We start from the raw sequence: 82,083 nt of genomic DNA on the forward strand, positions 1-82,083 counted from the left end.
GCGCGTTCTATCGATTGAATGGTACTACCAGGCATGGGACCATATTCAGCAATGCTGGGCGTTTGTCACGCTCTTCCTGCCTCACAGCTCGGGGCGCGTGAACCATTCCATTATGGCTAAGGTGAGCATCGGATGCTGGCCTCAAAATAATCGCCCTGACCTACGGGGTCGCACGATGGCCCGTTGGCATCGCAGACCGCAGGCGAAACGGCCTCGGCTACGAAGATGAAACTGCGGCGCGCAGGCGTTCCGTCAGGTCGGCAATCTGATCGCGAAGCGCCCCGATATCCGTATCACCCCGGTCGGCGGCACGGGTGACGCAAAGACCGATGTCATGCGCCCTGTCCTCGAGATGTTTGCCCCTTTCCGTCAAGGTGACGGCCACGCGGCGTTCATCTTGAGAGCTGCGGCGGCGTTGAACCAGACCCGCGACCTCCATCCGTTTTAGCAACGGGGTAAGCGTGTTGGTTTCCAGGAACAGCACCTTCCCCAGTTCACCAACGGTCTGGCCGTCACGTTCCCACAGGGCAAGGAGCACCAGGTATTGCGGGTAGGTAAGCCCGAACTCCGCCAGCACCGGCCGATAAAGTCGTCCCATCGCGCTATTCAGTGAATAGATCGCAAAGCAGAACTGCTGATTCAGAGGCAGGGCATGTTTTGTCATCTTGTCGTCATACATAGATCGCATGCGATATTATCGCAAGCGGTTGATCAATCCATAGCTGCGCAATATATATCGCACACGATACAATCGCAGTCGATAAAAGGAACTCTCAATGTCTGTCTCCCCAATCTATACCGCCCATGGATCCGCAACCGGAGGCCGCGATGGCACAGCCAAGGTTGCCGGCACCGACCTGGTGCTGAACCTCGCCCCACCGACCGAAATGGGCGGCAACGGCAATGGCTACAACCCTGAGCAGCTGTTCGCTGCGGGGTATTCCGCCTGCTACATCGGCGCGATGAAATTCGCGACCACCCAGGACGCTAGCCTGCCGAAGGTGCCCAGCGACGTGGAGGTCGAAACCGCTGTCGGCATCGGACCGCGCGACGCCGGGGGGTTTGGCCTGAAGGTCACGCTTGCCGTTTCGCTGCCCGGCGTCGACAAGGAAGCCGCCAAGCGTCTGACCGAAGCTGCTCACCAGCTTTGCCCCTATTCCAATTCGATCCGGGGCAATGTCGAGGTGACCACCGATATCCGGTGACCACAGGCGGCTGCAGATCGTTTTAAAGGGAAATAGCCCCTCAAACTTCGGCCGTAACATCTCGGTGCGGCCGAACTTTCTGGCGGGGGTCATGCTGCAGTTCGACCATGCCGAAGTCGTCGAAGGGACCGCCAGCACGGAAGTTGCGGCTGGCTCATCGTCCCCGGTTTCGCCTCGCGCGCCCCTCGCATCCTCTGGTCTGCCCCGCGCGGCCGCTTTAAGGGTAGACTGAGAACAAGGATGCACGTCTAACACCCGGTTGTGCAACGGTGCTCTGCCCCTGCAAAATCCAACTTTCGGTGACCCAAGCTTGGGGAGCAGCAAGAGTAGCCGAAAACTCTAGCTTCAGGCGGTCCACTTTCCAGGAGGCAGAGCATTTTCTGTCTTTGAAAGACCATGTGTCCAGAACCTAGCCGCTGCCTCCCATTTTGTTTTGCCTTATCAACACCTTGTTAATACAGACAGTTTCCCAGACATTGGCGAGCCTCAGCGGATCCTGTGCAATCATCTCTTCGACCGCCTCTAGGTGCGGTGCTTCGAGCAGGAAGAAGCTGCCGGTCATTGTTTCCTGATCCCCGATTGTGAGCGGCCCGGACAGCAGCACGGTCAGGCCGTGCGCGTCCGGTGCAGTATCCAGATAGGCGCGATGCGCAGCCAGGTGCGACAGGCGGCGCTCTACCGCATCCGGTTTATCGAGCGCATGTACAACGAAATGCATGATTTACCTACCTGAAGAAAAGGCTCAGAGACGGGAAGAACATCAGGATCAGTGTCACGATTGACATCATGATCACAAAGGGGAACGTGCCGATGAAGATGTCTCCCAATGTCGTGTTACGGTCGGCGATTGTGGCCTTGACCACATAGACCGTCAGGCCGAAAGGCGGGGTGAGAAGACCGATCTCGACTGCGATCACCGTGACAATGCCGAACCAGACCAGGTCCCCGCCCAGTTCCGGAACAATGGGCAGCGCCAGTGGCAGAAGGATCAGCATGATCGAGGTGCTGTCCAGGATCATTCCCATCACGATGACGATCGCCACATAGACCAGCAGGAAGCCGTAAAGCCCCGGCCCGGCGCTGGTGAAAAGCGCAGTGACTTCTTGCGGTATGGTCGAAAGCGTCAGCATCCTTGAGTACATCGAGGCCGCGATGATCAGCATCAGAATCGAGACGGAAACAAGCCCCGTTTCCACCAGCACGTTCCAGAAGCGCCGCAAGGTCAGCTTGCGCCGGGCGAGGGCCACGCCGATGGCGGCGGCGGCACCTGCTGCTCCGGCTTCGGTCGGAGTGAAAATACCGGAGTAGATGCCGCCAAGAACTATCAGCACCAGGATTGCAATAGGTGTCAACTTGGTCACTGCGCTGCCCCAGGTTTCACCCTCGATCACTGTGGGGCGTTCGGATTGCATAACCAGACGCGGCCGCAGGAGCGCCATCAGATAGATGCCTATGCCAAAGACTGCCGCGAGTAGTGCGCCGGGCACGATAGCTGCCAGGAACAGTGCGCCAACAGAGACCTCGGCCAGCACGCCATAGATGATCAGCAGAAGGCTGGGGGGGATCAGCATTCCCAGCACCGAAGACCCCGCGACAACCCCCAGCGCAAAGCGGTTGTTGTAGCCGTTGGCGACCATCTGGGGGACTGCCACGCGGCTGAAAACCGCGGCAGAGGCAATCGAGATGCCCGTAATCGAGGCAAAGACCGCGTTGGCCGCGACTGTCGCCATTCCCAGCCCGCCCTTGATTTTCTGCAAAAGCCAGGCCGCGACGCGAAAGGCATCTTTGCCGATGTCGGCAGCATCCACCACCAGCCCCATCAAGACAAAAAGCGGGACGACACCAAAGAGGTAGCGGTTGATTGCCCCGTCAGCTGCCAGCGCCAGGGAACGCATGGCCACATTCGGATTGTCGCGGATCAGCCAGATTCCAAGAAAGGAAAGCACGATCAGTGCGACGGCAATATGAGCGCCTGAAAAAATCAGAAGCAGCATGAAGGCAATTGCCACCAGACCTATCTGTACACGGCCAAGATCGGCTGAGAACAACAGATAGCCCAGGACCAGCAGGACAGCGAAAGCCGCAAAATAGCCCCAGCCCCGGGGCTGCACGGTCGGCGTGTGAAGGATCTTCAAGGGGGCAACGCGGCCGGAACCGGCCAGTGTTTTGATGTCGTGCAGCACCTGGATGGCAAAAGCCAGGCAGGTCAGAAGTGATCCGGCAAACAAACAGGCCTTGATCGGCCAGACCGGAGCCGTGAAAACGCCCTGTGCGCCGAAAAACTCGTTCTCGATCCATGCATCGGCCAGTTTGGGCCAGGTGCCCGTGGCAATAACCGCAAACACGAAAATGCCGGCCAGGTGGAAAACGATGCGGATCAGGGACGCGGCGAACGGGCGCTCCGCCTCCAGCCAGCCGATCAGGATATCCGTCCGGGTCATCCGGCCGCTCATCAAGGCGTGGGCGGCCTGCAGGAAAACGATGGCCACGATCGAGTTCGCCACGATTTCACTGACACCCTGCAACGGCGTGTTCAGGACAGTGCGGCCAAAGATATCTCCGCAAATCAGGAGCATCAGGCAGAAAATCCAGATGGAGGCCGCGCCGCTGACGAAACCCGTCAGCGACCGGACACCTGCTTCGGCACGGTCGGTAGTGTGCCGGAATTGCCGTTCAGAGATCATTTAACGTGCGTCCCAAGCGATCTTAGGTGTGATGCCTGCCGCGCGCACTTTTTCCATGTAGGCGGAAACAACCTCTTGCGCGCCTTTCGCAGCATTGGCCTCGGCCCATTCGCCGGCCAGGTTCGGCAGCCCTGTTTTCCAGGCCTCGATGTCAGCCTCGGGCAATTGGGTCACGGTAGCGCCAGCCTCGGGCAGTTTCGCCAAAAAGCTCTCGTAGCGGGCCATTACTTCTTCTGCATGGGCCACGGTGTATTCTTCGCCCAGTTCGGTCAGAACCTGCCGCACGTCATCCGACAGCCCATCCCAGACATCTTTGTTGATGCCAAACCCGCCGGTCATCTGCGCGCCGATCCCAACCAGGGTTATATAGGGTGCAACTTCGTAGTGCTTGTTTGGAAATGCGCCGGTGACGATGACAACGACACCGTCGGCAACTCCGGTCTGAATCTGGTTGTAATAGGTGGGGAGCGCTCCGTTGACCGGCACCGCGCCAACGGACTTGATCCAGCTCGCCGAGGGACCCGGCGCAATGATCTTGCGGCCGTCCAGGTCAGCAAGAGAGTTGACCGGAAAGTTGGTGAACAGGTGATAGGTCTCGACCCCGCTTGCCCCGAGGAAGACGACGTTCTGGTCGTCCCAGGCTTTCTGCAGTTGTGGCAGTTCGCGGTGGAGTTCGTTCATGATCTTGAGCGTGGCCACCAGATCGTCGCTCACGAAAGGCATGAAATAGGTCATGTTCTGGAGCGGCATCTTGGACCCTTCCCAAAGCGTGCCGACCCAGCCTGCGTCGGTAAGGCCGTCGCCAACTGCCTCAAGTGTGTCCTTGAAGCCATAAAGCGCTCCGCCATAGGATTCCGTCCATTCGATGCGGTCCTCTGATCCCATCGCTTCAAGGCGTGCATTGGATTGTTCCACTACGGTCGTGGAAAGCTGCCCCACCCAGGGCAGCACCTCGGGATGGCTTGACGACATGGTGAGGTTGAAGGTCTCGGCCTGGGCTCCGGCGGTCGTCAGGGCGAATGCAAGAGCTGCAATACTATGTTTCATGATTTCTCCTCCTGTTTTGAGCGGCTCGGACTTGGGTCTTTGCCTTTCACAGCGTTTCGCATACGGACTCGTAGCCGAGCCGGGGCAAGCGCCTGAAAATCTTGGATGTGTCGGCGTATCCGAGGTTCACGAGAAAGTTCGACTTGATCGAAGTGCCGTGGAAGAACTCCTCATCCACCTTGGCGTTGTCGAAACCTGACATGGCGCCCACATCCAGCCCCACGGCCCGGGCGGCCAGCATGAAATAGGCACCCTGCAAAGTGCCATTGCGGAAGGCGTTGACTTGTGCCGCCGTGGCGTTGTTGCGGAAGATATCGCTGGCTTCCGGGTTCGGGGGGAACAGTTTGGGAAGCTCTTCCCAGAAGTTCAGGTCATAGGCGACGATTGCCGTGACCGGAGCCGTGCGCATCTTGGGACGGTTGCCCTCGAACAGGCAAGGCTCCAGCCGGTCCTTGGCGTCTTCCGAGCGGATGAAAAGCACCCGCATCGGCTGCTGGTTCATCGATGTTGGACCCATCTTCGCAATTTCATACAGTGCGCGCAGACTGTCGTCGCTGACGTCCCGGTCCTGCCAGCCATAATGGGTGCGGGCCTGGTGGAACAACAGCTGCAAGGTGGCTTCGTCTGCGGTCAGTGCGCGGTCCTGCAGAGCCTTGGCAGCAGTTCGGGCGGCATCATCCGCCGCAATCACGGGGTCTGTCATCAGTTTCTCCTTTGGAAAGGGGGGAGCCCTAGTATCTCGCGCGCTTGATCCGGGGTTGCCACCGGGCGGCCGTTCTCTGCGCAAATCCCGGCGGTGAGCCGCACCAGCGCAGCGTTTGAAGGCGCCAGTGTGCCGCGGTCGATGCGAACATTGTCCTCAAGCCCGGTGCGGGCATGGCCGCCTGCGGCTATGGACCATTTGTTGATCTTCAACTGCTCGCGCCCGATGCCCGCAGCGCACCAAGGGGCGCCGGGGAACAGGCGGTTCACGGTTTCGACATAGAAATCAAAAACGTGACGATCCGCCGGCATGGCGTTTTTCACACCCATGACGAATTGCACATATGGCGTGTCCGCGATCTCACCAGCAGCGTGCATCTCGGCAGCTTTCAATATGTGGCTGAGATCAAAGGCCTCGATCTCGGGTTTGATGCCATGGGTCTTCATTTCGCTGGCAAGCCATGCAACCAGATCCGGCGGATTCTCGTAGACGCGGGCCGGGAAGTTGTTGGAGCCAACCGAAAGCGATGCCATATCGGGACGCAAGGACAGCATGCCGCCCCGCGCCTGCCCGGCGCCGGACCGCCCGCCAGTGGAGAACTGAATGATCATCCCGGGGCAATGCTTCTGCAGGCCTTCCTGGAGAAGCGCGAACCTTTCCGGGTCGCTGGACGGCGCCTGGTCGTCGTTGCGCACATGGGCATGGCAGATGGTGGCGCCGGCTTCAAAGGCTTCGTGGGTGCTTTCGATCTGTTCGCTGATGGTGACCGGTACTGCCGGGTTGTTCGCCTTGGTCGGCAGCGATCCGGTGATCGCCACGCAGATGATACAGGGTTCCGCCATCTCTCAGGCTCCCTTCGGCGCCAGCACGAAATCGTGCTCGACATCATAGTAAAGACCGTCAAAGCCGTTCTCGGCCTGCTTGGCCGGATCTTCGACCGGCACAAACTTGGCCATCAGGCTTTCTTTCACACCAAAGACCGCATCCGAGTTGATGTAGGGATCGTCCGGGTCAAAAATATGCGTGGTCAGAGGGTCAAAGCCGTCTTTTGCGATGATGTAGTGGAAATGCGCCGGGCGGAACGGGTGGCGTTCCAGCTTGTAGAGCAGCTTGCCGACCGGCCCGTCATCGGGAATCGGATAGAACTTGGGCTTCACGGCCTTGAACCAGTAACGCCCATTGGCACTGGTGGTGAATTTGCCTCTCAGGTTAAAGTCCGGCTGGATACCCTTCTGCTGCACGTCATAGAAACCCTCGTCATTTGCCTGCCAGACATCAACGGAAACGCCTTCCAGCGGGTTGCCCTCGACATCAAGAATGCGGCCATGCACAAGCATCGGCTCGCCCTTGCCGTCCAGGCAGATGTTCGTTCCCATTTCGAGTTCCGGCACTCCGTCAACATGGAATGGCCCGAGCACGGTATTCTCGGAGGCCCCGGTGGGGCGGCGCGAATTGATGGCGTCCACCAGCATTGAAATGCCCAAGGTGTCGCTCAGCAGAATGAATTCTTGCCGCCAGTCGTCGCACATGTGGCCGGTCTCGGTCAGGAACATGATGGCTTCCATCCATTCCTCACGGGTCGGTTCGATTTCTTTCACGGCAGCGTGAAGGTGCCGGATTATGACCGCCATAACCTCTTTCAGTCGCGGGTCAGTACATTTTTGCATGCGTCCAATCACGACTTCCGCGCTGTCGGCTTCGGTGAAAAATCCTTGTTCTTGGGCGTCCATTGGGTTGTCCTCCTTCTGGGGCGGGGCTGCGCCCCGGTCATTCGTTTGGCTTGCTGCCGGTGTGCCCGGGCAGGTCAGGTTCTTCCTTGGTCGCAAAGGCGAACCCCGGCCGCCGCCGCTGCCCTTCCATCCAGGCGCGCAAGGGATCCGGGATCGGGATCCCCAGCGACAGGCCCTGCATTCTGTTGAGGCCGATCGTCAGCGTGATATCGGCGAGAGAGAACTCAGGCCCTGCCATATAGGGAGACCTGGCGATCCGGCCCGCAGCGCGTTCGGTAAACGTCGCGGCCTTCTGAAGAGCCGCGCTGGCTGAAGGATCGTCGGGCGCAATCTTTTGGTCCCGCACGACATCCAGAAACAGCATTCTGACCGGCGGCCAGAAGACTAGGGCGAACCAGTCCAGCCAGCAGTCGACCTGCGCCATTGCGGTGGTGTCCGACCCGTAGAGCGCCCCACGGCGCCGTGCGAGGTGGCGCATGATTGCCTGGCTTTCGAACAGCACAAGGTCTTCTTCCTGCCAGACAGGCACGGTGCCGTTCGGGTTCAGCGCAAGAAACCAGGCGGATTGATTGCCTCCATATTCGCCAGCCAGCGGGCGATGATCCAGACGAATACCCAACTCGGCGCACGTCCAGAGCACCTTCTGAACGTTGGTTGAGCTGCCCCGCCCCCAAAGTATCGGCAGATTGGTCATCGCCCCGTCCGCCTCAGTGTGCCAGGATTTTGGACATCACGCGGCGCAGGTCTGCCGCCGGATCTGCAGTCAGTGAATCCGTGCGCCAGGCGACGTGATGATCCGGGCGCACCAGAATACAACCGGTGTCCGAGACCTCACGGGCCCTTGCCCAGTCCCCGGTCAGATCCTCGATATCGCGACGCGGGCCGATCAGCCGGACATCCAGCGGAACGCCCAGTTCCTCGCCCACGTCGCGGGCTGCGGTTTCCCATGCCTCGCCGCCGATGCCTGTGAAGATCGTGAAGCGGCCCTTTCCGCACAAATCCAATGTCGAATGCTTTGCGCCGCTGCCGTGTTCGAACAGCCAGACATGCGGTATGCGCGCGCCAGGCCAGGTTGTCGGCTGGTAGTGCAACTCAGCATCCAGTTCAAAGGCAGGCTCAATCTGTCCGTCAGTCTCGATCGCATTCGACCGGTAGCGCTGGTTCATCTCGACCCCGTGGGCATCGAATTCGTACTTCTTGAACGCAATAGCTTCGCGGATTGCTTCGCGCTGCTTCTCGGCCGAGGGGGTGGCATCGCAACGCGCCTCAAGGTTCTGCTGCATCACTTCCGGTTTCACGCCCTCGGTCATGCCCAGAGATTCAAAGATCGGACCGAATTCGCTGATCGACTGGTTGGCACGGGTGACGATCTGCTTGGCGACAGGCGCGCGTTCGGCGGTGTAGCTGTCCAGCAACCCTTCGCTTGCCTGGCCCTTCAGAACCGCTGCCAGTTTCCAGGCCAGGTTGAAACTGTCCTGGATCGACGTGTTTGACCCCAGGCCGTTAGACGGCGGGTGCCGGTGGGCCGCATCGCCCATGATAAACACACGTCCCTTCTGCATGTTGGTGGCGTATTTGTTGTTCACGGTCCAGGTGTTGGCCGAGATCAGCTCGATCTGGAGCTCCGGGTCGCCGATCAGCTGCCGCGCGACCTGGGTGGCCAGCGCCTCGTCCACTTCGGGCGCGGGCTGGCTGATGTCGTACCCCCAGACAATCAGCCATTCGTTCCAGGGCCGCACCATCCGCACCAGCCCCATGCCGATGCCGCCTACGTCCGCGCCAGGCTGCATCACCCAGTACAGGACGCTGGGACGGTGGGCGACATATTTGGACAGGTCCGCCTTGAACAGGATGTTCATCGACCCGCCCACACCCATTTCGCCTTCGAACGGCAAGCCGCAGTGTTCCGCAACCAGGGAATTGCCGCCGTCCGCACCGACAAGGTATTTCGACCGGATGGTGAATTCCGCGCCGGACAGGCGGTCGCGGCAGGTTGTCGTCACCCCCTCGTCATCCTGTGCGTGGCTCAGATATTCTGTCGACATGCGTGCTTGCGTTCCGCGCGCGCAGGCGGTCTTGAACAGCAGCGGCTCCATCATTGTTTGCGGCAGATCGTTCATCATGCAGGGTGATGACAGCTTGTGTTCGGCCTGAGAAAGCGGGTGGTTGCCCCAGGACTTCAAGCGGCCGATTTCCTCACCGGCAAGGCTCTCGCAGAACACATTTTCGCCCATCAATTCCTGCCCGGCGGCGAACATATAGGCTTCGTCTTCCACCTCGCGGCCCAGATCGCGAAGCACCTCCATCGTGCGCTGGTTGGTGATATGCGCCCGCGGTGTGTTGGCCAGCCAGCGATAGCGGTTAACGGCCATGTTCCCGATGCCGTAGCTCGACAAGAGCGCCGCCGTTGCAGAGCCCGCAGGGCCGGTTCCGATGATGAGAACATCGGTGGTGAACGTTGCCATGTCAGCTCCTCCTCTTTTTTGGGGTTATGTGTTCAGGACCGGGGATCCCAGAGACGGCCCTCAAAGCTATCCTCGTAGGCCTTGCCGCCCGGATAGCTGACCAGTTCCAGCTGCAGGCCCCAGGGCGCCATGAAGTAGACCCAGGTTTCGCCCGCGCTAGGCCCTTCGGTCATGGTTGTGGGCGCCCCCAAGACCTGGACATTCTGGTCTTGCAGATACGCGACCGCCGCCGCCATGTCGGTGGTGTAGAAGGCGATGTGATGGCCGCCGATGTCGGAATTGCGCGGCGGTACCGCGTTCTGGTCCGGTGCCGAGTACTGGAAGATCTCCAGATTGGCGCCGTTGCCGCAGCGGACCAGGCGCATGGCCGGAATCGTTGCCTTGGGATCCACGTTCAGATGATCCTGCATCCAGGCGCTGTCGCCGCCGGAAAACGGGCCCAGCGGATAAAACGCAGTGCAGCCCAGAACACCGGTAAAGAAGGTCACAGCCTGATCCAGGTCCGGCACGGTAATGCCGATGTGGTCGACCCCCGCCATGCCTGGCAGGCCGTTGGTGTCCGCGGCATTGACCTGTCCGGCGGCCAAGGATGCAGCAAGCAAAATAGAGGCGATACGCATCTTCAGGTTTCCTTTCTGTTGGATTGGGCGAGAAGGCCGCCGGTCAACCGGCGCTGCACGGGAAAGAGCTGCAATCCGGTTCTCTCGGAAATCAGGCCCCACAGCCCGCGCGGGGCAAACAGCATCACAGCGATGCCGGCCAGCCCAAGCGCCATCAGATACCAGGTACCGAAATCTGCCAGCAGGCTTTGCAGGGCAAAGAAGACAAGGACGCCCAGAATAGGACCCTCGATAGTGCCCAATCCCCCGATCACCACGATGAAGATCACGTAGGCGGTCCAATCGGTGACGCTGAAGGCGGCATCCGGCGAGATCCGCGCCTTTTGCAGATAGATCAGCCCGCCAGCGATCCCGGTGCCAAAGGATGCGGTCAGAAACACCAGCCACTTCATCCGGCCCGCGTCCACGCCGACGGATTTTGCTGCTTCGGTGTTGTCGCGCACTGCTGCCAGGGCCAGCCCCCGCTTGGAACGCAGCAGCCAGTAGATGACGGCAATCGTGGCCACAGCCAGGGCCAGTGCCAGCCAGTAGGCGAGGATGTCCCGTGCCGCGCTGGCGCGCACGCCCAGCGTGTCCTGAACCCAGCTGACCAGCATCATTTCGCGCAGGGCATCGCGCGGCAGCGACGTCCCGGTTCCGCCTGCGACCGCGTGCCATTGCGCGATGATCAGGCGCGCGACCTCGGCGATGACCCAGGTGCCGATGGCGAAATAGGCTCCATGCAGCCGGAAGGCAAAAAATGCGGTGGGCACGGCCAGGACCAGCGCCGCCGCGCCCGAAAGCAGCAGCGCGGAAACAGGGTCCGCTCCGCCCAGGATGACCGATCCGTAAAGGGCATAGGCCCCGATCCCGACAAAGGCCTGCTGCCCCACGGAAACCAATCCGCCATAACCTGCCAGAAGGTTCCAGAATTGCGCCAGCACCAGCATGGTCAGGATAAAGAACAGATCCTGGATCAGCCCGCGCGAGACAAAGGCGGGGGCTGCAAAGAGCAGGGCCAGCACCGAAAGGCCAAGGATCAAGGCAATAGCGGATGCGCTTGTGCGGGTTGTAACTGCATAGGGCATGTCCATGGCTCAAGCCTCCCTCGGAAACAGGCCGCGCGGGCGGATCAGCAGAACAATGAGAAAAGCAACATGCCCGGCGAGGATCTGCCACTCGGGATTGATTGCGGCGCCCAAAGTTTGCGCGACACCGATCACCACGCCCCCGGCAAGTGTCCCCCACAGGCTGCCCAAGCCGCCGATGATCACCGCTTCAAAGGCGTAGATCAGCCGGGCCGGACCAATAGAGGGGTCAAAATTCGACCGCGTGCCAAGATAGAGCGCGGCGATGGTCACCACCAGCATGGCAATTGCGGTAGCCAAGGCGAAGACCCGGTCCGGGCGGATGCCCATCAGGCCGGCAGTCACAGCATCATCTGATGTGGCGCGGAAGGCGCGGCCTATGGCAGTGCGATAGAACAGATGGTTCAACGCCAGGATAACCAGGATTGCCGAACCAAAGGTCAAGAGCGGCATGACTCCGGCGGTGACCGGTCCGAGGCTGACCGAGGCTGTTTCGAGCGCGCCTGCAGAAACGCGCTGGCTGTCAGCCGAAAAACTTTCTTGCAGCGCATTTTGGATGACGATCGACAGGCCGAAGGTCACGAGAAGCGGCGGCAGGATATCCTCTCCCAAGGCCCGGTTCAGAACCAGTTTCTGCAAGCTCCAGCCAAGCAGGAACATCGCTGGCATGGCAACAAGAACTGCCGCAAAGGGATGGAGCCCCAAAGCACTGACCAAGAGCAGGATCAGGTAAGACCCCAGCACGATCAAATCGCCATGGGCCAGGTTGACCAGCCGCATAATCCCGAAAACGAGGCTGAGTCCAGCTGCGAACAGTGCATAGAGACCGCCGAGAAGTATGCCTTGGACGATGGTGTCAATCCAGATCATGCCGCCGCTCCGAAATAGGCTGTGTGAATGTCCTCGCGGGAAATCTCCGAGGGACGGCCTGACAGGGTGATCCTGCCTTCCATCATGCAGTAGACCCGGTCAGCCACCCTCAGCGCCTGGCTGATGTCCTGCTCAACCACGATCAGACTGGCACCGCTGTCCTTGATCAACGGCAAGGCGGCGTAGATGTCGCGTATCACCACCGGCGCCAGGCCGAGGCTGATCTCATCGCATAGAAGGATTTCGGGGTTCGACATCAGGGCACGGCCAATTGCCACCATCTGCTGCTGCCCGCCGGAGAGTGCAGTTCCGGGCGTATGGCGCCGCTCATGCAGAACTGGAAAGAGGGCGTATACCGTGTCCAACGTCCAATAGCCGGATCCGTCGCGGCACGCGGCCACGTCCATTGGACCCGAAGAACCGGTCAGTCTGGCGAGCCATGAACCGATCCGGTCGCCCAGATCGGCGCCTCCCTTGTGCTGGCCTCCGATGATCAGGTTTTCTTCGACCGTCAGCGATGGGAAAAGCCTGCGCCCCTCGGGCACCATTGCAATGCCGCGCTTCATGACGGTGTCGGGCGGCAGATGGCCAATCTTTTCCTGCTTGTGCAGGATCTGTCCGGGGGCATTTTGCAAAACCCCGGTGAGAGACCGCATCAGCGAGGTCTTCCCAGCGCCGTTGGCGCCTATGATCGCCACCGTCTCGCCGGGTTCAAGCCGGATGTCGACCCCGAAGAGCGCCTGGAAATCCCCGTAGTGAGCGGTCAGGCCCTGTGTCTCCAGAAATGTCATCAGACTTCGGCCCCCAGGTAGATTTCCTTCACCTCACGGCTCTCCATGATCCTGGCGGGATCGCCGATCCCGATAACCCGGCCGAAGTCGAGAACGAGCAGGCGTTCCACCACCGACGTAAGCGCGTGCAGCACATGCTCGATCCAGATGATCGTCACGCCCTCAGCGTGGATTTCGCGGATTGTCTGCACCAGCGACTGGCACTCGCCTTCGGTCAGCCCGCCGGCGATTTCGTCCAGGAGCAGGAGCTTCGGGCCGGTTGCCATAGCCCGTGCCAACTCAAGGCGCTTGCGCTCCAGCAAGGAGAGCGAGCCCGCTGCCGCATTTGCCTTGGGCAAAAGGCCGGTGCGCTCCAGCACTTCGGCGCAGATTTGCGTAACATGCGCTTCAGATGCAGACCGGCCGTGGCTTGCAGCGACCAGCAAGTTCTCAAAGACCGTCAGTTTCTCAAAAGGCTGCGGAATCTGGAACGACCGCCCGACACCGCCAAGGCAGCGCCGCATCGCGGACGTGCGGGTGACATCCTGACCGTCGAAGACTATTGCCCCGCTATCGGACATCAGGTTCCCGGTGATCAGGTTGAACAAGGTCGACTTGCCTGCCCCGTTGGGCCCGATGATCCCCAGGGCCTGCCCCGCAGGGACGTCGAAAGTGACGTCGTCGGTCACCTTCAGCACACCGAAACTCTTTGAGACGTTCTGAAGCGCTAACATTGGCTTGAACTCCGCTTGGAAAAAAGGGCAATCCGGGACAGAACGGCGAACCGCAATGCCCCGGACCGCCTCAGTCGGGGAGGATTTCCATCGTGCCGCCTGTGGGCACTGCCGGGGCCGTCTTGTTGTCCACGATTACCAGATCGTAGCCGCCGCCTTCCTTGAGGCGCCACTGTCCGCCGACCAGCGGCGTCTTTGCCACATTGCGTGCGGCAAAGGGGGGCACCCCGGCACCGTCCCAGGCCAGCGGGCCAACGATCGTGTCCAGCCGGGTCTCAGCTATCGCATCGGAAACAGCATCTGCGTCCCGGGTGTCGCTCACACGGCCCATGGCATCGGCGGCAACCTCAAACAGCGCGTGTACGAAGCCGATCGGCTGTGTCCACTGACGCCCGGTGGCTGCTGTGTACCCTTCGGCCAGGCCGCCTGCTGACATTCCGTTGAGAGAAGACGTGAAGGGATGGGTGGGCGACCACCAGACCTCTGAACTGAGGTTGTGGCCGGTGCGGCCCAACGCCTCGACTGCCTGCGGGAACAGGATCGCCTTGCCGATCGATGCCGCCTTTGGGGTGAAGCCCTGCTGTTTGGCCTGGGTCCAGAAAGTGGTAAAATCCGGCGGGATCACGACCCCTGTTACGATCTCCACGTTTGCCTGTTTGAAGGCATTGATCTGGGCCGTGAAATCATCTGTCAGGTTCTGATAACGGCCTGTGTCGGTCAGACCATACCCTTGCTCGGCCAGAACCGGGGGGAAACCTACGTTGGGATCGCCCCAGGCATTGCCATCCCCGTCATTCGGAAACAAGGCGCCAACGGATTTGTTGCTGTCCAGTTGGCCCCACATGTTTGTGAAGACTGCGATGACATCCTCGAGCCCCCAGAAGAAGTGGTAGGCATAATTGAAGGGCTGCCAACTGCCGGGATCACCCGGGTTGCCCTGCTGGCCGATGAACCAGGGCTGCCAGGGCGCTACGGTCGAGATGCAGGGGATCTCCTCATTCTCGCAGGTGGTGGTCACCGGGTTGGTCGTCTCGGGCGTCGACGCAACCAGCATCAAATCGATTTCCTCGTCGATGATCAGTTCCTGCGCCACTTCGGCTGCCCGGTTAGGGTTCGACTGACTGTCCTTGACGATGACCTCAAAATTCTTGCCTGCGTCTGTGTCGGCGAAGCCACCCAGGATGTACTGGTCGGCTTCGGCAAAAGCAGCCAAAGGCCCTGATTGCGGCGTCACATAGCCCACGCGAATACGCGCACCTTTGGCGATGGCCGGAGCGGTCAGTCCCGAAGCTGCAGCGGTCAGCCCGATGGCCGCCGTTGATTTAAGCAATTTCCGTCTTGTCAGCATCTCTTGTCCTCCCTCGAGATGTGCCCCGTTGTCAGAGCTCGGGCTGGCGTCCGTGATAGGCATCATCGAGCAAGGCCCTCACTCCCTCCCTGCTGAGCGGCGCGGGGTTCCAATAGGCATTCTTGGTGGCAAGCGAGGCGGCCCGGTCCAGGTCAGCCTCCTGCAGGCCGAGCGCTTTCAATGCGGTTGGCGCACCTATACGGGATGCGAAATCATGAAGGGCCTTGCCTGGCGAGCTGCCGTCGAAAATCTCGGACACAATCGCCAACTGGTCCGGCACAGCCGCAGCGTTAAAGCCGATGGCATGAGGCAGCATGACCGAATGCGTTTCCGCATGGGGCAGATCGAAGGAGCCGCCCAGGGTGTGGCAGATCTTGTGATGAAGCGACATGCCGACCTGCCCCAGCACCGTGCCGCACAGCCAGGCGCCATAAAGCGTTTCACCTCGGGCATCGAGGTTCCCGGGATCGGTCAGTACCGCCGGGAGGGCATTGGCAAAGGCGCGCATTCCCTCGACTGCCAGGGCTGTAGACAGCGGATTGCGGTCTTGCGCGTATAGCCCCTCTGCGGCATGGGCGATTGCGTTCAGAGCGCTGCTGACCGTCATTCCCACTGGCAGGGTCGTGACCAGTTCAGAGTCATAGAGAATGACTTCGGGCTGCACCTCGGGGCTCTTGAGGGTGGTTTTAAGGCCGTCCTTGGTCTGTCCCAGGATCGGTGTCGCCTCACTGCCGGCATAGGTTGTAGGCACCACGATTTGCGGCAGATCGGTGCGGTAGGCAATGGCCTTGCCAAGACCAGTGGTGGACCCCCCACCGACCGAAACAATGCAGTCGGCACCGGTTGCCGCCACTTCGGTCAGGGCCTCTTCAGTTACACTGACGGGCGTATGCATGGTTGCCTTCGCAAAGACACCCGCTGCCAGCGCCCCCACCTCAGCTGCAAAGGTCTGGGCTGCCGCTTCCTGTTGCGGTGTGGAGAGAATGAGGGCGCGCTGTGCGCCCAACCGCTCGATTTCTTCGGCAATCCGGTGCCGCACACCTGGTCCAAAGCTGACCCGAACGGCTGCGCTGTTCGCCACGAATTCTCTTTGAAAATAGGACATGCTGTTTCACCGATGGCTGTGTTTCATCAGGGTTAGCATGTGCAAACTGCGAACTTGATCCAAAGATCAGCAACCAATATAACATCAAGTTATGAAGATTGATCCGCGCCATCTTGAAATCCTCGCCGCTATTGTCGAAAACGGCGGCCTCACCGAGGGCGCCGAAGCGCTCGGCAAGTCGCAGCCGTCGGTCTCAAGAACGCTGGCACAGCTTGAATCCAGGATCGGTACCGCCCTGTTCAAGCCGGGCCGGCGGCCGCTGCAGCCAACCGAGCTGGGTGAGGCATTGGCCGAGCAGGGCCGAATGGTGCGCAAGGCCAACCTGGCGTCCTCGGATATCGTTTCGCGGTTCAAGGCCGGGCATGCCGGTCTGGTGCGGGTGGCAGGGACGCCGATCTTCATGGACGGCGTGATTTCGGGCATCATTGCGAGGTTCCAAGCGCAAGTGCCGGATGTGCGTGTCGAGCAATCCTATGGGTATGCAGAGACGCTGATTGAAAAGCTGCGCAATGAAACGCTGGACATGGCGATTGTGCCCTTGCGGCGGGACAAGGTTCCTCGCGATCTGCTCTTTCAACCTATTCTGCCGGGACTGAACGTGGTTGCCTGCCGTGAGGGTCATCCATTGACGCGCCGCAAGCTGCTGACACCTCAGGACATCGAGGAGTTTCCCTGGATAGCTCCTCCCGTTGATAGCCCGCTCTACCGCGATCTAAAGCGGGCGCTGGCCAACATCGGAGCTGAAAATTACCGGATCAGCTTTTCCGGCGGGTCGCTGGCTTCGGTTATCAATGTCCTGACCGGTTCGGACAGCCTTACAGTCTTGCCCTATTCGGTCGTGTTCACGATGAAGGCGCAAAGTGCTATTGAAGCATTGTCACTGGAAATCGGCCACCCAGATAGAATGCTTGGCGTGCTGGCTTCCAGCACCCCGCATGATAATCCCGCAGCACAACGGTTCAGAGCCTTTGTTGTTGCCCAGTTCGAAGCACTTGCCCATCGTATTGTGCAGCATCAAAAAGACCGGATCTGGCGATAGGACTGGCGGAATTTCTCAGGATCAATGCCCTGCGGCGGGTCTTACTGCTGCCGTAGCGCTGAACTTGAAGCCATCGATATCCTGCAAATAGGCCTCGAAAAAGTCGGTGAAGGTTGCGACCAGCGGCGGCAGGGCTTCGTAAGGCGGATAGTAAAGCGAAAGCCAAAGCGGCGCGATTTCCCAAGCCGGCAGCACCTGTTGGACCCGCCCGTCCCGCAGTCCATCTTGAACGATGAATTCGGGAAGCACGGCGATGCCAGCCCCTGCAAGCGCCAATTCATACAAGAAATCCCCGTTGTTCGAGATGATGGAACTGCCGGAAGTCACTGTGCGTTTCAGCGGGCCTTTGCTGAAGCGCCATGTTTCGGGCGTTTCGCGCGAGGAGTAAGACAAGCAGTGGTTGCGATCCAGATCCTCAGGGGCTTGCGGGCGGCTGTAGCGTTCAAATAGACGCGGGGCTGCAACTGCCATTCGGGGAACCTCGCAGATTTTGCGCCATATCGTGGACCTGTCTGTGGGCGGAGACGAAATCCGTATCGCCAAATCCGCGCCTTCATCGACAATATCGATCAGTTGGTCTTCCAGCGTGACGTTCAAGGCAATATTGGGATAGGCCAGCCGGAAGCTGTCAACCAGCCCCGGCATCAGCCGCATACCAAAGGACATCGGCGCATTGATCGACAAGCTGCCACGGTGCGGCTGGGTCGCCTGTTCCAGGTCCCGGGTCACCCGGTCAAAGTCTTCGACAATGGCCCGGTAACGTGCCGCGACCAGGGCACCAGTCGACGTAAGCGACACCTGTCGTGTCGTCCGCAGCAGGAGCTGGTGGCCGAGGTCTTCTTCCAATCGCGCTACAGTGCGGGTGACCGTGGCCGGGGTCATGCGCAGACTGCGCGCCGCCGCCGCAAAACTGCGCAGCGCGGCAACTTCAAGAAAGACTCGGATCGGCTTCAGATCTTGCATAGCCCATTATTGCATTTCCTATAACAGTATATGCAATAACGTTTCTATTCTTGGAAGAATCCCCCTCATCTATCTTTGTCCCAACGCAAGATACGCGCTGGAGAAAGACCATGATCAAGGACATCCTGGGCCTGCACCACATCACGTCGATGGCTGCGAACGCCAACGAAAACAACAGCTTCTTCACCAAGGTTCTGGGCCTGCGCCGGGTCAAGAAGACGGTGAACTTTGACGCGCCGGAGTTCTACCACCTGTACTACGGCGACGAGGTCGGCACGCCGGGGTCGGTGATGACCTATTTCCCGTTCGGCCGCATGCCCCGCGGAACCCGCGGCATTGGCGAGGTCGGCATAACCGAGTTCGCGGTTCCAAAGCAGACCCTGTCCTATTGGAAGGACCGCCTCTCCACCTTTGAGGTCAAAGGCCTGGAGCAATCCATGGCATTTGGTGAAAACCGTCTCACCTTCGACGGGCCGGACGGTGACAGTTTCGCCCTTGTGGAAAGCGACCTTCGTGGCCGCACGCCGTGGACCGGGGCAGATGTACCTGAAGAGACCGGGATCCTCGGGTTTCACGGGGCCCGTTTCCGCCTGCGCAACGCCGCGGCCACTGGAGAGCTTCTTGAATTCATGGGCTACCAAAAGGCGGAAAGCGGCCACGGGCTGACCCGTTATGCCGTGGAAGGCGGCAATGCGGCCGATACCATCGACCTCGAGGAACTGCCCAATGCCCCGGTTGCGGGCGAGGGCGCGGGCTCGGTGCATCACATCGCCTTTGCGGTGGAAAACCGCACCGTCCAGGAAACGGTCCGCAAGGCATTGCTGGACACCGACTACCAGGTCACTCCGGTAATCGACCGCGACTATTTCCACGCCATCTACTTCCGTACCCCAGGCGGCGTGCTGTTCGAGATTGCCACCAATGAACCGGGGTTCAATCGCGACGAAGACAGCGCGCACCTGGGCGAGGCACTGAAACTGCCCGCCCGCTATGAACCCTACCGCCAGCAGATCGAGCAGCTTCTGCCGCCGGTCGCAGCCTGAGGACCTAACATGTCCAAAGACAATTATCGCGCGCTGACCAAGGTCGGCAAACCCGGTGCCCCGCTGGTCTTCGCCTTTCACGGCACCGGCGGAGACGAGAACCAGTTCTTTGGCCTCGCGGAACAGATCCTGCCGGATGCGGCCATCATCTCCCCCCGCGGGGACGTATCGGAAATGGGCGCGGCCCGCTTCTTCCGCCGCACCGGCGAAGGCGTCTATGACATGGCGGACCTCGGCCGCGCAACCGAAGCAATGGCAGCCTTCGTTGCAGCCCACAAAGATAGGCATCCGGACACGCCGGTTTACGGCTTCGGCTATTCCAATGGCGCGAATATCCTGGCGTCCGTGGTGATGGCGCAACCCGGCCTGTTTGACCGTGCCGGACTGCTGCATCCGCTGATCCCGTGGCAGCCGGACCCCGCTCCGGAGCTGAAAGGCCATCAGGTGCTGATCACCGCCGGGAAGCGTGACCCGATTTGCCCGTGGCCGCAAAGCCAGGCCCTGTTCGGGTGGTTCAAAGACCAAGGCGCCGAAGTGCGCACCGAAGTCCACGGCGGCGGCCACGATCTGCGGCAGGGCGAGATCGAAGCGCTGGCGGACTTCCTCAGGGCTCCGGCACTGGAGGGTGCGGCATGACCTGGCAACCCCATCTCGCGTCGCTCGCTGTCGGGCTGGCCATCGGGGCAATTTACGGCCTCATCGCCGTGCGCTCGCCCGCGCCGCCGGTCATCGCCCTGCTTGGACTGCTGGGCATGCTGGCCGGCGAGGCTGCCATGCAATGGCTGCGCGGCCATTCCCGGCCGGTCGCGCACGCTTTTCACCTGAAATCCTTCGCCGTGGCTGAACACAAGGACACGGCTCCTGCGGACAAGGCCTGAGCCACGGCGAATAGCGCCCCCCCACTCGTTGCGGTCTTACGAAAGGAAACCTGTCATGACCAATACCACCATAAACACCACTCCGGCAGGTAGCGATGTGCTGGCCGATGCCGACACCCTGTCCTGGACCCTGATCCGGGTCGCAGCCGGCCTGACCCTAGTGCCGCATGGCGCACAAAAACTCTTTGGCTGGTTCGGCGGCTACGGGCTGAACGGAACCGGACAGTTCTTCGAAGAGGCTCTGGGACTGGCGCCGGGCATTCTGTTCGCCGGTGCAGCCGGGCTGACCGAATTTGCTGGCGGTCTGTTCCTGGCACTCGGACTGCTGACACGCCTGTCGGCCGCTGCTGTTGTCACTCTGATGGCCTACGCGGCCTTCGCAGTTCACCTCGGAAACGGCTTTTTCTGGACCGACGGGGGCTTCGAATACCCGCTTCTCTGGGGCGTCGTGGCCTTGGCCATCGCGATCCGCGGCGGCGGCAAGCTCTCGGTTGATCACAAGATCGGCTGGAAATTCTGAAAATCCCTTCGGCGTCACGCCGCAATGCAAAAAAGGAGCAACCCATGTCCAAGCTTGAAGTCCTCACCCCGCAGAACAGCCAGCTGATCTTCATCGACCACCAGCCGCAGATGGCCTTCGGTGTGCAGTCGATCGACCGCCAGACCCTGAAGAACAACACCGTCGGGCTGGCCAAGGCCGCCAGGATCTTTGACATTCCGACGACCATCACCACCGTTGAGACCGAAAGCTTCTCGGGCCACACTTATCCTGAACTGCTGGACGTCTTCCCAGAAACGCCCCTGCTGGAGCGCACGTCGATGAACTCCTGGGACGACCAGAAGGTGCGTGATGCACTTGCCAAGGGCGCAGCTGAAGGCCGCAAGAAAATCGTCGTTTCCGGTCTGTGGACCGAAGTCTGTAACCTGACATTTGCCTTGTCGGCACTGAATGACACCGACTACGAGATCTATATGGTTGCCGATGCTTCCGGCGGCACCACTGCCGAGGCGCATAAATACGCCATGGACCGTATGGTGCAGGCTGGCGTGGTGCCGGTGACCTGGCAACAGGTGCTGCTGGAATGGCAGCGCGATTGGGCCCGCAAAGACACTTACGACGCCACCATCGCTCTGGTTCAGGAACACTCCGGCGCCTACGGCATGGGTGTCGATTACGCCTACACCATGGTGCATAAAGCGCCCGGCCGCAGCAGCCATGGCGGAGAGACGATGGCGCCGGTCCCTGCATAAACAGCAGCACCCCGCCCAGCGGCCTGCCGGGCCGCCCCGCCTCCCTCCTCAATCGCGCCCGGCAGGCCCTAATTTTCCGGAGGACTGATCATGACCACCCGCCGCCGCAGCCTGCTTGCTGGTCTCGGAGCAGCAACCGCCCTCGCAGCCGCCCGCCCGCACCTCGCCTGGAGCCAGACCATGACCGCACCTGACCTGATCCTGCGCAATGGCAAGATCACCACGCTTGACCCTGACACCCCCGAAGCTTCGGCCATCGCCATCCGGGACGGCAAGGTCGCCGCCATCGGCAGCGATGCCAGCATCATGGAGCTGGCGGCGGACGACACCCGGGTAATCGACATGAACAGCCGCCGTGTGATCCCGGGGCTCAATGACAGCCACACCCATGTGATCCGCGGCGGCTTGAACTACAACATGGAGCTGCGCTGGGAGAACGTGCCCTCGGTCGCGGATGCGCTGGCGATGCTGCGCAAGCAGGCCGCCAACACGCCCAGCCCGCAATGGGTGCGCGTGGTCGGCGGCTGGTCCGAGTTCCAGTTCGCCGAGCGCCGCATGCCAACGCTCGAGGAAATCAACGCAGCCGCGCCGGACACGCCGGTCTTTGTCCTGCACCTCTATTCCAGCGCGCTGCTGAACCGGGCCGCGCTGCAGGCGCTGGGGATCACCAAAGACACCCCGAACCCGCCCGGCGGCGAGATCGAGCGCGACGCCAAGGGCAACCCCACCGGCATGCTGATCGCCCGCCCCTCGGCGCTGATCCTCTACTCGACGCTGGCGCAGGGGCCGAAGCTTGAGGCCGAGCATCAGAAGAACTCCACCCGCCACTTCATGCGCGAGCTGAACCGCCTGGGCGTCACCAGCGTGATCGACGCGGGCGGCGGCGGCCAGAAATACCCCGAAGACTACGATGTCATCCAATCGCTGCACGACGCGGACCAGCTTACGTTGCGCATTGCCTACAACCTCTTTGCGCAGCAGGCCGGCCAGGAGCTGAGCGACTACGAGCGCTGGATCGGCATGACGGAACCGGGCGCGGGCGACGCCATGCTGCGGATGAACGGCGCGGGCGAGAACCTGGCCTGATCGGCGGCGGATTTCGAAAACTTCCTGGAGCCGCGCCCCGACCCCGCGCCGGTGATGGAGGCGGAGCTGGAGAAGATCGTCGAACTGCTGGCGACCAACGAATGGCCCTTCCGCATCCATGCGACCTATGACGAGACCATCGACCGCTTCCTCACCGTGTTCGAACGGGTGAACGGCAAGACGCCCTTCAAGACCCGCTTCATCATCGACCACGCCGAGACCATCAGCCCCTGCAACATCGAGCGGATCAAGGCGCTTGGCGGCGGCATCGCCACCCAGCACCGTATGGCCTTCCAGGGCGAGTATTTCGCCGCCCGCTACGGCGCGGAGGCGGCTGAGGCCACGCCCCCGATCCGCGAAATGCTGCGCACCGGCGTGCCGGTCGGCGGCGGCACCGATGCCACAAGGGTGGCCAGCTACGACCCCTGGGTCGCGATGCACTGGCTGACCACCGGCAAGACCGTCGGCGGGCTGACACTGTATGGCGAAAACAACCTGCTGACCCGGGAGGAAGCACTGGCGGTCTGGACCACCGGCTCGGCCTGGTTCTCAGGGGCGCAGGACGTGAAGGGGCGGCTCAGCCCCGGCATGTACGGCGATCTCGCGGTCCTGTCGGACGACATGATGACGGTGCCGGACGCGCGGATCCGCTCGATCACCTCGGTCCTTACTGTGGTCGGCGGCAAGATCGTCTTTGCGGATGCCGAGTTCGACGGCCTGAACCCGCCGCTGCCGCCCGCCAGCCCGGACTGGTCCGTGAACGCCCTGTTTGCCAGCCCGGCCGAACGCCAGCCTGCGCAGGCCCCGGCAGGAGCGGAGATGCGGGCCTGCCACGATGGCTGCGCCAGCGGCTGCGGTATGCATGGCCACAACCATGGCATTGCCTGGGCCAGCCCGATCCCGGTCAGCGACAAGGGCGCCTTTTGGGGAGCCCTCGGCTGCTCCTGCTTCGCCGTCTGAACCTGCCTGCCAACCCGGCGGCCAGCCCATCAAAAGGAGAACACTGATGCCGGATCCAATGATCACCTACAGCGATGCGGATACCAAGGGCCGCTACTCAGCCACTTTCCACGGGGTGGACGGCGAGGCTTATCTGACGACCTCGAAGTTGTCCGCGGCCACGGTGATCGCCGATGGCACCGTTGTTCCTGACAGCATGCGCGGCATGGGCGCAGGCGCTGCATTGGCCAAGCGCCTGATCGCGGACGCCCGCGCCGCCGGGCAGAAGATCGTGCCGCTTTGCCCGTTCGTGCGGGCCTACGCCGGAAAACACCGCGAGGAGCTTACTGATGTCATCCAATGGTAACCCCGTTCCCGAGGGCGGCACCTTCGCGCCCTTCACAAGCGGGGCCTTTGCCTTGTTGTGGACGGCCACGCTGATCTCGAACATTGGCACATGGATGCATGAAGTCGGGGCCGGCTGGCTGATGACAACGCTGAACCCGGACCCGGCGGTCGTTACCTTGGTTCAGGCGGCAACAACGCTCCCTGTGTTCTGTTTCGCACTGCTGGCGGGCGCGCTGGCCGACCGGCTGGACAAGCGCCGCTTGCTGATCGGCATTAACCTGGCCTTGATGGCGGTGGTTTCCCTCCTGGCGCTGCTGGTCTGGCGGGATGCGATGACCCCCATGTTGCTGATTGTCTTCACCCTTGCCATCGGCACCGGGGCTGCCTTCATGGCTCCCGCCTGGCAGGCCGTGGTGCCGCAGCTTGTACCCCGGACAAATCTGCGCCCCGCCATTGCGCTGAATTCGATGGGGATCAACATCAGCCGGGCGATCGGCCCGGCCCTGGCGGGGGTGCTGATCGCCACCCTGGGTCTGGCTGCGCCTTTCGTTTTGAACGCCCTCAGCTATGTGGTCATCATCGCCGCCCTGCTTCTCTGGCGCCCCGCTCCCATGCCGCCCAAAACCTCACGCACCACTATTCTGGCCGAAATGGGTACCGGCCTGCGCCACGTGCGCCACAACCCGGCCATGCTGGAAACCCTGATCCGGGCAGCCGCCTTCTTTGTCTTCGCTTCCGCCTATTGGGCACTGCTGCCGCTGATCGCGCGCGGTGCCGAAGGCGGCGGGTCCGAGCTCTACGGCGCGCTGATGGCGCTGATCGGCACCGGGGCGGTTGCGGGGGCTCTGCTGCTGCCGCGCCTCAAGAAGCGGTTCACCTCGGATCAGACGGTGCAGATCGGCACCTTCGGCACGGTGATTGCCCTTCTTGCCATGGCAGTCTCGAACGCGCCGGCAGCCCTGATGGCGGCCGCCTTACTGGGCGGATTGTCCTGGATCGCAATTTTGACCTCGTTCCATGTTTCAGCCCAGACGGCCCTGCCCGACTGGGTGCGGGCGCGCGGCCTTGCTGTCTTCCTTATGGTGTTCTTCGGATCAATGTCCGCTGGCTCTGTTGTCTGGGGACAGGCGGCGGCGAAGGGATCGATCCCTATGACCCTCCTGGTTGCCGCAGCCGGGCTGGCACTGGCGCTGTTTGCAACACGCCGCTTCAGGATCGGTCAGGGAGAGACCCAGGACCTGACACCGGCCTCAGTCTGGCCCGATGCACCAGCAATCAGTGAGGATCAGTCGGGTGACCGTCCTGCAATGGTCACTGTAGAATACCAAATCGCAGCGGAGGACCGGCAAACGTTCCTAAAACTAATCACACAGTTTTCAAAGGAGCGGCTGCGGGATGGGGCCACGCGCTGGCATCTTCACCAGAGCGTCGAGGATCCCGGCAGCTGGATCGAGACATTCCATCTGCCGAGCTGGTTTGAACATCTTGAACAGCACAAACGCGTCACCAGTGCGGATGTCACTGCTCAATCGGAACTCAAGGCGCTTGATTTGCGTCCGGATGGCCCCACCGTTCGCCACTACATCAAGCCCGACTGACATTCTCAAGAGCCATTCGAAAGGAACAAGCCAATGAGCTGGAACCCGACCCACAATCCCGAATGCCCCGAATGCGGCGATGCGATCGACACTCTGATCATCCCGCGCGCCCGCGACCTCGGCGGGTTTGAAGTCCGCCGCGCACTGCCCTCGGTCAACCGCCAGATGGTCGGGCCCTTTATCTTCTTTGATCAGATGGGGCCGGCGGAATTTATCACCGAGGGCGGCATCGACGTCCGCCCGCATCCCCACATCGGCCTGGGCACGGTGACCTACCTCTACCAGGGGGAGTTTGAGCATCGCGACAGCCTTGGCACCCACCAGATGATCTATCCCGGCGAGGTGAATTGGATGGTCGCGGGCAAGGGCGTCACCCACTCGGAGCGCACCAGCGAGGAAACCCGCGCGACGCGCCACAGCCTGTTCGGCATTCAGACCTGGATCGCGCTTCCTGAAGACAAAGAGGACATGGATCCCGGGTTCGAGCACCACAAGAAGGACGCCCTGCCCGAAATCATTGATGGCGGCGCCAGAGCCAAGCTGATCCTCGGCAGCGCCTACGGCCAGCAAAGTCCGGTCACCATGCACACCGAAACCTTTTATCTGGATGTGACGCTTGAGCCCGGCGCCCAATTTCCCTTACCCGATAACCATGAGGATCGCGGCATATATGTGACTGAAGGCTCCATTGAGGTGGCCGGCCAGAGTTTTGAGGCTGGTCGCATGATGGTCTTCCGCCCGGGTGACTCCATCAGTGCCCGCGCGGGCACGCGCGGCGCCCGTCTGATGCTGCTGGGTGGAGCCACCATGAATGAAGGCCGCTACATCTGGTGGAACTTTGTTTCCTTTTCAAAAGACAAGATCGAAGAGGCAAAAGAAGCGTGGAAGGCCGCTGAGTGGAACAACGGCCCGTTCAGACTGCCACCGGGAGACGAAGAAGAGCACATTCCGATCACCGCTGAACTGGATCGCACCAGTCCGCGGGGCAAGTGACCGCCAAGGCCGGGCTCCGATTGCGGGACGGCCCGGCCCGCGCTGCCGCCAGAGAATGAGCTTACACCTTCGCGACGCAATGCGGACTCACCCGAACATCCTGAACGGCGGCTGAGGATTTGGGCGCCGCAACCGGTTTTGCCCAGCAGATACGGCCGCTTCTTGATCCATCAATCAGTACTACAAGACAACAACGGCGCCGCCGACTAGCAGAACTGCATTGAGCATGCCCCACAGCGTCATCTGGAAATGCGTGTTCTGACCGCCTTCGTGCCCGAACCAATAGCAAAACCAGTTTCCGACGATCAGAAACCCGCACCAGGTCGCGGTAAACATCAAGGTTCCAGCCAGCCCAAGGGCAATGGCCGTGTCCTGGGCCATCTGTCCGGCGGCGGACATGGCAAGCGCGGCTGACCCGGCCCAGAGCGCGGCGGTGGCCGCGAGTTCCCACGAGACAATGAGCCGGAACAGGACGCGGCGCACTCTAGCGCTGGTAACCCTGCGATGGGCGACAAAGCGGTAGGCTTCCGGGTACTCCTCCCGCATGCGGGTCATGTCCATGACCTCGGCGGTGTAGGTTTCATTCAGAAAAGGGTGCAGGAGGTTTTCCAGCGCGCCAATTGTCAGCCAGGCGGCCATGAAGGCAACGCTGACTGCCTGCGCGGCCAGTACGGTGGTTTCCAGCAATGCTCTGCTCTCCGCTGCTGTCTGCCCGCCGAATCCGGCCGGCGGGCAGAGTGTTCAAAGGTCAGGCTTCCCAGTACATGTACTGCGGGTAAAGCTCGTTGGAAATGTGGACCGCGGCCCCCTTAAGGTTGCTCTTGGAGTGGTTGTAGAGCGATCGCCAGTAGGGCTGAATGATGACGCCTTCATCCACCATGATCTGTTCGAGCTTAGCCATGATCCTGCTGCGAGCCGCCGGGTCGGCGGTTGCCAGAGCCTGTTCGACCAGAGCGTCGAACTCGGCATTGGCAAAACCGGACTCGTTCCAGCCTTGGCCGCTCCGGTAGGCCAGCGCCAGTGTCTGGATACCCAGCGGGCGGTGGTTCCAGTTGGTGACCGAAAACGGGTACTTCGCCCAATCGTTCCAGAATGTCCCGGTTGGATAAACTTTTCGTCTGACTTTGATGCCCGCATCGCGCAACTGCGCGGCGATAGCATCGCCCGTTGCCTTCCAGAACGCGGAATCGAGTGAGATCAGTTCATGCTCGAAGTCCGCCATGCCAGCCTCTTCCAGCAGTTTCAGGGCACCTTCGGGGTCACGCACCGGCGCGCCGATATCGGCATAGTCGGGATGCACAGGCGACACATGGTGGTTCTCTGCCGCGCGGCCTTGGCCGCCATAGGCGATTTCCAGTACCACCGCATTGTCCACCGCCATTGCCAGCGCCCGGCGCACCCGCGCATCGGCATAAATGGCCGTGCCATCCACCTCGGTAGTCTGGTTGCAGCGGGCCAGAACCGTGGCCGCAGTGGTGACTTCATGCTTGGTCCAGCCGTCCAGCGTGTCGAAGGACGCGATATAATCGCCTTCGGTGTCGAAGTTGACGTCGTATTCATCGGCGTCGGCACCGGCAAAAAACGCCGCCGGGTCGGCGCCCAGGTCGAGAAATTCGACCCGGTCCATGTAGGCGCCGTTGCCGGCGTTCCACCATGTGTGGTCCGGGTTGCGCACCAGTGCGGCACTGTCGCCGGTACTGTAGAATTCCGGCAGATAAGGGCCGGTGCCGATCGGATTGTCCAGCATCGTGACCTCGTCGAACGAAGAATGCACGATGGCGGCTGGGTAGTCGGCAAAGCCGGCGATCAGCGAAATATCCGGTTGCGGCAGTTTCAGCCGCACGGTGTGGCTGCCTGTCACTTCGACCGCATTTGGCAGCAATTGTTTTGTTTCCGGGTCGATGATCACCTGCAGCTTGCCGGCCATAGCATTGCCCTCGACGGTGCCGTCGCAGAAGCGGGCGATGTTGGCCGCAACATCTTCGGCGGTTAAGGGGTCGCCGTTGTTCCAGGTCACACCCTCGCGGACATGAAGCACGTATTCGGTGGCATCATCGCTGATCTCCCAGCTTTCCAGCAGGACCGGGGTGAAGGTGCCGTCCGAATTGTACTGGACGAGGTATTCCAGCCAGCCGCGGGTGAAGGTTGCAAGGGAGTTGAAGTCGAACTTGCGCGGGTCGCGCATTGCCACGAGTTGCTGCTGAATGCGGGCGGTGCCGCCCATTTGCGCGTTGACCGCGGCCTGTACGGGCGCAGTCAGGCCCATCATCGCATAGGCGGTTGCGGCGGTTGCACCAAAGGAGCACGCCGTTGCCAGGAATTCCCGGCGGCTGACAGGATCAGCTCCGAGGCGGCGGGCCTGCTGTGTAAGTGAATCCGGCAGCGGTTTTCCTGTGCTGGTAAAATAGGTCATTGTTTCCCTCTCTGTTGTGCCGTGAGGCTGGCCGAAAGCGCTCTGCGGCGCAGTATTGCACTGGCCGGGACCCCGCCCGGCCAGTGCAGGGCTTATGCAGGCATGCGGATGCTGCCGATCCCGTCGTCCTCTGTCACCGACGCGCAAATGCTGGACAGGGTGCGTGGCTGTTCGTAGGGCCATGGCGTGCCGCGGTGCAGCACCGCGCGCTGATCCCAAATCAGCACATCGCCTACAGCCCACTGATGAGAATAGGTAAATTCCGGCTGCGTGCAGAACGCCATCAGTTCATCCAAAAGTGCCTGGCTTTCGGTCTCGTCATAGCCATCGACTTTGAAGGCATGGCTGGCGATATAGAGCGCCTCTCGCCCATTGACCGGGTTCGGCCAGACTGCGTTCCAATGCTGGTCGGGCCATTTGTTGAACATCGGCAATTCAGCCAGCTCAGGAGATATCTTTCGCCGGGAATGGCTGTAGCGGTGCCAGATACCGCGGCCGCGGATCTTTGCCTTCAGCGCCTCCGGCATCGCCGCCCAGGCGGCGCGGGTGCTGGCCAGTTCAGTGGCGCCACCTTCGCTGGTGACAACCCGGCCGATCAAGATGTTGGTAAGCGCGGGCGTGGGCAGGAAAGTGCTGTCCGAATGCCACAGGAAATTGGATTTGAGGTTCAGCGTGTGCAGATCCATTTCGCCCGACGTGGAACCGTCTTTCTGCACGTTGGAGACCTCGGGCACCTCGAATTTCTCGCCTGGTTTCCGCTCATCCGCCTTGCGGTCCTCGATCGGGCCAAAGAGCTGCGCCAGCGCCATATGCTCCGCGTTGCTAATGTCCTGCGCCCGGAACAGCAGCGCTGAATGCTCTTCGAACAGCGCGCGCAGTTCGGCGAAATTTTGCCCCTCGCCGACATCGGAGAGGTTCATTCCGCTCACTTCGACACCAAAGTTCGGCGTCAGCGGTTTTGTCTGAATGGTCGTCATCTCGGGTCTCCTCAGCCCTTTGCCTTTGCTTCGATTTCCTCAGCGGAGAGGTGTTTCACCTTCTCCCAGGCCCGTGACTTGCCAGGGTTCAGCAGTCCCTTGGGGTCCATGCGTTTTTTCCACGCGAGGTGCCGGTAGTCGGCGTTCTTCAATCCACCGCCCTCGACGAAATAGGTATGCGCGTCTGCTATGCTGTGTCCGTGTTGCTCGTAGATGCTGTTGATCTCGCGCAACCGCACCTCGTCCGAGAACCAGATGATCGGCAGATCAAAGGCGGCGATCCTGCCGTCCAGCCGGGCAAACTCATGGTGCTGCCAGACGTCATTACCCAAAGCCGCACCCGCGGCGGCAACCGCATCCGCGTCCGACGGATCCGGCACCCCGATCTGCTGATACGTGGCCGAGCGGTCCGCCTTCAGCACCTGCAGGGTCGTATGGTTATACGCGAACTCAAAAACATGCGGCAGCTTTGCCGCCTGCCGCTCGGCATCACTCATCGCCAGATCCAGATGGCCGCCCTGCGCCGCCATGAGCGCGCGAAAGGCATCCATATCCTCCGCCGGGACAAGCGAGACCAGCAGGTGCATGCCCTCCCGCAGGTGTCCTTTGAGGCGCGGGAAGTAGTCAACGATCCGCGCCTCGACTGTGCTGGCCAGCTTGCAGCCGATGTCCGGCGCAGCCGCCAGCGCATAGCCCGCGGCATAGCAGTCTCGGTAGCTGTCGAAGGTGGCCATGCAGCCGACCCAGTTGCGGTGGGGCACCGTGCGCAGGGTGACTTCGGTGATTACGCCGTTCAGCCCCCAGGCGTGGTGGATCTGCAGCGCCGCTTCGGCGTCAAAAGCATGCTCCTGCGGCTCTGCTTCCAGCGACAGCGCCTTGAGCTGGATGATATTGCCCTTTTCCCGCAGGGCGCCGTTGGCGATCGACCCGATCCCGGCCGATCCGCCGGCCACGAAGCCGCCGATAGTGGCAATGTCCTGGGTCGAAGGGAACATCGCCATTTCCCAGCCCTGCTCAATCAGAGCAGCGTTCACATCGGCCATCAGCGCCCCGGCTTCGGCCCGCACATAGCCCTCGCCGATCTCGATGATGCGGTTCATCTTCGTGGTCTCGATGATCAGCCCGCCCTTCAGCGGCACCGCCTGACCGTAATTGCCGGTGCCGCCGCCGCGCAGGGTGACCGGAACATCCGCCTCAAAGGCGCGCTGCAGGCAGTAGCGCATTTCATCCGGGGTCTTGGGCACCGCAACCAGGTCGCCAAAGTACTTCTTCAGCTGTGCATTCAGAACCGGGCTGTACCAGAAAAAGTCGCGCGAGCGTTTCTTCACAAGCACCGGCTCGTCAATCACCTCCACCGGCGACAGGCTGTCGGCAAATGCGGCCCAATCGGCGCGGGGGTGTTCCAGCGGCATCTCTGTCATTGTTGTTCTCCTTGCAAGGCCTCGGCCAGAGGTTGCGGGGCAGCACGGCTGCCCAGAATGTCCGTGACCGAGAGAGCGTCGAACAGCTGCAGATCCCCGATTGCAGCCCCGTCGACGGTTACGGGCGCAAGGCCAAGCGCCTTGCGGGCGCCGGTGGTGATCATCGGAAGATGGCTGCCAAAAGGCGGGTCCAGATGCGCGGCCAGTGCCGCCAGCGAGAGGGTCGCCAGCGGATCGTGGCTGCCCAACGGGCAAAATGCGTCACGCACGTTGTCGGTGCCCAGCACCACATTGACCCCGGCGGCCTGCAATTCGTGGATTCGGGTCAACCCGCGGCGGTCCGGGGTGCCTGCGCTGCGCCCTTGCAGGTACAGGTTGGTGGCGGGCAGTGCTGCCACCGAAATCCCCGCACGGGCAAGCTTATCCGCGATACGCTGCGCGTCTTCATCGGTGCGGTTCATCAGGCTGCAGGCATGACCGCACAGAACCGGGCCCTGGAAACCAGTTTCCAGCGCCGCATCGGCGATCATCTCCAATCCGTCGAGACCGGGCGCAAGGCCCTCGTCGACGTGAAAATCCAGCGCAAGCCCGGCTTCCTCCGCGGCACGGAAGGTGTTGAGAATTCCGGCCTGCCGCTCAGGCTGGCCCAGCACAAAGGCGCCCAGAACGCCGCCGCTTTGAGCCACTCGGCGGGCGCAGGCACGGGCATAGCTGATGTCGGCCATCATGTCGGCAGCGGTCAGCGCTGCCCGTTGCAGGATCACCCCTGCCGGGGCCTCTTCCTTCAGTTCCCGCAGGATGTCCCAGGCTAATGGTGCAGCCGCCGGGTCCGGGCTGATACCCCAATCGACGTGCGTGCGAACAGTGGCACAGCCTGCCGACAGCAGCTCCTGCAGTCCGCGACCCGCCCGCCGGCGGATGTCTTCGGCTGTCCATATCCTGCGGTCCTGCGCCTGTGCGGCGATTGCATCACCCAGCCCGCCGCCGATCCCCTGCATCCGGTCAATAGTGTGGCATTTGTCGAGATGCACATGCGGCTCGGTGAATTTGGACAGCACCAGCCGAGAGGGCTGTGCAGTGGCCGGCTCAAGCGCCACTGCCCGCCCCTCCCGCAGCACAAGGTCCCCCGCCAGGCAATCGCTGTACAACTGCCCGCCGAACCGGTCTGCCGCAGCGATCAGTGCAGCCGGGATAAGCACACCGGGCAGGCGCGCATCTGCAGGAAGGGTATCCCTCATGAGCCGTTCCTGTGATCAAAGCGGGCAAACTCCGCAAGAAACAGCGCGAAGTTGCGTCCGGCAGAGGCCAGCATCGCCTCCCCCTTTGCCGCGGTGGCCGCGGAGGCATCGCCGCACACCCCCTCGGGGTTCAGATCGCCGGCAATCCAGCCCGGCGCAGCCGGCTGGCCGGTTAGTCCGATAAAACGGAAATTCCCGGCCCAGTCCTCCATTGCGGTGCGGAAATTCTTTGCCTTGCCCATGTCCACCAGATCGGGCCGGGCGGCCAGCATCGCCGAAGTCTCACTGTCGCCCGCGTGCAGGTCCACCGCATAAGCGCCAGGTTCGAAAAGACCCTCCGATTCAGCAAAGCCCGACCATGAGCAAACGGCCACGATCAGATCTTGGCTGATGCGCAATTCACGCGCTGCCACCTGCAGCAGCGCAGTATTGCCGCCATGCCCGTTGAACAACACCAGCCTGGCAACCCCTGCACGAGCCACCGAGGCACCGATGTCACGCAGCACCGCCAGCAGCGTCTCCGGCGACAGGCTCAATGACCCGGCAAAGCGGTCGTGCTCGTTGCTTTTGGTGATGGTCAGCGCGGGCAGCACCAGAACCGACTGCTCAGGGCTGAGTTCTGCAAGCATCAGCCTAACCGCCGCCTGCGTCAGGTCCGTATCGACCGACAGCGGCAGATGCGGCCCGTGCTGCTCGGTCGCCCCCAGCGGCAGCACCGCCACGCAATCTTCCGGCAAGGCGTGGAAATCCGGCGCCTTCAGCTCTGCCCATTGTCCCTGAACGCTCATGCTGCCTGCCCCAGGAAACTGTCAAGAAACCCGTTGAACCAGCGCGCCTGGGCCGCATCGTGGGCCGCCATCAGCCGGTTCTGGGTTTGCATGTCCTGCACCCCGGGCCGCCCGTAAACATGCGCTTTGCTGTCCTGCCAGCGGCGGAAGCCGGCCGGTGTCACTTCGGCATGGAATTGGAAGCCAAAGACGTTTTCTCCATAGCGGAAGGCCTGGTTCGGGTATTCTGAATTTCCGGCAAGCCGGACCGCCCCCGCGGGCAGGTCGAATGTGTGGTAGTGCGCCTGGGTAACGACCAGCGGTGCCTGCAGGAACTCTCCCGCCTCCTCAGACGGTTCAACCGGGTAATAGCCGAACTCGAAGAATTCCCGCTCCGGCGCCCCCGCCCAAGCGCCAAGATGATAGGCGATCTGCTGGCACCCCTGGCAGATACCGAGCAGCGGGATGCCTTTCTCCAGGCACTGCGCGATCCAGTGGTCTTCCTCCAGTAGGAACGGGTATTTGGCCGTCTCAAAGACGTCGAACAGACCGCCGTAGATCACCGATGCCGCGACCTCGCCCACATCATCGAGGCGGTCGCCCGCAAAAGGTTTCCGGGTCACGGCCTCATAGCCGTTCGCCGCCAGCCAGGTGATCACACGGTCATCGGCAGCCTCATCGCCATGGCGCACCAAAAGGACACGCGGTGCCATATTCCCCCTCCTTCAGAGAATTGGTTTTGCGTGGCCCTGATGTTGATCTGTGCCAGAGAGTGTCTTTAGGCTTGCAAACTCTTTTCCCTCTTGCAAGCCTTTTAAGAGATCGGAAAAAAGGACATGAAATGAAAGCCTTAAACCCAACCACTATTCGGCCGCCTTTCGCCGCCTATGCGCATGGCACTGAGATTCCGGCTGGCAAACGGGTCATTGTGACCTCGGGGCAGCTTGGCATTCGCGCAGATGATTCGATCCCCGAAAGCAGCTATGATCAGGCCCGCGTCTGCTTCGAAAACATCACGGAAATCCTGCGCGAGGGGGATATGAGGCCCGGTGATACCGCCCATATCTCCGCCTATGTCACCAGCCGCGAACACATGGCCGGCTACATGCGCGCGCGGGATGAATTCCTGGCCGGAACCGGGCGGGTCCCCAGCTCAACCCTGCTGATCGTTTCCGGGTTCACACGCGAAGAGTTCAAGGTCGAAGTAGAGGTCATCGCCGCGAAGTAGGCAGGTTTGCCCGCGGCCTAGGAGCATGATGTGGACCGAAGCCCGCTCTGCTGAAAGGCCGCGCCCGGCGCCAGGCGGGGTCATTCTGACAATTTTGTCCCGGCTGCCTCCGAGACCTTCCTCCAGGCAAGCTTCCGCTTGATCGTGGAAACGCTGATACCGGTCGCATCGGCGGCCTTTTGAATACTGCCCGCGCGGGCTACCTGATCGTGCAGCAGATCAGCCTCAAAGGCCCGGACCCTGTCGCGCACTTCTTCGGCTGGCACCCGGCCTGACATCCCACCCTGCGGGATCACCGGATTTGTCGCTCCGGCAAAGGCGGCTTCAACCATGGCCGCTGATATGCGTGCCTCCTCCCCGGTGACAACCATCCGCTCGACCATGGTCCGCAGCTCCCGCACGTTGCCCGGCCAGGTCCAGCGCGCCAAACGGTTAATTGCCGCGCGGTCAAAGTATTTCTCCGCACCGTGCAGCATGTTGAAAGCTTCTAGGAAATGCTGCGCAAGCCCGGCAATGTCCGCGACGCGGTCTTGCAAAGGCGGAATGCATATCTCAGCAACTGCAAGGCGGTAGTACAGATCTTCACGGAATCTGCCCTCGTTAACCATCGCGCTCAAATCGCCGCGGCTGGTTGCGATCAGCCGCAGGTCCCTGCCTTCGCGGCCAAGGCGTGATTTTCCTGTACGCAGCCAAGAGGACAGCCTTTCCTGAACCCGCGGCGGCATCAGGTCGACCCGCTCCAAGATCATGGTGCCGCCAACTGCCCGCGCCAGCAGACCCTCGTCACGGCCAGCCTCGGCTGCCTCCTTGCCGAACAGCTCCTCCATAACCGCGGCTTCCGGTAAGCCGCCAAATCCGAAGCGCAGCAGCCGCTTGCGGCTGCGCTTGCTGTAACGGAAGATCAAATCCGCGAGCTTGCGTTTGCCAACACCAGACGGGCCGCTGATAAGCACCGCCGCATCTGTGCGCGCCACCCGCATTGCAAGACGGACGGTCTCCTGCATGTCCTCGCTGGCCCAGAACAACTCACCATCCTGCGCCGCGTTCTCGCGGATTTCCCGCAACTCGCTTTCGTAGTTTCGGATCTCCTGTTCAGCCGCCGTCAGCTTACCCTGCATTTCAATCAGCTCAGTCGTGTCGCGCGAATTGATGATGACCCGCCGCACCGTGCCGTCCGGCGCCATCAGCGGGATGCCGGTGGCCAGTACCTTGCGCCCGGATTTCGTTGTTTGCAGCGCGGTCTGGCGCTTTTTGGTGGTGATGATCTTCCAGGTGATCAGCGGATCGAGATACCCCTCGCGTTCCAGTTTGCTGGCGTCGCGCCCCAGGAAGTTGCGCGCGCTCAGGCCGTAACAGCGCTCAAAACCGGCGTTCATCCACAGGGTGCGTCCCGCCCCGTCCGCGACGTAGATGCCATCAAAGCAGTTTTCAAAGATTTCGACGAAATCGTCGAAATTATCCTGCAGCGCCTTCAGCCCTTCGTCGGTGGCCGAGACGAACCAGCTGGGCAGGAAATAATGCTCCACCGCAGTGTCGCGCCGGACGCTGGCTACGCAAAACACCGAGGCGTTGATGGTGATCCAGGCCGGCGCCTGCTCCGCCCCGTCGCGGCGGCGCAGATCCTCCAGCTCCGGATAGCGGTCGGCGAGTTCAGACAGCGTCGTCAGCCCGCCGTCAAACAGGCTGCGCAGCATCCGGTTGGCATAGGTGATCCGCTCCCCCTGCAGCCTGAGCACCCCAAAGGGCAACATGTCCAGAATATCCGATTCGCGTTTCATGCCTGTGCCTCCCGACCCCGACTTGGTGTCATTTTTGATATCATATAGGTTCATTTTTGACACCAATCACTTGCGCCAGTCAGACGAAAGCTCCGCAAGCCGCTAATAAATAAAGAATAATATTTCTGCCTCCTGCCCCGGTTCAGCAGCGGCCCCGCCGCCCCGCAGCCGTAGCCTTGAAGCTGAGACATCAGGAGGAACAAGTGACTAATATCATCGAAACCGACATTCTCGTCATAGGAGAAGGCAGCGCAGGCCAGGTCGCGGCCCTGGCAGCAAGCGAAGCGGGCGCCGATGTTGTCCTGCTGTTCAACGGGCAGGCCTCTTCGACCGCGATCTCCACCGGCTTCCTGACCTATGCCGCGCATGACGGCTTCCCGAAGGAGGAGGTCTTTGATGCCATGTCCGACGTAACCGGCAAGGGGCTGTGCGACACCGCCCTGCTGCGTCGGCTGGTGGATGAGGCGCCCGCCGAAATGGGCGCGATCATTGAAAAGTACAGCATCCCTGTCGACCGCGCCCCGCGCGGATACCGGGTGCGGCGGTCCACCGGAATGCGCGGCAAAGACATCCTGGACGAAACCTACGGCAGCGACGGTGCGGAGGACATGACCGGGCTGATGATGGAGTTCTCCTCCACCCACGGCACGGCGCTGTTCTCGCAACTGCGCAAGGCGGTCAAATCCAGCAGCGTGCGCCGGATCAAGGGCAGCGCCTTGTCGCTGCACCGCGAGGGACCCAGCGTCTGGGCCGATCTGGACGGCTCTCCAGTGAAAATCGCCGCCCGGGCAGTGATCCTGGCCACCGGCGGGATGCAGGGCGTCTATGAGTTCACCGACACCCCGCAGAACCTCTTGGGCGACGGCCAATCGATGGCGCTGGAAGCGGGTGCCGAGCTGGTCGACATGGAGTTCATCCAGTTCTACCCGCTGGCGGTGAACGAAGAAGGCGCACCCGCGATCTTCCTCTACCCGGACTACCCTTCCACCGCCAAGCTGGTGAATTCCGACGGCGAGGACCTGATCCTGAAACACATGGGCCCCGGCCAGTCGGCGCTGGCCGCGCTGCACAACTGGGACTTCCTCAGTTTCATCATCCAGTCGGAGATCATCGAGGGGCGCGAGGTCTTCATCGACTTCCGCGAAACCCAGGACGCCGAATGGGCGCCGGACTCGCTGACCGCGACCTTCCTGTCCAAACACGTGCCGGATTACCGCGAGCGCCCGGTCCGGATCTCGCCCTCGTCGCACTACACCCTCGGCGGCGTGCGGGTGGACACCGACGGTCAAACTTCGATCCCCGGCGTCTATGCCGTGGGCGAGGTGGCCGGCGGTTTGCACGGCGCCAACCGCCACGGCGGCACCGCGCTGGTCGAGGCGATGACCTATGGCGCCATCTCCGGCCGCCACGCGGCCGCCAATCTGCAGCCGCGTTCCAACATGGCGCGTTCCACCGACAATCCGCCCCCAACCCGGCGCGCGGGCAACGGCGCCCTCCCCGCGGACCTGCTGGCACAGGTGCGCCAGCTCACCCAGAAGGGCCTTGGCCCAGCCCGCTCCGACGAGCTGCTGACGGAAACGCTGGCGCAGATCCGCACCCTGCAGGTCGAAATTGCCGGACTGGGCTGGGCCGATCTCGACGGCTTTACCGAGGTCCAACGCCTAGCCCGAGTCGCCCGTCTGGCCGAGGCCATGTGCCTGGCGATGCGGAGGCGGCAGGAATCCCGCGGCACCCACATGCGCAGCGACTTCCCGGAGGAAACCGGCGAATGGCAGCGCAAACAAGCCGTGCGCCTGAACGGCGCGGGGCTGGAAATCCATGACATCGCGCTGGGGGATCAACCCGTGGCCGCAACACTTTAAGGGAGGAAAAACCATGAAACCCAACCTGTTGAAACTTGCCTGCGTCTTCGGCCTTGCGGCCAGCACCGCGCTCAATGCGCTACCCGCAGCCGCCAAGGAGGAATTCAAGGTCGGCATCGTCACCTTTCTGTCCGGCCCCGCCGCCGGGCCGTTCGGTGTACCGGGCCACCAGGGCGCCGAACTGGTCATCGAAGCAATCAACGCAGGCGAGCTGCCCGCCCCCTATAATACCCCCGGTTTTGCCGGGGCGCGGCTTGCCCCGATTTTCGTGGACGAGGCCGGCGGCAATACCAAGCAAGTCGCTGAATACCGCAACCTCGTCCAGAAACAGGGCGTGGACGCTGTGATCGGTTATATCTCGTCGGGCTCCTGCCTGTCGGTGGCGCCGGTCGCCGAAGAGCTGAAGACGCTGACCATTATCCCGGTCTGCGGCTCGCCGCGCTTGTTCGAGGAAGGCGGCAAGGACTACGTCTTCCGCACCACCGGCCACGCGGTCGGCGATGGGGTGGCGGCGGCGCTTTACGTGCGCGACAAGTTCGGCGATGCGCCTGCCTATACCGGCATCAACCAGAATTACGCCTGGGGCCAGGACAGCTACAAGTTCTTCGACCTGGCGATGAAGACCATCAACCCGGACACCGCGGCCTCGGACAACCCGCAGTTCCCGAAGCTGTTCGCGGGCCAGTTCGGCACCGAGATCTCCACCCTGTCGCTCGACAAGGCGCCGCTGGTGCATTCCAGCTTCTGGGACGGCGACATGGAGGCCTTCGTGCTGCAGGCCAATGTGCGCGGCTTCTTCCGGCAGAAGACCTTCATCTCGACGCTCGGCGCCTCGGCGGTGGACCGTCTGGGCAAGGGCTTCCCCGAAGGCGTGGTGATGGGCACCCGCGGCGAATACGGCCTGCTGGTGCGCAATCTGGACACGCCGCTGAACCGCTGGTTCGTCGACCGCTACAAGGAGAAATACGGCGAATACCCCCTGGGGCCGTCCTACCAGTACGCACAGTCCGTCCTGGCGCTGAAGATCGCCATGGACAAGGCGGCAGAAGCGGCCGGCGGCTTCCCTAAGCAGGCGCAGATCATCGACGCCTTGACGGGACTTGAATGGGACAGCTTCGGCGGCCGCGTCTCGATGGCGCTTGGCGGAGGCCATCAGGCGGTGCATCCGGTGGGCTATGGCATCACCGGCTGGAACAAGAAGACCGGCGAGCCGGAAGCCACCGGCGTCGTGTTCTACCCCGCGGACTGCATCATGCCGCCGGAAGGCCAAACCGGCATCGAATGGCTTGAGGCCGGCATGCCCGGCGCCAGCTGCTGACCCCGGTTCTCCCCGGTGGCGGGCGGGGCGCCCCTGCCCTGCCCGCTGCTGGAGAGAGAGGGAGGAGGAAAATACACATGCAACTGCTGTTTACCATACTTCTGGACGGGCTGGTCTATGCCTCGTACCTGTTCATCGTCGCGGCGGGGCTCACCATCATCTTCGGGGTGATGAAGATCCTGAACGTGGCCCATGGCGGCTTCTACGCCTGGGGCGCTTACACCGCCGCCTATTTCATCGGCGCCGCCTCCGAAATGGGGCTGCCCGATTGGTTCGCCTTCCTGATCATCGCCGGATCGGCGCTGGCGGTCGGCATCGTGCTGGGCCTGCTGATCGAGCGGATCGTGCTGCGCCGGCTCTACGATCACGAGGAGATCCTGATCGTGCTCGCCACCTTCGGGGTGTTCCTGATTCTCGAGGACCTGATCCTGCTGATCTTCGGCGTGAACCCCTATTTCGCCTACCAACCGATGGTGGCACTGGGCAGTGTCGAGATGGGCGGCATCTTCCGCGACGTCTATTCGCTGACCCTGTTTGGCGTCGCGCTGCTCGTCGCTGCAGGCAGCTGGTGGATGCTGACCCGCACCCGCTGGGGCAAGCTGATCACCGCCGTCATCCATGACCGCGAGATGGCGCTGATCGTCGGCATCAACGTGCGCCGCCTGTTTGTCGTCACCTTCTGCGCGGGCGCCGTGCTGGGCGCGCTTGGCGGCGCCTATATCGCGCCCACCGTGTCTGTGGCGCCCGGCTTTGCCGTCGATGTCATCGTGCTCAGCTTTGCCGTTGTCGTGATCGGCGGCATGGGCTCGATCCCCGGCGCGCTGATCGGCGCGCTGCTGGTCGGCCTACTGCGCGCCCTGGCGGTCCACAAGCTGCCGGAGCTTGAGCTGTTCGTGATCTTCCTGGTGATGTCCGCAGTTCTGATCGTGCGCCCCGAGGGGCTGTTTGCACCGGCCAAGGCGAGGAAAATCTGATGCTGCACGCAATTCTATCCGACAAGACGGTGCGGCTGACCGCACTGGCGCTGCTGGCGCTGGCCGCCGCCGGGCTGATGCTGCCGGCCTGGGTCGTCGACAACATGATGTTCGGCCTGGCGCGCGGCGCCGCCGTGCTGGGGCTTCTGGTGCTGTGGCGCACCGGGCTTATGTCCTTCGGCCACGGGCTCTACTTCGGGCTGGGCGCCTATGCGGTGGCGCTGTCCGAGCACTGGCTGGGCCTCAGCGATTTTGCCCTGCGCATCCTCGCCGCCATGCTTGTTGCGGTGGTCGCGGGTTTCGCTCTCGGCTTCATCCTGCGCCGCTACCGCGACATCTTCTTTGCGATGCTGTCGCTGGCGTTTTCGATGGTGCTCTACGGCATCCTGGTCAAGACCGAGGCGCTGGGGTCCACCGATGGCTTCTCGGTGTCGCAGACCACCTTCCTGGGCTGGGCGCCCGAGGGCAAGCAGGTGCTGTTCTCCGCCATCATCGCCGTCTGCCTGGCGCTGGCGGTGCTGGTGCAGATGTACCTGCGCTCGACCCTCGGACGGCTGACCACCGCGATCCGCGACAACGAAATCCGGGTGGAATACCTGGGCTATTCGGTGGCCCGTGCGATCCACATCAAATACGTGATCTCGGCCGCCCTGGCCGGCGCAGCGGGCGGCATGATGGCGATGGCGCTGGGACAGGTCGACCCCGACAGCATGGTCTACTGGACGGTCTCGGGCGAGCTGGTCTTCATCACCATCATGGCCGGGCCGGGCAGCGTGCTGGCGCCCTTCATCGGCGCCATCATCTTCGAGTTCCTGCGCACCTACGCCTTCGAGATCGCCCCACACGCCTGGCAGTTGATCGTCGGCGGCACGCTGCTCTTGATCATCTTCTTCCTGCCCGGCGGCATCTGGTCGCTGCTGGAACGCATCCCCTTTATCCGGAGGCTCCGTCATGACTGATGCGCCCATCCTCTCCGTCAAGGACCTGCAGAAATCCTTCGGCGCCGTGACCGCGGCCAAGGACATCAACGTCGACATCCCCGCAGGCCAGGTGGTCGGCGTGATCGGTGCCAACGGCGCGGGCAAGACCACCTTCGTCAACATGGTCACCGGCTACCTGAAACCCTCGGGCGGCACCATCCGGTTCCTGGACCGCGACATCACCGGCATCGCGCCGCGGCTGGCGGTGCATCAGGGGCTCACCCGCTCGTTCCAGGTCAGCCAGGTGTTCATGACCCTCAGCGTGCGGCATAACCTCCTGTCGGCACTGGCCCTGGCCCGGCGCAAGGGCGGCGCGCTGCTGCGCCCCATCGCCGGGCCGGAACTGCTGGCGGAATGCGACGCGATCATGGCCCGTTACGGCCTCACGGATGTGGCCGAACACGAGGCCAGCGCGCTGTCTCAGGGCTCGCGCAAGCTGCTCGACATCGCCATGGCGGTGGTCAGCGGCCCCAGGATGCTGCTGCTGGACGAACCCACCTCCGGCGTCGCCGCGGAAGAAAAGTTCGCCATCATGGACACGGTGATGTCGGCGCTGAAGGCCTCTGGCACCACCGTCCTTTTCATCGAGCACGACATGGAAATCGTCGAGCGCTACGTCGACCGGGTGCTCGCCTTCTTCTCGGGCGAGGTGATCTGCGACGCCCCGCCCGCCCGGGCGCTGATCGACCCCAAGGTGCGGGAACTGGTGATCGGCGACACCCGCGCCCAAACCGGACAAGCGGAGGCAGCCTATGCTTGAGATCAACAACCTGAACGTCTCCATCGGCCCGGTGCCGATCCTGCGCGGCAGTGCGCTAACCGTGAACACCGGCGAGATGGTGGGCCTGATCGGCCCCAACGGCGCGGGTAAGACCACGATGATGCGCGCGATCATGGGGCTCTTGGCGGCACAGTCCGGCACGATGAGCTTTGACCATTACCAGCTGCCCGCCACTCCGCCGCAAGACCGCGCCCGCATCGGCATCGGCTACATGCCCGAGGACCGCAAGCTGGTACCGCAGCTTTCGGCCGAGGAAAACATCATGATGCCGGTCTGGGCGGTAGACATCCCCGACTATCATGACCGGCTGAAATGGATTTATGACCTGATGCCCGAGGTGCGCGAGTTCCGCGGCCGCAGCGCCACCTCACTGTCCGGCGGCCAGCAGAAACTGGCAGCGCTGGCCCGCGCCCTGATGATGGGCGGGCGGCTGATCCTGCTGGATGAGCCCTCCGAGGGCATCGCCCCTGTGCTGGCGCGGCGGATCTCGGAAATCCTGCGGGACCTGAAGTCCGAAGGCATGTCGATCCTGATCGCGGAATCCAACGATCACCACTGCGCCGATCTGCTGGACCGCAGCTACCGCATCGAACGCGGGGCCACGCATCCCGCGTGACCCCTTCCCGCAACTGGTTCAAGCCAAAGGAGACCGGAATGCTGGAACCCGAAGTTAAAGAAACCAAAGCTGGCGCAGCCGCGCGGATTACCCTGAACCGCCCCAAGGCGCTGAACGCCCTGACCCGTGAAATGGTGCAGCGCATGTCGCGCATCCTGTCGGAATGGGAAGCCGACCCAGGGGTAAAGCTGATCGTCGCCGATGCCGCCGGGGACAGGGCCTTCTGCGCCGGTGGCGACGTGGCCCGGCTTTATGCCGAGGGCACTGCGGGCAATAACGCCTATTGCACCGATTTCTGGGCAGAAAACTATGCTCTGAACGCCCAGGTTGCCAGCCTCGGCACCCCCTATGTGGCGCTGATGGACGGGATCGTGATGGGCGGCGGCTTCGGCATCTCGGCCCATGGCGCGCACCGTGTCGTCACCGAGCGCACCGTGCTGGCGATGCCCGAATGCGGCATCGGCCTGGTGCCCGATGTGGGCGCCAGCCACCTGCTGGCCCGTGCTCCCGAAGGGCTGGCGCGGCTGATTGCGCTGACCGGGCTTCGGCTTGGTCCCGCCGACTGCATCGCGCTGGGACTCGCAGACAGTTTTGTGCCCTCCGACCGGCTGCCAGCGCTGACCAGCGCGTTGATGAAAGCGGCGGACGCAAGCCCGATCGCGGCTTTCAGCGAACCTCCCGGTCCCGGAACCCTGCCCGATCCTAAAGCCGTGGCGGAGACGTTTGCAGGACAACTGCCCGAAGCAATCGCTGAGCGGCTGGAGCAGAATCGCCAGGACTGGGCGCAAAAAGCAGCCGCTGCATTGCGCCGAGCCTCGCCGATTTCCCTCCAGCTCACACTGAAACTGCTGGATGCAGCGCGGCAAGATTCCAGCTTGCTCCGCTGTCTGGCCCGCGATCTGAACGCCGCGTCATACTGTCTGGCCGAAGGCGACTTTCTTGAAGGCGTGCGAGCCGCGATCATCGAGAAGGACCGCAAACCCAACTGGAAACCAATCAATTTCGCGTCTCCGGAAGTCAGCCTCTAGGCCCTGGCCCTGCTTCGCGGGCTTCGTTTGGCCACAAGGTTACTAAAAGTATACCGGTTGCGATTCGAAACCTGCAGTGAAACGGTAAGCGCGAACCACCCCATCCCCGGCCCTGCCACTCTCGGCAGGGTAGCGCCAAAAGGCGTTGAAGCCAATCTCCAGGACCAGCTAAAGGAGGACACCCGAAATGACTGACCTCACCATCAACGGAAAGGACGTCACACTCGACGTTCCCGGCGATACGCCGCTGCTTTGGGCGCTGCGCGACGATCTGCGCCTGACCGGCACCAAATTCGGCTGCGGGATTGCCCAATGCGGTGCCTGCACAGTCATGGTCGACGGCATGCCGATGCGCTCCTGCGTCACTCCGGTCGAAGCGCTCGAAGGCTCCGAAATCGTCACCATCGAGGCGCTTGAAGGCCCCGAGGCCGACGCAGTGCGCAAGGCCTGGGTCGACATCGACGTGCCGCAATGCGGCTACTGCCAGTCCGGCCAGATCATCGCCGCCGCAGCCCTGCTGACCGAAATCCCAAACCCGACGGATGAGGATATCGACTTTGCGATGGCCGGCAACGCCTGCCGTTGCGCCACTTACGTGCGCATCCGCAAGGCGATCCACAACGCAGCCAAGATGCTGGAGACCTGATCCATGACCAAGTTCTCGCCCACCCGTCGCGGCTTCCTGGCCGGCGGCGCAGCCCTTATCATCGGCGCACATCTTCCTGTTGGCGGCAAGATGGCGGCCAAGGCGGCCTCCGGCCCTGTCAGCCTCAACGCCTTCGTCCGCATCGCCGAGGACAACACCGTCACGGTGATCGTCAAGCATATTGAATTCGGCCAGGGCCCGTTCACCGGCTTTGCCACCCTCGTCGCGGAGGAGCTGGACGCCGAATGGTCGCAGATGCGCGCCGAACATGCGCCTGCGGACACCGCCACTTACCAGAACTTCGCATTTGGCATTCAGGGCACCGGCGCCTCCACCGCGGTGCGCAATGCCTTCACCCAGATGCGCCAGGCCGGCGCCGCAGCGCGCTCGATGCTGGTGCAGGCCGCTGCCCGCGAATGGGGCGTTCCCGAGGATGAGATCACCGTCGCCAAGGGCGTCGTCAGCCATGCCGCCAGCGGCCAGTCGGCGCAATTCGGCGAACTCGTCGCCGCCGCCCAGGACAGCACCCCGCCCGAAGAGCCCAAGCTCAAGGACCCGGCGGATTTCGTGCTGATCGGCAAGGACGTCCCGCGCCTTGATTCCGCGGACAAGACCACCGGCGCGGCGCAGTTCACCCTCGACGTCTTCCGGCAGGGGATGCTGACCGTTGCCGTCGCACACTCGCCCTGGATCGGCGGCAAGGTGAAATCCGTCGATGCCGCCGCCGCGCTGGCCATCGACGGCGTCGAGAAGGTCGAGACCATCCCCACCGGCGTCGCGGTCTATGCCAGGAACACCTACTGCGCCTTCAAGGGCCGCGATGCGCTTGAGATCGACTGGAATCTGAGCGAGGCCGAAACCCGCTCTGCCGAGGAGCAGATGGACGAGGTCGCCGCCGCCGCTGCGACGGGTGAAGGCGTGGTTGCCGAAACCTATGGCGATCTGGACGCGGCCTTTGCCGGTGCCGCTGAGGTGATCGAGGCCGAATACCGCCTGCCCTTCCTCGCCCATGCCCCGCTGGAGGTGATGGACGGTGTGATCGAGAATCGCGGCGATGCGGCCGAGATCTGGATGGGCAGCCAGATGCAGACCGTCGACCAGCAGGTGACCGCCAATATCCTCGGCATCGCGCCCGAGCAGGTGGCGATCAACACCCTGATGGCCGGCGGCAGCTTTGGCCGCCGCGCCCAGTATGACTCGCAGTTCGCCCAGGAGTTGGCCCAGGTGGCCAAGGCCGGCGGCCAGGGCACCTTCAAGCTGGTCTGGAGCCGCAAGGACGACATCCAGGGCGCCTATTACCGCCCGCAGGCCGTCCACCGCCAGCGCGCCGCGCTGGACGAAACCGGCCGCATCATCGGCTGGCAAGACAAGTTCGCCACCGAAAGCATCATGGGCGGCTCCGCCTTCGAAGTGGTGATCCAGAACGGTGTCGACCCCTTTTCGGTTGAGGGCTCAATCCACAAGCCCTACGACTTTGGCGCGTTCGAGGCCCGCTGGGTGCCGACCGACAGCAAGGTGCCGCACCTGTGGTGGCGCTCAGTCGGCCACTCGCACACCGCATTCGCCAACGAGGTGTTCCTGGACGAGGTGCTGCAGGCCAAGGGCAAAGACCCGGTCGCGGGCCGTCTGGAGCTGCTGGGCGACAAGTCCCCGCGCGACCGCAGGGTGCTGGAGCGCGTGGCGGAAATGGCCAACTGGCAGGGAGTGAACGGTTCTGACGGCAAGGCCTACGGTGTGGCGCTGCATCCCAGCTATGACGCCCATTTCGCCTATATCGCCGAGGTCTCGGAGGTGGACGGTGAACCCCGCGTGCGCAAGGTCTGGGTGGCCGCAGACGTCGGCATCGCCATCAACCCCGATGTGGTTAAGGCGCAGATCGAAGGCGGGCTCGGCTATGGGCTCAGCGCCGCGCTGTTCAACGAGATCACGTTTGCCGAAGACGGCCAGGTCGAGCAGGAGAACTTCGACAGTTACCGCCTGCTGCGGATCCACGAGATGCCCGAGGTCGAGATCGATCTTGCCGTCAGCAGTGAAAAACCCGGCGGCATCGGAGAAGCGGGCACCCCGCCGATTGCGCCGGCCGTCAGCAACGCCTGGCGTGTCCTGAAAGGCCAGCCAGTGCGCCGCCTGCCGCTGGTGCGCGCGTAAAAGGAGACCGGACAATGAACTTCATCAAACGCGCTGCGGCCCTGACCGTTGCGGCCCTGCTCGCGCAATTCACCGCCGGCGGCACAGCCGCCGCCCAAGAGGTGAATGGCCTGAAAACTGTCGAGGCTTTCGAAGGCATTGCCCCCGAAGAGGCGCGCTCTGCTGCGATTTTCGGCGAAATGGCCAAGGTCATCACTCACCCGCGCTGCATGAACTGCCACCCGGTCAACAGCGGGCCGCTGCAGGGTGACGAGCGCAAACCGCACTCACCGCCAGTGCCGCGTACCGAGGACAACTTCGGTGTTGTCGCGATGCGCTGCACCACCTGCCACGGCGAAGAAAACCGCCCGTTTCTGGGGGAAAGCGGCTCGGTGCCCGGCAACGGACACTGGCAGCTGGCACCCGCCAGCATGGGTTGGGTCGGCACGACCGTGCCGGAGATCTGCGCCCAGTTGAAGGATCCAGAGCGCAATGGAGGCCGCACCATGACCGAGGTGGCGCACCACATGGGCCATGACTCACTGGTCGGCTGGGCCTGGACCCCGGGCGAAGGCCGCACCCCGGCGCCCGGCACCTGGGAGGCCTTTGCCGAACTGGCGGAGAACTGGATCGAAACCGGTGCCGCCTGCCCCGGTTGAGTCAACGGCTTGCGCGAAGAAACAGACCGGCGGCCCCTCGGAGCCGCCGGATTTTCCGTTCAGACCATTGTCAAACCCGGAAGGGCCCGCTCAGAGCGGCACGAACCGCCAGGCATCGCCCTCCGCCTCGACCCGGCCCAGACCCGGGAACGGCAGGTGGGTGGCGGCGATCGGTGTGCCCGACTGCGCCGCATCAGCCAGCAGCGCGCGGCGGGTGGCGGCGGCGGCAGCAGCGTCGCTGTCCAGCGCATAGCCTGTGTCAGGATCGGCAAAATGCACCTGTCCAGAGATCACCGCGTCACCGACAATCAGCAGTTCCTCGCCGCCGGACCTAAGGCGCAGCCCTGTGTGGCCTGGGGTGTGGCCCGGCAGCGGCACCAGCGTCAGCCCCTCGGCAAGGTCGGCGGCCCCCTCATGGGTCACCACGCGGTCCGCGAAAGATGCGGCAACTGCCTGCACCATTTCGATCATCGGGCGCTGTTCCTCCGGCACTGCATCGGCCAGCCCGGCCTGCGTCCAGAACTCCCATTCCGGCTTCGACACATGCACCCGGACCCCGGAAAAACCGCCGCCCAGCAACCCGCCCAGGTGGTCGGCGTGCATATGAGTCAGCACGATGTCGGTAATCGCTTCGCCCGAGACGGCTTCCAGCGCCTGGCCTGTCGCGGAAAACATCTGCCGCAGTGCTTGGCCGGAACCAGTATCGACCAGGACCCGGCGGCTGGCTGTATCAATCAGCCACAGGTTGGCGCCGATGGTCAGCGGTGCGCTCAGCCGTTGGGTCAGATCGCCGGACAGGCCGGAAAAATACTCCAGCGGCAGATCAAAATGACCGTCGTCGAACACCGTAAGGCTGATCTGGCCGACGGACAGGGTATGAGGGGCATTGGGCATGGGCGCTCTCCTTTTCGCGTGTGATGATCCGGATATGGCGCAAAGCTGAGGTGGCAGGTATTGTCGCCCGTGACAAACTATTTGCCAGTTACGCCAATCATGCCACTTCAACAGCCCGCAGTGATCCTGAACTATCCCGGCTCCATGCCCTCTGCGGTGCTGGGGCTGAATGACATTCTGAGCCACGCCGGACTGGCCCCGCTAACGGTCACACAGCCGGACCTGGCACCCGCCCTTACCCGCGCCGTGATCCTGCCGCCTTCCGCGCGTGAGGTGCATCCCTCGGATGCGCCCTGGGTCACCGGCTGGCTAGCGGAGCAATCCGCCCAGGGTGCGCTCATCTGCTCTGCCTGCACCGGGCTGCACTGGATTGCCGCCGCAGGGATCGACCGGGGCCGTCCAGTAACCACCCATTGGGGGCTAGAGACGCGCATACGGCTGGAATACCCCGCGCTTCAGCTCGATACCGCCCGGCTGGTGATCGAGCACACGGATCTGGTGACCGCTGGCGGGCTGATGGCCTGGATCGACCTGGCGCTGGTGGTGATTGAGCGGCTGGCGGGCCGCGCCGCAATGCTGGACACCGCCCGGCATTTCATCATCGACCCTGGCCGCCGCGACCAGCGCCGCTACCGCCGCTTCCTGCCGCCGATGGACCACGGAGACCGGCCTGTTCTAGCCGCGCAGCAACGGATCGAGGCTCAGTTGGCTGAGCCGCTGAGTGCCGCCAATCTTGCTGCCGCTGTTGGCCTGTCGCTGCGCAGTCTGCAGCGGCGGTTCACCCGCACCACCGGTCACAGCCTGACTGCCTACCAGCAGAACTTGCGTATCGAACGCGCCCGCGACCTGCTGACCACAACTGGACGCAGCGTGGCAGAGATCGCGGCAGAGGTAGGCTATTCCGACCTACCGGCCTTTCACCGGGTTTTCTCACGTCAGGCCGGCATGACCCCCGGCCGCTTCCGGCGCACGCAATGGAACGCGCCTAGCCCTGCAACGCCGTCGCCAGTTCGTTGAAACTGTCCACTTCCAGATCATAGGCACCGGTTTCGCCCCGTGCAGGCGTCTCCGGCGTCCGGTCTCCCCATTCCCGAGGCCGCCGCACCAGCGCGGTGCGGAACCCCACCTGCCGCGCAGCGTCCAGGTCATAGGGGTGGCAAGCCACCATCAGGCACTCCTCAGGCGCCAGCTGCAGCCGCCTTGCCGCCCGCCGGTAGGCTTCTGGCAGCAGCTTGTAGAGGCCCAGCCCCTCGCATGACAGCACCGCATCCCAGACCAGCCCGTTCCGGCGCGAGCTGTCGATGATCAGCCGGTAGGACAGCAGCGAGAATGACGCCACGATGCGGTTCATGCGAAGCGCCGCCAGCCCTTCCTGCACGTCGGGCCAGGCATCGAACCCATGTGGTGCATCCCAAGCAATCGCTTGCCGATCCTGCGCGTCAAAGGTCTCCAGCCCTTCAGTGTTCAGCAGCGCTTCCAGACAGAACCGGTGCGCTTCGTCGAAGTTGTATGCCGGCGGGCTACCCTCACCGAGATTCAGCATCGCCTGCATCGACCGCCGCCGCAGGTCATTGGCCAGCGCCGCCCAGTCACGGCTGATTCCGTGACGCTGTCCCGCCGCGGCGAATGCATCGCGGAACCCACTGTGCCAGTCCAGCACGGTGCCGCCGGTATCAAATGTCAGCGCCTTGATGTCTTGAAGTCTCATGCGGTTTCTCCCTCACCAGCAATTCCGCACCAAGCCGAGCCAGCAGGCGCCGGCTACCCTTAACTGCTGTTCAGGCCGCCTGCGCGGCCTTCAACTGCTGCAGGATACTGGCATAGTTTTCTTCGCCCTGCGCACCGCTCACCAGATGTTGGCGCTCAAAGATCATCGCGGGCACGCCCTGGACGCCGCGGCTGGTCCAGAATTGCTCCTTGGCGCGCACCTGTTCGGCGCGACCGCCGCTTTCCAGCATGGCGCGGGCCGTATCGCCATCCAGCCCCGCGCCAGCGGCAACCGAGGCCAGAACATCAATGCTGGAAACATCCTCGCGCCGGGTAAAGAAGGCCGCAAACAGCGCCAGCTTTACGTCATGCGCCTTGCCCTGCTCCTCCGCCCAGCCGATCAGCTGATGGGCGCGGAAGGTGTTATACATACGCATGTCGTCAGCATAGTTGAAGGTGAACCCCAGCGCCGCGCCCATCTCTGTCAGTCGCGCCCGCGCCTGGCGCGAACCCTCCGGGGTGGTACCGTATTTCGCGGCCAGATGCTCGCGCAGGTTCTCACCCTCCGGCGCCATCTGCGGGTTCAGCTCGAACGGGTGCCAGCGGATATCCACCCCGATGCCGGTCTCGCGCACAGCCTCGGCCAGCTGGTAATAGCCGATGGCGCACCAGGGGCATACAACGTCCGAGACGATGTCGACGCGGATCGGCTGGGTTTCTGCGGTCATGGGATCACTCCTTGTAATTGGCGGCATTGGCGGCCGCCGCAGCTTCGGTGTCGCCTTGGCCAAAGACGGCAGGCCGCGGTTTCGGCAACTGCAACGCCGCCTGGGTGGCAGGCCGCGCGTCAATGCGAGCGAGCCAGGCGTTCAGATGGTCCAGGCCGGAGACATCAACTCCGGCCCAGAAATAGGACCGTGCCCAGGGGTAGGTGGCGATATCAGCAATCGACATCTCCTCCCCCACCAGCCATTCGCGCCCCTGCAGGCGGCTGTCAAGCACCTCCAGCAGGCGGCGGGACTCGTCCACATAGCGCTTGATTGCATAGGGGTCATCATGGCCGTTGGGCCGGGCAATGCGCTGGAAGTACATCGCCTGCCCCATCATCGGCCCGATGCCGCCCATCTGAAACATCAGCCATTGATGGGTCTGTGAGCGTTCATTGGGATCCTCGCTCAGGAACCGCCCGTATTTCTCGGCCAGGTACCACAGGATCGCGCCGCTTTCGAAGACCGCGAAACCATTGTTGCCGCGGTCTACGATGGTTGGGATGCGGCCATTTGGGTTGAGCTTCAGATATTCCGGCGCCTTCTGCTCCTTTTTGGAAAAATCCACTGCTGACAGCTCATAAGGCACATCCGCCTCATGCAGGAAGATCAACGGCTTCCAGCCGTTCATCGTCGGCGCCGTGTACAGAAGGATATCCGGTTTACCCTCGTTCATAACCTCGGTCTCACAGGCTCGCATCGCCCTTGGGCGGCGGGGTCCAGCCGCGTTCCGAACGGTCGTGAGTGTCATGGCGGTCCGCCTTCATCAGCTCGAACAGAGTCTGCGAATGCGCCCGCATCGCATCGATATAGCTTTTCGACACCCCACTTTCATTCCAGCTTTCCCGCAGCCCGTCCAGCGCCTCGCGGTCATGGCTGCGGAAGGTGCGGCTGGCGGCCTCAGCCCGGAACGGGTGGTAGCCGATGGCGGTCATCGCATCGCGACCCATTGCCAGCGCACCCTCGAAGGTTTCCCGCTGGGCCAGATGGGCGCCCGCCCGCTCCAGCTCATAGACATGGTGCCGGTCATGGGCCCGGGCGTGGATGGTGACCTCCGGATAGGTCTTGGCGACATGATGCACCAGTTCGGTCTGCTTTTCCCGGTCATCCAGCGCGGCGACGAACAGCTTGGCATCCTCCAGCCCTGCGCTGTGCAGCAGGTCCGGGCGGGTGGCGTCGCCGTAGTAAGCGCGGAAGCCGATCCGAGACAGGTTCTCGATAGTTTCGGGATCGTGGTCCAGCACCGTAACCTTGTGGCCGTTGGTGACCAGCATCCGGGTGATGATCTGGCCGACCCGGCCAATGCCCGCCACCACGATGCTGCCCGCCTCGTCGATCTCATCCGCCGCGCGGTCCTCTGTCCGGACCGCACGCGGCGCCAGCACCTTTTCATAGAGGATGAACAGCAGCGGTGTCAGCAGCATGGTCAGCGCCACCACCAGCGTCATCGGCTTGATCACCTCGGCACCCAGGATGCCGGCCCCGGCAGCAAAACCGAACAGGACAAAGGCGAACTCCCCTGCCTGCGCCAGACCCAGCGAGAACAACCAGCGGTCGGCGCCGCGCAGGCCGAAACCAGTGCCCAGCACGTACAGCACCCCCGCTTTCAGCGCCATCAGCCCCAGCGCCAGGCCAACCAGCCCAACGGGGTTGGACAGCAGCAGCTGGAAATCGATGCCCGCGCCGACAGTGATGAAGAACAGCCCCAGAAGCAGACCCTTGAAGGGCTCGATATCGCTTTCCAGCTCATGCCGGTATTCGCTGTCCGACAGCACCACGCCGGCCAGGAAGGTGCCAAGCGCGGGCGACAGGCCCACATAGTTCATCAGCAGCGCAATTCCGATCACCAGCATCAGCGCCGCGGCGGTGAAAATCTCGCGCAGCCGCGCCTCGGCGATAAAGCGGAAGACCGGCCGGATCACCGTCCGCCCCGCCACGATGATGCCCCCGATGATAAGCAGGACCGCCACCGCCTGCGCCCAATCCGGCAGCGTGTCGAACAGCGTTGGCGCGCCATGGCCATGCCCGTGCGCGTCCGCCGCAGGCGCGCCATGGCCGGAATCGCCGTGACCGTCGTGACCGCCGGCGACGGCGTTCACCGCCAGCAGCGGCATCAGCGCCAGCATCGGGATCACCGCAATATCCTGGGTCAGCAGCACCGAGAAGGAACCCTTGCCGCCCGCTGTCGGCATCAGCCCCTTTTCCCCCAGCGTCTGTAGCACGATCGCTGTCGAGGACAGCGCCAGGATCATCCCCAGCGCCAGTGATGCCTGCCAGGCAACACCAAAGACCAGCGCCGCCGCGGCAATCAGCACGGCGGTGCCCAGCACCTGCATCCCGCCCAGCCCCAACAGCTGCGCCCGCATCCGCCACAGCATCGCGGGCTGCAGTTCCAGACCGACCAGGAACAGCATCATCACCACGCCGAATTCGGCAAAATGCTGGATGTCGACGGTCTCGCCGCCGACAACGCCCAGCACCGGGCCGATCACCAGCCCCGCGATCAGGTACCCCAGCACAGAACCGAGCCCCAGACGCTTGGCCAGCGGCACCGCAATCACCGCTGCAACCAGATAGACAAAACCAGCAGCAAGAAGATCCATCACACGGCCTCCAGCTTGGCGGCCCCTGCCGCCGTGAATCCATTCAGCGACAACGCCGCGCGGGCGGCCGTAATATCCAGCGTGTCGTCACGCAGCGCCTTCAGCAGTGACCGCCATTCGGCGAGGTGAGACTTGTCCCGCCCCTCTTCCACCGCGCGCCCTGCGCCGAACAGCGCAAAGGGCGCCAGGTAGCGCATCCGGCACAGGTCAGCGGTTTTCTCGAATGGCATCAGCAAGGTACGCAGATGCGCGCCATTTGCACCTTCGGGCGTGTAAGCCTCGGCCGCAGCCCCGCAAGTGACCGCATTAAATGTCACCTTGCCGTCCAAGGCATGGCCCGAATGGCCATAGGCAAACCCGTGCTCCAGCACCAGGTCCTGCCATTCCCTCAGCAATGCCGGCACAGAATACCAGTACAGAGGATGTAGAAAGACAATCGCATCATGTTCTGTGATCCGCTGCTGCTCACGATCGACGTTCATTTCAAAAGACGGATATTCGCCGTAAAGATCGACGCAAGTTATGCCCTCGATCCCGCGCGCGGCCTCGAACATCGGCGCGTTTATCTCCGAACGGTCAGGCCGGGGATGCGCCAGGTAAACCAGAGTCCTCATGCTGCTCCCTCATAACGGCTGCGTGCCCAGCGGACGACCTCCAGCTGCTCCTCATCCGCGATCACGCGGGCGTATCCGGGCTGCGCATAGCAGCGATCCAGCCAGCTCCGGATAGACGGCCAGCGCGCATCGTCCAGTGCGAACCCCGCCAGCTCCGCTCCGCGCAACCAGCTCGACAAAGCGATATCCGCCACGCTGAAGGTGCCCGCGGCATAGTGCGCATCGGCCAAGAACTCTGCCAGTGCATCCAGCAATTGCGGCACCAGCACGGTCATCGCATGTTCGACCATGTCTTCCTTGCCGCCGGCCTTGCCGAAGTAATAGGGCACAACGATGCGCTGGCCGAACATCATGCCGCCAAAGACCTGCGCCATCTGGCTGTCGGCGAACTGCTGGATCTGCAGCGCCCGCTGGCGCAGCTCCGGCTGCGGCGGGATCAGCACAGGCAGCGGCACCGACTGTTCCGCCCAGGCGGCGATATCAGCGCTTTCGGTGACTGGCGCCAGGCCATCACCTGGCAGCAACACTGGCACGGTGCCGGCCGGGTTGACCGCCAGCACCTTCTGCCGCTCGATATAGGGAACGGCGGGGTCCAGAGTATAGCCAATCCCCTTCTGCTCCAGCACTACCCGTACCTTGCGCACAAAGGGCGAGACCGGGTAGCCAACAAGTGTAATGCTCATTTCACTGCGTCTTTCTCATCTGATTTGCCTCCGGACCGCGGCGGCCCGGAGACCGGCCGCCAACCAGGCTGCGGCTGGATCAGGCGTTTTTCACATCGCCGGCAAACCGCGCCGCGTTTTCCTTCAGGAAGGCGTCGGCATCCGCGTTTTCGTCCCAGAACTGGGGCTGTGCCTTGGGGATGGTCAGCGCCTTCTGAACCGCCGGGCGCGCGTCGATGCGGTCAAACCAGGCCTTCAGGTGCGGCAAGTCGTCAACTTCGACCCGCGCCCACGGGTAAGCCCGCGCCCACGGGTAGATCATCATGTCGGCGATGGAGTATTCCCCGGCAATGAAATCGCGGCCTTGCAGCTGTGTGTTCAGTACTTCCATCAAGCGGCGGGATTCATCCACGTAGCGCTTGATCGAGAACGGCTCCTCATGCCCGTTCGGGGCAGCAATGCGCTGAAAATACATCGCTTGCCCCATCATCGGGCCGACGTGACCGACCTGAAAGAACAGCCACTGCAGCGTTTCCGACCGGGTAACCGGATCGTTTGACAGGAACTTGCCGTATTTGTTGGCCAGATGCCAAAGAATGGCGCCGGACTCAAAAATGGCCCGATCTTCGGCCCGGTCATAGATCGTGGGGATCTTTCCATTCGGATTCAGCTTGAGGAAATCGGGGGTTTTCTGCTCCTGCTTGGAGAAATCGATGAAAGTCAGGTCATATGGGACACCAGCTTCTTCCAGAAAAATAACCGGCTTGTAACCGTTCATAGTAGCAGCGGTGTAAAGGTGAATGTCCGGTTGGGTCATGATTGTCTCCTGAGGGCAAGTGTCCGGGCCCGCTCGTTGCCGCGCAGGCCCGAAGGGTTCAGATTTCCAGCGTCCAGTGTTTCTGCTGGTAATCCAGCACGTCCTTGATCGCCTCTTCCGGGAAAACAGTGCGGAATTTGTGGTGATCCGCCGCGATGACCTCGGCCATCTTGTCGATCATTGGCTGCGGATCCATCTGCAAGCCGTCGCCTGCAAACAGGTCGCGGACCTTGCGGATCGCTTCCGGTGACGTTATGCTCTTCTCCGGATCGTACCACTCGTCCATCTTGTCATACATCCGGTCGTTGAACCCGGTCCGGTACGCGCCCGGGTTGAGGGTCGCAACCTGGACACCCATCGGTTCAAGCTCTTCCCGCATCAGTTCGGCGATGGCCTCCAGCGCGTGTTTGGACGCGGTATAGGGGGCCAAATACGGGAAGGTCAGGAACCCGGCGATCGACGAAACGAACACCACCTTGCCACGCCCGCGGCGGGCAAAGGCCTGCGCATAGGGCTGAACGAATTCGACGGTCGAGAACACGTTCGTTTCAAACACAGTCCGAATGCGGTCGACGTCAATCTCGGCAATCGGGCCGGTATCGCCGATGGCGGCGTTTGCCACCACGACATCCACCTCGGCGCCAAAGCGGTCGAAGGCGGCCTGACGATCCTCCGCACTGGTAATGTCCAGCATGACGGTTTCCAGCGCCAGGCCCAGTTCAGCCGCTTCTGCCTTGAGCGTTTCCGCCCCTTTTGCGCCGTGGGTCGTCGCAATCACGCGATGACCCTGCTTCGCCAGTTCGAAGGCCGCACCCTTGCCAAGCCCGGAGCCGGCACCAGTGATCAGAATAGTCTTGCTCATCTGCCGTTCCTCGCCTCAGTCGTGCGGTTCCAAGTCATTGTCCAGACGCTCGAACAGCACGGCCTCAACCGTGGTGGTTCCGACATTGCTGACCTGATGCGTCCAGGGTCCGTTGTGCATGAAGTCGCCATCAGCCACCTCTTTCTCGACGACCGAGCCGTCTTCGAGCTTGATGGACAGCGTGCCGCCCTTGATGAAGTAGACGATCTCCTCGGGGTGGCGGTGCGGCTCATCCGTCGCACCCGGCGGCATCTTCATGCGGACCAGACGCGTAATGCCGGTGTTCACCAGCTCTTCATACATATCTGGCGACGCTTCATCGGCCAGCGGCGCGCGCTGGCCGACGGTGATCAGGGGAGAGTTGCTCACCTCACGAACCTCCTTTTTGGAATGAGTCCACAGCCGTGAATCAGGCCACTTCCGACACAGAGTTGGCACCGAAGACACGGGCCAGATGCGCGTCAAAACGGGCGAAATCCGAGTCCACATCGGCGTTCTTCATCACGTCAAAGGCGCCAAAGGTGGGCAGAGGCGACATGCCGAAGAACTTGGCGTTCAGGTGCATCGGGCGCAGCAGATCGTCGAGCGACGCGCCTTCGAAGAACGGCTCAGTCGGGTTGTCGAATGCCTCAACCGGCGCGTTCAGCGTGACGGACAGCATGTAGGTGGTGCCGGTCAGCGAGCCACCCATACCGTAGTTTTCTTTCGGGGCTTCGGCGACGCGGCCATCACCATTGGTCAGGCGGCCATCCATACCTGCGGTATAGACCTCATCCATGTATTTCTTGAACGACCACGGTACACCCATCCAGTTTACCGGGAACTGCATGATGACGGTGTCGGCCCATTGGTGGCTGGCGATTTCCTGCTCGACATCATAGCCTTCGGCGATCTTGGTCACACGCACGTCGTGTCCGGCGGCTTTCAGGTACGCGGTGGCACGGTCAATCAGCGCTGCGTTCAGTTCACCCTTGGCGAAGGGATAGGGCTGGTGGCCGTTGAGGATCAGAATATTGCTCATGGTGTCTTCCTTGCGATTTCCTGCGGCGTGGCGGGATCAGCCGCCGCACAGCCCGCAATCTGGACACGACGAAACATTCCGCAACTAGTATACTTTTGGTAACCTGCACCAAAATCAGCACGGAAGGATGGGGCGGTTTCGCAGATGACCCGACTAAGGCCATGAAATAAGACCGGAAAACTTCCGCGCCCCGCCCGCGTTGACAAATTTGGACAATTGTGAAATTTATTTCCCAAGCAACGAAAAGTGACCTGATCACTTTTCCTGCCGGCCCGAATCCACTCCGGAAACCCATGGAGGCAATGATGCGAGCACGCGTGGAAGAAGACGACCAAGGTCGCCGCAATGCCTACGACGCCTGTTTTGAACCCTGCGCAATCGAGCGCGGCATGCGGATCATCGGCGGCAAGTGGACCGGCTCCATCCTGTGGCACTTGAAAGACGAACCTGTCCGGTTCAACGATCTCGCCCGCATGGTCGGCGGTGCCAGCAAGAAGATGATCACCGAACGCCTGCGCCAGCTCGAAGGACAGGGTCTTGTGACCCGTCAGGTTCTGGACACCGCACCGGTGTCGGTGCAATACGAGATTACGGATCTGGGCAGCACTGCGCTGGGGTTCCTGGACGAGTTGCGCAAATGGAGTGAAGGACTGCCGCAGCACATGACGGCAGAGGCATAACATGCTTGCGCGGCTGAAACCCTCCCCGCTGCCACCCATCCGCCCCGTGCCCGAACGCGCCGCAACCGGCGAACTGGCGGAAATCTACGAGCGCACCAAAAGCGGGCTAGGCGTGCCTTGGATGGGGGTCGTGGCGATGGCCTTTGCCCGTTATCCAAGCTTCTACAAAACGTTCTGGCAAGCGCTGGAGCCGGTGGCCGCGACAGAGGCCTGCGCCACGGCCTGTCAGGACCTGCGCAACTTCGCGGAAATGCAGGTCGGCTCATTCTCCCCGCCGCCCATCAAGGCACGGCTCGAGGACGCGGGCTATGACGCGGTGGAACTGGAGCAGATCATCGCCTGCAACGAGGTCTTCTCTGCCGGCAACATGCCCTATCTGCTAATGGCGTCGCTGGCCCGGACGCTGCTGGAAGGCCAAGTTTGGACCGCGCAAGGCGAGGCCGCACCCCGGCCCGCGCTGACGGCAGTTGGCGAACACCCGGTCCTGATGGAGGCCCATCACGCCAGCCCGGACACTGCGGCGCTTTACGCCGACTTGCGCGAGACGCTTGGGTTGCCGTTCGTAAATACCGATTACCGCGCCTTTGCCCGCTGGCCGAGCTATTTCGCGGCGGCTTGGGGAGATCTCAAACACGTGATCCAGTCCGGCGGATACGAACCCGCGGTCCAGGACATTCACGAACGGGCGGTGGAACTGGCACTTGGACTGCCAAACGCCACCGGCCTTACGCCGGACGCTCTGAAAGCCGCCGCGGCACAGGATGCGGACCCGAATGAAGTTCTCGCCGTCGTACGGTTGTTCCAATGGCTTCTACCTGGTCTTGCTTTCAACGTCGCCTTCCTGCGCGCGCAGCTTGTTCCAGCTTGATCTTCTTCAACAAAGCCGGCCGAAACGTCTCTCTTTGCGCAGACGAAGCGACGCGTCAAATGCCGGCCGCTTGATGCCTGTCAGGACCCATTAGGCATAACCTTAAAGCTAATCTCCAGGCGAGAGGATTTCTATCGGCCTGCCTATATTCCGCAATTGATGAAAACCTTGCGACCGCCATTCCCCGCCCAAATAAGATGCAAAGGTATCAGACACTAAAACTGGTTCCTTCAGTTCATTGCATTTTTCTTCAATCCGTGCTGCCTCGTTTGCGGCGCGGGCCGATCACTGTAAAATCAATGCGCTCCTTTGTACCAATGTTTCCGTACATCACCTGCCCTACGTGCAAACAGATGCCGAACCTGATTGGCGGCTCGCCCTGCTCAGCGTACTGCTGATTAAGTGCCTGTAAATCGAGAAGCCCTTTTTTGCAGCATTAAGAGCAACCTCGCACGCCCCCGAACTATCTGAATAGCGATTGATCGGAAAAATGGACAATGACGCATCGCCAATTTACTTCAAGACCTCGCCACCGGCCTCCAAAAAGGCCCCTGCGGTAACTTCGTAATAGTCATTTAGCAGCGCGAGGTAACTCTGGACGTCATAGTGCTCTGCAAGCTTGGCTGATCCTCGCAGATCGCAGAACACAATTACGGCGTCGATCATCTCACCGTCGCCTCGCTGGACCTGCCCATCGTAAACCCTCCGGCTGGAGTAAGGACCTAGATACGCTTCCAATACCACATTCGCCCGGCTTCGATGGGTAAGGCTGCGCAACTGTGCGCAAAGAGGCAGCCGGAGTTTGCGAAGCAGCTCCAGCGCATCTTCGGAGAAACCTTCCGGCGCTGAGGAAATCCAGCTCAAGATAATGCCGTCTTTACCTTCCGGAGGTGTCGAGCGGTCCGCGAAATTTGTGAGTTGCAGAAAGTAATCGGTGGCGCCCGCTTCACCGGCTGATATGAGAAACGGAAACTCGTCGGATCGCGATCCGGGTTCAATTCTGATGCGCCCTTCGATTTCACCCTTTTCAAAAAATGGCCGAATCGGGCTCTTGAGCCACGCTTGTGTGTTAGTGAAACCGCGTTGAAAATTTTGGACCTCAACTCCACGATCACGGTGCCAGTTATACGTGCCGACCGTATGCAACGGGTGCAGCATTGGAATACCTAAATGCATCCGTTGCAGATCGATCCCTAAAGAGATCAGCAACTTAACCAGTTCCTCTTGCAGCTTGGGAATGGTCCAATCCTTAAACGCGCTGCGGTTCAACCAGTCGGAGATCTCCCAGTAGTGCGATTGAAGATCGGCATTGACTGCAGTCATTTTGAAAACCTTCGAATTTTCAGCCGAACGGCTCCGGTGATGCGGCGCGCTTTTCCAGTCCCCTTTGTGCCAGGGACTTAACTACTAGAACACCTGAGGTCCAGTTAGGCCGACCCCTAGCCTCCTCAAGCCTGTTGGCGCGCTTCAATCAAGCAGCCTGACCGCCGGGTTGCTGCATTTGTTTTGAACCGCCGCCCTTGTCAGGCTCAATGCCGTAAGGCACCTCCCATGTGTCGTCACGGTGAGCAAAATACAGCTGCGTTGTGACCGGCTTTGTCTGATTTGGCCTCATTGCCGCAGTCTGAAGTTAGTGTGCGAGCACGGCCTTTTCGAAACGGGGGGTGATGCCAAATTGCCTCTTGTAGTGCTTCGAGAAGTGGCTGACCGATGAAAAACCGCAGGCAGTCGCGACATCGATCACACGCATCTGGGTTTGCTGCAAAAGCGCGCGCGCTCTCTCGAGCCTGAGAACCGTCATGTAGCTTTTGGGACTGTTTCCCAAATGCTGGCTGAACAGCCTTTCGAGTTGCCGCGTCGAAATCCCAACCTGCTCAGCGATGATTGATGGCGAAACAGGGTCCTCCAAGCACTCCTGCATATAGCCTATTGCCTTTGATAGTTTTTCATTCCTGTATTCGACACGCCGGAGACTGGCCACAACCTGGCGGCTGCTCCCTTCCCGCACAGATGCACTGAGGAGCTGATCAGCAACTTGAGTGGAGGCCTCCGGGCCAGCCTTCTGACAAATCAGCTCGGAAAAAAGGTCTAGCGTTGCAGCGCCGCCGCCGCAGGAGACAACGTTGGCTGCCTCCTCAAAAATCGTGCAGACAGGATCCAGTTCAAGAAAGCTCTCTTGAAAAATGGGTTTCATCCTCCAGTGCGAGCTGATCCGCCCGCCTTTTGCAATGCCGATCCGGGCAAGAAACAGCGCTCCGCCCCCCAGCCCGCAAAGCCGCGCCCCAATTCTTGCGGCCTGCCGCAGCCAGGCCGCGGTTCTGCCGGACTTGGGGTAGTTTTGGGAATTGAAAGCGCAGCAAATGACGATGCAATCCTCGCGGCGCACCTCCGGCAAAGCGCTGTCAACCGCGGCAGTCAGCCCCGATGAGGAGGTAACGCTGCCGCCCGTTTCGCTGACAATTTTCCACTGAAAAAGCGTCTTTCCCGATGTTTCGTTTGCGGCGGCCAAAGAATCGATACCGGATCCCAAGTCCAAAGCTGAGAACCCCGGCATCAGCAAGAACACAAAGCGGTTCATTGTAACCGGATCGCATCGTTCCATGCCTATTTTCTTCTCTGGCCGCCCCATAGTCCTAGTCCCGAGTTAGGAACGCATGTTTGCGCCGTTGGCGTCATAGGCCGGGCCCGCCAAGACCAGCGCATCATAGAAGTTGCCGAGGATTTCCACCTGAAGCTTGGTTCCGGGATCCGCGAATTCGGCGGCAACATAGCCCATCGCCATCGACTTGCCGACATGATGCGCATAGCCGCCCGAACTGACATAGCCGACCGGTTCGCCGTCTTTCAGGATCGCCTCGTCATGGGCCACGTCGATCCCCTCAACGTCGATGGTCATTGTCACCAGCTTCTGGGAGACACCTTCATCGCGGGCCTTCAGCGTTGCCTCTTTGCCGACAAAGTCCTTTTTCCAGTTGATGAAGACATCCATCCCGGATTCGACCGCGTCAAAGTCGGGACGGTATTCCATCGTCCAGACACCCCAGCCCTTTTCGAGCCGCATCGATAGCAGTGCGCGTGCGCCGTACCAGCGATAGACCAGATCCGCGCCGGCCTCTTCGATGGCGTCTGCCAGGCGCATCAGATATTGCGGCTTGCAGTAGATCTCATAGCCCAGTTCACCGGAGAAACTGATCCGGTTGATAATCACCGGCACGCCGCCGACAAATGTCTGGCGCAGGTCGCGGAACTTGAAGGCTTCGGCTGAAACATCGTCGCGCGTGATCCGGGCAAGCAGTTCCCGCGATTTCGGGCCTGACAGGGCGATGCCGTGCCAGTCGTCCGAAACATTGGTATAGGAAATGCCTGCGGGCAGGTCTTTTTCGAACCAGCGGCGGTGCGCCTCCTGCATCGCGCCAGAACCGAACAGCATAAAGTGATCCTCGGCCAGACAAGCCACGGTCAGGTCTCCGTAAAGCTTGCCCTTGGGTGTTAGCATCGGTGTCAGCGCCAGGCGTCCGGGTTTGGGGACAAAACCGGCCAGGATATGGTTCAGGTATTCGCGAACGCCCTCGCCCTTGAACTCATGCTTGGCAAAGTTGGCAATCTCGATGCCGCCGACAGCTTCGCGCACGGCCTTGATTTCCCGCGCGACATAGTCGTGCGACCGGTTGCGCTCGAAGGATGGAACCTCATGCGCATCCTCGGGACCGTCGGCAAACCACAGCACATGTTCCAAGCCGAACCCCTGGTCCATCACCGCCCCCTTGCCGATCATGCGGTCATAGAGCGCGGTTGTCTTTTGCTTGCGGCCCTTGGGCAGGGTTTCGTTCGGGAAGGTCATCACGAAGCGGCGTTCGTAGTTCTCCGACGACTTGATGGTGCCCCAGTCAGGTGTCGCGAACTCGCCGAACCGTGCTACGTCCATCGCCCAGACATCGATGGAGGGTTCGCCGTCGATCATCCACTCCGCCAAGGTCAGGCCCACGCCGCCGCCCTGGCAAAAGCCCGCCATGACACCAACAGCCACCCAGTAGTTCTTCATGCCCGGAACAGGACCGATCAGCGGGTTGCCGTCTGGACCAAACGTGAACGGGCCGTTGATCACATCCTTGATGCCGGCATTGGCCATCGCCGGGAGACGTTCGAATGCGGTTTCCAGGCGGTCTGCCACCCGGTCCAGATCCGGCGGGAGCAGTTCATGGCCGAAGTCCCAGGGCGTCCCGCCGACTTTCCACGGGGTCGCCTGGGCCTCGTAGGTGCCCAGCAGCATGCCCTGCCCTTCCTGGCGGCAATAGACGTTGGCCTCGAAGTCGATCCCGTGCGGCAGTTGCTGACCGAAGTTCACAACTTCATCCATGCGCTCAGTGATCAGGTAATGGTGCTCCATCGGCTGAACCGGCAATTGAATGCCCGCCATATGACCCACCTCACGCGCCCACAGACCGCCGCAGTTCACGACATGCTCTGCGTTGATCGTGCCCTTGGGGGTGACGATGTCCCAGCTGCCGTCCGGGCGCTGCGTCATACCGGTTGCGCCGCAGTGGGTGAAATACTGTGCGCCATGCGCCTTGGCCGCCTTGGCAAAAGCATATGTCGTGCCGGACGGGTCCAGATGGCCGTCCTGCGCATCCCACAGAACCGCGTGATAGTGGTCCGGATCGATCAGCGGGTGACGCTCGGCCAGTTCCTTGGGCGAGATGAATTCCTGATCCAGGCCCATGTAACGCGCCTTCGAACGCTCGCCCTTCAGGTAGTCATACCATTCCTTGGTGGAAGCAGCGTAGAAACCACCGGTCTGATGCAAACCGACGGATTGGCCAGACAGTTCCTCGATTTCTTTATAAAGGTTGATCGTATATGACTGCAGGCGCGAGATGTTAGGGTCAGAGCTGATGGTATGGATACCCCCGGCCGCGTGCCAGGAGGAACCGGATGTCAGCTCGTCACGCTCAAGCAGCACCGCATCTTTCCACCCGAACTTGGCCAGGTGGAAAAGGATCGAGCAGCCAACAACGCCGCCGCCAACAACAACGACTTTGGCGTGGGACGGAAGTTTCTTGCCGCCTGTGGTCTCTTCGGTCTGAATAGTAGGCATGTTTCGTTCATCCTCAGGGATTCAGCTCTCATAGCGCCAGGGAATAGGGTGCGCGCACCCCGTTTGGATTCCAGGCCATCTCTGAATGAAAGCGGGGTTTCTGATTGTTAATGAATTGCGGGTCGGCAGCGCGATCACGTCCTTTGCGACCCGCGAACCGATCCCGTAAGCGTTAGAAGTCCGTCGCTGCGCCACCCTCGGCCTTGCGCTTGGTGACAAAGGCGTCAAGCTCGCCCCTGATCGCCGGATCCAGAGCCGGAGCCTCGTATGAGGCGAGCCGCTTCTTCCACTCTGCGTTGGCACGCTCGATCGCAATCGGCGATCCGGCCTCCTGCCACGTTTCAAAGTTTCGCCAGTCACTCAGGATTGGTGAATAGAAGGCATCGCGATAACGCGCCTGGGTGTGCTCAGTACCGAAAAAGTGGCCCGCTGGCCCGACCTCGTTGATGGCTTCCAGCGCCAGATCGTCAACACTGGTCGGAACCGGTTGCAGGAATTCTGCAATCATCTGCAGCAGGTCGATATCAAGGATCACTTTCTCATACGAGCAGCACAGGCCCCCTTCGAGCCAGCCTGCCCCATGCATGAGCATATTTGCGCCGCCATTGATGGCGCCCCAAAGTGAGAAAACCGCCTCGTATGCAGCCTGCGAGTCGACCGTATTGGCCGCGCATACATTCGATGAGCGATAAGGAATGCCATAGCGCCGCGCCAGTTGTCCGCCGATATGCTGTGCCTTCATGTATTCCGGCGTGCCAAATGCGGGTGAGCCGGTCTTCATGTCCACATTGGACGTGAAACCGCCATACATCACCGGGGCTCCGGGGCGCACCATCTGGGTAAAGGCCACCCCCGCCAATGCCTCGGCATTCTGCAATGTCACGGCCCCGGCAATCGTAACCGGCGCCATTGCCCCGGCCAGCGTGAAGGGTGTGATCACGACAGGCTGGCCCATTTCAGACAAAGCCATCACACCCTGCATCATCGGAATATCGAGCTGCAAAGGGGAGTTCGTGTTGATGATCGAGAACATGCACGCCTGATCGCGCATCTGGTCGTGTGACAGGCCATGGGCAATCCGCGTCATTTCAATCGCATCGGAAACACGCTCCTCACCGAGCGAGTAGATACAATACGCCTTGTCGGTCAGCGTGATGTAATCCTGGATGCAATCAAGATGGCGGACAGAGGCGTGAATATCGACCGGTTCGACAGGATACCCGCCGGTCACGTTCAGAACGTTGTGCATCTGGGCCAGCCGCAGAAAGTTGCGATAGTCTTCCTGATTGCCAGAACGCCGTCCCCGGTCCGTATCCGAACAATTCGGCGCACTTGCCATCATGTTGAAAACGATATTGTTTCCACCCATGACAACGTTGTGCTGGGGGTTCCGCGCGTGCAGCGTGAACTCCGCCGGGGCAGTTGCAACGGCTTCGTTGATCAGATCCGGATCAAAGCGCACGCGCACATCGCCATCCCTGACATCTGCCCCTGCTTTTTTCATCAGGCCGCGCGCATCATCGTGCAAAACGTCCAAGCCGGTTTCTGAAAGCAATTTCAAGGATGCTTGGTGAATATGTTCGACCTGATCATCCGAAATGAGCTCAACGGCGGGATAAGGACGCTTGAGTTGGGTGAAGGGCCGCTGCACGATTGCCGGGGCCGGGGCTCCGCCATCACGGCGGCGCCCGCGGCGTCCGCGCGCTCCTTGGGACAGTTGATCAGTAGACATCCAATAGCACCTTCATGGCCGGAATTGAGCTTGAGAACGAGAGGCTTGGGTTCAAGCCCTCAAGTCCGTTTCTGCGGGTGGAAGCTGGATGAAGAACCAAGCCGCAGGCCGCCGCTCAAACTTGCGGAGGCTGGCGGGCTTGCCGGCCCGCCAGAGCCCGGAGGCACCAGACGAAGGTTCTTTTTATGTTTTCCAATATACCGCATTGAATCCGATATATAGGAATAATGCAAAGATTCGGTCAAGCCCTTCTGCGGCCCTCCCCTCAAACTGACGCGGTCGGCTCCTGATACTGAGTCGGCTGGGCCACGAGAAGGATCGCCTCCGTTTCCCCGTCCGCCTCATTGCTAATGCGATGATTGCAGTCACTGCGGTACCGCAGTGTATCACCAGCCTCAGCCCGGACAGTACGATCGCCAACCGTTACCGACAGTGACCCAGACAAGCAGGTCAGGTGTTCAAAGGTGCCAGGGGCATGAGGCCTTGAATCTAGCTCCGCTCCAGGCTTCATGAGCAGCCTGTGCCATTCAACAGGAAGAACCGTTCGCCGCGGACTGAGCATATACAACTCACATTTCCCATCCGCGCTGCGCCGCATTGGCGTGGAATAGTGATGAAGATGCTCAATTGGCTCCTCTTTACCAGGCCCGCTTTCCAGCAAGCTGAGATCGATCCCAAGCGCTTGAGAAAGAGCCCAGACGATGGAGAAGGTCGGGTTTGTGGCGCCCCGCTCAATGGCAGACAGCATTGACCGGGACACCCCGGTGCGCTCAGAGAGCCGCTCCAAAGTCAGGCCAAGCGACTTTCTGGCCTCCTTCATTATTTTTCCGATATCTGGAGTGGCTGCGTGTGTGTTCATTCTCAATATCCAATATATTAGATTTTTCTTTACTGGCTGCTGAAGCCTTGCTAAGTCCACAATATTGGAAATCCAGGGGAATGCTATGCTCTACTCCAGCACTCGCGGGAACGCACCCGCTCGATCCCTCCGGGAATTGCTAAGCCGTGGCACTGCCGAGGATGGCGGCCTTTACGTACCCGAGACCTGGCCCGAACTCACACCCGGCGAACTGACTACGCTGAGCGGGCAGCCCTACGACCAGATTGCATCGGATGTTCTGGCGCTGTTTGGCGGAGCCGAGTGGCAGCAGGGCGATTTCACCGCAGGCATAAGACATGCACTGGCCGGTTTTGAAGGCAGTGATGGCCCGCCCCTGACCCACCTGAATGACCAACTGTGGAGCATGGAGCTATTTCATGGCCCCACACTGGCTTTCAAGGATTACGCCCTCGCTCCTCTGGCGGAAGCGATCGACCGGGAACTCGCACTCACCGGCAAACGGGCTACAGTACTCTGCGCAACCTCAGGAGATACTGGCGCGGCTACGGCTAACGCCTTTGCGGGGCGTTCGCGCGCCAATGCAGTAATTCTGTTTCCGGAGGGCCGCGTATCTGACGTGCAGCGCAAGCAGATGACCTGCCTGGGAGCAAAAAATGTCCAGGCCATCAGCGTTCGGGGAGACTTCGATGACTGTCAAAGCATAGTCAAGAGCCTGTATCAAAGCGAAGCCGCTGAAAAATATAGCTACACGGCTGTGAATTCGATCAACCTGGCCCGGATCCTCCTTCAGACGTCCTATTACATTTACGCCTCGGTGAAGATCCACAACGATTGCGGCCAGCCTGTGAACTTTGCTGTGCCGAGCGGAAATTTTGGCAATATCTTTGCGGGCTATATCGCGAAGCAAATGGGAGCTCCAATCGGGAAGCTGATCGTCACCTCAAACGAGAATGACGTCCTTCCCCGGCTGTTCGACACTGGACGGATGTCGAAAGCCGAGACCATTCCAACAATCTCACCTAGCATGGACATTCAGGTTTCAAGCAACTTTGAACGCATGCTGTGGCTATTGAAAGGGCGCGACGGGAACGCAACGCGCGACATGCAAAAACAGCTGGCCGAACAGTCTTACTACGAACTCACGCAAGCCGAGCGTTCCGCACTGACCGAGAACTTCGGAGCGATGAAATGCGGCAAAGGCGACGCCTTGGACACCATGCGCCAGCTCCACAAGCAGTTCGGCAAGATCATTTGCCCGCATTCAGCAACCGGATATTTCGCGGCAGATCAGCTGAAGGCAACGCTTGACGGTCCCATTGTTGTCGCTGAAACAGCCCATCCGGCAAAATTCCCGACGGCTGTCGAAGAAGCGCTCGGCACACTTCCGGATACGCCTGCGCGGCTGATGGACCTGTTTGCCGGTGAAGAGGAGTTCGCAACCGTCGATCCGACGGTTGAAGCGGTGCAAAGCGTGATCGACGGAAAACTCGGAACGCCATGAAACTGACGTGCTTGCCCCCGGAGGTTCAATCTCTTCTGAATGAACCGCGTGACATCCTCTTGATCGGGATGTCGGGAATCGGAAAAACGCTCCTTTCGAGCTATTTGAACCAATCCGGGGCGTGGCACTATGTGTCGATAGACGCCCAAATCCAAGAGCGGTATTTGCGCGAGCAGATTCTTGATGCCTTCAATGCCGAGGTCAGCAAGGGTGCAATGCTGTCCAAGCTGCAAGAACTGGGCATTCTCAGCCTGGACAATGAATTGTGCAAGGACACGCTTGCGCCTTTGACGTCCTATTTGGGGATGCCCGGCAACCCGGACAAAGGCGGGATCGAATTCAATGAATATGTGAAACGGCAAAACTTGCATCGGCTGGCTGAACGCACGGCGGTCGAGGACCTTCTTCGGCTAGGTGCCGATCAGCCAATTCTGGCTGATTCCAGCGGATCGTTCTGCGAATTGTTCACTGCCGGTGACCCCACATTTGCTGCTTTGAAAGACAGGTTCCTTGTCGTGTCGCTGAGGGAGAACGACGAACTCGTCAACAATCTGATAGCGAGATATGTTGAGAATCCGAAACCGATTTACTATCCGCCTGACCTGCTTTCTGAATACTGGGGTGAGTTTTCGGCTGCGGTTGGAAACCAGGACAGGAATGTCGATCCGAGGAAGTTTGCACTCTGGTCGTATAAAAAGTTGGTTTCTGTCAGGCGGAACAAGTTTGCGGCACTGGCCAAACACAGTGACATAACAATTAATGCTGCGGATTTGCGATACGCCAATGAGGTCGCGGATGCCGTTTCGGAGGGAAAATGACATGAGCGGGATTTTGGCATCCGGCAGCGTTGCACTGATCACCGGCGCCAGCAGCGGCATCGGTGCCGCCACCGCGCGGCACTTGGCCGAACGCGGGGCGCGCGTGATCGGCACCGGACGCAGCCGCGACCGATTAGAAGGGCTGGCGGCGGAGCTGGGCGACAGCGGCCTGATGATCGAACTAGACGTGCGCGACGAGGTCGGCGTCACGGCCGCACTGGCCGGGTTACCCGCACCTTGGCGTGACATCGACATCCTGATTAACAATGCCGGCCATGATGCCGGCGGCTGGCAGGTCTTTCAGGATCTCGACCGGGCCGCGAGCGACGATGTCATCGACACCAACGTCACCGGTCTGATCCGCATGACCTCGCATATCGTGCCGGGGATGATTGCCCGAAACCGGGGCCATATCGTCAATATCGGGTCCATCAGTTCATTCTCGCCCTATCCGAAGTCCGCCGTCTACTGCGCCAGCAAATTCGCCGTGGATGGTTTCACACAATCGCTGCGTATGGACATGGCCGACACCTTGATCCGCGTCACCCAGATCGACCCGGGCGTTGTGCTGACTGGGTTCCAGCTAAAGCGCTACAAGGGTGATCAGGCTGCGGCGGATGCGTTTGTCGACAGCTACCCGACCGGGCTGACGCCGGACGATGTGGCACGCTCTATCTGCTTTGCTCTGGAGCAACCTGCCGGTGTAATGATCGACCGGATTATTTTGGAACCAACGCTCGACACCTAAGCGATGCTGCTTGGGAAATTCAGTTGCTAGTCATTCGAGATCTGGTACTTTGAGGCATGTTGATAAATCGAAACTCACCGAGTTTGGTGCGCGGTATCTTAGTCTTGCTTTAAAACGCACCCGCCGTTAGGCCCGCCACGCCTCTGAGCCATCGAAAGAACTGCACCGAGCGGGTTTTGGCTTGTTGCTCTTCTGAAATCTCAAGCCAGTATCCGTTTGGCCCAACCACAGTTGTTGGAGAAATCTGGACAAGGCTGCCTGCGTTGAGTTCATATTCAATCATATTGCGGTCGACCACGGCGACGCCGACCGAATTTTTGGCTGCCTGAATGGCAAGTTCAAGCGTTGCAAATTCCATGGATGTCCCGCTGGGAATATCCGGGTTGTCCGACTCAAGTGCCAGCCAGTCCTCCCACAAAGGAAAGCGCACACCTTTGTCAAAGACATGCAAAAGGCAGCTGGCGCGCATGGCCTCACGGTCCTCAAAAAGTGTCGGCGAACAGACGGCAATGTGCTGTTCCACCAGCAGCTGCACATGTTCGGATCCTGCGGTGGGATGTGCGCCAAATTGAACGACGCAATCCATGCGGATATCAGGCCATGGCTCGGTGTGGACGGCCAATTCAACACCCGGAAACCGTTGTGGATAGGATGACAGGCGCCGTGTCAGCCAACGGGACGCCAAGGTGGGTGGCGCCAGCAGGTTGATTTTGTGCCGTTGAAGGGACCCGGTGGCTTCGCCTACGGCGTTTTCCAGAAGGCCGAAAGTCTCGAAAACCCGCTGATGGAGGACCCGGCCTTCGTCCGTCAATGAAATGCTATTTCCGACGCGGTCGAAAAGCTTGAGATCCAAAGCATCCTCCAACGCTTTTACCTGCCTGCTGACAGCGCTCTGAGTGACGCCAAGCTGCCTGGCCGCGCCGGTGACGCTCAGGCAGTTGCCAACAACCGAAAAGGCCCGGAGCGAGGTGAGACTGGGAAAAGTGTTCATGGGATCGATGCGCAAGCCGCTGTGGGAGAGTGCTAGGCAGCTTAGTTGGTTCTCGCGCCGAGGTCATTACAAAAAGGAATGCCTATTCCTTTTTGTCATTTGCCTGAATCCCTGAAGTTCACCAAAGACACGCCATGGCAGCTCGACACGAGGGAGGCGTGGGGCCCGTGGATTACTTAAGGACAGAGCAGGATACTCTTGGCTCGGTAAATGTACCTGCCAATGCCTGTTTTGGCGCACAAACGCAGCGGACTGCAGGGCTCTTTCCCATATTTGGAGCGCAGAAGCTATCCGCCTATCCGCAGTTGATCGAGGCGGTGCTGCATGTCAAACGCGCCGCCGCGCGCACCAACGTGGCCATCGGGGCCATGCCCAATGGCACGGGCGAAGCGATCAGCGCGGCCATTGACCATCTGTTGACCCAATCTCTGGAGACGGATTTCCCCATACATTCATTTCATGGGGGTGGCGGAATCGGCATCAACATGAACGTCAACGAAGTGCTGGCCAATCTCGCCAATCTCCAATTTGGCGAGTCCTTTGGCAGCAACGCACCGCTGCATCCAAATGATCACATCAACCTCAACCATTCCACCAGCGACTGTCTGTCCACCGCCTGCCACATCGCGGCCCGTGCCGCCTGGGCGGGGCTGGAAACCGAGCTGCTGGGACTGGTAAATGACCTCGGTCAGAGCGCGGCCCAAATGGGGGACCAGCCCAAACTGGCACGCACCTGCCTGCAGGATGCGGTTGACATTCGCGCCGGGGACTATTTCGGCGGGGTTGCGCATAATCTGCTCAAGCTGACGGAGCGCGCTGGCGCAGACGCCAGCGACCTAGCGGCAGTGAACCTGGGCGGCAATATCATCGGGCGGTCTGATGATTGTGACCCGGATTTCTTCAATCAGGTCATCCATCAGTTGAACACGGTTCTGGAACAGGCAGGCCTGGCCCATGATCTGCGCCGCACCGACAATCTGTTTGCTGCGTCGCAAGCTCATGATCCGTTGCAAAACCTGGCGTCGTCGCTGGAACAGATCGCCCGGACGCTTATCCGGTTTGGCGGGGATCTGCGGCTGATGGCGTCAGGGCCGAATGCAGGCTTTGGCGAAATCCGCCTGCCGGTAAAGCAGCCCGGCTCATCGGCCATTCCGGGCAAGATCAATCCGACGATCCCCGAATTCACCATGCAATGCGCCATGATGGCCTGTGGCCGCGCGGCGACGGTGCGCATGACCCAGGACCACGGGGAACTGGATTACAACCCGTGGCAGATGCTGGTCGTGATCGCCCTGCTAGACATGATTGCCCTGTTGCAGAGCGGGGTGTCCTCGCTGCGCCGCAACTGTGTGCAGGGGCTGGAATTGAACACCCAGCGCAACACCGAGAATGCGCAAGGGCTGGGGCCGAGCCTCATGCAGCTAAAACGCAAATTTGGCTACAGCCGTGCCTCGGCTGTGGCGAAACAGGCCGCGGGCGATGTGTCCATCGTGCGCGCAGCACTTTCCGGAATAGAGGAAGTACAATGACACTCGATGCAGATCTGAGCTGGGCCAGGGCCTGGCTGAAAGAGGACAAGAAACAGTATATCAACGGCCAGTGGGTGGCCGGTGCAGGTCAGACCTGGGACGTGAAAAATCCCGCCACAGGCGAAACGCTGAGCACCATTGCGCTGGCCGATGCGGCCCAGGCGGATGCCGCCGCCGCCGCCGCCCACCGCTGCCACCAAAGCGATGTCTGGAGCCGCAAGACCACCCGCAAACAACGCGCCGATGTGCTCAATGCCATCGCCCGGCTGATCCGCGAGAACACACAGAAACTGGCCATTCTGGAAAGCCTGCCGAATGGCAAACTGCTCTCCGAAGCCATGGTGGACGATATCCCGACCTGCGCCGAGATCTTCGAATACTACGCAGGCTGGACCGACAAGTTCTACGGTGAGGTCTCCCCGGTCGAAGACGGCTTCCTGAACTTCACCAACAAGGAGCCGGTGGGCGTCTGCGCCCTGATCGCGCCGTGGAACTTCCCGCTCTATCAGGCCAGCCTGAAGATCGCCCCGGCGCTGGCCATGGGCAACACGGTGGTGATGAAGCCCTCCGAATACACGCCGCTGGCCACGCAATTCCTGTTCGAGCTGATCGACCGCGAGCTGGACCTGCCCGCCGGGCTGCTGAACCTGCTGGTCTGTGACGGGCCGGTGGCCAACCACCTGACGGTCAGCCGCGACGTCCACAAGGTGTCCTTCACCGGCAGCACCAACGTTGGCCGCCAGATCGTGCAGAACTCTGGCCAGTCGAACCTCAAGGCGGTGACGCTGGAGCTGGGCGGCAAGTCGCCGTGCATCTTCTTTGACGACACGCCGGATCTGGATGCTGCAATCGACCGCGCCTTTACTGTCATGTTCTCGCACAAGGGCGAGAAATGCTCCGAGCCGACCCGCTTCCTGATCCAGAAGGGCAGCTATGACTATGTCATGAGCCGCCTGATCGAGAAGGCCGAGGCGGTGCGCTGTGGCGACCCGCTCTCGCCGGATGCGCAGCAAGGCCCGCAGTGCAACCCGGCGCAGTTCAAGCGGATCATGGACTACATCGAGATCGGCAAGGGCGAAGCTGAACTGGTGGCCGGCGGCTATGCGGATCAGCAGGGTGACAATGCCAACGGCCTGTTCATCCGTCCGACGATCTTCGCGAATGTGCCGGGCTCCGCGCGCATCGCCCAGGAGGAAATCTTCGGGCCGGTTCTGTCCTGCACACCGTTCGACACCGCCGAAGACGCGCTGAAGCTGGCCAATGACACCACCTATGGTCTGGCCGCCGGCGTCTACACCGGCAACATCAATGTCGCGCACCAGATGGCGGACCGCCTGGATGCGGGCATGATCTTTGTGAACCGCTATGGCTGCTACGGCCTGTCCAGCCCGTTCGGCGGTTTCAAGGAAAGCGGCTGGGGCAAGGAAATGGCCATCCACTCGCTCAGCTCCTACACCAAAACCAAAGGGATCTGGATCGCCTACGGGTGATCCTTCTCCGACCTCTCCACCATCAATTCATTCACTAGGAAAGACTGTAGAATGAAATACACACGCCTTGGCAATTCGGGCCTGCGCGTCTCTCGGCTGTGCCTTGGAACAATGAACATGGGTTCCAAGGATTGGAAGCCGTGGATCTTTGACGAAGCCGAAAGCGAGCCGCTGATCGGCCACGCACTGGACAACGGGATCAACTTTGTCGATCTGGCGGACTTTTACTCGGCGGGCGAAGGCGAAGCTGTGGTGGGCAATATCCTGCGCCGCCTGGCGCGCCGGGATGAGCTGATCCTGACAACCAAACTGGGCTACCAGATCGGTCAGGACGTGAACTCTTATGGGACGTCGCGCAAGCATATCCTCGATGCCATCAATGGCTCGCTGCAGCGTTTGAAGATGGACTACATCGATATCTACATGCTGCACTACTTCGATACCGAAACCCCGGTCGAAGAAACCATGGAAGCGCTGAACGACGTCGTGCGCAGCGGCAAGGCGCGGTATATCGGCGTGTCGACCATGTACACATGGCAATTCGCCAAGATCCTGAATGTCTGCGAAAAAAATGGCTGGACCAAGCCGGTCAACATGCAGCTTCAGCTGAATTGCGCCTACCGTGAAGAAGAGCGCGAAATGATCCCCTACTGCATGGATCAGGGGATTGGTGTGTCGTCCTTCAGCCCGCTGGCGCGGGGCACCCTGGCCAATGATCCCAACTCGACCCGCAACAAGACCGACTTCTTTACCGCGCAGATGTATAATGACAAGACGTCCTATGACATCGCCTGTTCCGTGCAGCGTGTGGCCGAGGCCAAAGGCATCACTTCCTCGCAGGTGGCGCAAGCCTGGGTTCTGCGCAAGCCAGAGATTTCGTCGATGCTGGTCGGTGCGGACAGTGTTGAGCAGCTCGATACGGCCTTTGCTGCGCTTGATACGGAGCTGGATGCAGAAGATCTGCACGAGATCGAACGCAATTACACGCCCTGTGACCTGATCAACGATTACACCGCGGAAAAGCGCACCCCGCGCACCCCGCGTGCAGCGATCGGCAAATATGCGGATCAGACACCGGAAAAGCACGACCTGAGCATCCCGAATTCAGACATCGGCCAATACGCGGATCAGGCGGCAAACGTGGCTTGATCCACTGCCCGTGTGCCTCAGGCACGCGGGCATGTTTTCGCATGCCAGCCATCTTCTGAAAGGGATGCACAGAATGAACTCGCATTACAGGGATCACCGGAAGATCGACCCAAGCCAGGGCGCACGCCTTGGCGACGGGACGGAAAATGACGGCAACCGGGTCGAGATCGGACCAACCGCGCTCGCCCATGCCGAATGGCGCGAGGCGGGTCTGGAACTGCCCGACCTGGCCGAGATGCGCAAAGCCCGGCATAAGCGCCTGACCGACGCCATCGCCGCGCGCGGCTATGGCGGCCTTCTGATGTTCGACCCTTTGAACATCCGCTACGCAACCGACACGACGAACATGCAATTGTGGAACACCCACAACCCGTTCCGAGCCTGCCTGCTCTGCGCCGACGGTTACATGGTTATCTGGGACTATAAGAACGCGCCGTTTCTGGCCGAGTATAATCCGCTTGTCCGCGAGAGCCGATCCGGCGCGGACATGTTCTATTTCGCACGCGGCGACCGAATCGGCCCGGCGGCCGACGCCTTCGCCGCCGAGGTGGCGGACCTGCTTGCCACCCACGCACCGGGCCATACTCAGATCGGCATCGACAAGATCCAGCCTGCCGGATTGGACGCGATCCGCCGCGCGGGGCTGGAGTATCGCGACGGCGAGGAAGTCACCGAACGCACGCGGGGAATCAAGACCGAGCACGAACTGCGCGCCATGCGCTGCGCCATCCATTCCTGCGAACGCGCCATGGCCGCAATGGAAGACTTTGCGCGCACCGAGATTCCGAACGGCGGGGTGACCGAAGACGACGTCTGGGCCGTGCTGCATGCCGAAAACATCAAACGTGGCGGCGAATGGATCGAAACACGGCTGCTCACCTCGGGGCCGCGCACAAACCCCTGGTTCCAGGAATGCGGGCCTCGGGTCATCTCCGAGAATGAGATCCTCGCTTTCGATACTGATCTGATCGGACCTTACGGCATCTGCGCTGACCTCAGCCGCACATGGTGGATCGGCGACGACCTGGCGCCGATCCATATGCGCGAGAGCTATGCCGAGGCCGTCGAACACATCCGCTACAACACGGCGCTCCTGCAGCCTGGCCTCCACATGGAGGACCTGACCCGCTCATTGCATGTGCTGCAGGACAAGTATCAGGCGCTCAAATACTCCTCGCCGATGCACGGGGTGGGGATGTGCGATGAGTGGCCTCTGATCGCCTATCCCGACCGTCTGGTGGAAGGTGCCTTCGACGCCGTTCTCGAGCCCGGCCTGACGCTGTGTGTCGAGGCGCTGGTGGGCGAAGTAGGCGGGGACCACATGGTCAAGCTGGAGGATCAGGGCGTGGTGACCGGCAGCGGGTTCGAGACGATCTCAACCTATCCGCTCGACGCGCGCCTGATGGGCTGAGCAACCCAGTCAGAATTTGCAATGCGCAAATCCCGCCAGCAAACCCCAAACACACTCTGCTGGCGGAACAGTTTTCACAAACCAGGGAGGAAAGTATGAAACCACCTTTAGGAGAATTGGACATTCCAGTTTCGGAGAGCGGCTTTTACGCCGGGTTTTCGAAAAACGTGGCCGTTAGCGCCAAGCTGCTCGTCACGGCGCTGATCGTATGGGCCGTAGCCTTTCCCGAGAGCGCTTCATCAGCGCTGGGATCCCTCAACACGCTCATTCTCGGAGTGTTTAACTACTGGTACATCTATGCAGTAGCCTTCTTCCTCATCCTTTGCCTGGTGATGGCGCTTCTGCCGGTCTCCGGCCGCTTGCGGTTGGGACTAGACGGTGAAAAGCCGGAATTCTCGAATTTCTCATGGTTTTCCATGATGTTCAGCGCGGGTATCGGGATCGGGATGCTGACGTTTGCGACCGCTGAACCGATTTACCATTTCCAGAACAACCCCAACGTGATCATGGGCGAAGTTGTCGGCACCTCGGCAGAAGCCGTGCGCTCGGCCTATATCTGGTCCTTCGCGCATTGGGGGCTGTCGGCCTGGGGCGCATATGCAATTGCCGGGCTGGCCTTTGCCTATTTTTCCTACCGCCGCAATCTGCCGCTGACGGTGCGAACTGCATTGATCCCGCTGTTTGGCAAGTCGCTTTCGGGGCCGCTGGGGCATTTGGTCGACATCGTGTCGGTGGTCGCCATTGTTTTGGGCATTGCGCAGACGCTTGGGTTTGGTGTGGAACAATTCGTGGCCGGCCTGGCACGTATTGGCGTCGGTGACTGGCTGCTGGTGACCGACGGAAACGGCGGCCAGAAAGCCTCTTTCGCTGCGATCTTGTTCGCCCTTCTGGTCATTGTCGGCGCATCTACGCTGTCGGCCCTGTCCGGTGTCGGTCGCGGAATCAAATGGCTGTCGAACCTGAATATGGGGCTGAGCTTTTTCCTGCTGGCGTTTTTCCTGATCTTCGGATCCACGATGTTCGCTCTCGAAGTGTTTTTCGTCGGCATCTGGGATTACCTGCTCGCGCTGCCGGAAATCAGTTTCACCGTGTGGTCTGATGATGGCACCGAGAAGGGTGCGGCTCTGGCCGGATGGCAAGGCGGCTGGACCGTGTTCTATTGGGCCTGGTGGATTGCCGTGACGCCGTTTGTCGGCCTGTTCCTGGCCCGGATTTCACGCGGTAGAACAGTGCGTGAATTCATTCTTGGCGCGATGATCATTCCGTCGATCATGTGCTTTATCTGGTTTGCCTTTATCGGCGGAACGGCCATTGATCTGGAACTGAGCGGCACGGCCGAAAACGCGATCCTGGGCGTTGGGATTTCCGATCAGCTCTATGCCACGCTTGCGGTCCTGCTCAGCGACGGGCTGACCTGGGTTTTCTCGGTTATCGTCGTCGTATTGCTGCTGACCTATCTGGTGACATCCGCGGACTCGGCTGTGTTGATCATCAACACCATCAACGCGGCCGGTGACGATGGTCCAAAGGCGCGCCCCCATATCATCTTTTGGGGTATTGTGCTGGCATTGGTCGTTGGCGCCCTGCTCGTTGTCGGTGGCCTGAAAGCCATTCAAACCGCGATGGTCATCGCTGCGTTGCCGTTCAGCTTTGCAATGGTGCTGATGGGCTTTGCTCTGATCAAGGCGATCATCAACGATAGCCGCCGGAACGCGGCAGGAGTCGCATCGACAGTAGATGATGAGGATCCGTTACCGGCTGAGTAACGGCACACAATACCCCCGGAGCGCCCGCATGACCTGTTGCGGGCACTCTTTCTGCAATCAATCTGGGGAGGGCTATGTCATGTTACTGACGCCGCAGCAGCGGGGTAGTTCCCGCTGCCAGGCTGAACAACAAAGATTTGTACCGGATCAAAGACTTCCGGTTTCCACTGAACGTGATTGGTTAGACGGTTCCACCCCATCATAAGACCAATGTCAGCGCCACGGTCAAAATGGTGACAACTTTTCCTGGTCAATAGGCTCCGGCTGCTTTGGTTCAAGATTACCGAGCGGCTGAAAGTCGGCACAAAACTCTGATGCCTGATTGCCTGGGCAAGCAACACGAGCAACGCAGGTCCCAACATCTGCGCTGCTGCCGTCCGGAAAGGTGATGCGCAGCGGAAGTTCCCCTTTTACAGATGAGAGACGCCATGTTTTCGGTCGAGGTTTGAGTGTAGCTAGTAAATGCTTCAGCAATTCGCCCAAAGTCACTCCAGCGGCAAGTTCAAAACTCTCAGTATGCGGTCGATCTTGCGGTCTGTTTCTTCCAGCATCTTCTGGTTGCTGTTCAGCTGCCGCAAGCACAGGTTCTGGCTTTCCAGAACTTGCTGAATAGTTGTGAGGAGCGCTTTTGTTAGGCTGAGGTCCTCCCGTTCGGGTTCTTGCAGCAAGTCCAGCAGAGGGTGCAGATCCAGGATCAGACCCTGGTTCTGTTTCATCTGCTCCAAAAGGATTTGCTCCGCTGCCGGGAGTTGCAGCGGCTGGAGTGTTCCGGTCATCGAAAATTTCCTTAAGCATGTTGCGGTGCCGTTTGAGGATTCTGACAAATCGTGCAGCCTCCAGGCGCTGACGCGCCTCTTGCAGGCTACGGGCAAACTGTATTCGGGTGCGCAGATGGCGAGGCTCCCATGCGAGCCCGAGGCAGCCGCTCCACAGCGCCCCCTTTGGATTTGTTCACAGATAGCTTTCAACGCCGTAGTTGTTCCGTGTGACGGTCAATCGAAAACCGCCAGAAGCATTGCGCATCGCGGAACCAAGCTCCTTTATGGAACGGGGTTGATGGCGCTGGAAGACGGCTTGAAGGTCAGAGATGAGCTGACGGTGAAGATTGCTTGTCAGTCTTCGCCGCGGAGCAGGCGGAACCAGGCGAGGAACACTGGGATCAAAATAGACGGGCGACACCAAGCCGAGGTGTTGTGCGAGGTTCTGGTGAGCACGGTCAGAATTCAGGCGGGACAGACGGGGTCTCAGAATCCGCCCGGTGAAGCTGCGACTTATAATGGCAATATGAACGTGATCGCACTCTGTATTAGTGTGACGCGCGGAGATCCAAGGTGTCGCATATGGCGGCAGGCCAATCCCGGTTAGAGCCGTCATGATAATGCGGAGCCATTGCCGCACCGTGCCCCGCAATCCCTTCGGCAGGGATAGAGTCATGTGCAGGATGCCATGCCCTCCGCTCATCCGGTCCAGTTTTCGCCGCAACTGCGTTCTGGGCAGACTGGGAATTGTGCCGCCGATCAACTCCGCCCTGTCCCGGAAGATGTAGTGTTCCACTACTTCTGCGGATCTGTGGTGCTTCACGATCGCTCGCATCAGTGCGACTCCTTGCGCTGCTCTGCCGCCTCTGCAAGTCGGAAAACAGCCTTTGCAAGTTGGGAGATTTTGGAGCTTGGAACCCGGCCTTTGAGACAGTTTACTTCGAGTCCTAGTTTTCCGATTTCCTCTGCTAGAGTGTCGCCGTTGGATTGCGTCTCCAAAGCCCGTGACCGCAAACAGCCGGCCTTAGTTTGGTAGGATCCCTGTCGCATGATCTGTTCAAGCTGCTGATGTTCGGCGTCTGTCAGACGAACTTTAATAGTGTGGTTCCTCGGGGCTGGCATAAGTTTCTCCTGTGCTGGGGGCACAGCTTCTCAGCACGCGCAAACGCGGCTGCAGATCCTGCCCTGCTCGTTCTAGGTGACGGAAACAGAATAGGGCTCCGGTTTGAAAATTTGGAGTGCCCGAGCAAACAGGGCTGTGGAAAACTCGTGCTTCTTCCGGATTCTCGGCGGTGAAAAGGATCGTCCGCTAAGGAAGATGGGAGGGGGCGGTGGCAGAAAATCGGGCCCTATGCTTAGGTTCTTTCGCGCGCGATGTTCGGGGTTGTTCGATAACCTACTGCAAGATTGGCAGCTTGCGTGCAGTTCAGCTTTTGCTCGACCACATCAAGTTGGTTGTCACCGTCCGGCATCCAGACGTGGAACCTGAGGATTCACTGGTTTTAGCTGGCGCCGTCGCAATTTGAGCAACTTGGGCGGTTTCCCGCGCCAGTGGTTCCTTGGCCACAGCAGTGGCCAAGGAAATTTGAGCTGTACCCGCCAACGCTCCTATTGGAACATGTGCCCTTCCGCAGCGTATTCGCGCAGGATTGCAGCGTACTTCCCGGCCAGTTCCTCACAGCGCGCGATGAACCGATCCAGGCTACCTTCGGATCACCGGGCGCGTGAAAGACATCTTCAAGACGGCCAAAGGGAAATACGTTGCACCCGTGCCAATTGAAAGCCTGTTGTTCGAGGACCAGCATGTAGAACAGGTCTGCGTGGTCGGCAGCGGCTTACCTCAGCCCGTTGCCATCACTGTCCTGTCACAAGAAACCACTGATGCAGTCCCGGAGCATGAAATTCGGCAATCGTTGAGCCAATCTCTGGACAGGGTCAATGCCCAGCTTGGGAGGCACGAGCAGTTGGGCCGGATCATCGTCGTGCCAGATGAATGGACTGTGGAAAACGAGTTCTTGACGCCGACGATGAAGATCAAGCGTGAATTGATTGAGGAAAAGTATGAAACTGTCGTGGCTATGCCAGCAGACAGCGAGGTTGTATTGCTGTGAATGTGAACTGGCCCCCATTACGACCGGACACCTCGTGACCTACCCACCGCTGGTCCCTCGCTCATGACGAGAGGTTGCGGGTTTGTGATGCACTACCCTGAACAGCCCCAGCAGAGTGGTTCAGTTTGATTGTTAGCGCATGATTGGCTTGGAGCTCACCCCATATCTGGTCCGAGCTTCATGCGACCTTTCAGTTGGGCCGCAAATTCGCTCCTGAAAACGCCCAATTCTGCACTCAGCCTGAATCGACCCCATGCAGTTCGCTGCTATTGTTCTCTCGGCGCAACTGCTCCTCGCGCACTATGACAAAGATCGCAGCGGGGAAGTCTGCTGCGGACCAAAAAATGCAGGTGCGCTCTGCGCGACACAGTTGTTCAAACCTGGGTCCGGCACATATCCAGGAAAGCTGATACCAGATCTGTACGCCGCACCGCTCTTGCCAGGGCAATGGCAACCTCGAAGCGGCCAATCTCCTGCGTGAGCGGGCGCGTGACCACAGTATCGCCTTCAATCGTCAGGTTCCCGCCAGGCGGGAAGCCAACAAGCGTATACCCCAACCCCTTTCCCACATAAGCTTGAACCATTTCGCGGGATTGCGAGGTCAGCGGCACCTCCGGGTCAAGACCGGCAGCCCGCAACAAGTCAAGATAGCTGGGGCCGGGACCAGCCCGCGACACGGAAATGTAGGGAAGGCCGGACAGGTCCTCAAGCTGCACGCTGTCTGCCTTTGCCAAAGGGTGCGACGCAGACAGCAAAACCAAGGGCGGCAGCGCCTTCAGGCTTTCGACATCGAAGCGCGTGTCATCTAAGCCCTGATTGAAAACAACAAGCGCATCGGCCTCCCCCGCATCAAGTGCTGCAACCAGGCTTGGAAAATCATCTTCCACGACTTCGATACGAACGCGGGGGTAGCTGTCGCGGAACGTCAGAACCGCAGGCAGCACAATCCGCTGGGCAATGGCATAATGCGTCCCGATCCGGATCGTGCCGGCTTCCCCCTTGGCCAGGTCGGCGGCATGCCGGTCCAGGGCCTTCGCCCGCGTCAGCAGAGCTTCCGCATCGGTAAGGAACTCCGCCCCCGCACGGGTCAGCCGCATACCCCGCGCGGGAAAACGGTCAAACAAGGTCAGGCCAGTGACCGCTTCGAGTTTGTCCAGCGCCGATGAGACCGCCGCAGCGGAGACGTTCAGGTTTCGTGCCGCAGGCGCGATACCACCGCAACCCGCAGGCGCGCGCGGCTGTTCAGCGAGATGCTGTCCCACTACGTGATCCGGGACCGCTACGGGCGTCCTGGCAAGGGCAACGACAAGGGTTCCGTCGAAGGGCTGGTCGGCTATTCCCGGCGCAAC

Annotated in this window: 80 protein-coding genes and 1 pseudogene (1 of these 81 running past the window's edge); 34 read left to right on the plus strand and 47 right to left on the minus strand. The window is 61.2% G+C overall.

The window, feature by feature from the left end; genetic code table 11:
* Both KUV26_RS17580 and KUV26_RS17585 read right to left on the minus strand, forming a co-directional pair.
* A protein-coding gene (locus KUV26_RS17580) for an IclR family transcriptional regulator (protein WP_222509327.1) crosses the window boundary here: on the minus strand, window positions 1–35 show its start. It extends 682 nt beyond the left edge of the window; the window shows 35 of its 717 coding nt (coding positions 1–35); its start codon is at window positions 33–35; its stop codon lies beyond the left edge, outside the window.
* Window positions 36–217: 182 nt separating this feature from the next.
* Complete coding sequence (locus KUV26_RS17585; protein WP_261399963.1) at window positions 218–679, minus strand: MarR family winged helix-turn-helix transcriptional regulator; 462 nt, start codon at window positions 677–679, stop codon at window positions 218–220.
* Window positions 680–776: 97 nt separating this feature from the next.
* Between KUV26_RS17585 and KUV26_RS17590 the strand changes: the two genes are divergently transcribed.
* Window positions 777–1,205 (plus strand): organic hydroperoxide resistance protein, encoded by a 429-nt coding sequence (locus KUV26_RS17590; protein ID WP_222509328.1) that lies wholly within the window; start codon window positions 777–779, stop codon window positions 1,203–1,205.
* A 409-nt stretch (window positions 1,206–1,614) separates the two neighbouring features.
* Here KUV26_RS17590 and KUV26_RS17595 read toward each other — a convergent pair whose 3' ends face one another.
* From KUV26_RS17595 to KUV26_RS17665, 15 genes are all read right to left on the minus strand, one after another.
* The gene (locus KUV26_RS17595) at window positions 1,615–1,923 is read right to left on the minus strand and encodes a YciI family protein (RefSeq protein WP_222509329.1); all 309 of its coding nucleotides are present in this window, start codon (window positions 1,921–1,923) and stop codon (window positions 1,615–1,617) included.
* 7 nt (window positions 1,924–1,930) lie between these two features.
* A complete protein-coding gene (locus tag KUV26_RS23815) occupies window positions 1,931–3,889 on the minus strand; it encodes a TRAP transporter large permease subunit (protein WP_222509330.1) in 1,959 nt (652 codons plus the stop codon).
* Complete coding sequence (locus KUV26_RS17605; RefSeq protein WP_222509331.1) at window positions 3,890–4,936, minus strand: C4-dicarboxylate TRAP transporter substrate-binding protein; 1,047 nt, start codon at window positions 4,934–4,936, stop codon at window positions 3,890–3,892.
* Window positions 4,937–4,982: 46 nt separating this feature from the next.
* On the minus strand, window positions 4,983–5,639 hold the full coding sequence (locus KUV26_RS17610) for a malonic semialdehyde reductase (RefSeq protein WP_222509332.1): 657 nt from the start codon (window positions 5,637–5,639) through the stop codon (window positions 4,983–4,985).
* Window positions 5,639–6,481, minus strand: coding sequence for a 3-keto-5-aminohexanoate cleavage protein (locus KUV26_RS17615; protein ID WP_222509333.1), 843 nt, complete (start codon window positions 6,479–6,481; stop codon window positions 5,639–5,641). Before KUV26_RS17615 ends, KUV26_RS17610 begins: the two co-directional genes overlap by 1 nt.
* 3 nt (window positions 6,482–6,484) lie before the next feature.
* Window positions 6,485–7,369, minus strand: a complete 885-nt coding sequence (locus tag KUV26_RS17620; protein WP_222509334.1) for an intradiol ring-cleavage dioxygenase — start codon at window positions 7,367–7,369, stop codon at window positions 6,485–6,487.
* Window positions 7,370–7,406: 37 nt separating this feature from the next.
* Window positions 7,407–8,063 carry a glutathione S-transferase family protein gene (locus tag KUV26_RS17625; RefSeq protein WP_222509335.1) on the minus strand — a complete coding sequence of 219 codons (657 nt, stop codon included), beginning with the start codon at window positions 8,061–8,063 and terminating at the stop codon, window positions 7,407–7,409.
* Between the two features lie 13 nt (window positions 8,064–8,076).
* Window positions 8,077–9,834: an FAD-dependent oxidoreductase gene (locus tag KUV26_RS17630; protein ID WP_222509336.1), complete on the minus strand. Its 1,758-nt coding sequence runs from the start codon at window positions 9,832–9,834 to the stop codon at window positions 8,077–8,079.
* 32 nt (window positions 9,835–9,866) lie between these two features.
* On the minus strand, window positions 9,867–10,454 hold the full coding sequence (locus KUV26_RS17635) for a VOC family protein (RefSeq protein WP_222509337.1): 588 nt from the start codon (window positions 10,452–10,454) through the stop codon (window positions 9,867–9,869).
* Window positions 10,455–10,456: 2 nt separating this feature from the next.
* On the minus strand, window positions 10,457–11,527 hold the full coding sequence (locus KUV26_RS17640) for a branched-chain amino acid ABC transporter permease (RefSeq protein ID WP_222509338.1): 1,071 nt from the start codon (window positions 11,525–11,527) through the stop codon (window positions 10,457–10,459).
* Window positions 11,528–11,530: 3 nt separating this feature from the next.
* Window positions 11,531–12,391 carry a branched-chain amino acid ABC transporter permease gene (locus KUV26_RS17645; RefSeq protein ID WP_222509339.1) on the minus strand — a complete coding sequence of 287 codons (861 nt, stop codon included), beginning with the start codon at window positions 12,389–12,391 and terminating at the stop codon, window positions 11,531–11,533.
* Window positions 12,388–13,182: an ABC transporter ATP-binding protein gene (locus KUV26_RS17650; RefSeq protein WP_222509340.1), complete on the minus strand. Its 795-nt coding sequence runs from the start codon at window positions 13,180–13,182 to the stop codon at window positions 12,388–12,390. The genes KUV26_RS17645 and KUV26_RS17650 overlap by 4 nt, the downstream gene beginning before the upstream one ends.
* A complete protein-coding gene (locus KUV26_RS17655) occupies window positions 13,182–13,895 on the minus strand; it encodes an ABC transporter ATP-binding protein (protein WP_222509341.1) in 714 nt (237 codons plus the stop codon). Before KUV26_RS17655 ends, KUV26_RS17650 begins: the two co-directional genes overlap by 1 nt.
* A gap of 70 nt (window positions 13,896–13,965) precedes the next feature.
* The gene (locus KUV26_RS17660; protein WP_222509342.1) at window positions 13,966–15,243 is read right to left on the minus strand and encodes an ABC transporter substrate-binding protein; all 1,278 of its coding nucleotides are present in this window, start codon (window positions 15,241–15,243) and stop codon (window positions 13,966–13,968) included.
* 31 nt (window positions 15,244–15,274) lie between these two features.
* The gene (locus tag KUV26_RS17665; protein WP_222509343.1) at window positions 15,275–16,348 is read right to left on the minus strand and encodes a maleylacetate reductase; all 1,074 of its coding nucleotides are present in this window, start codon (window positions 16,346–16,348) and stop codon (window positions 15,275–15,277) included.
* Between the two features lie 91 nt (window positions 16,349–16,439).
* Here KUV26_RS17665 and KUV26_RS17670 point away from each other — a divergent pair, with 91 nt between their 5' ends.
* Window positions 16,440–17,387, plus strand: a complete 948-nt coding sequence (locus KUV26_RS17670; RefSeq protein WP_222509344.1) for a LysR family transcriptional regulator — start codon at window positions 16,440–16,442, stop codon at window positions 17,385–17,387.
* Window positions 17,388–17,408: 21 nt separating this feature from the next.
* Here KUV26_RS17670 and KUV26_RS17675 read toward each other — a convergent pair whose 3' ends face one another.
* Window positions 17,409–18,350 (minus strand): LysR family transcriptional regulator, encoded by a 942-nt coding sequence (locus KUV26_RS17675; protein ID WP_222509345.1) that lies wholly within the window; start codon window positions 18,348–18,350, stop codon window positions 17,409–17,411.
* 110 nt (window positions 18,351–18,460) lie between these two features.
* Between KUV26_RS17675 and KUV26_RS17680 the strand changes: the two genes are divergently transcribed.
* The 9 genes and pseudogenes from KUV26_RS17680 (at window position 18,461) to KUV26_RS17725 (ending at window position 26,486) form a co-directional block, all read left to right on the plus strand.
* Entirely contained in the window at window positions 18,461–19,393 is a 933-nt protein-coding gene (locus tag KUV26_RS17680) for a VOC family protein (protein WP_222509346.1), read from the plus strand.
* Between the two features lie 9 nt (window positions 19,394–19,402).
* Window positions 19,403–20,029 (plus strand): alpha/beta hydrolase, encoded by a 627-nt coding sequence (locus tag KUV26_RS17685; protein ID WP_222509347.1) that lies wholly within the window; start codon window positions 19,403–19,405, stop codon window positions 20,027–20,029.
* Window positions 20,026–20,271 (plus strand): DUF1427 family protein, encoded by a 246-nt coding sequence (locus KUV26_RS17690; protein WP_222509348.1) that lies wholly within the window; start codon window positions 20,026–20,028, stop codon window positions 20,269–20,271. The genes KUV26_RS17685 and KUV26_RS17690 overlap by 4 nt, the downstream gene beginning before the upstream one ends.
* A 55-nt stretch (window positions 20,272–20,326) precedes the next feature.
* Entirely contained in the window at window positions 20,327–20,791 is a 465-nt protein-coding gene (locus KUV26_RS17695) for a DoxX family protein (RefSeq protein WP_222509349.1), read from the plus strand.
* A gap of 44 nt (window positions 20,792–20,835) precedes the next feature.
* Window positions 20,836–21,522 (plus strand): hydrolase, encoded by a 687-nt coding sequence (locus tag KUV26_RS17700; RefSeq protein ID WP_222509350.1) that lies wholly within the window; start codon window positions 20,836–20,838, stop codon window positions 21,520–21,522.
* 342 nt (window positions 21,523–21,864) lie between these two features.
* Window positions 21,865–23,568: pseudogene (locus KUV26_RS23735) on the plus strand (amidohydrolase).
* A 46-nt stretch (window positions 23,569–23,614) separates the two neighbouring features.
* A complete protein-coding gene (locus KUV26_RS17715; protein ID WP_222509353.1) occupies window positions 23,615–23,914 on the plus strand; it encodes a GNAT family N-acetyltransferase in 300 nt (99 codons plus the stop codon).
* A complete protein-coding gene (locus tag KUV26_RS17720; protein WP_222509354.1) occupies window positions 23,898–25,493 on the plus strand; it encodes an MFS transporter in 1,596 nt (531 codons plus the stop codon). Before KUV26_RS17715 ends, KUV26_RS17720 begins: the two co-directional genes overlap by 17 nt.
* Before the next feature lie 33 nt (window positions 25,494–25,526).
* Complete coding sequence (locus KUV26_RS17725) at window positions 25,527–26,486, plus strand: pirin family protein (protein WP_222509355.1); 960 nt, start codon at window positions 25,527–25,529, stop codon at window positions 26,484–26,486.
* 180 nt (window positions 26,487–26,666) lie between these two features.
* Here the strand turns inward: KUV26_RS17725 and KUV26_RS17730 are convergent, their stop codons facing one another.
* The 7 genes from KUV26_RS17730 to KUV26_RS17760 form a co-directional block, all read right to left on the minus strand.
* Entirely contained in the window at window positions 26,667–27,173 is a 507-nt protein-coding gene (locus KUV26_RS17730; protein ID WP_222509356.1) for a DUF2165 domain-containing protein, read from the minus strand.
* Window positions 27,174–27,234: 61 nt separating this feature from the next.
* The gene (locus tag KUV26_RS17735) at window positions 27,235–28,899 is read right to left on the minus strand and encodes an ABC transporter substrate-binding protein (protein WP_222509357.1); all 1,665 of its coding nucleotides are present in this window, start codon (window positions 28,897–28,899) and stop codon (window positions 27,235–27,237) included.
* 92 nt (window positions 28,900–28,991) lie between these two features.
* Window positions 28,992–29,876 carry a TauD/TfdA dioxygenase family protein gene (locus KUV26_RS17740; RefSeq protein ID WP_222509358.1) on the minus strand — a complete coding sequence of 295 codons (885 nt, stop codon included), beginning with the start codon at window positions 29,874–29,876 and terminating at the stop codon, window positions 28,992–28,994.
* 11 nt (window positions 29,877–29,887) lie between these two features.
* A complete protein-coding gene (locus KUV26_RS17745) occupies window positions 29,888–31,297 on the minus strand; it encodes an FAD-binding oxidoreductase (protein ID WP_222509359.1) in 1,410 nt (469 codons plus the stop codon).
* Window positions 31,294–32,535: an amidohydrolase family protein gene (locus tag KUV26_RS17750; RefSeq protein WP_222509360.1), complete on the minus strand. Its 1,242-nt coding sequence runs from the start codon at window positions 32,533–32,535 to the stop codon at window positions 31,294–31,296. Before KUV26_RS17750 ends, KUV26_RS17745 begins: the two co-directional genes overlap by 4 nt.
* Window positions 32,532–33,323, minus strand: coding sequence for a creatininase family protein (locus tag KUV26_RS17755; RefSeq protein ID WP_222509361.1), 792 nt, complete (start codon window positions 33,321–33,323; stop codon window positions 32,532–32,534). The genes KUV26_RS17750 and KUV26_RS17755 overlap by 4 nt, the downstream gene beginning before the upstream one ends.
* Window positions 33,320–34,015: a glutamine amidotransferase-related protein gene (locus KUV26_RS17760; RefSeq protein WP_222509362.1), complete on the minus strand. Its 696-nt coding sequence runs from the start codon at window positions 34,013–34,015 to the stop codon at window positions 33,320–33,322. The genes KUV26_RS17755 and KUV26_RS17760 overlap by 4 nt, the downstream gene beginning before the upstream one ends.
* 128 nt (window positions 34,016–34,143) lie before the next feature.
* Here KUV26_RS17760 and KUV26_RS17765 point away from each other — a divergent pair, with 128 nt between their 5' ends.
* Window positions 34,144–34,530 carry a RidA family protein gene (locus tag KUV26_RS17765; RefSeq protein WP_222509363.1) on the plus strand — a complete coding sequence of 129 codons (387 nt, stop codon included), beginning with the start codon at window positions 34,144–34,146 and terminating at the stop codon, window positions 34,528–34,530.
* A gap of 80 nt (window positions 34,531–34,610) precedes the next feature.
* Here the strand turns inward: KUV26_RS17765 and KUV26_RS17770 are convergent, their stop codons facing one another.
* Window positions 34,611–36,308, minus strand: coding sequence for a sigma 54-interacting transcriptional regulator (locus tag KUV26_RS17770; protein WP_222509364.1), 1,698 nt, complete (start codon window positions 36,306–36,308; stop codon window positions 34,611–34,613).
* A gap of 203 nt (window positions 36,309–36,511) precedes the next feature.
* Here KUV26_RS17770 and KUV26_RS17775 point away from each other — a divergent pair, with 203 nt between their 5' ends.
* The 10 genes from KUV26_RS17775 (at window position 36,512) to KUV26_RS17820 (ending at window position 47,299) form a co-directional block, all read left to right on the plus strand.
* Window positions 36,512–38,170 (plus strand): FAD-dependent oxidoreductase, encoded by a 1,659-nt coding sequence (locus KUV26_RS17775; protein WP_222509365.1) that lies wholly within the window; start codon window positions 36,512–36,514, stop codon window positions 38,168–38,170.
* 13 nt (window positions 38,171–38,183) lie between these two features.
* Window positions 38,184–39,488 carry an ABC transporter substrate-binding protein gene (locus tag KUV26_RS17780; RefSeq protein ID WP_222509366.1) on the plus strand — a complete coding sequence of 435 codons (1,305 nt, stop codon included), beginning with the start codon at window positions 38,184–38,186 and terminating at the stop codon, window positions 39,486–39,488.
* 77 nt (window positions 39,489–39,565) lie between these two features.
* Window positions 39,566–40,462 carry a branched-chain amino acid ABC transporter permease gene (locus KUV26_RS17785; protein WP_222509367.1) on the plus strand — a complete coding sequence of 299 codons (897 nt, stop codon included), beginning with the start codon at window positions 39,566–39,568 and terminating at the stop codon, window positions 40,460–40,462.
* Window positions 40,462–41,421: a branched-chain amino acid ABC transporter permease gene (locus KUV26_RS17790; protein WP_222509368.1), complete on the plus strand. Its 960-nt coding sequence runs from the start codon at window positions 40,462–40,464 to the stop codon at window positions 41,419–41,421. Before KUV26_RS17785 ends, KUV26_RS17790 begins: the two co-directional genes overlap by 1 nt.
* Window positions 41,414–42,202, plus strand: coding sequence for an ABC transporter ATP-binding protein (locus tag KUV26_RS17795; RefSeq protein WP_222509369.1), 789 nt, complete (start codon window positions 41,414–41,416; stop codon window positions 42,200–42,202). Before KUV26_RS17790 ends, KUV26_RS17795 begins: the two co-directional genes overlap by 8 nt.
* On the plus strand, window positions 42,195–42,839 hold the full coding sequence (locus KUV26_RS17800; RefSeq protein WP_222509370.1) for an ABC transporter ATP-binding protein: 645 nt from the start codon (window positions 42,195–42,197) through the stop codon (window positions 42,837–42,839). Before KUV26_RS17795 ends, KUV26_RS17800 begins: the two co-directional genes overlap by 8 nt.
* Before the next feature lie 38 nt (window positions 42,840–42,877).
* A complete protein-coding gene (locus KUV26_RS17805; protein ID WP_222509371.1) occupies window positions 42,878–43,867 on the plus strand; it encodes an enoyl-CoA hydratase/isomerase family protein in 990 nt (329 codons plus the stop codon).
* 187 nt (window positions 43,868–44,054) lie between these two features.
* Entirely contained in the window at window positions 44,055–44,513 is a 459-nt protein-coding gene (locus KUV26_RS17810) for a (2Fe-2S)-binding protein (RefSeq protein ID WP_222509372.1), read from the plus strand.
* Between the two features lie 3 nt (window positions 44,514–44,516).
* Window positions 44,517–46,661, plus strand: a complete 2,145-nt coding sequence (locus tag KUV26_RS17815) for a xanthine dehydrogenase family protein molybdopterin-binding subunit (RefSeq protein ID WP_222509373.1) — start codon at window positions 44,517–44,519, stop codon at window positions 46,659–46,661.
* 14 nt (window positions 46,662–46,675) lie between these two features.
* Window positions 46,676–47,299: an Isoquinoline 1-oxidoreductase subunit gene (locus KUV26_RS17820; protein ID WP_261399965.1), complete on the plus strand. Its 624-nt coding sequence runs from the start codon at window positions 46,676–46,678 to the stop codon at window positions 47,297–47,299.
* Between the two features lie 90 nt (window positions 47,300–47,389).
* Here KUV26_RS17820 and KUV26_RS17825 read toward each other — a convergent pair whose 3' ends face one another.
* Window positions 47,390–48,193, minus strand: coding sequence for an MBL fold metallo-hydrolase (locus KUV26_RS17825; RefSeq protein ID WP_222509374.1), 804 nt, complete (start codon window positions 48,191–48,193; stop codon window positions 47,390–47,392).
* Between the two features lie 99 nt (window positions 48,194–48,292).
* Here KUV26_RS17825 and KUV26_RS17830 point away from each other — a divergent pair, with 99 nt between their 5' ends.
* Window positions 48,293–49,210 carry a GlxA family transcriptional regulator gene (locus KUV26_RS17830; protein WP_222509375.1) on the plus strand — a complete coding sequence of 306 codons (918 nt, stop codon included), beginning with the start codon at window positions 48,293–48,295 and terminating at the stop codon, window positions 49,208–49,210.
* Here KUV26_RS17830 and KUV26_RS17835 read toward each other — a convergent pair.
* The 10 genes from KUV26_RS17835 to KUV26_RS17880 form a co-directional block, all read right to left on the minus strand.
* Window positions 49,179–49,901 (minus strand): HAD family hydrolase, encoded by a 723-nt coding sequence (locus KUV26_RS17835; RefSeq protein ID WP_222509376.1) that lies wholly within the window; start codon window positions 49,899–49,901, stop codon window positions 49,179–49,181. The two genes, KUV26_RS17830 and KUV26_RS17835, sit on opposite strands and share 32 nt — an antisense overlap.
* Before the next feature lie 70 nt (window positions 49,902–49,971).
* Window positions 49,972–50,628, minus strand: a complete 657-nt coding sequence (locus tag KUV26_RS17840) for a DsbA family protein (protein WP_222509377.1) — start codon at window positions 50,626–50,628, stop codon at window positions 49,972–49,974.
* Between the two features lie 4 nt (window positions 50,629–50,632).
* Window positions 50,633–51,343 carry a glutathione S-transferase family protein gene (locus KUV26_RS17845; protein WP_261399966.1) on the minus strand — a complete coding sequence of 237 codons (711 nt, stop codon included), beginning with the start codon at window positions 51,341–51,343 and terminating at the stop codon, window positions 50,633–50,635.
* A 10-nt stretch (window positions 51,344–51,353) separates the two neighbouring features.
* Complete coding sequence (locus tag KUV26_RS17850) at window positions 51,354–53,270, minus strand: monovalent cation:proton antiporter-2 (CPA2) family protein (RefSeq protein ID WP_222509379.1); 1,917 nt, start codon at window positions 53,268–53,270, stop codon at window positions 51,354–51,356.
* On the minus strand, window positions 53,270–53,884 hold the full coding sequence (locus tag KUV26_RS17855; RefSeq protein WP_222509380.1) for an NAD(P)H-dependent oxidoreductase: 615 nt from the start codon (window positions 53,882–53,884) through the stop codon (window positions 53,270–53,272). The genes KUV26_RS17850 and KUV26_RS17855 overlap by 1 nt, the downstream gene beginning before the upstream one ends.
* Window positions 53,881–54,567: a glutathione S-transferase family protein gene (locus KUV26_RS17860; protein ID WP_222509381.1), complete on the minus strand. Its 687-nt coding sequence runs from the start codon at window positions 54,565–54,567 to the stop codon at window positions 53,881–53,883. The genes KUV26_RS17855 and KUV26_RS17860 overlap by 4 nt, the downstream gene beginning before the upstream one ends.
* A 79-nt stretch (window positions 54,568–54,646) precedes the next feature.
* The gene (locus KUV26_RS17865) at window positions 54,647–55,363 is read right to left on the minus strand and encodes a glutathione S-transferase family protein (RefSeq protein ID WP_222509382.1); all 717 of its coding nucleotides are present in this window, start codon (window positions 55,361–55,363) and stop codon (window positions 54,647–54,649) included.
* Window positions 55,364–55,421: 58 nt separating this feature from the next.
* The gene (locus KUV26_RS17870) at window positions 55,422–56,225 is read right to left on the minus strand and encodes an SDR family oxidoreductase (RefSeq protein ID WP_222509383.1); all 804 of its coding nucleotides are present in this window, start codon (window positions 56,223–56,225) and stop codon (window positions 55,422–55,424) included.
* Window positions 56,226–56,240: 15 nt separating this feature from the next.
* On the minus strand, window positions 56,241–56,594 hold the full coding sequence (locus KUV26_RS17875; protein ID WP_222509384.1) for a cupin domain-containing protein: 354 nt from the start codon (window positions 56,592–56,594) through the stop codon (window positions 56,241–56,243).
* A 40-nt stretch (window positions 56,595–56,634) separates the two neighbouring features.
* The gene (locus KUV26_RS17880; protein WP_222509385.1) at window positions 56,635–57,246 is read right to left on the minus strand and encodes an NAD(P)H-dependent oxidoreductase; all 612 of its coding nucleotides are present in this window, start codon (window positions 57,244–57,246) and stop codon (window positions 56,635–56,637) included.
* Window positions 57,247–57,551: 305 nt separating this feature from the next.
* On the opposite strand from KUV26_RS17880, the gene KUV26_RS17885 reads away from it, so the two are divergent.
* Both KUV26_RS17885 and KUV26_RS17890 read left to right on the plus strand, forming a co-directional pair.
* Window positions 57,552–57,926, plus strand: a complete 375-nt coding sequence (locus KUV26_RS17885; RefSeq protein ID WP_222509386.1) for a winged helix-turn-helix transcriptional regulator — start codon at window positions 57,552–57,554, stop codon at window positions 57,924–57,926.
* Window position 57,927: 1 nt separating this feature from the next.
* Window positions 57,928–58,794: a halocarboxylic acid dehydrogenase DehI family protein gene (locus KUV26_RS17890; protein WP_222509387.1), complete on the plus strand. Its 867-nt coding sequence runs from the start codon at window positions 57,928–57,930 to the stop codon at window positions 58,792–58,794.
* 513 nt (window positions 58,795–59,307) lie between these two features.
* Here the strand turns inward: KUV26_RS17890 and KUV26_RS17895 are convergent.
* The 5 genes from KUV26_RS17895 to KUV26_RS17915 form a co-directional block, all read right to left on the minus strand.
* Window positions 59,308–60,117, minus strand: coding sequence for a hypothetical protein (locus KUV26_RS17895; protein WP_222509388.1), 810 nt, complete (start codon window positions 60,115–60,117; stop codon window positions 59,308–59,310).
* A 307-nt stretch (window positions 60,118–60,424) separates the two neighbouring features.
* Window positions 60,425–61,372, minus strand: a complete 948-nt coding sequence (locus tag KUV26_RS17900; RefSeq protein ID WP_222509389.1) for a GlxA family transcriptional regulator — start codon at window positions 61,370–61,372, stop codon at window positions 60,425–60,427.
* Window positions 61,373–61,438: 66 nt separating this feature from the next.
* Window positions 61,439–63,889 (minus strand): FAD-dependent oxidoreductase, encoded by a 2,451-nt coding sequence (locus KUV26_RS17905; protein WP_222509390.1) that lies wholly within the window; start codon window positions 63,887–63,889, stop codon window positions 61,439–61,441.
* Between the two features lie 172 nt (window positions 63,890–64,061).
* Window positions 64,062–65,621, minus strand: coding sequence for a trimethylamine methyltransferase family protein (locus tag KUV26_RS17910; protein ID WP_222509391.1), 1,560 nt, complete (start codon window positions 65,619–65,621; stop codon window positions 64,062–64,064).
* A gap of 265 nt (window positions 65,622–65,886) precedes the next feature.
* A complete protein-coding gene (locus KUV26_RS17915) occupies window positions 65,887–66,480 on the minus strand; it encodes a helix-turn-helix domain-containing protein (RefSeq protein WP_222509392.1) in 594 nt (197 codons plus the stop codon).
* Window positions 66,481–66,565: 85 nt separating this feature from the next.
* Here KUV26_RS17915 and thrC point away from each other — a divergent pair, with 85 nt between their 5' ends.
* The 3 genes from thrC to KUV26_RS17930 are packed head-to-tail and all read left to right on the plus strand — an operon-like array spanning window position 66,566 to window position 69,529.
* Window positions 66,566–67,963: a threonine synthase gene (gene thrC / locus KUV26_RS17920; RefSeq protein WP_222509393.1), complete on the plus strand. Its 1,398-nt coding sequence runs from the start codon at window positions 66,566–66,568 to the stop codon at window positions 67,961–67,963.
* Entirely contained in the window at window positions 67,960–68,781 is an 822-nt protein-coding gene (locus KUV26_RS17925) for a hypothetical protein (RefSeq protein ID WP_222509394.1), read from the plus strand. The genes thrC and KUV26_RS17925 overlap by 4 nt, the downstream gene beginning before the upstream one ends.
* Before the next feature lies 1 nt (window position 68,782).
* The gene (locus KUV26_RS17930) at window positions 68,783–69,529 is read left to right on the plus strand and encodes an SDR family oxidoreductase (protein WP_222509395.1); all 747 of its coding nucleotides are present in this window, start codon (window positions 68,783–68,785) and stop codon (window positions 69,527–69,529) included.
* Between the two features lie 109 nt (window positions 69,530–69,638).
* On the opposite strand, the gene KUV26_RS17935 is transcribed toward KUV26_RS17930, so the two are convergent.
* Window positions 69,639–70,520, minus strand: a complete 882-nt coding sequence (locus KUV26_RS17935) for a LysR family transcriptional regulator (RefSeq protein ID WP_222509396.1) — start codon at window positions 70,518–70,520, stop codon at window positions 69,639–69,641.
* 134 nt (window positions 70,521–70,654) lie between these two features.
* On the opposite strand from KUV26_RS17935, the gene KUV26_RS17940 reads away from it, so the two are divergent.
* From KUV26_RS17940 to KUV26_RS17960, 5 genes are all read left to right on the plus strand, one after another.
* Window positions 70,655–72,049 (plus strand): lyase family protein, encoded by a 1,395-nt coding sequence (locus KUV26_RS17940; protein ID WP_222509397.1) that lies wholly within the window; start codon window positions 70,655–70,657, stop codon window positions 72,047–72,049.
* Window positions 72,046–73,539, plus strand: coding sequence for an aldehyde dehydrogenase family protein (locus KUV26_RS17945; protein WP_222509398.1), 1,494 nt, complete (start codon window positions 72,046–72,048; stop codon window positions 73,537–73,539). Before KUV26_RS17940 ends, KUV26_RS17945 begins: the two co-directional genes overlap by 4 nt.
* 51 nt (window positions 73,540–73,590) lie before the next feature.
* Window positions 73,591–74,688, plus strand: coding sequence for an aldo/keto reductase (locus KUV26_RS17950; RefSeq protein WP_222509399.1), 1,098 nt, complete (start codon window positions 73,591–73,593; stop codon window positions 74,686–74,688).
* Between the two features lie 73 nt (window positions 74,689–74,761).
* Window positions 74,762–76,099 carry a dimethylsulfonioproprionate lyase DddP gene (gene dddP / locus KUV26_RS17955; RefSeq protein ID WP_222509400.1) on the plus strand — a complete coding sequence of 446 codons (1,338 nt, stop codon included), beginning with the start codon at window positions 74,762–74,764 and terminating at the stop codon, window positions 76,097–76,099.
* 95 nt (window positions 76,100–76,194) lie between these two features.
* Window positions 76,195–77,865, plus strand: coding sequence for a BCCT family transporter (locus tag KUV26_RS17960; RefSeq protein WP_222509401.1), 1,671 nt, complete (start codon window positions 76,195–76,197; stop codon window positions 77,863–77,865).
* 225 nt (window positions 77,866–78,090) lie between these two features.
* Here KUV26_RS17960 and KUV26_RS17965 read toward each other — a convergent pair whose 3' ends face one another.
* The 3 genes from KUV26_RS17965 to KUV26_RS17975 form a co-directional block, all read right to left on the minus strand.
* Entirely contained in the window at window positions 78,091–78,354 is a 264-nt protein-coding gene (locus KUV26_RS17965) for a hypothetical protein (RefSeq protein WP_222509402.1), read from the minus strand.
* The gene (locus KUV26_RS17970; RefSeq protein WP_222509403.1) at window positions 78,351–78,641 is read right to left on the minus strand and encodes a hypothetical protein; all 291 of its coding nucleotides are present in this window, start codon (window positions 78,639–78,641) and stop codon (window positions 78,351–78,353) included. Before KUV26_RS17970 ends, KUV26_RS17965 begins: the two co-directional genes overlap by 4 nt.
* Before the next feature lie 175 nt (window positions 78,642–78,816).
* Complete coding sequence (locus KUV26_RS17975; RefSeq protein ID WP_222509404.1) at window positions 78,817–79,458, minus strand: relaxase/mobilization nuclease domain-containing protein; 642 nt, start codon at window positions 79,456–79,458, stop codon at window positions 78,817–78,819.
* 889 nt (window positions 79,459–80,347) lie between these two features.
* On the opposite strand from KUV26_RS17975, the gene KUV26_RS17980 reads away from it, so the two are divergent.
* A complete protein-coding gene (locus KUV26_RS17980) occupies window positions 80,348–80,734 on the plus strand; it encodes a hypothetical protein (protein WP_222509405.1) in 387 nt (128 codons plus the stop codon).
* 374 nt (window positions 80,735–81,108) lie between these two features.
* On the opposite strand, the gene KUV26_RS17985 is transcribed toward KUV26_RS17980, so the two are convergent.
* On the minus strand, window positions 81,109–81,996 hold the full coding sequence (locus tag KUV26_RS17985; protein ID WP_222509406.1) for a LysR family transcriptional regulator: 888 nt from the start codon (window positions 81,994–81,996) through the stop codon (window positions 81,109–81,111).
* Window positions 81,997–82,083: the final 87 nt, after the last annotated feature.

This window comes from Leisingera daeponensis (assembly GCF_019801465.1).
In the GTDB taxonomy this organism is placed as follows: domain Bacteria; phylum Pseudomonadota; class Alphaproteobacteria; order Rhodobacterales; family Rhodobacteraceae; genus Leisingera; species Leisingera daeponensis_A.

What these genes read in the sequence shown, in the direction of transcription:
- KUV26_RS17585 (WP_261399963.1), bottom strand. Translation starts at nt 679, where the DNA reads ATGTATGACGACAAGATGACAAAACATGCCCTGCCTCTGAATCAGCAG.
- KUV26_RS17590 (WP_222509328.1), top strand. Translation starts at nt 777, where the DNA reads ATGTCTGTCTCCCCAATCTATACCGCCCATGGATCCGCAACCGGAGGC.
- KUV26_RS17595 (WP_222509329.1), bottom strand. Translation starts at nt 1,923, where the DNA reads ATGCATTTCGTTGTACATGCGCTCGATAAACCGGATGCGGTAGAGCGC.
- KUV26_RS23815 (WP_222509330.1), bottom strand. Translation starts at nt 3,889, where the DNA reads ATGATCTCTGAACGGCAATTCCGGCACACTACCGACCGTGCCGAAGCA.
- KUV26_RS17605 (WP_222509331.1), bottom strand. Translation starts at nt 4,936, where the DNA reads ATGAAACATAGTATTGCAGCTCTTGCATTCGCCCTGACGACCGCCGGA.
- KUV26_RS17610 (WP_222509332.1), bottom strand. Translation starts at nt 5,639, where the DNA reads ATGACAGACCCCGTGATTGCGGCGGATGATGCCGCCCGAACTGCTGCC.
- KUV26_RS17615 (WP_222509333.1), bottom strand. Translation starts at nt 6,481, where the DNA reads ATGGCGGAACCCTGTATCATCTGCGTGGCGATCACCGGATCGCTGCCG.
- KUV26_RS17620 (WP_222509334.1), bottom strand. Translation starts at nt 7,369, where the DNA reads ATGGACGCCCAAGAACAAGGATTTTTCACCGAAGCCGACAGCGCGGAA.
- KUV26_RS17625 (WP_222509335.1), bottom strand. Translation starts at nt 8,063, where the DNA reads ATGACCAATCTGCCGATACTTTGGGGGCGGGGCAGCTCAACCAACGTT.
- KUV26_RS17630 (WP_222509336.1), bottom strand. Translation starts at nt 9,834, where the DNA reads ATGGCAACGTTCACCACCGATGTTCTCATCATCGGAACCGGCCCTGCG.
- KUV26_RS17635 (WP_222509337.1), bottom strand. Translation starts at nt 10,454, where the DNA reads ATGCGTATCGCCTCTATTTTGCTTGCTGCATCCTTGGCCGCCGGACAG.
- KUV26_RS17640 (WP_222509338.1), bottom strand. Translation starts at nt 11,527, where the DNA reads ATGGACATGCCCTATGCAGTTACAACCCGCACAAGCGCATCCGCTATT.
- KUV26_RS17645 (WP_222509339.1), bottom strand. Translation starts at nt 12,391, where the DNA reads ATGATCTGGATTGACACCATCGTCCAAGGCATACTTCTCGGCGGTCTC.
- KUV26_RS17650 (WP_222509340.1), bottom strand. Translation starts at nt 13,182, where the DNA reads ATGACATTTCTGGAGACACAGGGCCTGACCGCTCACTACGGGGATTTC.
- KUV26_RS17655 (WP_222509341.1), bottom strand. Translation starts at nt 13,895, where the DNA reads ATGTTAGCGCTTCAGAACGTCTCAAAGAGTTTCGGTGTGCTGAAGGTG.
- KUV26_RS17660 (WP_222509342.1), bottom strand. Translation starts at nt 15,243, where the DNA reads ATGCTGACAAGACGGAAATTGCTTAAATCAACGGCGGCCATCGGGCTG.
- KUV26_RS17665 (WP_222509343.1), bottom strand. Translation starts at nt 16,348, where the DNA reads ATGTCCTATTTTCAAAGAGAATTCGTGGCGAACAGCGCAGCCGTTCGG.
- KUV26_RS17670 (WP_222509344.1), top strand. Translation starts at nt 16,440, where the DNA reads ATGAAGATTGATCCGCGCCATCTTGAAATCCTCGCCGCTATTGTCGAA.
- KUV26_RS17675 (WP_222509345.1), bottom strand. Translation starts at nt 18,350, where the DNA reads ATGCAAGATCTGAAGCCGATCCGAGTCTTTCTTGAAGTTGCCGCGCTG.
- KUV26_RS17680 (WP_222509346.1), top strand. Translation starts at nt 18,461, where the DNA reads ATGATCAAGGACATCCTGGGCCTGCACCACATCACGTCGATGGCTGCG.
- KUV26_RS17685 (WP_222509347.1), top strand. Translation starts at nt 19,403, where the DNA reads ATGTCCAAAGACAATTATCGCGCGCTGACCAAGGTCGGCAAACCCGGT.
- KUV26_RS17690 (WP_222509348.1), top strand. Translation starts at nt 20,026, where the DNA reads ATGACCTGGCAACCCCATCTCGCGTCGCTCGCTGTCGGGCTGGCCATC.
- KUV26_RS17695 (WP_222509349.1), top strand. Translation starts at nt 20,327, where the DNA reads ATGACCAATACCACCATAAACACCACTCCGGCAGGTAGCGATGTGCTG.
- KUV26_RS17700 (WP_222509350.1), top strand. Translation starts at nt 20,836, where the DNA reads ATGTCCAAGCTTGAAGTCCTCACCCCGCAGAACAGCCAGCTGATCTTC.
- KUV26_RS17715 (WP_222509353.1), top strand. Translation starts at nt 23,615, where the DNA reads ATGCCGGATCCAATGATCACCTACAGCGATGCGGATACCAAGGGCCGC.
- KUV26_RS17720 (WP_222509354.1), top strand. Translation starts at nt 23,898, where the DNA reads ATGTCATCCAATGGTAACCCCGTTCCCGAGGGCGGCACCTTCGCGCCC.
- KUV26_RS17725 (WP_222509355.1), top strand. Translation starts at nt 25,527, where the DNA reads ATGAGCTGGAACCCGACCCACAATCCCGAATGCCCCGAATGCGGCGAT.
- KUV26_RS17735 (WP_222509357.1), bottom strand. Translation starts at nt 28,899, where the DNA reads ATGACCTATTTTACCAGCACAGGAAAACCGCTGCCGGATTCACTTACA.
- KUV26_RS17740 (WP_222509358.1), bottom strand. Translation starts at nt 29,876, where the DNA reads ATGACGACCATTCAGACAAAACCGCTGACGCCGAACTTTGGTGTCGAA.
- KUV26_RS17745 (WP_222509359.1), bottom strand. Translation starts at nt 31,297, where the DNA reads ATGACAGAGATGCCGCTGGAACACCCCCGCGCCGATTGGGCCGCATTT.
- KUV26_RS17750 (WP_222509360.1), bottom strand. Translation starts at nt 32,535, where the DNA reads ATGAGGGATACCCTTCCTGCAGATGCGCGCCTGCCCGGTGTGCTTATC.
- KUV26_RS17755 (WP_222509361.1), bottom strand. Translation starts at nt 33,323, where the DNA reads ATGAGCGTTCAGGGACAATGGGCAGAGCTGAAGGCGCCGGATTTCCAC.
- KUV26_RS17760 (WP_222509362.1), bottom strand. Translation starts at nt 34,015, where the DNA reads ATGGCACCGCGTGTCCTTTTGGTGCGCCATGGCGATGAGGCTGCCGAT.
- KUV26_RS17765 (WP_222509363.1), top strand. Translation starts at nt 34,144, where the DNA reads ATGAAAGCCTTAAACCCAACCACTATTCGGCCGCCTTTCGCCGCCTAT.
- KUV26_RS17770 (WP_222509364.1), bottom strand. Translation starts at nt 36,308, where the DNA reads ATGAAACGCGAATCGGATATTCTGGACATGTTGCCCTTTGGGGTGCTC.
- KUV26_RS17780 (WP_222509366.1), top strand. Translation starts at nt 38,184, where the DNA reads ATGAAACCCAACCTGTTGAAACTTGCCTGCGTCTTCGGCCTTGCGGCC.
- KUV26_RS17785 (WP_222509367.1), top strand. Translation starts at nt 39,566, where the DNA reads ATGCAACTGCTGTTTACCATACTTCTGGACGGGCTGGTCTATGCCTCG.
- KUV26_RS17790 (WP_222509368.1), top strand. Translation starts at nt 40,462, where the DNA reads ATGCTGCACGCAATTCTATCCGACAAGACGGTGCGGCTGACCGCACTG.
- KUV26_RS17795 (WP_222509369.1), top strand. Translation starts at nt 41,414, where the DNA reads ATGACTGATGCGCCCATCCTCTCCGTCAAGGACCTGCAGAAATCCTTC.
- KUV26_RS17800 (WP_222509370.1), top strand. Translation starts at nt 42,195, where the DNA reads ATGCTTGAGATCAACAACCTGAACGTCTCCATCGGCCCGGTGCCGATC.
- KUV26_RS17805 (WP_222509371.1), top strand. Translation starts at nt 42,878, where the DNA reads ATGCTGGAACCCGAAGTTAAAGAAACCAAAGCTGGCGCAGCCGCGCGG.
- KUV26_RS17810 (WP_222509372.1), top strand. Translation starts at nt 44,055, where the DNA reads ATGACTGACCTCACCATCAACGGAAAGGACGTCACACTCGACGTTCCC.
- KUV26_RS17815 (WP_222509373.1), top strand. Translation starts at nt 44,517, where the DNA reads ATGACCAAGTTCTCGCCCACCCGTCGCGGCTTCCTGGCCGGCGGCGCA.
- KUV26_RS17820 (WP_261399965.1), top strand. Translation starts at nt 46,676, where the DNA reads ATGAACTTCATCAAACGCGCTGCGGCCCTGACCGTTGCGGCCCTGCTC.
- KUV26_RS17825 (WP_222509374.1), bottom strand. Translation starts at nt 48,193, where the DNA reads ATGCCCAATGCCCCTCATACCCTGTCCGTCGGCCAGATCAGCCTTACG.
- KUV26_RS17830 (WP_222509375.1), top strand. Translation starts at nt 48,293, where the DNA reads ATGCCACTTCAACAGCCCGCAGTGATCCTGAACTATCCCGGCTCCATG.
- KUV26_RS17835 (WP_222509376.1), bottom strand. Translation starts at nt 49,901, where the DNA reads ATGAGACTTCAAGACATCAAGGCGCTGACATTTGATACCGGCGGCACC.
- KUV26_RS17840 (WP_222509377.1), bottom strand. Translation starts at nt 50,628, where the DNA reads ATGACCGCAGAAACCCAGCCGATCCGCGTCGACATCGTCTCGGACGTT.
- KUV26_RS17845 (WP_261399966.1), bottom strand. Translation starts at nt 51,343, where the DNA reads ATGAACGAGGGTAAACCGGATATCCTTCTGTACACGGCGCCGACGATG.
- KUV26_RS17850 (WP_222509379.1), bottom strand. Translation starts at nt 53,270, where the DNA reads ATGGATCTTCTTGCTGCTGGTTTTGTCTATCTGGTTGCAGCGGTGATT.
- KUV26_RS17855 (WP_222509380.1), bottom strand. Translation starts at nt 53,884, where the DNA reads ATGAGGACTCTGGTTTACCTGGCGCATCCCCGGCCTGACCGTTCGGAG.
- KUV26_RS17860 (WP_222509381.1), bottom strand. Translation starts at nt 54,567, where the DNA reads ATGAGCATTACACTTGTTGGCTACCCGGTCTCGCCCTTTGTGCGCAAG.
- KUV26_RS17865 (WP_222509382.1), bottom strand. Translation starts at nt 55,363, where the DNA reads ATGACCCAACCGGACATTCACCTTTACACCGCTGCTACTATGAACGGT.
- KUV26_RS17870 (WP_222509383.1), bottom strand. Translation starts at nt 56,225, where the DNA reads ATGAGCAAGACTATTCTGATCACTGGTGCCGGCTCCGGGCTTGGCAAG.
- KUV26_RS17880 (WP_222509385.1), bottom strand. Translation starts at nt 57,246, where the DNA reads ATGAGCAATATTCTGATCCTCAACGGCCACCAGCCCTATCCCTTCGCC.
- KUV26_RS17885 (WP_222509386.1), top strand. Translation starts at nt 57,552, where the DNA reads ATGCGAGCACGCGTGGAAGAAGACGACCAAGGTCGCCGCAATGCCTAC.
- KUV26_RS17890 (WP_222509387.1), top strand. Translation starts at nt 57,928, where the DNA reads ATGCTTGCGCGGCTGAAACCCTCCCCGCTGCCACCCATCCGCCCCGTG.
- KUV26_RS17895 (WP_222509388.1), bottom strand. Translation starts at nt 60,117, where the DNA reads ATGACTGCAGTCAATGCCGATCTTCAATCGCACTACTGGGAGATCTCC.
- KUV26_RS17900 (WP_222509389.1), bottom strand. Translation starts at nt 61,372, where the DNA reads ATGAACCGCTTTGTGTTCTTGCTGATGCCGGGGTTCTCAGCTTTGGAC.
- KUV26_RS17905 (WP_222509390.1), bottom strand. Translation starts at nt 63,889, where the DNA reads ATGCCTACTATTCAGACCGAAGAGACCACAGGCGGCAAGAAACTTCCG.
- KUV26_RS17910 (WP_222509391.1), bottom strand. Translation starts at nt 65,621, where the DNA reads ATGTCTACTGATCAACTGTCCCAAGGAGCGCGCGGACGCCGCGGGCGC.
- KUV26_RS17915 (WP_222509392.1), bottom strand. Translation starts at nt 66,480, where the DNA reads ATGAACACACACGCAGCCACTCCAGATATCGGAAAAATAATGAAGGAG.
- thrC (WP_222509393.1), top strand. Translation starts at nt 66,566, where the DNA reads ATGCTCTACTCCAGCACTCGCGGGAACGCACCCGCTCGATCCCTCCGG.
- KUV26_RS17925 (WP_222509394.1), top strand. Translation starts at nt 67,960, where the DNA reads ATGAAACTGACGTGCTTGCCCCCGGAGGTTCAATCTCTTCTGAATGAA.
- KUV26_RS17930 (WP_222509395.1), top strand. Translation starts at nt 68,783, where the DNA reads ATGAGCGGGATTTTGGCATCCGGCAGCGTTGCACTGATCACCGGCGCC.
- KUV26_RS17935 (WP_222509396.1), bottom strand. Translation starts at nt 70,520, where the DNA reads ATGAACACTTTTCCCAGTCTCACCTCGCTCCGGGCCTTTTCGGTTGTT.
- KUV26_RS17940 (WP_222509397.1), top strand. Translation starts at nt 70,655, where the DNA reads ATGGCAGCTCGACACGAGGGAGGCGTGGGGCCCGTGGATTACTTAAGG.
- KUV26_RS17945 (WP_222509398.1), top strand. Translation starts at nt 72,046, where the DNA reads ATGACACTCGATGCAGATCTGAGCTGGGCCAGGGCCTGGCTGAAAGAG.
- KUV26_RS17950 (WP_222509399.1), top strand. Translation starts at nt 73,591, where the DNA reads ATGAAATACACACGCCTTGGCAATTCGGGCCTGCGCGTCTCTCGGCTG.
- dddP (WP_222509400.1), top strand. Translation starts at nt 74,762, where the DNA reads ATGAACTCGCATTACAGGGATCACCGGAAGATCGACCCAAGCCAGGGC.
- KUV26_RS17960 (WP_222509401.1), top strand. Translation starts at nt 76,195, where the DNA reads ATGAAACCACCTTTAGGAGAATTGGACATTCCAGTTTCGGAGAGCGGC.
- KUV26_RS17970 (WP_222509403.1), bottom strand. Translation starts at nt 78,641, where the DNA reads ATGACCGGAACACTCCAGCCGCTGCAACTCCCGGCAGCGGAGCAAATC.
- KUV26_RS17975 (WP_222509404.1), bottom strand. Translation starts at nt 79,458, where the DNA reads ATGCGAGCGATCGTGAAGCACCACAGATCCGCAGAAGTAGTGGAACAC.